Genomic DNA, 115,343 nt, shown 5'->3' on the forward strand with positions numbered 1-115,343 from the left:
TATTTTTCAATTTCAGGAAGTGTTTTTTTGATTTTGAAAGCCATATAGTAGCTGTAAATATTTTGGCTATTTTTAGTTATTTTTAAAGATAGTTCTTTTAGTTTTTGTGTTTTTACATTGTATTTATCCGAACTTTCTTTTACCAGATTGATTATGTTCTTTCTTAAAGCAGAATCATTAATGCTTTTTGCTCCATATTCAGCGTCTGAGTAATATTCATCATTTTTGCGGAGTATATCATTATATAGATCTTTTACTTTTCGGCTATCCTCCTGTAACAAGATAATTTTTTTATCTAAATTTTTTAAATTTTCATCGTTTTTAATTTGTTCATAATAAATTGCATCAAGCATATTTTGTCCTTTAATATATCTTGATGATGAGATTTTGGAGTCTGTATTATCTACTGCATTTTCTATGACCGGTTTGTTTTCTTTGCAGGAAATTACTGTTAAAGCCAATGCTGCTGCGAAAAGTATTTTTTTCATGTCATTATATTTTGTTGGTTTTATGGTATTAGTTGAAGATCTTGTAGAAATTGTTACACATGCTTACCGACAGAGTGTAAATCAATATTCTTATTCTTTAGATTTAAAATAACCGTCATACTTCCCATATCATCATTTACTTTTACTTCTAGTCTGTCATCCGATATTGATTGGGAATTCATGGTCAGCCTTTGAGTTCCTGGCAATATAATTTCCGGATTACTATTTAAATGCAAGATAGGCCTGTTGAAGGGGATGATAAAAATTTCATTCTCTAACAAAATGATGTCGGCTGTTGTGTAGGTAAGGGTAGGATCAATGGTGGTGGGGTTGGCAAAGCTGATTTCGACATTTTTTACCAACTGATGCTTTCTTCTTTTCATATAATGGAAGAAGTGATTCCGTTTCTGTTTCAGGTACAGGGCAATACCAATACTAATGAGAATAAAAAGTAAGACAGCTCCTGCAAAAAAAGAAGATAAATCTGAATCCATAAATACAAAAATAAAAAAACGGAGCCTGAAAACAGACTCCGCTTATAAAATTGTTGGCGCTAAAATTATTTACCTAAATAAGATTTAAGGATCTTACTTCTGGTATTGTGTTTTAGTCTCTTAATTGCTTTTTCTTTGATCTGACGAACTCTCTCTCTTGTAAGATCGAAAGTCTCACCAATTTCCTCTAAAGTCATTGGGTGTTTTCCGTTCAGTCCGAAGTATAATCTTACCAAGTCAGCCTCTCTTGGAGTTAAAGTATTCAATGCTCTTTCAATTTCAATTTGAAGAGATTCAAGCATTAAGTCTTTATCAGGGCTTGGAGATTCTCCTGAACGTAATACATCATAAAGATTAGAATCTTCACCTTCTACTAAAGGTGCATCCATAGACAGGTGTCTACCAGAGTTTTTCATAGATTCTTTAATATCTTCCTCACTCATATCAAGAACTTCAGCCAATTCTTCCGGAGAAGGTGGTCTTTCATTTCCTGCTCAAGGTGAGCGTATGCTTTATTAATTTTATTGATGGAACCAATTTTGTTCAACGGAAGTCTTACAATTCTTGATTGCTCAGCCAACGCCTGTAAAATTGATTGACGGATCCACCATACTGCATAAGAGATAAATTTGAAACCTCTAGTTTCATCGTACCTTTTTGCCGCCTTCATTAATCCTAAGTTACCCTCGTTAATCAAATCGGGTAAGGAAAGACCTTGGTTTTGGTATTGCTTAGATACAGAAACTACGAAACGAAGGTTGGCTTTAATTAATTTCTCCAATGCGGCTCTATCGCCAGCACGTATTCTTTGTGCCAATTCTACTTCCTCGTCCGCAGTAATCAGTTCCACTTTACCAATTTCCTGCAAATACTTGTCTAATGAAGCAGTTTCCCTGTTGGTAACCTGCTTAGTGATTTTTAATTGTCTCATTTATTTTATCCTCAAAAAAGAGTTACTATATATTATACGTATGGAAACATAAAAAGGTTACACAAGTTTTACTTTTTTATTAAATTTCTCACTCAAAAGGGGGTAGAGGCAGCTATATCATAGATTTAAAAGCTAAAAAAGAAAAATATAAATTAGATATCTATGCTATAGAAAGCAAAAATAATACCTTACTACAGTTTTATAGATATCAACTTATCTTTTTCCCTTCAGGAGGAGAATTGGTTAAATTTCAAAAAATTTTTGACAGGACGTTTACCTACCAACCATCATCCGTATCTCTTCACCAATTTCCTATCTACAAACAAAAAAAACGAAACCACAGTTCCGTTTTATCTATTATCTATAAGATTTTTTTAATTAAAATAGCTCGTTCAATACTTTAGCTAGTCTTAATCCTCCGTATAACAATTGTCTTTCAAGAGTATCATTGAACTTGTACTGATAGTCGTAAGATAATTTTGAACCATCAGGAGTCTGTGCATAGATCTTGTTGGCAATTTTGTGAGAATCGTACAACCAGTCTTCCAACGTTCCGGATTGAATCTGTGCTACTTCCTCTTTAGATTTAATATCCAAAAGCTTAGAATATTCTGTGTAGCTGTATTTTTGAGAATCTACTAATTTACCATCCCAAACAGAGTGTAAGTTAGTTTTGTCGCCAAAATACGTAACGTTGATTTTGTTTCCCCCTAAATCATCTGCTCTTCCTACGTGTAACGGCTGAGCAAGATCTCCCATAATATGGATAAGGAAGATTAAAGCAATCTTTCTGTCTTTTGCTGACGTTTTCTCATCCTTGATCTGGCTGGATAGGGTATTTACCTGAGTGTAAAGACTTGGCCCTGCCTGCATTTTTAAATTTTGATCAAAAGCTTTAAGATCTGTTTGAGGATCAATGTTTACATAATGCCATGATGAAGCCTGCTTCCAAACTCCGGTAGTATCAGATTTAATGAAATCCGGCCAGTTAGCCCAATATGCAAGACGTTCCTTGCCCATTATTTTTTTGATCTCTCTTTTCGCCTTTCTGGAAAGGTGATTTTCTGCAATATCTGCAATTACTCTGTGCCCCGTCAGTCCCCATGCATAAGAGTAAAGTGAAGAGGAAATGAATGCTAAAATCAGAATTTAGAATAAATACTTTTCATTTTAAATAACAATTTTCAGTCTGCAAAGATACAATCCCCTTTTCGAATGAACATGCATTATCTTAAATTTATTCCAAACGATGGTGTTAATAAAATTTAATCTGAATAAAATGATGAATTGTACTAGGTTTGGAGGTGAATTTTTGTGCATCAGATATTAGGATATGGTATGCGCGGCGCGGGGTTTTGAGTATATAATAGTATATATAATAAGGATATGGTGATAAACTTTCAAGCTTTCAATCGTTAGTCTAAAAGTATAATCGGCTGATAATGAGACTGTAGTTTTCAATTTCAACGTTTAAGCAAATTCTCTTATTACCGTATTTTTACGGAATTTACTGAAAAATATTCCTTTTAATGTCAATAAATTAGTATTTTTAAAATAAAATTATTGTTAAAATATTTTTTCAAACTTACGAGATATATTATCTTTACAAGTCATAATCACAGGAAACACTATGTATGAGAATAATATTGTAGACATGAATTACAATAAGCTACAGACAGATTTCAAAGCGGAGGCTGTAGCTGTAAATCTTTTGAAATATCACCGGGCAGTAAGCAATATATTTATTGAAAGAGTCGGGATAAACGATCGTGCTTATCTGAAAGATATAAAAAGCATTTCGAGCAGTTATTTAGGTTTTGATGAGGAAGTATTCACGATAGAAAGTTATAGGGAGGGAATTTATGATTACCTTCCGGAAGGGTTATTTCACCCGCCTTCTCTCGGAGCTTCCAGAAAAAATGTAGATACGGTTGTAAGAGAAATCAGAAAGCAGAAAAGAGTAGAGGACGATGCGCGAAAGTTTTTCCGTCCTTTTGAGCTGGAGGTTTTTTTCACAGAGATCAGTGCACTTCTAAAAGAGTCTGAATTTGATATTACAAGCAATACGGATGCTTTACTGGAAACAGTAAGGGAACTTTGGCCGCTTATCGATATGCTGGATAAGCAGAGTGCCTATATATTTATGCATATTCTGCCGTTTTTTCATCAGATTCGTGGCGATAAAAGATGGTTTGAAAGGTGTATGACCGCTTTCCTTCAGGTTCCGGTTAAAGTAACTTTCTCTCCCAACGTTATTGATGAAATTGAAAAAAATAATGATTCCATGCTGTTGGGGAATTCCAGATTGGGGGTCACCTATATTCCAAGTGGAAGGCATATGGACGGACAGCGCAATTGGGTAGTGAATATCGGCCCGATTCCTTATGAGGAAATGAAAAAGTATATCCCGGAAAGCCCATTCAGAAAAGTACTTCAAACATTGTATGATTATTTTCTGCCTATAACAGTAGATATAGAAGAAAATTTTGTTACGGAAAAACTGGAATACTCTTTCAGCCTTGAGGATGATGAAAGAAATGCCAGCCGCCTTGGATACTCTACATTCCTCTAAATTATTTTATTATATTTACAACTACCAACAAAGTATAAATTCGAAAAGAAAAAAATGGAAATTTCTTCAGTAAAAGGTATTTTTTTAAGGTATATTTTAATGCCTTTAATCGCAATCATCATGATGTTTATCCTGGGTATTATCAGGAGAAACAAGCCTGCGATCAAAATTAAAGTAATTATTGTATACGTTCTTCTGTGCAGTTTATGCCTGGCTCTACCAGGTTTTTTTGGATTTGCCGGAAATCTTTTTAATCCGTACTGGTATCTTATTGCACAGGTTATTTATCTTATTTTTGGGATTATTCATGTCAATTTATTACACAAATATTTCAAGAAACATATTGATTCTCTGGCAATGAGTATTCTGTTTGAATCTATACTTTCATTGACGTGTATTACATTAGGAGGATATTTGTTTACCCTGTTATTCAACTGGATGAGTAAAGATACAGGATATGCTGTGATGGCTGCTACAAGTATGTTGATTTTTGTAGTTCCTATGGTATTCTATTACTGCTATATTCAGTTTATCAGCATTCCTTTTGATATTTATAAAACATGGAGATATTCACCGGAACAAAAGCTTCCTGACTTTGAAGGAGCAGATTTTGATCGTCTGATGGTTCTGAATGTTGAATTAAGTAAAAAACTTGAAGACTCAAACCGATTCAGAATTAAGGCGAAAACTCTTCCTACAGGAATCACTTTTGGAGACTGGTTTTACAGAGTAGTGGATGATTACAACCATAAAAACCCAGGATCCATCATTCATCTTTCTGATGAAGTAAGAGAACCTTATTATTGGATCTTTTATACCAAAAAATCGTTTTTCAGCTTTAGAAAATATATAGATTTCGACCAGGACATTACGACAAACAATATTTCTGAAAATGAAGTAGTTATTTGTAAGAGAGTCATTCAACATGAAGAGGAGGGAGTCGCAAGAAAATCATAAACACAAAAAATTAAAAAGTATTAAACATGATACAACCTATTAAACATTTTGCAATCAATTGGGTGGATGGGATGAAAGTTTCCCAGAGACACCTTAATGATCAGGATAATTTCTTAATTGATACCATCAGAGATTCCAATTCACTTGGGATTACTACATATAACTATGGGCTTTTGCCTATTTCTATAGAATATACAGACCGTACTATTTTTGATGTTCACAATACTGCTACTAATGATGTGCAGCTTGTGATCAAAAGATGTAGTGCTGTTACTATGGCCGGATACCGTATTGAGCTAAGCGACAGAAGAATCAGTGTTAAATCACTAGCAAAGTCGATGAGTGAAGAACAGGCAGACGGTGAATATTATATTTTAATTTCTGTAAACCCTTTTGATAAGGTTCCGTTTGGAGATATTGATCCGGAAGAGATTCCGCCGCGCCATCCAAGTGCCCAACCTAATCACCACATTGAACTTCTTCCTGTAACTTCTTTGAACAGTAGTTATTCAGGCGGAAATTATCTGATTATCGGTAAAGTAGATTTAAAGCTAACATTGCACAGGTAGATTCTAATTTTATTCCACCTTGTACCTCTGTTCAGAGCCATCCGGCTTTGGTGGATTATTACAGCAGCTTTGCAAAGTCTATAGGGAATCTGCAGCAGTATGCTTTTAAAATCATTCAGAAAGCGTCCCACAAGAATCAGAATACAGCTTTAGCACAGAATGTGAAGTTTGTTTGTAATACAATGGTGACTACTTTTGGTGACATGTATTTCCAGTTCAGAAATATTACACCTTATCAGCCACCTATATTTTTGATTGAATCTTTTGCCAGATTAGCGCTTCATTTATATAACTCTACACAGCTTCTTGTTCCTGCAGAATTGGAGGAAATGCTAAACTATAGCTTAGAGTGGAGTGAGATTGCGCCGCATACCTTATTGAATCAATTGTCTATCGTAGCTGAAACCAATTACGATCACCATAATTGTGGAGAACCTTTGCTTTATATCCAGCAAATGCTAAGAAGTTTGGAAACGATCTTCTCTAAACTAAGCGAACTGGATTACATCGGTCAGAGAAAAGAAAATATCATTGTTAATGAACAGGAAGTTACTACAAATACCAATCCTAAGAGAGGTTGGAGTGTACTAGATTAATACTATACATCATTATCAAATATAAAATCCCGAATGAAAATTCGGGATTTTTTTATTAATTAAGGGAAAATGAAATTATTTCTTTTCTAAAAGCTCCAAAGTGTGTTCTACATGGCCACCTCCTTTCCATTCGTCATGTCCGGGAAGAATAAGGGTAGCTTTTGAATATTTAGTTTGTAGTTTCTTCATGGTCTTTGGCCATTCTTCTACATTGGCTTCTTTAGTATATCCTAAATCAGTAGCTGAATTGCTTTTTACAAGGCATCCACCATCTAGTACATTGTATTTTGGGAACCATACTACAACATTATCGGCAGTATGTCCTTCACCAAGAAAGTCTACCACAAACTCTTCTCCACCAATACGGTAAGGTTTTCCGATTTTAGTGATTTCACTAGAGGTGGCTTTCCCATCTTTTTTTAGGAATTCATTGGTTTTAGTAGTGGCATAGGTTTTAATTCCTTTTTTATTAAAAAAACTCAAATCTCCGGCACGGTCATCATGAGAATGGGTAGCAAATACAGCAATAACAGGTAAGTTATGACGTTTTTTGATGGTGTCCATCAGGCTTTGGTATTGTACTTTTTCCCAAGGAACATCAAATAAAACAACGCCTTTTTTGGTGATAAGATATACTGAATTGGCAGAATATTCTTTACCGCCGAATACTCCGAAAGTTTTGTAAATATATAAGTTCTGTTTAATCGGTGGCTGTTCGATTACAAAATCTTTTACCTGTGCACTTGCAAAAGGGCTCAACAACATCGAAACAATAAAAAACTGAATGCTTTTTTTCATAAATTTTTAAGGTAATAGTTAAAATTTTGGTACTTATGAGATAGACGAATCTCAACAGAATATTTTGCAAACGTAGTGAAATTAATCTTCGAAGTTTTTTAAGAAAAGAAGTTTAACCGTTTTTTAACAGTTGTGGAAGAGGGGTTATTATTTGGGGGGATTGTTGGAAAACGCAAGGACGCAAATTTTTTAATATCATATTTTCTAAGGCGCAAAGATTTTATCTCCGATAAAATTGTATACCATTGAAAAATGCCACGAATACACGTATAATTTCATTTACACTATCATCTATGTGGTTCAATCTCTTTCAATCACATAGCCCATAGAATATCATACTTGATATATGAGTTTCAATAAAAAATTGGTGTATTCGTGGCAAAAAAGACTGCTTCGTTGTTGAAGCAGCCTTTATGGTGATTATTTTTTTACCAATATTTTTTCAGTGGCTTTTTTACTGAGAATTTCTTTTTGACCCTCAATTTCCAGCGTCATTGATTTATCGAAGCTTTCGATCTTAATAACCTTCACCTTGGTATTAAGAAGAAGTTTTCGATCATTTAAGTACGTTAGAAAGGCATCGTCTGAAAGTGTAACGGAAGCAAATACAACGGATTCTCCTTCTTCACAGCTGCTTAGCTTCTGAAGATCCTGAGCAATAATGTTTCCATCTTTATCAGGAATTGGCTCTCCGTGTGGGTCAAATTTAGGGTAATCCAGAATTTCGTCCATTTTATCAAAGAAGATCTGGGAATGTACATGTTCCAGCTGTTCCGCAATTTCATGAACGTTTTCCCATCCGAAATTCATTTTTTTTACCAGAAACATTTCGGTAAGTCTGTGTTTGCGAACTACCAAAGCAGCTTCGCGTTTTCCACTTGCAGTAACGATCAATGGCTTATAAGTCTCATAAATGACCCATTTTTTTTCTGCAAATTTTTTCATCATATTGTTGACGCTCGGCATTTTTACATTTAAAAATTTGCTGAGTTCATTAATCGTCACCTTTCCTTCATTGTCAACTAAATGAAACAAAGCTTTCAGGTAATTTTCTTCTGTTAGGGTTGTTTTCAAAATGTTAGATGATTTTCAATACAAATCTAACAAAATATTCTTGAAAAATCACCCTTGTTAATTGAACTTTTTTTAATTTTACTCTATGAAATTTTCATTCAAAAACGATTATTCTGAGGGATGTCACCCGAACATTTTACAGGCACTTTTACAAAATAATCTTGATCAGCAAGCGGGGTATGGAGAAGATGAATATTCTTTAAAAGCAAAGGAATTAATTAAGACTAAAATTAATAAGAACGATTCTGATGTTTATTTGGTTTCGGGAGGAACACAGGCAAATTTAATTGTCATTTCTTCTGTTTTAAAACCTTACCAATGTGCTATTTCGGCCTCTACAGGACATATTTTAAATAATGAAACCGGAGCGATTGAAGCCACAGGCCACAAAATTTTAAGCATTGAAACGGAAGATGGAAAGCTGAGACCTTCAGATATTATTCCAATACTGGAAAATCACAGCAATGTTCCGCATCAGGTGATGCCTAAAATGGTTTACATTTCCAATTCAACAGAGCTGGGAACGATTTATCAAGCTAAAGAATTGGAAGAGCTTTCGACGTTCTGTAAACAAAACCGCCTTTACCTGTTCATGGATGGAGCGAGGCTTGGGCATGGATTAACTTCTGAAATCAGTGATCTTACCCTGGAAAAAGTAGCAGAGCTTACAGATATCTTTTATCTGGGCGGAACGAAAAACGGAGCATTGATAGGAGAGGCTATTGTGATTAATAATCCTGCTCTTCAGGAAGATTTTGCATTTAATATTAAGCAGAAAGGGGCATTACTGGCAAAAGGAAGGTTGTTGGGAATTCAGTTTCTGGAACTGATGAAAAATGACTTGTATTTTGATCTGGCCAAACATGCCAATCAACAGGCTATGAAGATAAAGCATGCGCTGCAGGAAAAAGGGGTGAAATTTCTTTCCGATACCTATACCAATCAGATTTTTCCAATTCTAAGCAATGAGCTTATCCAGGTTTTATCAGAAAGCTTTGAATTCTTTGTCTGGAAAAAAATAGATGAAGAGTTTTCTGCTATCCGTTTGATTACGTCATGGAGTACAAGTGATGAAGCTGTAGACCGATTCATCGAAATTCTTAAAAAAGAATTATAATACTATTGAAGCAGAGAAGTTATTGAGATCTGAAATACATTTAAGTCCATGTTTTTAAAGAAAATATGGACTTAAATTTTATAAATACAAAGTAAACAAATACCATGAATTCTATTTTTCCCGCAATCTATTCAACGCTTTGTCCTGTTGCATTATCAGGATTGATTGCTGTTCAATACGGAATAAAAAATGTTCAATGCAAACTTTTGGTTCGAGGAGTGGGAGATACTTATCTGATAGAATCGGAAAATGAATCCTTTATCCTTCGTATGTATCGTTCTTCTCATCGAAGTCTGAATCATATCAAAGAAGAAGTAAGATTGCTACAAGCCTTGAAAGATGCTCAGGTATCTGTTTCTTATCCAATAACTGATCTTTCCGGACAGACCATTTTAAAGTTGAATGCGATAGAAGGAGAAAGGCATGCTGTGCTATTTTCTTATGCTAAAGGTAGGGTTGTTAGAGCTATGAATGACAATCAGCTTCGTATGATGGGAAATGAAATGGCTCGCTTTCATAATGTGTCTTCTGATTTTAAAGTTGAATATGAACGATGGAATTTTGATCTTCAAACTACTGTTTTTAAACCTTTGGAAAGGTTAAAGCCCTTTTTTACAGAAAATCCTGAAGATTATGAATGGCTGCAGACGATTGCTGTTCAATTAGAACGTAAGTGGGCGGCTTTTGATACCTCAGAGTTCTCAAAAGGATATTGTCATTTTGATTTTTTGCCTAAGAATTTTCATTTTGATCATGATACAGTTACCTTTTTCGATTTTGATTTTATGGGATATGGTTGTCTCGTTAATGATATCATGACATTTTGGTTGCATTTTGTACTGGATGTTTCTGCAAGAAGAATGACTGATGAAGAATTGCAAAACTCCTATCATATTTTTCTGAATGGATATAAGGAGTATCGTGCAGTGAGCCCTGAGGAACTAGCTTCGGTACCATATCTTGCAGCTGGGTTTTGGCTTTTCTATATGAGTTTTCACACAACTCATGATCAATTTTCTATATTTAGCGAGCCAGCCCATTTAAAATTATATGTTGGGTTCATTAGGAATATTGTAGAAAATTATTGGGAGAAGGAAGTTTAGAGATTCTATTTTGTTGGAATTTTAATTTGTCATTCTGAACGGAATGAATAATCTCAATGATCTTATTAGATTAATAATGGTATAAGTTTCTTGCAGATTGCACAGATTTCGCAGATGTTTGTGGTTTACAATTTATAAAACAAAATGCTGTTCCCAGGTATTGAGAACAGCATTTTTATTTGGCTTTAATAGAGTTTGTTTATTTTACGGCTTTGCTCACTACTTTACAGTCAGCTGTGCTAAGCTTTTGTCCGTCTTTATAGCTGATTTTCTTTTCATCCGCATATTTTGATTGTCCGTCTTCTTCTTTATGGTCTCCGATACCTTCTGTTAAAGCATTGTCTTTCTGTAAGAAATAGATATCTCTTTTGCTTTTTTTACCTTCAGAAGAAAATTCGTAGGTTAGTTTCAGTGTATCTCCAGATTTAAATCCTGTTACGTCTCCTTTTGAACTGTCTTTTTCACTGTTTTTATAAGATAATTTCCCAGTGATGGTTCCCAGGTTGTCGTCAATAGAAGCAAAAACACTGTCTTTTCCAGTTACTCCTACATAGCAGAACGATTTTGGTCCTAGTGTATCTATCACAGGTTCTTCTACTGCAATCGTATCAGTATCAGCTTTTGGAGCAGGAACTTCAGTTTTTTTATTACAATTGATCATTACTGCTGAAACAGCAGCTATTAAAATTAATTTCTTCATATCCTTAGTTATTTAAAATCAAATTTTGAAGCGCTAAATTAGTGATACTATTTATATATTAATGGATATTTTATAAAAGTTTAAAAATATCATTCACTTGGGCACGGAAAATGATTCATATTATTTTATTTTTAAATTCATATTATGAAGCAAACTGTCAGAAAGCTGGGATTAGGATTATTATTTTTAGGCGTAAATTTTTTGATGGGGCAAATACCTCAAAACTATATTTATACTTCATCGGGAGATCTGCAGAATATAGAAAATATGATTGTACGAAAAGATATTGGCGGAGTACAGATTGTCTATAACTGGAGAGCTTTGGAGACTTCAAAAGATGTTTATAATTTTTCAGGTATTGAAAAAGATTTAGAGTATTTGACTTCTTTAGATAAAAAATTGTTTATACAGCTCCAAGACAGATTTTTTGAACCTCAGGCAAGGTATATTCCTGATTATATTTTGAAGGAAAAGGAGTATATCGGTGGTTTAGTGGCTCAGTATGATAATCCGGGAGAGAATAAACCTATTGGAAGTGGTTGGGTAACCCAGCAATGGAATCCTGCCGTTAGAGAAAGATATCAAAAGCTGATAGGAGAGCTGGGGAAAAGGTTTGATGGGAAAATTCAGGGAATCAATCTTCCTGAGACCTCAATAGATATTGAAATGAAAAAAGATAAAACCGGCTTTAGCTGTGATAAATATTTTCAGGCTGAGTTGGATAATTTAAAATTTGCAAGGCAAGCATTCAAAGAATCTTATGTATTACAATATGTCAATTTTTTTCCGTGCGAATGGGAAAATGATCATCAGTATATGTCCAGATTATTTGATTTTGCCGATAAAAATAAGATAGGGTTAGGCGGGCCGGACATTGTTCCTGATAAAAAGGCTCAGATGAAAAACTCTTATCCGTTTTTTAATCAATATAAAGGAAAATTGCCACTGGTCGCTATGGCAGTTCAGGAGCCCACTTTAACTTATATCAATCCAAAAACAAAAAAGCCCTTTACAAAAGAAGAATTTGTGAATTATGCACAGAATTTTCTTGGGGTTAATATTATATTCTGGAGCGTGGAATCTCCCTGGCTGCAAAATTAATGAACATTTTTTTGAACCATTGAGTACTATCTTAATGGTTTAAAATTATTGTTTAACCACAAAATTTACAAAAATTTTTGAACACTTTAGTTTTTTAAGTTATCAAACTTTGCGTATTAGAAATTCACATAAGTTTTGAAAATCGTTTATTTTCTTGTTACATACACTTTGTCATTGACTCCGTCGAATCTTTGATTTCTGTAGGAATCCAGGCAGCTATTTTCAACCACAAAAGTCACAAAAGTTTTTAGACACTTAAGTTATTTTAAGAGACAAGTTTTGTGTATAAAGAAGTGCACATAAGCTTTGAAAATCGTTGATTTTCTTGTTACATACACTTTGTCATTGACTCCGTCGAATCTTTGATTTCTGTAGGAATCCAATCTTTATTATTTAACCACAAAAGTCACAAAAGTTTTTAGACACTTAAGTTATTTTAAGAGACAAGCTTTGTGTATAAAGAAGTGCACATAAGTTTTGAAAATCGTTGATTTTCTTGTTACATACACTTTGTCATTGACTCCGTCGAATCTTTGATTTCTGTAGGAATCCAATCTTTATTATTTAACCACAAAAGTCACAAAAGTTTTTAGACACTTAAGTTATTTTAAGAGACAAGCTTTGTGTATAAAGAAGTGCACATAAGTTTTGAAAAATCAAAGATTTTTCATTTCCACCCTAACACTCTCAAACCCTCAAACTCCCCCTAAACCCTCTCGCCGCATAATAAGAATCTGCACCATTGTGATAATAGAAAACCGTATTGTAACGTCTGTCGCAGAAAACAGCGCCTCCAAGTTCTCTAATTGAAGTAGGTGTTTGGATCCAGCTGGATGTTTTCTGATCAAACTTTCCTAATTCCTGAAGGTGGCAGTATTGTTCTTCGGTTAAAATTTCAATACCCATTTCTGAAGCTTTATCAATGGCGTTGCTTTCCGGTTTGTTAGCTTTTCTTGATTCCCATGCAGGATAGTCGTAGCAAAGACTTCTGCGTTTTGGGCTTTCCGGGGAGCAGTCGAAGAAGATATATTCGTCTGTTTTTTGGTTATAATCCACCACATCAGGTTCACCTTCTGTTTCTTCCATTTCGTTTAAAGACCAAAGTTTTTCAGGACTGGCTTCCAGTTTGGACTGGATGTTTTCCCATTTCAGGCTTTTGTGGCGGGACATATTTTTTTCAAAACGGGTTTGAAGCACTTTTAAAAGGGCGTGGCTTTGTTCGGGAGTTAATGATTTCTTTTTCATGTTAAATTTTGTTTTACTGTTTGTTCTTTTGAATCAATTGATTGATGTTGTTGGAAATCGCAAAGGCGCAATAGGTTTTGAGGCTGAGAATATTTTTAAGGCGCAAGGATTTTATCTCCGATAAAATTGAATGCTACATGCTTTTATCTCATATTTGCTGAAAATCTTAGATTTTCTTGCGCCTTAAAAACAACATTAGGTTTTAATTCTTAGCGTCTTAGCGATATTCCAACAAAATTAATAATTATCTGCATAAAATTTTTAATTGTGTGTACTGCTCCGGAGATTACAAAGAAAAATCCAACATAAGCCCATTCTTTTTTACTGTTTGTTCTTTTGAATGAATTGTTTTTTGTTGTTGGAAATCGCAAAGGCGCAAGAGGTTTTGGAAGCTGAGAATTTTTAAGGCGCAAGGATTTTATCTCCGATAAAATTGAATGCTACATACTTTCATTTCATATTTGTTGAAAATCTTAGATTTTCTTGCGCCTTAAAAACAGCATTACGTTTTAATTCTTAGCGTCCTTTAGTTTGTACTATATTTTTTTAATGATTTCATTATTAGTTTTATAGTATTAATTAATCCACAAGAAACAGGGTGAATCAGTTTGCGCCAGAGGATGCTAGACCTATGCAAAGATTATGGACCCTGCTTCTTTGAAAGTAAGGTCATAATAGAAATTTAGGCTTTAGACCTATTATCAAGGACTTAGACAAGACTTTCAATGTGGATGATAACCCAAAAAGTTATGAAACAAAAGTACATTATCGGAATTGATATTTCCAAATCAAAATTAGATTGTGCAGTAATGGATTCTGAGTATAAGATCCAATGCGAGTTGATTATTCCCAACACAGAGAAAGGAATTGCTTCTTTTTTGAAAGATATTTTAAGAATGCTAAAAATAACAAAAGAAGATCTTTTGATTTGCTGCGAAAATACTGGGATTTATAATCGGCCATTGGAAAAATTCTGTTCAAAATTAGGGTATTTTCTTTGGGTAGAACACCCAATGAAAATCAAAAAAGCAGCAAGTGATTTAAGAGGAAAAGACGACAGAAAAGATGCCAGAAGAATTGCAGAATATGCTCTGCGTTATTATGATAAAGCAATGTTTTATCAGGAACCAGATGAAGTTATACAACAAATGAATGTACTGGCAAAATCCCGTGATACTTTACTGTTGCAAAAAAACAGCTTTGGAAAATCAATTAAGGGAAGCTAAAAAGCCACGATTTGTATGTGTTTTAAGCTATTGACCCAAGCCTTTTTCAAAAAAACGCTGAAAAACTCTGACAACGTCAATAAAAAGCAATAGAAAAATGAGCTTTCAGAACTCATGGAGATCCGAGATGAGATTAAGGAAAAACAAAGAACTTTTTGACCTCAATTCCTGGAATCGGAACTCAATGTGCTCTTAATTTAATCATCATTACCAATAACTTCAAATCGTTTGATAACGCTAAACATCTGGCTTGTTATGCGGGAGTTGTTCCGTTCAAAAAAATCAATCAGGAACCATTGTGAAAAAAAGAACGTGTATCGAAAAATGGCGAATCAAAAAAACTGAAAAAAAAGCTGCTCCATTTATCTGCCATGGCAAGTATAAGAACAGACAAGGAATTAAAGACCTATTTTTCTGAGAAAAGTAGAAGAGGGTAAAAATAAAATGAGCATTCTTAATGCTATAAGAAATAAATTAGTACATAGGATAATGGCCGTAATCAAACGAAACAGCCATTTTTTCCTAAAGAAGAATTTTTATCAATAAAAAACACTCATAATACTTGCTTATTAACATAGAAATCTTAGCGATATTCCAACAAAATCAATGCAATTATCTTCATAAAATTTTTAATTGTGTGTTAGGTGTTGTTGAGAGAGATTTTTCTGTTGGCAGGTCTGAAATACCATGAAATAATAACCAGCACAAACAGCAATACAGCAGGGAAAGTTCTTCCGGCAGTATCGCCAACAATAAGATGAGATATAACAGCTCCGGACATCACGAAGAAAAATCCTGCATAAGCCCATTCTTTCAATAGTAATTGTTTCGGGATGAGAATGGCAATGACTCCCAAAATTTTCCATACTCCGATGATGGTCATAAGGTAAGCCGGATAACCAAGGGTAGTAAAATTGGCAAGCTCATCCTTATTTTTCATAAGCTGAACAATGGCTGTTGAGATCATACCTAAAGCCATCCAGAGGGTGAAAATCCAATAAATGATTCTTTTTCTTTTTTCTGATTTGTTTGATGTTTCCATAGTAATTTTTTTTTGTGATTAGTCGTTAAGGCCTTTTCCTTCGAGGATCTGAGGAATGCATTTTTCGATTCTTGCTTCCCTGGTTTTGGATAGTTTGGCAGAGGAAAAGTGGAGTAGGTAAGCTCTTTGACGGCCTGGTGTTAAGGCTTCAAAAGCTTCTTTTAATACAGCATCCTGATCCAGTCTGTTTTGAAACTCTTCAACCATTTCAAAATCTTTGGTTTTCTTCATTTCAACCTTCACTCCGGATTCTTCAATTTCAACCGCTTCAAACATATACGCCCGAAGTTCCTTTTCCAGATCATGGATCTGCTGTACTTCTGTAAAACGGATCTGTCTTGCCGCCTGCACATTTTCAGACTGCTGAATAAGAATCTGGTCGGGATCTTTCATCAAAGCGCCTTTAAAAAAGAGTAGGGCGCAATATTCTTTAAATCCGTGAATTAAAAATATATTTTTCCTTTCATAGGTATAACACGGGCAGCCCCATTTTAAATCTTCCACCAATTCGGTACTTAGAGCAATGGTTCTTAATGCTTCAAATTCTTCTTTCCACTGTGTGGCGTTTTCGAAGAAAAAATTAACTTTTGGATTCATGGAGTTGGGTTTTAGGGTTATAGGGTTTGAGAGTATTAGAGTATTAGAGTATTAGAGTGGGAGCGTGATAATGTTCAAAGTTTGATGTTTAAAGTTCAAGGTTGTTATTCTTTCACTGATAATTGACGATTCACTTGCGAAGCAAAATTCACTATTGACATACACAAGTTAACTATGACATCATCGTCTCTCATCTCTTCGTCTATTATCTATCGGTCTCTAAACAGCTCCTGCAAACGATCATGCGCCCTATTAATTCCCTGTGCAAAAGGCATTTTCAGGTGCTGATCTCTGAAGTCTACGGATTTGTATATCGTCTGGATTGTGATTTTACTGGTGGTATCCGTTAGTTTTTCAAATGCTAAAAACTCGATCTGAACCGGAAAAGGAGTGTTTTCCATCTGGAATGTTCTTATAATTTTTTCATTTTCAACAATGTCATGAATCGTTCCGTTAGCACTAAACATTACTTCTCCCTGCGGATTTGAAGTTTCGAAACGGTAACTTCCATGGGGTTGGTTTTCAAATTTCGTTACTTTGGTTCCCATCCATTGTTCAAAAAGTTCAGCTTCTGTATACGCCTTGAAAAGCAGTTCTACAGGAAGATCAAATTCTCTGATGATGAAGATTTCCTGTTTGCCATCTTCTGCCTGGATTTTTGTTTTTAGTTCCATATTTTGAGTTTGGTGTTTTGGGGTTTGAGAGTATTAGAGTATTAGAGTATTAGAGTGGGAGGCATTTAAGGTTGTTGTCCTTTCCCTGATGATTGACAATTCACTTACGAAGCAAAATTGACTATTAACAATCGATAAGTTAAACTTTGGTCTCATTGTCTCTCATCTCTTTGTCTATTATCTATCTGTCTTATGTAAGTCTTGGTACGCTTTCATCACACTTTCCAGCTTATTGAATTTCTCATCCCACATTTTGCGGAATGGCTCTATAAAGTCGGCTATTTCTTTCATTTTATTGGGATTAAGGTGGTAAATAATTTCACGGCCGTTTTGTTCAGATCTCAACAGTTCACATTCTGTAAGGATCTGAAGATGCTTGGAAACGGTAGGTCTTGCTGTATCGAAATTGGAAGCAATGGCTCCTGCAGTCATGGATTGAGCAGCCACCAGCATTAATATAGATCTTCTGGTAGGGTCTGCAATCGCCTGGAATACATCTCTTCTTAAATTCATTGTGTAGTTATTTGACTACAAATATATGTGTAGTTATTTAGCTACACAAGTTTTTTTGATTTTTTTTGAATTTAAGAAATTAATAGATTATTCACAGCTTGCTTAATTCTTTCATAAAGGTTTAAAATATAATTTTCCATCCCTACTTCTTGAAGAATTAAATAGAATTCTTCATCCTGAACTAGCTCATCTAGTTTAATATCAAAATAGATAGTACTTTCTTTGGTAAGAAAGTCAAGGCCATTTCTTTTAGGTAGTTTATTTATAATATATTTATAAAATTTAGGATGTGTTTTTATGTTAATCCCATACTTTTTAATATTTTCTTCAGAGTAAAAATCTTTTAAAAAATATACATCCAAGCTAATTGTTGTAAAATCAATCCTTAAATATTGAATGATTAATACGATAAACCATTCATCGTCTATTAGTGAACTTTCACTAAATCTTCTTTCTTGTTTATTCCATTCTATTTCAAATTCCATTTTGAAAAAACTTAAGAATGATGAGAAAATTGTTCTTGGTGATGTAGTGTCAATATTAGATATGAATCTTTGGAGTTCAGGAATTATGACAATTTTATTTAAGCGATTAGTATTTTTATAACTTAAATAACGTAATAAATGTGAATCATGTATTTCAAAGCTGTAATCAATTACTTTTTCTTTAAATTCTTCTTCATATTCAATGTGATTTAAATGCTCGCTGATAAAATAAACTTTAAAATCAGAACCTGAAAATTCATACCATCTTTTATTAGCAATGATAATTGGTGATAATATTTCTACATCATGATGTGGAATATTATATTGAATAAAAAGTTTTTCAATCCGAATTTTTGGAATTGAAAAGTCATGGTTAAAACTATTTTTTGTCAGTTCATAGAAAACGTTTTTAAAAAAGATAGAATCAATATTTTTACTTTTGCAATAAAAAATAAAAAAGGAATCTAGAAGGGTATAGTTATTAAAAGAAGATAAAGAAATAGCTTCTTGCTCTAACCAATGAATAAAAAAAGAAAATATATCTTTGTTATGTTTAAAAGGAGCTGATATAGATTCATCGTCATTTAAGTTTAGTATGTTAATTAATTTTTGTTATTCTTGATAGTTTTAAGATATTTAATTGGCTCAAAATCTTCATCCGAATTATCAAGTATATATTCATTTACAACATTATCAAATTTTTTAGGTTTAAACTTATATCTAGGTTGAGATTTGATTTTTTTCAGAACCTTTATCTCCTTATTATTTATAGGTTTTGAAAGTAAAAATATCTCACGTTCTGCTGTATCCTCAATCTCTTTAATAAATTTGGAAGTAAGTCTGATTTTATATTTTGCACAAATTTCTTCTATGTAATAATCTAAAAGTGTATCAAGCTCAGATTCCATATCATTATCTCTATAATATTCTATTTCATCTATTATTTGATATTTTATATCTTCCTTTATTTCAGTAATATTTTTTTTTAAAAAAGCATCAAACTCTATTGGAAATATCTTTTTTAATTTAAATAGATGATAGTATTCATAAATAAAAGTACAATTATCCCAATAACAATGAATTATATAGCTGGCATCTATCTCTATATAAGGAATTAATAATTTTATTATATTTGAAAATTCACCTATTGAACGCTCCGTCATTATTTTCCAACTAATTGATGAATATGAATTTATATCTTCTTTAACTTCTTCAATTATAAAATTTCGTACATCCAGATTCTCTTCTTTTGAAATATTAAACAGATTATTAAGTAAAAACAATTTCCGATATTTAGCTTCATCGACACTATGCTTTGAGGGAAGGCTGCGTTCAGATAAGTTATCATCATAAAAACTAAAATTTAATTCTTTAAACTCTTTAAGTATTTTAGTTTTTAATACTTTTTTTAACTCTTCAGAAAGATTAATTTTTTTTCCATATAGAGGATTTCCAGATGTAATATTTTGTTTATCATCTTCTTGGGTTTGGATCTCAAAGATAGAATCGAGTTGATGAAAAAATATTGCTTTTTTTATTAATGGCTCTATCCATAATTTACCGTCTTTTCTAAGATATTCAATTAGAAAGTCTTTTATTCCTGGATTCTGAAAGCGAATAAATATTTGGTCAGAATCATATTGCTTTTCTGAAATAATATAAAAATCTTCTAATATTTGTAACTCTTTATTGAATATTAAAGGCTTTATGTCCTCATTTAAGCTTTCACGCACAAAGCTTTGCACAGCATTAAAAGACTTTTCTAAATTTCGTAAATCAATTGAATCATTTGATATAAGTAATAATAGAAGAATAAGTCTAGATGTCCCACTTAAATCATTAAAGTTTTTATTCCAATATTCAATAGGACTGTTCAGATATTCCTGAAATGAATAATAAAAATTAAATCGACCTTGATCTTCAAAATTTAAGAAGCGTCCAATAAATTCCTCAATATGCCTAGGTGAATAATTAGGATGGTTGATAATCTCTTCAAGAGTATCACTATATTTTAAATGATTAAAAAATGATTTTTCAAAGTCATAATATAAAAGATGATTGAGAAAAATACGGACTTTGTCTTCATCATGATAATCATCTAGGTTTACAATAAATCTGTCGGTATTTAAGATGTGTTGAGTTTTATATTCTGAATGACTTAAGACATCTTTAATAATATATTCTCTCGAAGTAAGAATAAGATAACGATTTTCACTTTCTTTAAAATAATTTATTATTCTATTGAAATCTAGAAGTAGAGAACCATCACATTGCTTCGGGCTAAAATTTTGCCCCCAAAAATCATCAACAACAATAATTTGATTTTCTTGATAAAGACCTTCGATTTCATCAAAATCAGTACCAGTTAGAAAAAGTACATTCTCTACTTTTTGATTGATAAAATAATTAACAATCATTTTGGCTGTGGTAGTTTTTCCAACACCAGGATTTCCGGTAAGAATAATAATTCTGTTTTTCTCAAGAATATCTATACAATTTCTCAAGATTTGAGTATTATGAAATAATTTATGTTCTTTTTGTATCTGTTTGAGAAATGATTTTGTTTTATTAATATACTTTTTATCAACAATTTTTTCTAGTTCACGCTCAATAAACTGTAAGTTTGGAACAAGCAATTTTGAATAAACTTTTAATAGATGTTGATATTTTTTATTTTCATATTGCTCACCACGAAGAAACCTATTAAGTTTTGCTCCATCTATAATATCTTCTTCATTTTTGATATATCCTTGAAAAAGCTCAAGAATTTCAGTTGCCCAATCTGGCTTTAATGTAATATTGGTACAAAGAATATAACGATCTGGATTTTGTCGGATACATTTTTTTACTTCATTTTTCAAACTTGTGAAAAATGAAGAGTAGTTGGCAGGATTATATAATTTACATTGCCCAATAATCTTTATTTGGGTGTTAGTAGATTTAAAATCAATACCACCGTCTTTTCCTCGTCTGTATGTTGTAAATTTGATTGGACTATCTCGGATATTAATAATATCTACACATAGCTTTTCAAATTCTATATCGAAAAGTAGATTATGAAAATCGAAATCTGTCATTAAGTATTCTTGCTTAATAATAAACTAGCCGTAGATAAAATATCTCGGCAAGCTTTGTTGAATATATCTGATTATTAGTGATGGTTTAATAGCTGATATTGAAAAATTTATTACTTATTTTTCTATAAGTTTTTCTAATTTCTCAATCATCTCTTTCTGTTGTTCAAGCATACGCTCGTAGAGCTCCACCATTTTATCAAGAGGGTTGAAATTGAAAGTAGGATAGTAGTTATAACCGTTTGATTGGTCGTTAAAAGTATTAGAAATAATATTCACCGCCTGTTCTTCATCAAAATTCTCAATCGCTTCCGCTGGCACTTTCAAAATCTTTGCTACCTGCGCCAGAATATCAGATTCTACGGTTTCTTTTTGTTCTAAAAGAGAAACTTTCTTCTGGTTCCAATCGTCACCCAACTCAAAAGCTAGGGCTTCCTGCTTGATGCCCAGCATTTCACGGAAACGTTTTATATTTCTACCCTGATGTATTTTCTTATTTTGCATATCTGTGTAAGTCATAATAACAAATATAAAGCTTTAAAAGGTAAAAATAAAGCCCCTGTTCAAAATAAATTATCTTCTAAAATATCCATTCTACGGCATAAAATATTCATTTTTAACTGGTATAGCTGTCATGATATTTCTTGCTTTGTTGAAAAACAACGATATGAGAAAAGTAATTATTCGGGGCAAATATAAGATTGTCTCCATTCGTAACCTTACGGTTTCCCATAAATCATTTGAAAGAGCCTATAGAAGACTGGTTTTCTTCCCGGAAATCCGGCTGGCAGGGAAGTGGCTGCTGGAGTGTGGCTTTGAACCGGGAGATCATGTGGTGGTGACGGTTCGGAGGAATCAGATTACTTTAGAAAAGGAGATGAACTATGAAGAGGTGTAAACAAAACATTTTATCTACTAAAAATATTATTTGCCACTAATGCACGAATAGGATATTTAGTTATGGTAAATAAAGACCCCTTTTTTATAAACTTTATAAGATATCATTGTATAGGCTTTAAAATGAACGAAATCTTTTTTATTAGTGCATTCGTGGCAAAAAAAATCTGCGTAATCTGTGTGATCTGCGTGGGTTTTAACGCAAAGTTTTATGATAGTGGCTGGATACTTTTAGGGAGCTAAGGATGGGCAAGTGAACTTGCCTGATGAAGGTGGACGGATATAGTTTCGGCGGCCGGAGGCCGCCGAAACCCTTTATTTAAAGCTAAATAGTTGATGAGCTTGCTTTGCAAATATCCTCAGATATTTTCCTTAATTATCTTAACAACTTACTCTATTCTTAATGGTTCAGAAAGTAGGAGTATTATTTTTCTGTTTTAGAAATAAACCTATTTTATTTTCTTCATCGGGAATGCCTGTCTGGCCATTTTCCCATTCATAAGACCTGAGATCTCAGCAAATAAAGAATCTTTACGGATTTTTTTATAGGTAATTGTTTGGGGGAAGTCATTCTGTCGGTTTTCAAATATTAATGAAGTAGGATTTGAACTTGAGGTTGAAATAAAATCGACAGGCTGCTCATCATGCTGACCTTTTACAGAGACAATATAATGCAGTTTTTTGTCTTTTTCTACCAATTGTACAAACTCAAACATAATGGTATCTTTATTTTTCAGATAATAGCTTTTTCCCTGAAGTTCGGTACTGCTTTTCTGAGTCCAGGTTTCATAAAGGCTTCCTTTGGGCGTTTTGGTTTCCCAGGTACCGAGCAGCCAGTCCAGTTTTTGGATCTCGCCTTGTTTTTGAGTCCAGCTGCCTATAAGCAGGCTGCCGATTAGGATGATGATTAATTTTGTTTTCATTGCCTTATTATTTTATTCCAGCAAAGTTCTGGATAAGCAAAGTCTCAAAATTGTAAAAATGCGACATCAGGAATCTTTTCCGTAAAAAAGAGAGGTCATTTGCAGATTATCACCATAAAATTCCTTTGGAGTAAGTCCTGTAAATTCTTTAAAATCTTTGATAAAATGGGCCTGGTCATAATATTCTGCATCGTAAGCTAGAGTGGTAAGATTCACATATTCTTTATGGAGAAGATGCTTCAGTATTGATTGCAGCCTTATGGTTTTGGAAAGCTGCTTGGGACTCATACCAATCGCTGAAGAGAACCTGCGTTCCAATTGTCTGCGGTTGATATTAGTTTGCTGGGAAAGTTCATGTACCGAGATTTGCCCGTTGACCTGTAAGAGAATATCTACGGTTGATTGTACAATCTTGTCAATGGTTTCTGTGTTCAGTCTTTCACTCAGGAAGGTTTCTACAAGATCTATTTTTTCCTGGATGGTGTTGGATTGGTAGACTTTTTCTCCCAATTCATTTCCGGCAGCTCCAAACAGGTCTTCTAAGGGAATTGCTTTATCATCCATTTCTTTGATGGGAATGGTGGCAAAAGGAAGAAAACCATCATGATGAAAACGGACAGAAAATATTCCGGTAATGCCTGTAGGTTCAATTCTTAAAGGTTCAGTAAGCTGCCCGAAAACACAGTATCTTGGCTGTACAACGGATTTTCCATCAATATACTGTTTGTACAGATCTCCATAATGGAAGATCATTTCCATGCAGCCATCAGGAACAATGGTTTGAGGTTGGGGAATCTCTTCTTTGGGACTGTCCAGCGTCCAGTAGCATTTGATGAGTGAAGCCAGCTCCGGATGGGGTTGGAATATCTGATAATCCATTGTATATAATGATTCTGATTTGCTAAAATTATTAAAAATAAAATCATTTTTAATAAACCATTGAAATGCAGTGAGAAAAGCACTAGTCATGAAATAACCTTATCTTTGAAAACTCAATGTTTTCTTTGCATTAATCAATATTATCATCGATGAAATTTTTACTAGACCTTTTATTCCGTGTTTTACAGCTTTTCGCAGAACCTTATTTTTTAGTATTTCTTGCAGTAGTCATTATTGCTCTGCTGAGAAGGAAGAATAAATATAAGAGCCTGAGAATAGGAATTTTTGTATCGGTGGTTGCTCTAATCATCTTTATAGGAAATGGATTTCTGGGTAAATTAATTTCCGGATATCTGCAGAAAAGTTATCTCCATACTCCTGAAATGAAGGCTGCAGCTGCTCAGAATCCTGTTATTGTAGTATTGGGTGGAGGGATTGTAGATATTGACGATATAGAGAAACTACACACCATGTCATATTCCAGGATGGTGACCGCCTATCAGTTGTATCATAAATACAAAATGAATAATCAATCCTGTACAATATTAATTTCCGGAAAGGGAAGAGGAAATACCAGTGAAGCAGAATTATTCAGTGAGGATTTTAAAAAGATGGGGATACCGGATTCTGACATTATTAAGGAAGATCAAAGCATGAATACCTATCAGAATGCAAAATTTTCCAACGAGATATTGAAAAAGATGGGAACCTCCAATCTATATCTGGTGACTTCTGGTTTTCACATGAAAAGATCTCTTGCTTTGTTTCAGACTTTTGGATTAAAACCTGTTCCGCAGGCATCAGATTTTATAGATACTGAAATCACTATATTTCCTAACAGTTATAATGCTGCATTTACCTTTGTCATGTTGAAAGAGGTAGTGGGAATATGGCAGGTACAGTTGTATAACAGTTTGGGGATGAATAAATAGTATTCTATAGTCTGTTTTAAAGGGTTAGGAGTTACTTTGGGTATAAGAAAAATGTAATTTGTTGTTTTTAACGCAAAGAAAATTTATTGAACCGTTTTATTTTAAGTGAGCAAAGAGAGCGACTTCGTCGTTGAAGAAGCTGCATGGTTATGCGTTCGCTTAGTAGGAATCAATTTGATTGATTTCATCTTTGCCTCCTTAGAAATATACAAGAGCATCATAAAACTTTGCGTTAAAAAATACTAAATCATAAAGACAGTATTTTCTTTAAAAATTCCCACAAAATCTGGCAAAAAGCCCTAAAATACAGCAAAGCAATAGGAAGCCCAAATAAGCCCTGTTTTTAATCCAGTACCTATGCTATCTGACTGAAATTGCAGGTGATCTATGGGGGGAATTTCATTTTAGGTTAAAATTTTGGATTTTTTACATTTTGAAGACATTAAATTTATGGCCATCAGGGTCTGCAAAGACAAAACCATAATAATTGTTCCCAAAACTCTCAGGTTCTGAAACAATGGTACCACCGGCTTTTTTAACTTCATCAGCCCATTGGTCTACCTGCTCATTGGTTTCTGCTGAAACGGTAAATATAATTTCATTGGAGGTTTGGGAATCACCAAAGGAGACCCCTTTTACATTGGTTTCGAGTATGTTTTTCAGAAAGAAATGAATGATAAAATTATTTTCTCCGAAAAAGAAGCTTACTAATTCATTAGAAGTATGAGGATTGTTTGGGGTGCATCCTATGGCTTCATAAAACTTTTGGGTACGTTCCAGGTTGGCAACTGCCAGATTGGCCCAGATCATTTTAGGTTTCATATAATTCTATTTTTTGGTTAGAATAAAATTAACTCCTTTTAAAAAGATAAAGGTTGTCATGTGGCAAGATTTTGTATTTTTAGTGGGAAAAAGTAAAAGGAGAAAGGTTTATTGGTGTTTGATTTAACATAATATATTTGAAGATAAAAGAAATAATGAAGTTAAGAAGTGAAATAGAACCGGATTTTGAAACTGCTGAAAAACGGTATCCGGAAGTTTTAAAATTGGTTTTAGATTATGCAGACTGGTGTGAGGAACATGGCGATGAAAACAATAGTGAATATAAAAAGCTGGAAAACAAGCTTCAGGCAATGACTGGCAAAGAAATGTCTCAGTTTAATCTTTGGGAATGGTGGGAAGGAGATGGGGCAGAGCATCTTTCTTTTGATATAGGTCTGCCTGATCCTCAAATTGTAGAGGATATAACAAAGGATGAATTGACCGAAATTGTAAGAAGAATGAATACTTTTGAAATTTCCGATCCGGATGATCAGTCTTTTAAAGGAATGTTTTACAATTATATATGCTTTGGAAGTGATTATTATCCTGATTTTTTAAAACTTAATTTCAAAGATTATCATATTAAATTTTTTCAGGCTCATAAAGATAAAGATGGAAATTACTTTGAATACAGTCAGGAAGAAATAGTAGATATATTATGGAAAGGTGGATTAACGTCCCATACCATAAAAAAATAACAGATGAACGATAAAATTATAAATAAAATCAAAGCTTTAGACGGGAATACAGATGCTGTACATGCCAATCAAAGCTTTGCAGAGAATTGGAAACAGATAAAGTTTACTCACTATCTGTATGATAAGGATTGGGACGTTTATGGGATTGACCAGTTTTATGAAGCGAATAAGGAATTGTATCAGAATCAACAGGAAACATTCTATGAGAATCTCCTGGCACATTATTTTTCAGCTCATGATCTGGCGTATGGACAGTATTTTGTGAAAGATTGGATGTTTACACCTTTTAAGGAAGGTTCAGATGATCAGGAAGAATTTGATGATTTGATTGATGAAGACTATGTACAAGGTGTTGTAGGGATTTCTAAACCTGAATTTCTCTGCATATTGTATTCCTACGGATATCCGGATCATTATTTTATCTGTACGGAAGATCCTGACCAATCTAATCCAACGGTTTACAGTACGGATCATGAAGTTTATTTTGATGAGCTTGACAATAAAGGCAATCTTGAGGAGTTTCTGGATCAGTTTATGACGAAAGCCGAGTTTCAGGAAGTTGTTGCAGAATATTTGACGGAGAAGTTAGGGGAATAGGGTTTTGGACAGGCTTGATGTTGGAAGAGGGAAGTCCTTAAAGTGTCTGAGGAATAATGTTCTCTTTTTTAACCTTTTACAGTAATTTTTAAGGTTGCCAGCTTCCATCTTCCAGCCTGATAATTTAACATAATATATTAAAAGTTTACTGCTTATGTTTCGTAGAATCCTTTACTCATTCATTATTTTCCCCTGTATTGCTTGGTCCCAGACTTCTGAGATGAGTCTAAAGCAGGTGAATGAGGATGTGGATTTTATGATCAAAAGTATTGATGAAGTAAGTGTATATCCTTACAGCAGAATTTCCAGGAGAAATTTCATTTTCGAGCTGGAAAAGGCTGAAAAGAGTATTTCAAAACAGAAAAAAAGAAACACTATTGATTTCTATAAAGCATTTCAGCCTGTGATGGTTAAGCTCGAAGATGGCCATACTGAACTGAATATTTCAGACTATATAGGTAAAACAGATTACTTTATTTTTCCATTTTCGGTGAGAGTTTCGGAAGATGGTGTTTTTGTAAAGTCGATTAAATCAAGTTATAATGAAATTTTTACAGACGATTTAAAAGGGCTGAAAATCACTGATATAAATAGCATAAATTCAACGAAAATTTTAGAGGTATTGCAGCATTATACCAGCGGTGAAAGCAAAAAAAGCAGATTAGAACTAAGTGAAAATTATTTCAATGACTATTATAATTTGTTCTTTATCAGGGGAAATATACTGGAAATAACCTTTGATCAGGGGCAGAAATTAAAGATTCCCTTAATAAGAAAATCAGAGAAAAAACCTATAAATTTCCGTAATGTAGTTACTAAAAGTTACTATTATGAGATTCCCAAAGAGAAAAACTACGCAGCTTTTACTTTCAGACAATTTGCTGATATAGAGAAATTCAGAACTTTTTTAGAGCAAATGTTTTCAGAATTAAAAACTGAAGGCATTCAGAATCTTATCATTGACATTAGAGACAACGGCGGTGGAAATTCTGAGCTTGGTGATGAACTTTTAAAATATTTGGTATCTAAGCCATTTTCACAGTATGAAAAAACGCTTGTCAAATACAGCGATATCCGTAAAGAATATTTGAGGAAATCCTCAGGAATCGATTCTACGGAATTAAAAAATTATTTAAGAGGAATATCCGGAACTGTAGGCGTTATAGATCACTCAAAAAATAGTATTGAGGCTAAGAATAAGAATGAACGCTTTACAGGAAATGTTTATCTACTGACAAGCGGTCAGACTTTTTCATCTGCGGCAGATTTTGCCAACGCATTCAAATTTTATAAAGCCGGGAAAATTATAGGTTCAGAAACCGGAGGATTTATAATTTCTCCCGGAGAAGTTGTAGAAAGAAAATTACCCAATTCAAAATTATTTCTGAACATATCATCTACAATAGATTTTAATATTGGAGCAGCAGAGAATGACAGACATGGTGTAATACCTGATATACAAGTTGAATCTGGAAAAGCTTTGGATTATACGTTAGAAAGGCTTATAAAACAATAAGTAAGGTTGTTATCTACTCTTTTCTATAAGATTATATTTATCCTATAATTTATATTATGTTAAATTGAATATATTTCAGGATTCAAAATCTTCTCATCTTGAACTCCATTTCTTTGATTTAGGTATTCGTTACTTTAAAATAATCTTATTGTCCAATATAGTCGTATGTCGCCAATTCTTCTTCTGTTGGTGGCTCAAAACGGTTAAAGCAATTATCTAGAAATGATTCTATCTCTTTTTCGGAGATAAAAAATTCATACTCATTAATATTTTCATTTCTCTTTAAAATTCTCTCTCTAAGCACTTCTCTTTTTACATTTAGATAATATAATTTTACTTTAACTCCAATTGCCCAAGCTTCATCTCTTAAAATTTCCCGCTCATTTTTCCCCCAAGTTCCCCATTCAATGATAACATTAACTGAGTTTTGAAGAATTCTTTTTGCCATCTTCCATTGTAATTGTTCAATTTCACCTCTATATGCATTGCCTTCGGATTCTGCCTTGTCAACCCAAATATCTTTTATCCACTCATCAGGAGAAAATATTATTCCTCCCGTATTATTGACAATTTTTTTTGCCAGTGTTGTTTTTCCTGCTCCTGGCAGACCACATATTAAATGAAGTAATGTTTCATTTGCTTTTGAATGATTTTCGTTTTTCATAGTTTTCTGTCATTACGTTTTAAATTGTTTGTTATTTTTGTATGAATATAAGGATTAGATAGTTATTTTTCCTTAAGAATCTGTTGTAGTATTAAAGCTGTTGCTTTAGCATCGTCTAATGCTCTATGAAATTTAAAATCTTCTTTTATATTCATTTTTTCTAAAACTCTTTCCAATGAAATTCCAGAGGTAGAAATGTTTTTTTTAGCCAGCCAATAAACCCCTAATGCTCTGATATCAAAACCTCCACCAACAAAATATTTGTTATAATCTAATCCAAATTCTGTAAATTCTTTCCTCAAAAGCGGTAAATCATAGTACAACCCCCAACCTGCTAGCGTTGATTTGTTCTTTTCTCCATACCAATCTAAAAATTGGAGAATAGCTTCATCAAAATACTTTTCATTCTCTACCATTTCATTGGTAATGTTTGTAATGTCCGTGATTTCAGGTAGAATTGGAAAATGTTTTGGTCGTATTAAAATTGAGAATTCGCTTTTTATTTCAAGAGTCTTCTTGTCTAATTTTACAGCCCCTATTTCTATTATATTCGTTTCATTTATTTCATTTTTGCCAAAAGTTTTACAGCTTCCTTCTAAATCATAAATGACTAAATCACTTGAGAATTTCATATCAATGTTGTGTCGTATTTATTAACAGTTTCTCAAAGGTATATTCTTACTACGCAATCTATTGGCGTATATTATCTTTTTAAAATATTGTATTAGGAAAATGCAAAAGTTCTAAGCCTTGGGAATGGAAAAACAGGAAAAGTCTAAAGCTGTATTCTATAATTTAACATAAAAAAATCTCTTATTGGTGATTATATTTCTATATTTAACGTGTTATTTTAAAATAATTATCAACAATAAACAAATATGGCAATTGATTTATATAAGAAAGCTGCTAAATCTTTAGTGGGAAATAAAGCATTTAATTTAATGATAGTCGCTAAGGCGGGAATTGCTGTTCCACCAGGATTTGTCGTTAACGGTGCTGAAAATCTTTCCGATAAAAAGCTTACAAAATTGTATGATAAATTTATATCTCATGGAAAAGTTTCAGTTAGGTCAAGCTCTGATAAAGAAGATGGAAAAAAGAAATCAGCAGCAGGTATTTATAAAACATTGCTAGATGTTTCTTCTGATAAAATAGGGATATCTCTTCAAGCCGTAAGAGAATATTCTAAAAAGAGCAAAAATATCCCTGTGATTGTACAAAAGCAGATTGATGCAAAGATGTCTGGAGTGGCTTTTTCAATAAATCCAGTTAATGGAGACAATGATATTTACATTGAATATAACAAAGGGCGATGCGAGAATATAGTGTCTGGAAGCATCATCCCCAAAACGGTTTCCTTAAAAAAGAAATCTTATGAAGATAATGAAGACATCCCATTAACATTGTATGAATACATAATTCGTCTTGAGATGATTTTTAAAAAGGCCGTGGATATTGAGTGGTGTATAGACCATGACGAAAAAGTATGGATATTACAGTGTAGAGCTATAACTGTGATCCCATCCGATTCTTTTCGATATGCATGGTCAACACACGAACCACTTTGGGCAATGGAGCAGGCTTTTAAAACAAGGTGTGAAGATGAAGAAAATGGGAGTAGTGAACTTTATCTTCATAGGGAAATTATTTATAGCAGAGATTTAAGCGGAGTGTTTGATTGCTACATTGGGCTTCATGACCACATTTCAGCACTAAAATATTCAATGAAAGTACTTTCTAAACAATATGATTACATTGATCACATTGAATTTATTGAACGTCCAAAATCATTTTCAAAAGATACTGCTGCTGATTATTTCAGAATGCTATCATCACATTACTGTAAATATATCCGATATTATATGCGTTCAGAACCTATCGTAACTGACATCATTGAAAGGAAGTTGTTATTAAGGTGGTCTCATAATGAAATTGCAGGGCTGTTATCGGCTGATAACGATGACTTAATGTTTCGTGAGCAAGAAGACTTTCATCTTTAAATGACAGTAGTGATTGCAGTATACTTAACCACATAAATAAATACCCTTATCTTGCTATTAACTACAAGACTAAAAAAGAAATGATAGAAGGAGTGAGAAGACAGTATAAAATAAAGGATAAGGATAAGAATAAGGATAAAGAGGAAAATTTTCAATTGACTCTGGATAGTGATTTAATCTTTTTGAAAAAATTATCAATTGAAAGAATGAATGTAAAAAAAGGTTGGGTTGGGGTTTATTTTTACATGTTGGAACTAATGGAGTGGATTTATGAAAACTATAATGTATCTCAGAGTGATTTATATCAGTATTATCTTGCTGATGACATTGTGGCCTTGATCAAAAATAATATTAAGCTATCACAGGCAGAGAAAGATAAAAGGAGCCTCGGCGTGCTAATGAAAAGAAAGAAAAATAAACAAATGACACCGAGCGTTTACTTTGGTGAATCATTTGAGAATAACTATTCACCCACACCATTATTAGACAGCATCCTTTCTGGAATACCATCTCTAAATAGAAATGTTCATGGTATTGTGAAGATAATTAATTATAAGTCAATGGTGGAACCTCATGATTACATTGATAAAATAATTGTCACGGAAATGACGCAACCTAATATGGTAGCCTTATTCAGAAAATGCAAAGGGATCATTACAGATGAAGGTGGGATATTGTCACACGCTTGTATACTATCAAGAGAATATGATATTCCTTGTATTGTTGGAACATCAAATTCGACGAATATCCTCCAAGATGGGGATGAAATTATCATGTGGGCAGATGGCCATATTTCTTATGAATAATAAAGCTTATATTTAGTTAACAATAAAGATTACTTTATGTCAAAAGGAACCAAGTAAAGTACAATATTTAAAATCTTGGGCACTCTCCTATTTTTATTCTGTAAAAGTTATTGTCTATTTTCTTTTCAGGCTATTATGCTCTGTATACTAATACTAATTAAGCTCAAGCTCGTCAAAATCCTTTATTTCAGATAATTTTATAAGTTTGTTTGATTTGATAGTTTCCCAGGTATCTTTGTACTTGACTTCATAATTGTCTCCATCATCTTCTTTATTTAAATTGTCTTTAGTAAGTTTCCTTTTGGTCAGAAAATTAATGCTCACTTCATATTGAGGCACCGGCCCTCTGCTTGAATATGAATCATAGCCAATGAGTTCCATATCTCCATTTTGATACCTAAAAGTGTATCCCCAACTCCCATATCTGCCATGCCCATAATCGATATGCAAGTTTCCTTTTTCGATGCTTACACTCAGTTCAGGCGCAAAATAGACACCACCATCCTCATTTTCAGATGAAAAACAAGTATAATTTTTAGAAGCTAATTGGTAATAATCCCCTTTATTTAATAGTACGATAATCCCTCTTCGGTTTCGGTCTAATTCACCACGATTTTCATCCTGTATAATTTTACTTTTATCCGTTCCTTTAATGATAAGTACGATATCTTCCAGTCCGTCTTTGTTCAGATCCCCTTTTATTTTGTCCCAACCCTCAGCTGAAACTCCGCCTTCATATTTGTTGATCACGTAGCCTGTTGGTATAAAGTCAATTGGATTTTTCTTTCCTTCAATGTTTTGAGGGGAATCATTTACAGTAATGTCATTATCCTGTACTTTTTGAATTTCTGTACTTTGAGTTTCTTTGGGCTTCTGCTTCTCATTTTTACAAGATGGTAATGCAAAAGCAAATGCTAGAAATAGGACTATTTTTTTCATGGTTTTTATGTTGTTCCGGTTAGGATCAATTATTTATTGACCAATATAAATAATTTTGGCAACTATATATACTTTACGTTAAAGTTATCTCGAGCTGTCATTCTGAAAGTAACGAAGTGAAATGAAGAATCTAACTATAATGAGATTCTTCATTCGTCAGAATGATAATCTTATAAATTTCATGTAACCAATCTGGGTAATCTTCAGGAAAAAACTTCTGTTATAATATAGATCGCACTCTCCTATTATGAGTCTGCGATTATATTGATATCCATAATAAAAAGCCCCAAAGTTATCTTTGGGGCTGGATTTTGGAAATCTATTATTTCTTAACTATTTTAGTGAAAACTGTACTGCCTTTTAATAGGTAATTTCCTGATGGATATTCTGTTAGATTAATACGGTTGTTTCCTTTATTTAAAATGATATTTTTAAGAACTCTACCCGAGATATCATATAAATAAACATTTTCGTTAGCCGCAGACTCTATAGTGATCACTCCTGTTGTTGGATTTGGATAAGCTGGAGTTTTAAGCTGTTTTACTGTTTCAGCAGTTGCTAAATTTGAATTACAGCTAGCATTATAAGTATCTCCGGTAATATTAAAACCTTTGTTTACCAATTGAGCTCTTGCCATAATGGCTTGTGTTGTAGAATAAGTTAATCCTGCTGCTTCTATGACTCCAATTGCGGATCCTAAGTTTGATAATGTAGGATTATTGGTGAGAGCAATTAGAAATTTATTATAATTAATACATGATAAACCAGAATTATTAAATCCGAAATATACATAGGCTGAAGGTACATTTGAAAGCTGATATTCCAGGTAGAAATATCCTGATCAAAAAGCGTAGCCCCATTAAACATCCTAAAACTATCAGCACCCCCAATTTTACTAACATCCCAGTTTCCAATAGGCTGATTAAATGATGATGCATCGGTAAACATTTGACCAAAACTTACTACTTTACTGGTGTTCCAATTATTAAGAGGCTGATTAAAGGATTTAGCATTAGAGAACATATAACGGAAATTCGTTGCATTGCTCGTATCCCATGAATTTAATGGCTGGTTGAATGCTACTGCATCCTGGAACATTGAAATGAAATTGGTTCCGGAAGAGGTATTCCAGGCAGAAATATTTTGATTAAAAGCTGAAGCTGAAGAAAACATATCCCGAAAATCGGTTACTTTCGCTGTATTCCAGGCTCCAATATTCTGGTTAAACAATTTGGCTTTGTTAAACATACCATTCATATTCGTAATGGTACTTGTATTCCAGTTAGAAAATGAGTCATTTCCAATCAGAGAAGGACAATTAGAGAACATTTGTGATACATTGTTTATTTGGCTTAAATTAGGGGTGTCTGTAGCCGTTACGTTAAGATTTTGACAATATGCAAAGCCCTGAGTAAATTGCTGAAGCCAAAGTATATCTCCCCATTGACTTACTTCAAAGAGTTCCGGATTTCCGATGGCATTCATATAAGCACTGCCTTTAAATCCATAAAATAATCCATTACCGTTGGATACTTTCACTTTGTAGGTGGCCTGGATTGGATTGGTATGTAAAGAAGTACCAAAAGAAATAGTCGTAAAACTACTGCTATTAGAGGTTACAGAAAGAATTCCATTATGCTGTGGATATCCTACTTCTTCCCAGCTAACCGTGTAGTCGGTTCCGGTACCGCCAAAAGATATGGCATTATCTATGGTACCAGTGATATTAGGCTTCCACACCGTTATAAATTCCGTCTGCGCATAAGAAATGAAAAATAGAAAAAGAAAAATGGTTACTAGTTGTTTTTTGTACATAATTTAAAATAATAATTTAAGGTTAAAATTGGATTTTATAAGACATAACTTCCCGGGGTTCTGTATCTTATCTCTAATACAAAGATATAGACGCATAGCGACAGAACTTGTCGTATTAAATCTTATTACCAATTATTTTTATTTTTTTCTCAATAAAAACATGATCAGTATTTTGCTGAAAATGAATACTATAGAAGTGTAGGAGTTTCGTTGCTTGTCTATATCTGCTCAAGCATTTTTGACTAGGTTTTTCTTAATAAAAAACTATTGCAGATTGGAAATATCTGTCAAACAACAATGAACAGTATGAAAATTATTATTCTAAATAACAAAAAAGCACCCGATGGTGCTTTTAATTTTTAAGGATGAAAAAAATAGAGAAATCTGTGGAGAAAAAACATTTGTTGCTTTTTCAAATCCTAAAATTTCTGCCGTTATTATACAATAAATAAAGACGCTATAGCTTGGGCATCACTACCGCTTAGCACTTCATCATAAGCAGCAGAACCTGCTGCTGCACCAAATAAGGTTGCAGTATTGTATCCTGCTTGATTGGTATTATCTTCTCCAGCATAAACAGGATCTGTTGCTGAAGGCATATTTCCGCCATTAGAAAGTTCTATCCAGCCTTTGTTGGCTCTCATTCTTCTTACTTGTGAGGCGTGTCTGGCTTCTACCGAATGAATTTGTAAAGCAGCCTGTAGCACAACTTTATTTGACATTACATTCCCAGCTTGTCCCTTATAAGCTCTTACACCTGTGTCTTCAAAGCTTGTGAAAGAATAAGAAATTGATTATAATCTGTAAAAGGTGAAAAATTTCCATTCGCAGTAAAATCAAAAGTTGGTTTAGCTCCCGGAGTTACTCCTAAGGAAGTAAGTGTACCTTTGAGAAAACTGACATGTGCTGATTCATGTTTTGAGATTTGCATGAAAACCGTTCTGTCTGCGTTAGGGATCAGTCCTGCCGTAGATAATCCTTTACTGTAATACTCGTCTTCAAGATATTCCAGTGTCAGAGCCAGTTGTAAGGCATCTGTTAAAGCACTTTTTAAAGCCGTACCTGTAACTTGTTTGTTTGTAGTTTCTGCTTTTACCGGAGTGGTCATTAAGGCGCCCAATCCGAGAGGTGCAGCTGCTATAGCTGCTTTTTTACCGAATAATGAAATATTCGTAATCGTATCTAATCTTGAGGCTTCCGTTGTGAAAAATTTATCATTTGAAAGCTTATCTAATAATTTAAGAATATTCATAATATAAGTTTTTGAAGATAAATAATTAATTAATGCCTCTTTCTTTCCATGTGAAGCGTGTTTTGATAAATCCACCTGCTGCCATTACAATATCTTTAGGCTCTTTGGCAAGGTCGAGACCGTTAGCATCCACTACGTCATCTCCTGAAAAATCTGCAGATCCGGGATTGATTAAGTTTCTAATGGCCGAAGCATGTCTGGCTTCTACCGAAACTATTTTTCCGGCAATCACAAGATAAGCGGAATTGGTGATGTATTTTCCGGCACCGTTGTATGCTGCCACTCCTGTATCTTCCAATGCTTTTGCTGTAGCCAATACAGAATTTCTGTCATTAAAATTTACATTAGGGTACTGAAAATCCAGTTTGGGAAGAACATTCTGAGTAACACTGCTAATGGCAGCCTTGAAAAAGTCTCTATGGACGACTTCGTGGTGGTATAGATCTGTAAAAACCTCTTTTTCAATACTGGAAATACCGGTATAAAAATTATTGACTACTTTAGTATAAAAGTCAGCTTCCAGTTGTTCCAGAGCATAAGCATAATTTAATACCCCTACATCTCCTGATCCAAGATCAAAAATCGGTGTATTATCCATCAGTTGAAAATCATCGTCATTATCACATCCTATCATTGTAAATCCTGCAATGGCCAATCCTACTCCACTCAATTTTAAAAAGTTTCTTCTGCTGGTGTCAAGGGTTACTCCTTGATTAGAAACATGAACCGTGTTTTTCATAATGTTAATTTTTAAGTGTTTGATTACATGATAAAAAAACAGCATATTGAATATGCTGTTTCATTTTTCTTTAGTTGTTAAGGCATTAGAACTGTGTCAATAACATGAATAACTCCATTGGATTGATTGACATCAGCAATAGTCACTTTTGCATTATTTCCTTTTGCATCTTTTATATAAAGATCTTTACCTTTTGTCCAGAAAGTAAGTTCTTCGCCCTGTACTGTTTTCATCATACTTTTACCGTTTCCTGCTTTCACGGCAGCCCAAATTTCTTTAGCACTGTATTTTCCTGGTAACACATGATATGTCAATATACTTGTAAGCATTGCTTTATTTTCAGGCTTTACAAGAGTTTCTACTGTTCCTTTCGGAAGTTTCGCAAATGCAGCATCAGTAGGAGCCAATACAGTGAAGGGCCCTTTTCCTTCTAATGTTTCTACTAATCCTGCAGCTTTTACCGCAGCAACTAGCGTTTTGTGATCTTTAGAATTTACGGCATTTTCAATAATATTCTTAGAAGGATACATAGGAGCTCCTCCTACCATTACTGTTTTTTCTTTCATCATCTGTGCAGTTACCTTCCCACTGAAAGCAAATGATAAAGCTACCATTGCTAAAACTGTGATTTTTGTTCGTGTGTTCATTGTAATATTTTTTTAATTAATTATAGTTAATCTGTGCTTTTAATGTCATTTACGAGCTTGGTTTTATTTTGGATTGAAAAAAAATGAAATTTTATTTAATTTGCTGAAAATCAGTTATTTATTTTTTTTATTGGAACAAAGTCTAGACAGATGGAATTCATACAGAATCGATTTCCAGTCGGTTTTGGGCCATCTTCGAAAATATGTCCCAGATGAGAACCACATCTGCCACATAGAACTTCTGTTCGGATCATATTGTAAGAAGTATCTTTTCTGTAGCTAACGCTGTTTTTACGGATGGGTTGGTAAAAAGAAGGCCAGCCACAAGTTGTTGCAAATTTGGAAGTAGAAAGAAATAGAGCGTTTCCACAAACGGCACAATAATAAGTTCCTTTTTCATCAAGCTCATAATACTTGCCTGTAAATGCAGTTTCTGTGGCGCCTTCCCTTGCTACCTGATAGAGTTCCGGTTTTAAGATCTTTTTCCATTCCGAATTACTTACTCTCAGCGGGGTTTCAGCAGTATTCGAGTAATAGGGATTTTTAGTTTTAAAATGATCTGTTTGTGCTTTATATTCTCCAGCTCCAGCTGTCATACAGCATATTAATACTAGTTTTGATATTATATTTTTCATAATTGCTTTTTTTTAATTTTTATCTTAATATCATATACGTAATAAAAGAATATTCGGATTTTGTTGGGGATATGATTTATTTTATTACATTTGGATAGAAAAATAAAAGCTATTAAAACAACCTGTTCAGAAGAGGAACTTATCGTTTTACTAAAAGAAAAAAACGAAAATGGTTTTCATTATCTATATGACCACTACTCTGGTGCGTTGTATGGGGTTGTTCTTCGTATTGTTCAGTCTAAAGAATATACAGAAGAGATCCTCCAGGATGTTTTTGTTAAAATTTGGAATTCCATTCATCAATATGATGCTTCTAAAGGAAGGTTTTATACCTGGATGATCAATATTGCTCGTAATACAGCAATTGATTATTTGAAATCTAAAGGATTTCAGAACGAACTTAAAAACCAATCACTTCCCGATTTCGTATATAACACTGCAGAGCTTTCAACACAGAATAACTCATCCGATTATATTGGATTTAATAATGTGCTTGAGGGGCTTGAAGTTGACAAGCAGGAACTTATTAATCTTGCTTACTATCAGGGATATACCCAGCATGAAATATCCGAGAAACTGAAGATACCGCTGGGAACTGTAAAAACGAAAATGCGGAATGCATTGATGAAATTAAAGGATTTGTTAAAAGATTATCAATAAATTGAACACTAAAGAATACATATCATCCGGAATTATAGAATCTTATATTCTAGGCCATGCTTCTCCTGAGGAAGCGGGTATTTTGGAGTGTGTGATGAAAAATAATGCCGAAGTGAAAGCTGCTTTTGAAGAAGCACAAGAAACTTTGGAAACTTTGGCTACTGCTCAAGCTGTAGCTCCTCCAAGTGATCTGAAATCTAAAATTTGGAACACCATTCAGGAGAAACAAACTGTAGCAGAGGAAAGCATTTCTATTCCTGTAAGTACTTCCGTTTCAAAAGATGAGGAAGAAATTAAAATTAAAAGAGAAGCGCCAGGGAATATTAATTGGAAAGCGTACACGATGGCCGCTTCCGTTTTATTCCTTGTAAGTATAGCTGGAAATTTATTTTGGATGAATAGCCAGTCTGCAACGAAACAGGAAATGACAAAACTGACAGCAGAAAAACAATCTCAGGATGCTGCTATGAAAAAGATGGATCAGAAGCTGAATATGTTCTCTAACCCAGATATGCAAATGGTCATGTTAAAAGGGGTAGAAAAACATCAAGAGGCCAAGGCCATGGTTTTTTGGGATAAAAAGACAAAAGAAGTTTATCTGAATGCTGAGAATCTTCCCAAAGCACCTACAGGTATGCAGTATCAGCTTTGGGCTATTGAAGACGGAAAACCTGTAAATGCAGGAATGTATTCTGAAGATAAAGATAGCCAGATTGCATTAGCTACCATTTCAAAAGCGCAGGCTTTTGCTATCACTCTTGAAAAAGAAGGCGGAAGTATCGTTCCTACTATGGAAAATATATATGTAATGGGAGGAATATAAGCGTCTTATTTTAATATCCATATAAAAGCTTTTTATTATTTTTAAAGAATGCTTTTAGAAAAACTACTCAAAGAGTTCAATGTCGATGTCAATACGTTCAATTCAGTTGATTCTGAACGATTTGATCAGTATTTTGAACGTATTTTGATTAAAAAGAATACATTCCTTATCAAAGAAGGAGAATTAGAAAAATACAGCTATTTTATTTTCAATGGAATAGCACGTTGCTGGACTTTAAACCATAATGGTGAAGAACAAACATTCTGGTTTTGTAAGGAAGGTACATTTTCTTTATCTAATATTTCTTTTACCTTGCGGGAAAAATCAACGTTCAATGTTCAAGCTCTTACAAACTGTGAGATTTATAAAATAGATCAGGATCATGCAGCTAAGTTATACCATGCAATTCCTGGATTAAAAGCTGTCTTTGAAGGTTTGACAGCCAGATTGTTGGATAAACTTTTAACCCGAAATATCAATCTGATTAAATATTCTCCTGAACAGTATTATTTACAAATGATGGCAGAATTTGGTAATGCCTTCAATGATATTCCCTTAAAAGATATTGCTTCGTATTTAGGAATTACTCCACAGGCATTAAGCAGGATAAGGAAACGGATTTTTTAACCCAGGTTCAGTGTTGGGTGCTTATAAAGTACGACTTTTGTTACTCAAAATTTATGATAATGATTAGAGAAATAAACAAGGCAGATTATCCCCAGCTTATGAGAATATGGGAAAGTTCCGTACTCAGCACCCACGACTTTTTGAAAGAAGAAGATTTTAACTACTATAAAAAAGAGATTCCTGGATATTTTGAACACGTTACCTTGTTGGGTTTTGAAGAAAATGGTGCTTTAATCGGGTTTATGGGAGTAGCTGAAGGAAATCTTGAAATGCTGTTCATTCATAACGATCATCGCGGGAAAGGAATTGGTAAAAAGCTGATTCAGTATGGAATTGATCATTTAAAAGTGACCAAAGTGGACGTCAATGAACAGAATGAACAGGCCGTTGGCTTTTATCAGTACATCGGATTCCGTATTCTGGAAAGATCAGCATTAGATGGGCAAGGTAAAGAATACCCTATTTGCATATGGGTTTATAAGATTAAAGCTTCTTAAGGCGGATCAGAACTAAAAGTTACGAACAGAATGCTTTTTTAGAAGCAAAGAACGGAATCAACGAGGTTGATTCGATGAAATTCGCTTAATCAGAATCGATTTACAATCGATTCCTTCTCTTAGCTTACTTAAAAATAATGTACACTTTATATAAAACTTTGCGTTAAAAAATTTATACGGTAACTCAGAGAAATAATAGCAAAAAGCATCCGAATTGGATGCTTTTCGATTTCTAAGAGACTGGAAATAGTTAAGATGCATATTCTACAGAAGCTTCTTTAGCAGCAGCAACCATAGCAATTAATGCTTTTTCCGTTTCTTCCCAATGTCTGGTTTTTAAGCCACAGTCCGGATTGACCCAAAGCTGACTGGAAGGAATTACATCCTGAGCTTTTTTCAGGAGTTCAACCATTTCTTCCTTAGATGGAACTCGCGGTGAATGAATATCATAGACACCTGGACCAATCTCATTAGGATATTTGAAGTCTGCAAAAGCATGTAAAAGTTCCATCTGAGACCTTGAACATTCAATAGTAATCACATCAGCATCCATATCCGCAATATTCTTAATGATGTCATTAAATTCAGAATAACACATATGTGTATGGATTTGAGTCGTATCTTCTACTCCACTTGCTGAGATCTTAAACGCTTGCACAGCCCATTTCAGATAATTCTGCCAATCTGTTTTTCGCAATGGAAGACCTTCACGAATAGCTGGTTCGTCAATCTGGATAATTCTGATTCCCGCCTTCTCCAGATCCTGAACTTCATCGCGAATGGCCAAGGCAATTTGCTTACAGGTTTCGGAACGAGGCTGATCATCACGTACAAATGACCATTGCAAGATGGTAACAGGCCCTGTTAACATCCCTTTACCCATTGATTGGTTTGAGACTGAGCATATTGAGACCAGTATACTGTCATCGGTTCAGGTCTGGAGACATCTCCAAAAATGATTGGTGGTTTTACACAACGACTTCCGTAGCTTTGAACCCAGCCGTTTTTAGTGAAGGTAAATCCTTTCAATTGCTCTCCGAAATACTCCACCATATCGTTACGCTCATATTCTCCATGAACAAGAACATCAATTCCAATGTCTTCCTGCCAACGAATGGTTCTCTGGGTCTCTTCTTTTAATAAAGTATCATATTGCTCTGCAGTAAGCTCTCCTTTTTTAAATTTAGCTCTCCAGCTTCTCACTTCAGCAGTCTGTGGAAATGATCCAATGGTTGTTGTAGGAAATAATGGAAGTTGTAGTGCCTTTTGTTGCGCTTCCTTACGGATATTGAATAGATTTTTTCTTTGTGAATCTGCCTCTGTTACAGAATTTGCTCTTTGTTTTACACTTTCATTATGAATGAGTGAAGATGTTTTTCTGTCTGAAACCGATTGTTTATTCTCCTCAAAATCCTGAAGAATATTTTGATCTGAAGCTCCTGAAACTAATTCTTTAAGCGTTACTACTTCTTTTACCTTTTGTTTGGCAAAAGCCAGCCAGTTTTTGATTTCAGCAGTAAGGTCGGTTTCAAAGTCTAAATCGCATGGTGAGTGCAGTAAAGAACACGACGGAGCAATGAAAACTCTTTCAGAACCTAATTTTTCAATTGCTTTTTGGATGATGGATAAAGATCTTTCATAATCATTTTTCCAGATATTTCTTCCATCTACCACTCCAAGAGATAAGCTTAAGCTTTCTGGAGTAGAATGAAGGACATCTTCAAGCTGTTCAGGGTTTCTTACCAGATCAATATGCAGAACATTTACAGGAAGTGATGCAGCAAGGGGTATATTGTTTTTTAACCCTTCAAAATAAGTGGTTACAATGAATTTCAGCTTTGGAAATAGTCTTCTAAGTTCGGCATAAGCAAAAGTATACACTTCTTTTGCTTTTTCAGTGATATCTAAAGCTAAGAAAGGTTCATCAAACTGAATCCATTCAGCACCCTGACTTTGTAATTTTGATACAATCTCAATATAGACCGGAAGAAGATTGTGAGCAAGATCCAGTTTATCAAATCCTTCTTCTTTTTCCTTTCCTAAAAGTAAATAAGAAACCAAACCGATAATCACAGGTTTTGCATTAATTCCTGCTTGCTTTGCTCCTGCAAATTCATTGAAAATTTTATCTGAAGTAAGCTTGAATTGTTGATTTTTATAAAACTCAGGAACAATATAATGATAATTGGTATCAAACCATTTGGTCATTTCCATGGCGGTGATATCCAATCCGTCTTTCTGATAACCTCTTGCCATAGCAAAGTAAAGATCCAGTTCAGAATTGTTCTTTTTAAGAGCTACTTCATGATAACGAGTAGGAATCGCACCTACTACAAGGCTCATTTACTTACAGTTGCGCGACAGCTCGTGATTCTCACACGATTCCCTATTAATCTACCTTAAGTAAAACCTTTCCTGTTTGATGAAGATTGTAAAGAACTGATCTTTTAACAAAATTAACTTTGATAAAAGATTTTAATTTTGTGTAAAATTACTAATCCAGAATATATTAACAATAGAAAGGTTTTTATTCGGTTGAATAATCTTTTTAATTTTGTTTTTTTAGAATATAATTCTGTAAATTCGAATGATTTTTAAACTTAAAAGAATAATATTCTGTGGAACATCTCGATGATAAGGATATAAAACTGCTGAAATTGCTTCAGAACAATGCAAAACTGACAGTTAAAGAGCTTGCTAAAGAAATTAACCTCTCTCCTTCCCCCGTTTTTGAAAGAGTAAAAAGACTGGAGCAGGAAGGTTTCGTGAAAAGGTATGCTGCTATTTTAGATGCAGAAAAGCTTAACCGTGGATTTACGGTATTTTGCCAAATCAAATTAAAGATCCATGATCGTTCTGTAGGCTATGATTTTGTAAAAGAAATTCTGGAAATTGAAGAAGTGGCAGAATGCTACAATATTTCCGGTGATTTTGATTTTCTGTTAAAAGTTCAGGTTCGGGATATGAAACATTATCAGGATTTTGTATTTAATAAGCTCGGTTCTGTAGATTCTATAGGAAGTACACACAGTACATTTGTAATGGCTGAAGTAAAGAATAATCAGGGTTTGACTTTGTAAAATAAAAAAAGCCGCTCTATTGTTAGAGCGGCAATACTTTTTTAACTTTTAATGGGGTTGCTGATTAGCAAGTAGAACCACACTCTAATAATTTGATGTGGATTACACCATTAACTACACACTGTGTTTGGCATAAAGCGTTTCCTACAACGGTACCTACACCGCCGATAACTCCACCTACTGTAGATCCTACACCGGTAACAACACCTCCAACGATAGTACCTACTCCTCCAAGAACGCCACCAACAACGCCTCCTAGACCTCCTAGTAAACCTCCGATTGGATCAAGTAATCCTTCTCCTGAAATTGATTTAGTTCGTTTCTGTCTAGTTTTTTGAAATTTTTCATGATTAAAATTTTATATGATTAATACATAGCAAATATATGATAATTAATAATAAACTTATATTATTTTGAATAAAATAATTAAACAATTTTATCATTTAATATTTCGTTAATATAAATGGGTAATATTAAAAATATCGTTTTTATTTGTATCTGATTGATTTACTAAATTTTAAAAAACATATTTCAAATTTTAAATTTTAGAGTTAATATTTTCAATGGAAATGAACTTTTTTATGGTTAATATTTAATATTTGTTAAAATGAGGTTTTTGATCTCAAAAATGAAGGCTTAAGCCGGAAAAAAGAACGTCTTTTTAAGCTAGTTTCGTTAGCTTTAGTTAAGGAATGATAAAATTCTCCAAATTTTAGGGTAAAAACTGCTCTGATTATTGATAGCGGGGAGCAAAATTTGTATTTTTGTGGACATACTTCTATCAATGTCAATTTTTTCAAATAATATACGCTCTCTAAGAGCCAAGAGAAAGCTTTCTCAACAAAATGTAGCTGATGACCTTGCGATCTCCAGAGTGAGATATTCTAAATACGAAAATGGAATCTCGGAACCTCCTATGGAGCTTCTTATAAAAATCGCCAAGTATTTTCATGTGAGTATAGATTTGCTGCTATCAGTGGATCTTCAGAAATATTCAACAGAAGATATGCTAAAGCTTCCGGATAACAGAATTGTTCTTCCTGTAGCTGTAGATGATCTTGGAAATGACACCATAGAAATTATTCCACAAAAAGCTTCCATGGGATATTTGGAAGGATATAGTGATGTGGGATATATTGAAAGTCTTCAGCGTATTGCCCTTCCCTTTTTAAATAATGGAAAATACAGAGCATTTCCGGCAGATGGAGATTCGATGCCACCATTCAGAAATGGCTCCTATATTGTAGGAAAATATGTAGAGGGAATTGATGAGTTGAAACCTGGAAAAACTTATGTTTTCATTACTCAAAATGATGGGATTACCTATAAACGTTTTAAGGAAAATAAAGGAAATGCAATTTCTGTAAGTGCAGATAATTCTTTCTATGAACCCTATGATATTCCCTTTGAAGATATTGTGGAAATCTGGCAGTATGCTTCAGGAATTTTCCCTGAAGATTTTGAACCTGGAGATTATGAAAGCTATAATTTCAAGGAAATGTTCCGGGAACTAAGACAAGACATTAAAGAACTGGATAACAAAGTTTCTATACGCCGTAGAAAGTCTTCAAAATAAACGAATTGGTTACGTCATATTACAAAGCAAACAGGCTCTTCAAAATGAATTGGAGAGCCTGTTTTAAAACCAGCTAAAATGTAAAATATGATGTTAAAATACGTTCTGTTTATACAGGAGATGCTCTCAGCATGAGATCATGTAAATCTGTATTTTTAAGGTAGGGCTGTAGATACTGACTCCCTGGTCCATAGGCTGCCACTTCTACATAATCTCCTGAATGATCCATACTGATCCAGCCTACCGAATTCCGGCTTTTCTGAATTTCTGAATACAGTTTAAATGGCAGTTTTTTATAATTGTAAAGTCCTTCTTCTTTTTCCAATCCACTGTAGAAACTTTGCAAATGTTTGGCTTCATCATCATTCAAAACCAACATATTGGCTTCATATATCCAGTCTTTAATATCTTTAATGGAGTGATCTTTATGAATTTTATTCAGGATATACTCATTGGTGTATTGATAAGATGAGATGCTATTGAAGTTTTTTGTGGCGTCTTTTCCATAAATTGTTCCGGGATTGGCATTTCCATGATCTGTTGTGATAATTACCAGGGTATTTCCATCTTTTTCAGCAAAATCCATTACTGCTTTTACCGCTTCATCAAATGCCAGTTGATCATGAATCAATGCTGCAATATCATTGGCATGGGCTGCCCAGTCTACTTTTCCGCCCTCTACCTGAAGAACAAAGCCCTCCGTATGATCCTTCATTTGATTAATAGCCGCAGTGGCCATTTCTGCTAAAGTCGGTGTATTTCTAAATTCAGAAAGGTGAGTTCTGTCAATACTATAAGGTAAAGCTCCTGTATTGAAAATTCCTAATATCTTATCTCCTTTTTTAATGTTTTTTAAATCTGCACGATCTTTCAAAACTTGATAATTCTTTTTTCTATAAGTGGAATAGAGATCTTTTTGGTCTTCTCTTTTTAATGGATTAAAAAACTCATCTCCGCCTCCCATTAAAACATCTATTTCTAATTCGGCATACATTTCAGCAATTTGAGGCTCTGCATTTCTTTTTGAGGAATTAACACAAAATCCTGCAGGAGTAGCATGTGTTACGGTAACAGTAGTCACACATCCTGTCTTTTTTCCGGCTTTTTTATATTGCTGCCATATTGGAAAATGGTTTTCACCATTCGCTCCCTTATTTAATACTCCGTTTTGCACTCTTATCCCGCCTCCAAAAGCTGAACTGGCCGCTGCAGAATCTGTAACAATTGAACTTGCAGAAGCAGTATCCATTAATGCCCGTGAAACTTTTTTGTGGTGATATAAACTGAGCCAATGACTGTCTTTTCCCAATATATTCCTGGAATAAAGATCGGCCATTGAAAGGGTTCCCAAGCTCATTCCATCACTGATCATGAATATGATATTTTTGGCTTTTCCGATTCCGGAAGATTCGGTAGTTCTTTTAGAGCTCCAAAGTTCAGATGGTGACAAGGACAATAACCCTGAAAGCAAAACTGAACCTTTTAGAAATTTTCTTCTATCCATATATTGTATCAATAAAGCGCTAAATTATAGGATGTTTTTGTTTAAAGAAACAAAGTTGCATTAACAAATGATTAATTTTAAATATGCTCAGGAAATGGGTCTTCAAAATCTGCTTTTCGGTCAAATAATTCTTTTTCATGATCGTTAATTAAGCAATGCGTAAGGCCTTGCAATATCTCTTCCTTATTAAGATATTGTCCAATGAAAACCAGTTCATTGATTCTGTCACCCCAATTTTTATCCCATCTGTTTTCGATAAATTCCTGATTTTCTATAAAAGAAGGATATTGTACCCTATGGCTCATAGGCATACTACTCCACCAGACTCCTGCTTTCTCTAAACGAAATGAACCTCCTGCCTGAGAAAAGTTGAGAGCATCGCCAGGTCTGGAAGCTAACCAGAAAAGTCCTTTGGCTCTTAATATACCTTCAGGATAATGATTAAGATATTCCCAAAGTCTTTCCGGATGAAATGGTCTTTTATCCCTGAATACCAAAGAACCTATTCCGTATTCTTCTGTTTCTGGAGTATGATGGCCGGATTGCAGTTCTTTTTGCCATCCTGCTGAGATTTGTGCTTGTTCAAAATCAAAAAGTTTTGTGTTTAAGATTTGTTGTGGATTAATTTTGCCAAATTCTGATTCCAAGATGCTGGCACCAGGATTTAGTTTTTTAAGTGCAGATTTTAAAAATCCAAGCGTTTCCTGATCAATCAAATCTGTTTTATTTAAAATAATAACATTGGCAAATTCTATTTGGTCAGTAAGAAGATTCACAATGGTACGGTAATCTCCATCGATATCAGTCAGGTGACGATCCATCAATCGTTCATGGGAAGCAAAATCTTTCATGAAATTAAAACTATCTACTACTGTTACCATAGTGTCTACATAGCTAAAGCGAGAAAGGTCTATTCCACTTTCTTCATCAATATAAGTGAAGGTCTGTGCTACAGGAATAGGCTCACTGATGCCTGTACTTTCGATCAAAAGATAATCGAAGCGGTTTTCATGAGCTAAGCGTTCTACTTCTACCATGAGGTCTTCTCTTAAAGTACAGCAAATGCATCCGTTACTCATTTCTACCAGCTTTTCTTCCGTTCTTGAAAGGGTATTTTGATTTTCTACCAGTCGTGCATCAATATTAACTTCACTCATATCATTGACAATGACTGCTACTTTTAAACCTTGTTTATTATGAAGGATATGGTTTAATAAAGTCGTTTTCCCAGCTCCTAGAAAACCACTAAGTACTGTTACAGGGAGTTTCTTTTTCATGCCTTCTTTAGTGTTTATGGTTCTTAAAGTTGATAATATGTGCCGTAATTAATCCTGCTGCGCCTATATAGATTAAAGGCAGATGAATTTCAAATAGTAAATCAATCAATATTGAAACAGCAATGAATCCAAGCGAAATCCAGAATAGAATTTGTAACCAATTATTGCTCACTTGCCTGGTTTGTCTGTATACAACAAGGGTTCCGATAATAAGAAACGTCAGATCGATATAGGGATTATGCGAAATTCCTAAGGGAATGATAAGCAACAAAGGGAAGACAATACAATGAATCAGGCATAACACTGCGGCTGAGATTCCTACTGCATCAAGAATTTTAGACTTCATAAAAAGATTAGGATTTAAATTTGTTATTGTAACTTTGTTGCAAATGTATAGATAAAAATTTAAATAACGCAACTTTGTTGCATTAAAATATGAGACAAGTTAGAAATACCCACGCCAAAACTGAAATTTTAAGCCTTATTAATGGTTCTGATGTGGCTTTAAGCCATTCTGATATTCAGAAACAACTAGGTGATCTGTGTAATAGAGTGACCATTTATAGAGTTTTAGAAAGGCTTGAAAATGAGGGCGCTATTCACAGGATCGTTAATGTGGATGGTGTTGTCAATTTTGCAAAGTGCAGCGGGAAATGTAGCCATGAGCAACATTTTCATAATCATGTTCATTTTAATTGTAAAAAATGTCATTCTGTAACGTGTATTGAGAATGCAATCCCGGAAATTAGTTTACCTGAGCATTTTATTGCTGAAGAATATAACTTTATCATCAGTGGGGTGTGTCCAAAATGTACAATGAAGGCATAAATAAGGTTCACATCCCTACTTTAATTTCCTCTGTATGCAGAAGGTGTCATGCTGGTGTATCTTTTGAAAAACCTACAAAATAGAGATGACTCGGCAAAATTTAGTACATCAGTAATTTCCATTACTGACAGATTGGTTGTTTTCAATAAAGATTTGGCCTGTGCAATAACTGCTTCATTGATCCAAACAAGGATAGACTTTCCTGTCTGTTTACGTATTATTGTAGTCAGGTATTTACTGGTTAGATGCATTTTCTGCGCATAGAAGGAAACAGTTCTTTCTTCTTTATGATGATGTTGTAACAAATCAAAAAATACAGCTGTTAATTCTGTTGCTCTTGTATGCTTTTGATCCTGTTCACCCATCGTATTATATTCATCTTTTATTTCTGCCAAAAGGGCTAACAACAGGAATTGAAGTATCTCTGCCTTACTCCTGCTTTCTTGTCTATAATAATGTGTAGAAATACTTGTATGATGTTGTTTGAAGATCTCAAAACTTTTATCATTTAATTTGATACAGGGTGTTTGCTTTATTTCGTGAAAAAATAGGTAATTATTCGAAAGAAGATCTCTGGAAATAAAATCAGGATCGAAAAAAATCGTGTCTATATGCAGATCTTCAGATACCTCTATTGGTTCCATCATGGAACCGGGAAGTACAACCATGAGAGTATAAGGTTCTAATAGTCTTTTCTGAAAATTTATTTTTAGTTCTGCCTTTCCTTTTATACAGATGGCGCAGATAAAGCCATTGACAGTATGCGGATAATTTGTTAATCCCTTTCGTACTGAATCTTCTGTTTTGTTTACCACAATTCCTTCTACATTCTGCAATCCTATTTTTTCAGATACATAAGGTATACTGTAATTTTCAACATCTCTCATTCTTTCAACAACGTAAATTAAATGTATGTAAAGAAGATATTTATTTTCCAATAAAACAAACGTATTGCACATTTATTCGTCTTCCGAGATAATACCTTTCGATCACCGATCCGCTTACTTTGCATCAGCTTTACTAATTAATAAAGATTGAGTTATGAAAACAAAAATGGAAATACCATTGCCTTTATCATTGAAAGAACGTGATCGCCGTTGGGATATTGCACGCATCATCATGAGAAAAAATGAACTGGACACTCTTATTATTTACGGAGACAGAGAATCTGCGGCACCTGCCCCGTTTTGTATGGATCATTATTTTACCAATGACAGACTTGGGTCTGTTGTGATATTTCACAAAGATAAAAAGCCAATTGTAGTGACTTTTGCTTCTATGATGGTAGCAGATCATATGCAGGCTTCCCTTCGTGGAGATCAGCAATGGATTAAGCCTGAACAAATCTATGTTGGTAAAACCGGGTTCAATATTGGAAATATCCTTAAAGAAAAGGGACTTTCAAATACCCCTAAGATTGGAATAATCGGCTTGGAGCCTTATCCGCCTTTTTATTTTGATGGAGCGCTTCCCCATCGTACATGGAAAGGTATCATGGAAGCCTTTCCCAATGCTGAAATAAAGTCCGTTTATATGGATTTTTTCAAACTGACTGCTCCAAAAAGCGATGAAGAGCTGGCTTTAATCAGACATGCTGCCCATATTGGGGAAGCAATGAGTGAAGCAATGCGGATCACAGTTAAACCCGGAGTAAGTGAAGCTGAAGTAGCTGCTGCTATTACTTCAGCCTGTATTTCAAGGGGAGGATTTACGGCTGAAATATTAATGGGGTCAGGACCTGAATATATTGGATGGGGACCGCCTGCCTGGCAATATCGGTCACAGTTGCCCCGAATCATTAAAGAAGGAGATATTGTTTTGTCTGAGATCTTTGCGCTATATGGTATGTACGAAACTCAGCATCAAGCAGCGGTGGCAGTTGGAAATATACACCCAAATCTTGAACGTGCAGCGCTTGTCGCCCGTGCGTGTTATGAAGCGGGAGTTGATATTTTAAAATCGGGAAAAACTTTTGGAGAAGTTGTTGATGTCATGGAAAAACCACTTTTAGAAGCTGGCGGATGGCATGTGCATCCTTTGATACATAGTCTAAACCCTTATGGTCCGATTGGATTTGGAACAGCTCCGGGGATAGAAATATTACCACAAGCTGCCCAATACGGAAATGTGGGTCGGTTGCCTAATCCCGGCAGAGATTTAGTACTGCAGGAAGGAATGTGTTTTGCCTTTGAGCCCAATTGTGCTTTTGGAAATCATCTTGTCAATGTTGGGGGAACTGTACTTGTTGGTAAAGATGGAGGGATTGAACTCAATACCAACTCGACCCGTCTGATGAGAGCAGAATATTGATAAAGATCCCAAAAGGGGAAAATTTTTCTATATATTTAGAATGGGCACGAGTGCACAAATAAAATAATTAGTGTATTCGTGACAATAAAATAAAAGTGTCATAAAGACATAAAAAACATACTTATTGAGCATAAAAAAGCCTCCTTAAAACTATTTAAAGAGGCTTTGTTTTTTTAATATTTACTATAAAGGAGAGATATAAACTTCTATTTTAGTTCCATCATAATTGAATGTTCCGTCGGAATTTATTTTTCCAAGAACCCATTTCATATCTACCGGTACAGACCATGCAGAACCTAATGAAAATCCATTAACGGATCTGATCTCATTTCCGTTTCCTGTTGTAATGGCTGAATGAAACCATGTTTTATCAATAGGTCTGTAAAAGCCAATGGCTTTTCCTTTGGGAATCGGAGAATACCCATCCCATTTTTTTCCTGAAGAATAATTGAAGGTTTCTAACCATTTTTGACCTGAAGATCCCGCCAATTGATCCGGACTAATGCTGGCTCCTCTCATATACAAAGCATATGCAACCACATCGTGGCAAACTCCATTGCTGTACTTTGAAATATTTTCTGCTCCTGAAAGAACGGCATGAGCTACAGGAGCTCTTTCAGATAAAGATAACTGAGCCTTCCTGGCTCCTTCTGGTGTTACTGACATATTAATGTGATTTGTTTGGTTACTGTAAATATAAGCTTTTTAAAATTAATTGAAAATTCAGATTGATTAACAGATTATTAGGTATCCATCACCATTTATGTATTGGTTGGCGGATTTCTTTCTCTATCTTCAGGTTCGATTTAAATTTCTTTCCAATTATTCAAATGATCTTTCTAACTTAGTCTTTATAATCAATTATATAGACTTTAATTATGAGGCATTCATTTATATCATTTATTGCTTTATTATTTTCAATTATAATGTTCGGACAGGGTCAAAAACCCGGGGATGAATATCGTGAAGCAAGAGAGATCATCAAAGATCTGGATTCTATAGTAAATCCAAATGGAATTCAGGAGAGATATAAAGTTGTTATCGGTGGTACTAAACAATGGGTATATGCTCGTGGGCAAAATAAGGAAAATCCGGTGATTTTATTTGTACATGGTGGCCCGGCCTCTCCTATCGCTCCGGTGATGTGGATGTTTCAGAGACCTATTGAAGAATATTTTACGGTAGTAAATTACGATCAGAGAGCGTCTGGAAAAACATATAATGCTAATGATACACTAAGTCTCAAGAATACGATTAATATTAATCAATATGTAGATGATGCCATAACACTTGCCGAATTGATTAAAGAAAAATATAAAAAGAAAAAGGTTCTCCTCATAGGACATAGCTGGGGAACAATTATCTCAATGAAGGCGGCACTGAAAAGACCGGATCTGTTCTATGCTTACGTTGGAATTGGACAAATTATTAATACCAGGGATAATGAACGTTTGAGTGTCGATTTTGCAGTAAAAGAAGCTACCCGACTGAAAAATGATAATGCTTTAAAGGAACTTGCCTCAATAGCGCCCTATCCGGGAAATACTCCGATTACCAGACAAAGAATCATTATTGCAAGGAAATGGCCTCAATATTATGGTGGTCTTACGGCTTACAGAAATAATTCCAGGTACTTTTTTCAAGCTCCACTATTATCTCCGGAATATTCCTATGATGATGCGGAAGCCATCGGAAAAGGAAGCTTATTTACTCTTTCAAAGTGCTTCCTGAGTTTCTTGGTGCAGATTTCAAGAATGTTAAAACATTTCCAATTCCGGTCTTCATGTTTATGGGAAGGCATGATTATACTACTCCATCAGAACCTACGGCACAATGGCTTCAGAATGTAAAAGCTCCTTTTAAAAAGGGAATATGGTTTGAGAATTCAGCCCATATGATTCCTTTTGAAGAACCTGGGAAAATGCTGGTCACTTTATTGAATGATGTTCAGCCTGTCTGTAAATAACAGCAATTTTTTATACATCCAGTTGGAAAAGTCCCATGGTCGCATTGTGATAATGATCTGGGCGACCTTCAGTATCCGTCATCTTCTTATCTCCTAAATAGGTAAATCCACACTTTATGTAGTAATCTGTTAAGCGTTGATTTCCTGCAGTGGTATCCATTCTTACATATCGTTTGCTGTGCTGGGAAGCAAATTGTTTTGCCCATTCCACGATTTGTTCTACAAACTTTTGGCCACGGAAGTTAGGATTGGTAGCAATTCGGTGTATATAAATAGCCGGATCTTCATTTTTTTCCGCCCAAACCTGGTGATCATCGAAGGTAATACTCCAGACACAAGCCACCTGTTCATCTACTGTAATTTTAAAATGACGAGTTTCATTGATTTCATTTTCAATCATATCTCGATCAAATTCCGGCCATTGTACGCCAGATACGGTTTTCTTAAAATCAGAAGCCATTTTGTATAAACCAAGGACTGCCTCCATATCCTGCAAAGAAGTATTCACTATCATTATTCCTGCTTATGGGACAAAGTTACGAAAAATGCATGGTAGTATTTCCTTATTGTTATTCAGAATGGGTATAAATACCGTTTGATTCTATCTTCTGCATTGGGTGACATTAATAAAAATACTATTTTTATCGGCCGAAAAAGAAAAGACTAAATATGCCGACTGATGCTTCCCATAAGCTGATTCCGATGACAACCTTTGTGCTTGAATATTATGCCCACGAAGGATATGCCGATCTTCAAACCTTGAGTTTGATGAATAATTATGCCAATTTTTTAAAACAATCCCTTACATTGGGAATGTTTGTCCCTGTAGACCCTGCAGGGAATGTATTGAAGGAGCCTAAAAATTACACTTCATGGAAATCATTGGAGCATAACGACAGCGATGATGAACGCACAGATATGGCTGGTTTTGAGGAATACGGCGAATATCAGAAAGCAGAGCGCAACTGTATGTTTGAAGGTTTCAGGGTAGATTATAACGGATACTCAAAGGTAAGGATTGTGGCTTCTTACGATACTTCTATAGAATTATCATTCAATAAAAATGATCTGATTCCGGTAGGTTTCAACGATTTGGAATCGCTTACTGTTTTTGATGATATCTTTTTGACTTTTAATGCCTTGAGGGTTATTGGAATTAAGGATAGAAAATAGACAGTCTTAAAACGTCAATACACAAATCCGATTATCTAATTTTTACCATTTATTTATGTAAAAGCTATGTTCCCTTTAGTTTGTAAAAAGAAATTAAGTTTACAAAATAAAAGCATTCACAAGAAACAGGGTGAACCATTATGTGTCCAAGGATTCGAGGCCTATACATAGATTATGAACCCTGTTTCTTTGAGAATAAGGTCATTATAGAAATTTAGGTTCGAGACCTATTATCAAGGGCTTAGACACGATTCTCAATGTGAATGATAACCTCAAAAAAGTTATGAGACAAAAGTACGTTATCGGCATTGATATTTCCAAATCAAAATTAGATTGTGCTATAATGGATTCTGAGTATAAGATCCAATGTGAGCAGATCATTCCCAACACAGAGAAAGGAATATCTTCATTTTTGAAAGGTATTTTAAAGCTTCTGAAAATAACCAAAGAAGACCTTTTGATTTGCTGCGAAAATACTGGAATTTATAACCGACCATTAGAGAAGTTTTGTTCAAAATCAGAGTATCTGCTTTGGGTGGAACATCCTGTTAAAATCAAAAAAGCAGCCAGTGATTTAAGAGGAAAAGATGATCGAAAAGATGCCAGAAGAATTGCAGAATACGCTGTTCGCTATCACGATAAAATAATGCCTTATGAGGAATCAGAGGAAGTTATACAACGAATGAACGTGCTGGCTAAATCCCGTGATACTTTACTATTGCAAAAAACGGCTTTGGAAAATCAATTAAGGGAAGCCAAAAGTCACGATGTGTATGTGTTTAAGCTATTGACCCAAGCCTTTTCAAAAACGCTGAAAACTCTTACCACATCTATAAAAAAACAATAGAAAAATCAGCTTTCAGAACTTATGGAAATCCAAGATGAGATTAAGAAAAAAACAAAGAACTTTTTGATTTCCATTCCTGGAATCGGAACTCAATGTGCTCTTAATTTGATCATCATTACCAATAACTTCAAATCGTTTGATAATGCTAAACACCTTGCTTGTTATGCAGGAGTTGTTCCGTTCAAAAAAATCAATCAGGAACCATCGTAAAAAAAAAGAACGTGTATCGAAAAATGGCGAATCAAAAAAACTGAAAAAAAGCTGCTTCATTTATCTGCCATGGCAAGTATACGAGCAGACAAGGAATTAAAGACCTATTTTTCTGAGAAAAGTAGAAGAGGGTAAAAATAAAATGAGTGTTCTTAATGCTATAAGAAACAAATTAGTACATCGAATAATGGCCGTAATCAAACGAAAACAGCCATTTTTTCCAAAAGAAGAATTTTTATCAATAAAAAACACTTATAATACTTGCTTATTAACATAGAAATCTATGTGGTGAAAAAATTAAACCACATAGGCACATAGATGCTTACAAAATCATTTTTAATAACAAAAAAACCTTTATCTACGCTGGACAAAGGTTTTTTATTTAAATAATTTTTATCTTACACATTCACCGGAACGGCATTGATACCCTGATGGACACAATCCATTGATACAAGGTCCAGCAATATCCGGATAACATTTTTCATCCGCTCTGCAATGGGAATTGGGTGGACATAAACCAATAAGATTTCCGATGCAGATTCCCACAGGAAGAGGCAAATTAATCTCGATACCAATCTCTCCGGCAATGTTCTTTAACGTTTTTCTGTTTAATTTTTTCATGAGTTTAGTTTTAATGTAAGCCAAAGGTAATTATACTTTTATGGAGCTTATACAGTACTTTTACTGAATTTATAGGAGGAGGTTGAATGGTTTGAAGATGTGGGCTGGAAGTTATTATTCAACTCACGACTTCTGAAAGTGGGTTAAATAAATATTTAAAAAAAATAAACAAAATAAAAGTCTGTCATTGTTTTTCAGGCTTTAAGAACTTCCAGCTTCAGGCTTCCTTACTTTAAAAAAGATTTGACAATCGTTACCAAACTCATCAGAATAACGACTATTCCTACTACCACAAACATTTTCTTTGTAGGGAGTCTGGAGGTAAGCATTGCGGAAAACGGAGCGGTAAAAACTCCACCCAACAGAAGTCCCAACACAATATTCCAATGATGAATTCCAATAGTGAAAATAAAAGTGACAGCACTTGTAACCGTTAATAAAAATTTGGCAACGGTTGAACTTCCTACCACATACCGCGGAATTCTTCCTTCTTTAATCAGAGTTCCTGTTACTAATGGCCCCCAGCCGCCCCCGGCAAATGAATCAATAAAGCCTCCAACAAATCCCAATAGTCTGAGATTTGTCCTTTTTTTAGCCTTCACACGACCTTTATTTTTATCTTTAAAAGCATTTCTGAGGATGTTGGATCCTAAATATAAGGTATAGCAGGCAATAATCGGTTTTACGATATGGGCATAATGTTCTCCGTAATGAGATAAGGTTAATGCTCCGATGATAGATCCCACGATAGCCAATGGAAATAATACCCAAACCATTTTCTTATTGACATTTCCCAATTTATAATGGCTGAATCCTCCTGCAGCAGTTGTGAAAGATTCTGCAGAGTGAATACTGGCGCTTACAACAGGAGGCGGAACGTTCAATAAAAGCAATATGGTTGTACAGATAACGCCATATCCCATTCCCATAGATCCTGCTACAATTTCAGCCATAAAACCGGCAAACAGCATCCAGTAAAAGATATGGCCATCTTTGCTGAGGAAGATCTGAATGTCATCAGAAAGATCAAACTGATAGACCACAAGACCAAAGATTCCGAAAAGAAGCATAACGCCTATGATCGCCAGATAAATATTGGCTTTTCTCTGAGCTATTTTAGTAATACTAATGAGCTTTTCAATTTCCAGATCAGGTTTTGAAGGAGATAATTTTCCATCAGACAGATATTGAGTCGTAATCTTATTGAGTTCTGTGACTTTGTGGTTAAATATCCTTTCAACTGATTGCGGATGTTCTGCATATTATCTAAGACAAGATCCATTTCATCAGGAATGGTTTCTGTGAATGTCTCTCTGAGCCTTTTAGCAATAGTCGGAGATTTTCCATTGGTTGAAATCGCAATTTTAAGGTTTCCTTTTTTAACAATGGAACCTAAATAAAAATCACACAGATCAGGTTTGTCTGCAATATTGACCAATACATTTTTTTGATGGGCTGCTTCACGAATCTGTGCTGCTAATTCAATATTATTTACTGCAATAATGGCTACATCGGTATCATTAAAATCATCATTATTATAAGGTCTTTCGTACAATTTTATATTGGGATATTTATGCTGTAAAGTTCTTACTTCAGAGCTAATTTCCTTGGCCACCAATCTTATAAGAGTTTCTGGAGAATTGCCTAGTACGGATTCCAGTTTTTCAAGCGCAATTTTTCCGCCACCGATGATCAGTAAGGATAAGGTTTCAAGTTTTAAAAATACAGGATATAAGGAATTGCTCATTTCATTACAGTTTTAAGTCATACGTAAAAGCGAGATAATATAAACCTCCGATTTCAGGGCCTGCTGCATGTTGGAAGTAACGTCTGTTCAGTAAGTTGGTGGCTCCAATTTTTACATTTGCGTGAATTTCAGGAATCTTCCAACTAGCCTGGGCATCAATGGTATAGTAAGCTGGAATTTTTCCTGATGCTAAAGGACTTTCCCAATCAAAACCATTCTGCCATCTTGCTACCAGTGTAAATCCAATATTCTTGATAATCTCTCTGTTTCCTATACTTACATTAACCATCCATTTTGGAGTGTTAAAGGCTGTAATAAACAGGTCTGAAGTATTGTTGGAAGCCAGATCGTTGTAAGATACATTGGCATTGACATTGTAATTTTTAATCACATTGTATCGAATCCCCAATGAGCTGCCATAACTTTTGTAAGTGCTGTTGCTGTTGGTATATACTCTGTATCGGTCTTGTTTACTTCTGTCAAGCATCGCCAAAACGGCTGCATTGCTTCCTACCTGACTGTTTTTAGGAACGGCGACTTCCACTTGTCCAAGGAATCCTTCATAGATATTGTAGTAAAAATCCCAGTCCAGAGCCAGTTTATTATTAAAGAATACAGATTTGTACCCTATTTCAAATGAATTGATCTTTTCAGGCTGTAATTTCTGCAGATTGGCCACGGCCAGCAGTTGTTTATTATCCTGAGCAGCCTGACTTTGGTTTTTTCCACCATCTACATCAGCATTCACGGCAGAAGTAAATCTGTCGATGGAAGCAAGAGTATAAGAGTTTTCCAGATATCCTAAACCATCATTCACTTTTGAAAGTCCGCCTACCCTTCTTACATTTCCGTTATTCACAAAGGAAAGGGCTTCAAATAAGGATGGAAATCGGTATCCATTTTGAAAAGACGCTCTGAAATTGTGTTGTTTAACGGGAGAATATACAACGCTTATTCTCGGATTCAGTTTGGCTTCAAATTCAGGGTTTTTGTCGATGCGGAGAGCAGCATTGATTTTTAACTTTTCATCAAAGAAGAGCTTAGTAATCTGGGCAAAAGCTCCGTATTTCTGATAAATCACATCCTTGCCAAAAGTTCCATTGGATAAAGGAATATTTCTTTCATTAACAGGTCTGTTGAAGTCTACAAAGTTGTTCCCATCCGGAGTAATGCTGTACAAACGATAATCTATTCCGGCCAGAAGATTAAAAACTTTTACAAATCTGCTAAGATCATAAGTGAGTTCACCCTGATAAAACCTGGATTTTTGTTCCAGTTTTGCTCCTCCGGTTGCAGGGGCTCCCGCAATTCCTGCATTGGCAGAGTCCCAGTTGTTGATTCCGATGATGGTATTTTTTAACTGTTCAAAAGCTGCGGTTCCGGGGACTACTCTATTTTTGTCAGCTTCACTACGGGCCAGAATAAGAGCGTCATTGAGATTTGTTCCTGCATTCAGGTTATTTTGAAGGCTAGTCTGGAAGATGCTTTTCCAGTTATTGTTGGAAAGATTCGAAAGGTCAAGATTATCAGCCAAAGGTTTCAGATTGTAAGAATCTCCTGTATTTTCTATAGAAACATAAGCTCTGAACGTCAATTCTTTTCCGGTAAGTTCTACTTTATGGTTTTGTACAGTAGCATTTTGCAAACGGATTTTATTTCCTCTCTGAAAAGTTCCGTCCAGTAATCCGTAGCGATATACATAAGAAGCTTTCCATTGATCTCCAAAACGGTAATATAATCCGGCATCGAATTTTATATTCTTTACTTCCGGGCTTACCAGGTCTTTTTCCAGATATCCGGTTCTGGAAACATTGAATGTGGTGGGTTTTCCATTATAATCTACTTTTACCGCTACTCTATTGTTTCTTTCATCGCCATACTTGTTCCAAAGGTCTTCCGCTGGATTATTGGCTAAAGAAAAATTGGGGTTGGCGGTAATTAAGGAATTGGAGTTTTGATCAGTCTGATTATCTGAAATCCAGTCTACACCTGTAAAATAAGAAGCATTCACTTTAACGGCAAAGTTTTTGTGAAATACTTTGGCAAATCTGATGGCACTTTCCCCCAGAGAACTGATCTTATGATTGAAATTATCCACATGATTTACTCCGCCCCGAAAATACACACTTACTCCTTCAGAGGTAAAGGGATCTTTGGTCTGTAAACTTGCAAGGCCATTGATAGCATTCATTCCATACAATGCGGAAGCGGCTCCCGGAGTGACTTCCATAGATTGGATATCCAGTTCTGTAGGCCCAATAGCATTTCCTAATGGAACTCCTAATGTAGCAGACTGCACATCTACACCATCTACCAACTGCATAAATCTGAAGTTATTAGGAGAATTGAATCCTCTGGAATTGGGGATTTTCAAGGTAAGGCTGGATGTTAAAAGCTGTAACCCTTTTACGTTTTCCAGGGTTTCATAAAAAGAGGCAGCCGGACTTTCGCGGATGGTTTTGATATCAATCTTTTCAATCGCGATCGGAGATTTTAATATTTTTTCAGGAATACGAGAGGCAGAAATAACTACATCATCAATAATGGTATTCTGAGGGTTAAGCCCAATGGTAAGTTTATTGGAAAGCGAAAGGATCTCTACAGTCTGGCTGGAAAAGCCATCTTTATTGATAATCAGTCGGAAAGGAATGGTAACTCTTGTTCTGATCTTAAAATTACCGAGTTGATCTGTTGATGTGGTATCCTTTGTATTTTCAATCTGTACTTTTACAGCATCAAGTCCTTTTTGGGTTCCTGTATTTCTGATGATTCCACTGAGCTCTATAAGCTGTTGTGCTTCTGCCAAGTTGCAGAATAAAAGTGTAAATACTATAACTCCTGTTTTAGGCAGGAAATATCCCTGTCTTTTGTTTTTCATTGTTCTTCTATTTTAGGTGAGGATGAATGGAGCTGTTTGAAACTTTTATTTTTAACCACAAAAGGCACAAAAGTTATTATTTTAAACACTTTATTTCACTTAAGAAGTTTAAAATGCTGCAGTATAAAAGTTCACATAAGATGAAAATCATAGATTTTCATAAAACTAAAGTGTACTTCCTTTACGCAAAGCTTGTCACTTCAAATCACTTAAGTGTTTAAAAACTTTTGTGATTGTTGTTTTTTCATTTTTAAACCACAAAAGGCACAAAAGTTATTATTTTAAACACTTTAGTTCACTTAAGAGAGTTTAAAATGCTGTGGTATAAAAGTTCACATAAGATGAAAATCGTAGATTTTCATAATACTAAAGTGTACTTTATCTGTGAATAGCTTGTCACTTAAAAAATACTTAAGTGTTTAAAAAGCTTTTGTGACTTTTGTGGTTTAAATAAAATTCAAACAGCCTGTATATATTGTTATTATTGAAAATCAACAACACATACACATTCGCTCACTTAGAAGAAATGGTTGATGTTTTTTTAGTTTTTTCTGATCATAAAAAAGGCTAGTCATATTTTCAGTTTAAGGTTTGTAAGTAACGGTATGAAAAGTCACCAAATGTTTCTTCTGTATGCTTTTCATTGACATAGATTCCGAAAAGTTCATCCAGCGTGGTCAGAATTTCTTCTTCGCCGATATTTTCTCTGTATTTTGTATTCAGACGCATTCCCAATCGATCACCTCCGATATGAAGATTGTATTTACCATAAGCCGTTCCTACAAATCCGATCTCAGCATTGGGAGAACGTCCGCATCCGTTAGGACATCCGGTCATTCTGATGGTAATATCATCTTCAAGAAGACCATATTTTTCAAGAATAGGTTCTATTTTGGTAACCAAAGTTGGCAAATAACGCTGTGCTTCTGCCAAAGCTAATGAACAGGTATTCAAGGCAACACAGGCAACAGAGTTTTTACGCAGGGCACTTGCTTTTTCAGTGGCTTCTGAAATTCCATACTCTTGTAAAAGATCTTCTACTTTTGCTTTATCTTCTTCCTGAATATCAGCAATAATCAGGTTTTGGTTACAGGTAAATCTGAAATTGACATTCGCTGTTTGAGCGATTTTCAATAATCCTGATTTTAAAGGATAACCTTCAATGTCAAGAACTCTTCCATGTTCTACGAAAACAGTATAAAACCATTTCCCTTCATGATTTTGAGTCCAGCCATAGCGGTCTTTTCTCTGTTCAAACTTAAATGCTCTGGCAGGTTCAAAACTGAAGCCTGTTCTTTTTTCTACTTCGGTTCTGTACTGATCGATTCCAAGTTTATCAATGGTGTATTTTAATCTTGAAAGCTTTCTGTCACTACGGTTTCCGAAATCCCGCTGTACGGTAATGATTTCATAAACGGCTTTTAAAGCTTTTTCCTCGGAGTCTACAAATCCAAGAACAGAGGCAAGACGAGCGTAAGTAGCTTCATTTCCGTGTGTTGCACCCAATCCGCCTCCTGCTGCGATATTATATCCTACGATTTCATTGTTTTCAATGATGGCAATCAGGGCAATATCATTAATAAAGACATCTACATCATTGTTAGGAGGAACGGCAATTCCGATTTTCAGCTTTCTCGGAAGGTATCTGTCCTGATATAAAGGATCTTCTTCAGTTTTTCGGTCTACAATTAATTCATCATCAATCCAGATATCATAGTAAGACTTGGTTTTTGGAAGACACATTTCACTGATTTTACCTGCTAACTCATAAGTCTGCTGGTGCAATGGAGATTCTGATGGATTGGCTATACACGTCACATTTCTGTTGACATCCCCACAGGCCGCAATAGAGTCAAGGTGATTGATATTAAAATTCTGAATGGTTGGTCTTAAATGGGACTTTAAAATACCGTGCAGCTGAAGCGTCTGACGGGTTGTTATTTTGATAGTTCCTGTAGAATGGTCATTCGCAATATCATTCACTCCGATCCATTGATCTGAAGTTAAAAATCCGCCGGGAAGCCTTAGTCTTATCATGTAGGAATACAGCCATTCCAGTTTTTTGGAAACACGTTCTTCCCTTCTGTCTCTGTCATCCTGCTGGTACATTCCGTGAAACTTGATTAAAGTCTGATCGTCTTCTCTTATCGCTCCGGTAAAATCATCGGCAAGGCTTTCCTTCAAGGTTCCTCTGAGTCCGTTGCTTTGGGTTTTAATTCTTTCTACAGGGGAAAGATTATCATTATGGCTCATAATTGTTTTCTTTTAAGGGTGTGGGTACTTTTTAATAAACATCTTTAGCATATCGGCCGTTGAGCTCCATTTCTTCCAGATAATGAACAGCTTCTTCCTGACTGCGTTTTCCCTGATGCTGGATAATATTGAGCAGAGTATTTTCTACATCACGGCTCATAGGTTCTTTGGTTCCACAGACATAGACGGAGGCTCCGTTTTCTAACCAGTAAAAGACTTCCTGTGCTTTTTGCTCCAGTTTGTGCTGTACATATACTTTCTCAGCTGTATCTCTTGAAAAGGCAAGATCCAAGTGGGTTAAGCTTCCTGTTTTAAGGAAATCCTGAAGTTCGGACTGATAAATGAAATCTGATACAAAGTTTCTATCACCAAAAAATAGCCAGTTCTTCCCTTCTGCTCCTGTGGCATCACGTTCCCAAAGGAATGATCTGAAAGGAGCAATTCCGGTTCCTGGGCCAATCATGATGACATCTTTATCCGGTTCCGGTAATCTGAAATGTCCTGCATCCTGAATATAAAATTCAACTTCTCCGCCTTCATGGAACTCGCTGAGATAACCGCTGCACAGACCATTATGCTTCTGGTGGTCAATAAAGAATTCCGATCTGGCAACGGTAATATGAATCTCATTTTCGCCATGTGCTTCCGGAGAAGACGATATGGAGTACAGACGTGGTGCCTGAGCGGTCAGAATCTGGATTACTTCTTCAAATTCTTCTGCATTTTTCACAGGATAAATTCTTAACAGATCCAGAAGGCTTAAACGGACTTCCGGAATAGAATGTCCGGTGATTTTAGCATATTGAGCCACTACAGTTTTGAGTAAATAGCTAATATTAAGATGTTTGTGTAAAAGCTCTTCTACACTGTCTGTCGTCTTCGAAGTTTCGATCTTTTTTTTAGGATCAATACCTGTTACAGCAATAATTTCATCGACTACAGATTTTGAATTGAAAGGAATAATTCCCAAAGCAGCACCAGGCTGATAGCTTAAAGCTTCCTCTGTTTCTATTTCAATATGATAGGTTTCTTTTTCGGAAGTAATATCATTCAGATTGATAATCGCGGATACTGTACCCTGGTATTTTTTTCTTCCTGTTGAAGCTTTCTGAGCAGATGGATTTTTAACACTGCTGACAGACGTTTTATTGACAGCTTCAAAAACATGATCAACCCAGTTTTGGGCTTCCTGTTCGTAATCAATATCACATTTTTTTAATGGAATAATTCGTTGTGCACCAAGAATTTCAAATCGGGAATCTATGTCTTCTCCTGTTTGCAGAATAAAGGATAGCTGCTGTCTCCCAGTGCCAGAACTCCAAATTTTAGGTGACTTAGATTACTTTCATTTTCATAGATATAATCATAGAATTTCTTAGCCAATACCGGTGGATCTCCTTCTCCCTGAGTACTGATAACTACAAAGAAAAACTCTTCTTTAGCTAAGTCTTTAGGCTTATATTGAGAAAGATCGGCTAATTTAACCTGAATTCCTTTTTTCTTGATGATTCCGGCAAGAGCTGTTGCCAGTTTTTTACTGTTTCCGGTTTCTGTGCCATAAGCCAGGGTGATTTTCTTACCCGTATTGTGTTCCGGCAGTGTTACCTGTAAAGGAGGCTGTACCCCTGTAATAGGAGCTCCGGCTAATCCTGCAAGGTATCCGCTTGCCCAGATCGATTCATCTCTGGAAAAATCACTGGAGATCTGTTTAAGAATATTTAATTTAGTTTCAGACAGCATATTCGAAGAAATTTTGAGTTTTTGGGACTAAGCTTCCGTTTTCAACTGATTTAAAATAAAGACCTTCCTGCTCTGTATTTTCCAGCCAGGAGAATTCCTCATGAAGGTTCACCACTTTTCCTATCACCACCAATGAGGGTGAGGCAAAGGCTTTATCACCAAGTGTTTTACTAAAATCCTCAAAAGATGAGGTGTACACTTTTTGGTAAGGAGTTGTGGCCTGTTCAATCACAGCGATTTTTTTCTCGTTGGAAATATTCAGTTCAATGAACTTTTCTACAAGACTGGTCAGGTTTCCTTTAGACATATAGAATACAAGCGTATCCTGAGTATGAGCAAGATCTTTCCAGTATTCATCTGTCAGAATTTCAGATTTATAATACGTGAGAAAACGAACGGAGGTGGAATATCCTCTGGCTGTTAAAGGCATTCCGGCATACGCCGCAGCTCCCAAAGCAGCTGTAATTCCGGGGATAATCTCAAATGGAATATGATTTTCTTTCAAAGACTGAAGTTCATCCAGAATATTGGAAAAAATAGACACATCTCCCCCTTTAAGTCTTACGACTGTTTTGTTCTGTAACGCATAGTCTACCATTAAAGTATTGATAAGTGATTGAGGAGTAGACGCATTTTTACTGCATTCTTTGCCTACATAGATAAGTTCTGTGTCTTTATTAACATAAGTTTCTAAAATTTCAGGACTTACCAGACGGTCAGCAAGAACAACGTCTGCTTTGGCAATAGCTTTTACGGCTTTTACTGTGATCAAATCAGGGCTGCCGGGCCCTGCACCGATAAGGTAAACCTTAGGTGATTTATTGTTGTGTTCATTGAAATCGGTGTTAGTTAAAGGATTTTAGAAGAGTCCTTCAATAGAAAGATACCTTTCTCCGGTATCGTAATTGATGGTAAGAATTTTAGCTCCGGGTTGTATTTCCGGTAATTGTTTTGCGATAGCAGCTAAAGCGGCTCCTGTAGAAATTCCTACAAAAAGACCTTCTTTTTTAGCGGCATTAATGGCATATTCATAAGCTTCATCCTTCCCTACTGTGATTACTCCATCCAAAAGGGTAATATCTAAAATGGAAGGTACAAATCCGGCTCCAAGACCCTGTAATGGATGTGGTGCAGGACTTCCGCCGCTCAATACCGGAGATAATTCAGGTTCTACTGCAATGACTTTAAGGTTGGGAAGTTGTTGCTTTAATGCTTTGGCAATCCCTGTGATATGTCCGCCGGTTCCTACTCCTGTAATCACATAATCTAATCCTTCAGGGAAATCTTTAAAATTTCCTGAGCTGTCGTTTCAACATGTACTTTTACGTTCGCAGGGTTGTCAAACTGTCTCGGGATCCATGAATTAGGAGTTTCTTCTGCCAGTTCATTAGCTTTCTCGATGGCTCCTTTCATTCCTTTTTCTCTTGGGGTAAGGACAAATTCAGCACCATAGGCTTCCATGATCTTACGGCGTTCTATACTCATACTGTCCGGCATTACCAGAATCAGCTTATATCCTTTTACTGCGGCTACCAATGCTAACCCGATTCCTGTGTTTCCACTGGTAGGTTCTATGATAACGCTGTCTTTATTCAGTAATCCTTTGGCTTCTGCATCTTCAATCATTGCCAATGCAATTCTGTCTTTAATACTTCCGCCTGGGTTGCTTTTTTCCAATTTGATCCAGATTTCATGATCTGAATTGAACAAGTTGTTAATCTTTACGACTGGTGTATTTCCAATGGTTTCTAGGGCATTCTGAAATTTCATATCAATACAATTTTTTGTTTTTTCTGTTTTATATTACAAAGGTTAATGATTCCGGTAAGGGATTGTTATCCTTTATTCTTATTTCACTTTTGTTATAGACCAGGGAATTGGGCGGGACATCCTGTGTGATCCACACATTTCCACCTATAACGCTTTCCCTGCCTATGGTTGTATTTCCACCCAAAATCGTAGCTCCTGAATAGATGATGACATGGTCTTCAATATTCGGATGTCTTTTCTGGTTGGCTTTTTCTTTAGAGACATTCAATGCACCGAGGGTTACTCCCTGATATATTTTGACATGATCGCCAATAACGGTAGTTTCTCCGATAACAATTCCGGTTCCGTGATCGATGAAAAAATATTCTCCGATCACTGCTCCCGGATGAATGTCTATTCCTGTTTTGCTGTGGGCATATTCTGAAATAACACGGGGTAAAACAGGGACTTCCTGATTCCAGAGCTGATGCGAGATCCTGTATACATAGGTTGCAAAATATCCGGGATACGCAAGGTATATTTCTTCCAGAGAGTCTGCTGCCGGGTCAAATTCAAGGATAGACTGCGCGTCCTGAACGAGATGGCCGTAGATTTGGGGTAAGGCTTCAAAAAAAGCATTCACCTGTACTTCGGTAAGGTCTTTATCTCTCGTGATTGTATTAATCAGGACTGAAAGATGATCGTGCAGTTGAGCAAAATCCTGTTTCAGCTGGTCAGGAGTATTCGTTTCTTGTGGAAGAAACAATACTTTATACAATTCTGTTACAAAAACCTTTACTCTGGCTCTGTCAAAGAATCCATGGGTTTTATTCTGTTTGCTCTGATGAATTCTTTCTATAAAATGATGGGTAACTGGCATATTCTTTACTGAATTATGCAGGCAGCAACCGTTGAATTAGAAGTTTCATCTACCAAAATTGCAGAGCCTGTTCTTTTGTTATTGATAAAACTATCATAGACCAAAGGTTGTGCCGTTCGTAGGGTTACTTTTACCACTTCATTCAGTTTGATGTCTCCTTCTGCTTTTTCCTGGGTAAGGGTATTCACATCAATCTTATAATCAATCTCTTTCACAACGGCTCTTATCAGTCTGCTGTTCTGCTGTAAGAGGTATTTATTACCAGGCTGCAATGATTTTTGATCGAGCCAGCATAACAGAACTTCAAGGTCTTTTTCAACTACAGGGAGCTGTTCTTCGGTAGCAAAAATATCTCCTCTGCTGATATCTACATCATCGTTTACATGAATCACAACAGGCTGTCCTTCAAAAGCTTCTTCTTTTTCAATTCCGTTGATCTCGATTTTAGCAATTTCAGTTGTAATTCCTGCTGGAAGGATTTGGATTGGGTCTCCTTTCTGAAACTTTCCGCTTAAAATCTGTCCTGCATATCCTCTGTAATCATGCAACTCTTCAGTCTGAGGACGAATGACATATTGAACCTGAAAACGGCTGCCGGTATTTAACTCTTCATTCAGGGTTACATTTTCCAGATATTCTAAAAGCGAAGTCCCCTGGTACCAATCTGTCTGAGCTGATCCTGAAACAATATTGTCTCCTTTTAATGCTGAAATCGGGAAATAGCTTACCTCATTTAATCCAAGACTTTCTGCAATTTTAGCATAGTCTGCTTTAATGGTTTCAAATACTTCCTGTGAATAATCCACCATGTCCATTTTATTAATGGCTACAGCTACTTTTTTCAATTTTAATAACGATGCAATGATAGAATGTCTTCTTGTTTGCTCAATTACTCCCTGACGGGCATCAATCAGGATTACCATCAAATCGGAGTTGGAAGCTCCGGTAATCATGTTTCTTGTATATTGTACGTGACCGGGTGCATCGGCAATGATAAATTTTCTTTTTGTGGTAGAAAAATACCTGTATGCAACATCGATGGTGATCCCCTGCTCCCTTTCAGCACGTAAGCCGTCCGTAAGAAGAGCAAGGTCTACCCCGTCATCATTTTTATTTTTAGAATGTTTTTCCAGTACTTCTAACTGATCCTGTAAAATACTTTTACTATCATATAGCAGTCTTCCGATCAAGGTACTTTTACCGTCATCTACGCTTCCTGCTGTTATAAATCTTAATATATCCATCTGTTTTTGTTTATGAGTAATGAATAATAGGTAATGAGTAATGGTGAATTCCATAAGTAAAAAAGTTGTCATCTAATCACTTATTACTCATTGCTAATTACTTATCTAAAAATAGCCTCCTTTTTTACGATCTTCCATTGCCGCTTCTGTCACACGGTCATCAATTCTGGTTTCACCACGTTCAGAGATTCTTGTGGCCACAATTTCTTCAATCACAGCATCAATTGTAGTTGCTTTAGATTCTACTGCTGCAGTGCAGGTCATATCTCCTACGGTGCGGTATCTTATCTTTTTTGTAGTGATGATATCGCTGGTTTCAAGAGAGGCATGGTGAGAATTGGCGATCCATTGTCCGTTGAGGTCTACTACTTCTCTGTCATGCGAGAAGTAAATGGAAGGAAGGTCAATTTTTTCTCTTCGGATATAGTTCCAGATGTCGAGTTCCGTCCAGTTGCTGATCGGGAATACCCTTACATTTTCTCCTTTATGGATTTTTCCGTTGAAGATGCTCCATAATTCCGGACGTTGAAGTTTTGGATCCCATTGTCCGAATTCATCACGAACAGAGAAGATCCTTTCTTTGGCGCGGGCTTTTTCTTCATCTCTGCGGGCGCCTCCGATACAGGCATCAAATTCAAATTCTTCGATAGTATCCAGTAAAGTAAAGGTCTGCAGCCAGTTTCTGCTTGGGAATTTTCCCTTAGGCTCTGTTAATCCTTTCTTTTGGATGGTATCTTCTACTTTACGAACTACCAAGTCAACTTCCAGCTGATTAACAAGTTCATCTCTAAAGTTCAAGACCTCAGGAAAGTTGTGCCCTGTATCTACATGAACAAACTTGAAAGGTATTTTTCCGTAACGGAATGCTTTGGATGCTAAATGAGCCAGTACTATACTGTCTTTTCCACCGCTGAATAAAAGTGCCGGGCGTTCAAACTGTCCTGCGACTTCCCTTAAAATGTAAATAGATTCAGCTTCCAACTGATCCAGGTAATCTAAATGATATGTTGACATGTTTTTCTTTTTTTATTGATGAATATGGAGACCGCATTCCTTTTTGTTGGCATCTTCCCACCACCAGCGGCCTGCTCTGAAATCTTCTCCTTCCCGAATAGCTCTTGTACAAGGCTCACATCCGATGCTTACAAATCCTTTTTTATGAAGATAATTGTACGGAAGCTGATTGGTTTTTACGTAATCTGTCACCTGTTCAGTGCTCCAGTGCAGAAGCGGATGAAATTTAATGATCTGATTATCTTCGTCCCATTCCAATGACGGCATGTTCTGTCTGTTTGGGGAATGTTCAGCTCTTAAACCGGTAATCCAGACTTTATATCCTTTCAAAGCAGATTTCAGTGGATGTACTTTACGAATGGTACAGCATGCTTTTCTCTGCTCTACGGACTGATAAAAAGAATTGGGGCCGTTTTCTGAGACAAATTTTTTCAGTTCTTCAGTATCCGGGTAGTACGCTTTGATCTCTTTTTTGAAGAAGGCTTTTGTAGAAGCCCAGGTGTCATAAGTCTGTTCAAAAAGTCTCCCGGTGTCCAATGTGAAAATATCAACATTTAGATTTTTTATTAAATGAGTGATCACCTGATCTTCGTAACTGAAGCTGGTTGAAAATACTACTCTACCAGGAAATTTTTGTGTAACCAATTGTAAAATATCCTGTTGAGAAGATTGCCCGGAGGTTTCTTCCCTAAGTTTTTCAAACTCGCTTTTCAAACTATTTTCCATTTCCATTCCAATTTGTTGATGCAAATATATATAAAATTCTATAACTCCTATCAAAATAGTAGAATTTAAATGAAAAAAAATTATTTTTTATTGATAAACTTGGTCAAAGTGGCCTCCATCATACTTTTTCTTGTTTTCTCACGAACGATAATTAATTCATTTCTAAGGTAACATTCTGCTTCGTCTACACAATCGTCGCACGCTTCGTCGAAGTTTAAAGATACACAAGGTGTTAATGCAATTGGCCCATCAAAAATACGGTAGATATCCGCCAATGATACTTCATCGGGTGATTTTAACAGGTAGTATCCACCTACTTTCCCCTGTTTACTGTTAACAAGTTTGGTTCTTTTAAGCTCAAGAAGGATTTGCTCCAGAAATTTTTTGGGAATGTTTTCATCCTGTGCAATAATCGAAGTGGACAGATAGCCTTGATTGTAATTTCTTGCTAATCTGACCATTGCTTTCAGCGCATATTTGCAACGTTTGGACATCATAATCTACGCAAGGTATAACAAATTATCTGATAAATGAAATGTTTTTATGGAAGGAAAATATCGTTTCATCAATAAAGGATGGTTTATCTATGATGCTTTGAAACATTTACGAAGTTTTATTCTCTTTTTTAAAGGCAGATGGAGATTTGCTCCTGTAGGTTTTGAATATTTTATTGAAATGACTAACATCATTAAAACCAAGTTTATCTGCAATTTCGCTGATGTTATAATGGCTTTGAAGCAACAATTTTTCTGCAGCTTTTACTTTATATTGGATAATATGCTGCTGAATAGAAAAACCTGTTTCTTTTTTGATATAGATGCTGATGTAATTTGGGGAAAGCATAAATTCTTTGGCCATGTTTTCTATTTTCATTCTGTCTGTATCCAGAAAATTCACATTAATATAATAGAGAATTCTGTCAATTCTGCTTACATTTTTAAAAGCCCATTTCTGATTTGTAGTGTTACTCATGGTATTTCTGACGAGAATAGTGAAAATCCCTGAAAAGAGGTCTGCTGTAACTTCTTTGTTGTATAGTCCTTTATAACTGAATTCATGCAGGAGAATCCGGGAAAGCTGAAGCAGGTGTTCTCTGTCTGTTTTACTTTTAATCACTGATTCATAAACAAAAGATCGATCTTCTATCAGAAGCTGAATCATTTTTTTAAGCTCATTTTTCTTGTTCAACAAAAAGTTTTTCCAAATATATTCTTCTGTAAATTTTATATAGATGAATCTTGTTTTGTTCTGAATGGTAAATTCATGAGCATCACTGGGTCTGAGAAGAAACACATCTCCTTTTTGGTATGGGAACGTAATGCCGTTCAGATGGTGGGAGCCATTTCCGTTTTCTATGATAATGAGTTCGTAGAAGTTATGATTGTGATATTCAATATCCCAGATTTCTTTTTCAATTCTGAAAATATTGAATGAATTGAAGTTGACAATTCTTTTCATGTAGAATGGATTTTTACAAATTTATGATTAATTTTTACAATAATAACAGGTGTATTAATAGCCAATTTTGCAAGGTAAATACATCTAAAATGAAACATATAAAACAATCCGTAATGATGTTTGCGGCAACAGTATTTTTGATATCTGGTTTTAAAGCTAATGAAAGAACCAAGAAAGGGAACCCTGAAAAACAGAATCTTTCTGTGACAAAGAAACATTGGCCCAATGGGGCGCAATTGGTCATTTCAGTATCCATGCAGTTTGAAACGGGAGGCCAGCCTGAAGGAGCTGAAAGCCCGTTCAGTAATACTCCACTTCCTAAAGGCCAGCCGGATCTTCCTGCAGAAAGCTGGTATCGTTATGGTGGAAATGAAGGGATGTACAGAATGCTGGATCTATGGAAAAAATATGATATCAAAGTAACTTCTCATGTAGTAGGAACAGCTGCTGAGAAATATCCGGAAATTGCAAAAGCTATTGTAAAAGGCGGACATGAGATTGCTGCTCACGGGATTTCCTGGGATAATCAGTGGAATAAAAGCTATGATGAAGAATTACAATTTATAAAACAAGGCGTAGAAGCTGTTGAAAAGCTTACAGGGCAGAAAGCTGTAGGTTACAACTGCAACTGGCTGAGAAGAAGTCCGAATACCCTGAAAGTCTTACAGGAACTAGGATTCCTGTATCATATTGATGACCTTAGCCATGATGAGCCTTTCATCACTAAGGTAAAAGGGAAAAATTTTGTAGTCATTCCGTATACCCTTCGTAATAATGATATTGTAAATATAGAAGGAAAACACTGGAGTCCCGATCAGTTTCTTGCCCAATTGAAGTTTGAATTTGACAGACTTTACGATGAAGGAGCTACCAAAAGAAGAATGATGAGTATCAGTTTCCATGACCGGATTGGCGGAACTCCTGCAATGGTACATGCAATGGAAGAATTTATTAAATATACCAAAGAGAAACAGGGCGTTGTCTTTATGAGAAAAGATGATATTGCTAAAATGGTGATGAATGATCCAAATACTCCGGTTGATAACAGTGAGGCAAAGTTTAATAACTAATAATTTGTTTTTCAGATTAAAATAATAACTCAAAACATATTTATATGAATAAAAAAACATCCTATTTCTTCCTTCGCTTATCGATGGGAATTAATTTTTTCGGGCATGGATTGGTTCGGTTAACCAAACTTCAGGATTTTACTGAAGGAATGGTGAAAGGCTTTGAAAAAAGCTGGCTTCCTCTATTTTTTGTACAAATATTTGGTACAGCACTTCCCTTTTTGGAGTTTATCATTGGGCTTATGCTTATCATTGGTTTCAAAACGAGAATTGCAGTTGTGGCAGGCGCTTCACTGATTATTTTACTGTTGTTTGGCAGCAGTACGATTGAGAATTGGGAGGCTATGGGAATTCAGATGATCTATGCAGGACTGTTGTATATCCTGATCTATAGAATAGATGATAATTATCTTTCTTTAGATAAAAAATAGGGAGAGAGCTGAGAAAGAGAAGCCCGGTCTATTAAACTTAGCCATCTTATCTTTCTCAGTTCTTAGTCTACTGATCTTTTGAAAATAAGAAATAAGCTAATTCTTTACCTTCTCTTTTCAGATTTTCCAATTGTTTAAATCCACTTTTTAGAAGGACTTTCTGTGAACCAATATTATCAAGGTCTGTTAATGCAACAATATCTTTCTGATGGTTTAATGATGAACAATAATCAACAAGGGCTTTACAAACTTCAGTTCCAAGGCCTTTTCCCCAATAGCTTTCCCCTAATGTATACCCTATTTCTATTTGTTCAGGGTTATCAAGGAAGGTTCTGGCCAGACACATTCCAACAAAATCGTGATTCTGAGCATTGAAAATCCCCCACCTGCTGAAAGACCCGTCTTTATAATCTGAAAGGGCTTTTTCAAACATTTCTTTGTATTCATCAGGAGTTTTATAGGGCAGATAGCGAGTTACATTTTCGCTTTCAAAGAGATTCAGAAATAAAATAAATTCCTGAGGAGTAAATTCACGAATGATGATCGTATCGTTTTTATAGTTCATAGGAATAATTGAGTTTGAAAAACAATGAATAAAATTACATAAATAAATCTGTAATTATTGTTATTTATAATCCTTTTCTAAGATTATATAAAAAGTAAGTTTTTAAATGTTAACTTTATTTTTAAGTGCTAATTCTTGTAACTTATAAATTGTAGTTTCTTCATTAATGGATCCTTCTTTGATATCATGTAATAGTTCTTCCAATGTTACTTTATAGAGATTAGCTTCATTGTGCGTTAAAAAAGATATGATCTCATTCAAAGCATGATCATAATCTTTCAATTCATAGTAAGATAAATATTTTATTTGAGAAGCATATTCATTTTTATGATCTTTTTGTAATAATCTGTTAGCTGTAGCAATTGCTAAGTAATATTCTTCAATATTATAATAAGAATTTGACAAAAATAGCAATCTGAAAATTTCAGATTTTAAAGGTAATCCTTCCAAATTTTTTAAGATCTTAATGGCTAATTCATATTGTTTATTGTCCATCAAATCTTTAGCTTTATGTAATTCTGTAATCATGATATCATCTTTATAATAGATAAGGATAATCTGAATTTGAGATCAATAAATTACATAAAATAAAGGGATAGTTTCCGTTGAGACAGGGTAATATTCATCAATAAATAAAAAAATGGACTTAAAAAATTAAGCCCATCTTTTATTCAACAAGTGAATAACTAAAATATCAATACTAAATTATTTCATTAAATGTATGTTTTATCCTATTTTTTAATGAATTTTTGGGAAGATTTTCCTAAAGAAGTTTCAATATCAATTAAATAAGTTCCGCTTAGGAAATGTTTAACATCAACCTTATCACCAATAACTTTGGCATTCATTTTTCTTCCGGACATGTCGTAAACAGAAATTGATTGAACTTTCCCTTTTGTTTTAATATACAATACATCAGAAACCGGATTCGGATAGATAGATGTTTCTGAGTTTGTTGTATCAACTTCGGAAGTGAATAATGGTGATAATGATAATGCACAAGGCGTTGTAATACTGCCATTTGGTTGTGTATTATAGGCAAACTCAGTTACAGAATAACCAGAACCATTGGCTCCAACATTCAGTTTGAAATAGCCGTTAATATTGTAGCCTTCGAATTGGTTTCTAAAACCAACATAAGCTGTTTGTCCAGACCAGGTAGTGTATGTAGGGGTGTACACGTCAAGTTGTCCGGGAGTACCCGTTGGATAACCTATATTATTTGCATTACTTATAGTGGTGCAAGACGGAATTAAACTAATATTTCTTGTCCCTGCCCCACATACTAATCCTTTCCAATAGGTTTCCAATTTTAATTGATTGGCTCCATAGTACCAAGCGCCATACCCAGCATCATCACTAAGCTCCGGGTTAATGATAAAATATTTCCAAGTTGCTCCGGAGTTGGTTGTTACTGTTGTTGGTGTTGGATTGGCATAACTTTCCAGAGGAATTCCTGTAACTATTTTATAAGGATCTTTGTAAGAAAAAGTTAATGCCAAAGATGTAGTTGATCCTAATGAAGTTACACCTCCTGTTATAGCCGGATTTAGGAATGTAATTGATGAATTCAGAACCTGACTTTTAGGATGACTGGTTGCTGCACCATTTATGGTAAGTGTAGCAGTAGTAGGGCTTGTAACGGCTATAGTTGCTGTTTGTCCTGCTGGTAATGAAGAAGTGAAATGTGTTCCTGCAGTAAGAGTTGTTCCATTCGATACGGCAAATGTTGCTCCGTTTAGTGTAATCGTTGATTTAGGGGCAGATGCTATTGTTCCATCTAATGACACGGCTCCATTATTGTTTAAGTTCTCTGTAAAGGTACTGTTGCTAAGCGTTAATTTAGGCGGAGTATTGGCAACTCCGGTTGCTGCTAAGTTGGCAGGCTGCCATAAATTTATTCTTGACGGGTGATTTAATGCGGCTAACATTCTGTTAATTTGTCCATTGGTAAACATTTTATAACAACCAGCAGAACCGTTGTATCCCATATAGTTTTCAACGTTCACTCTTTGTCCAAGACAATTGTTTCCGGTTGTACATCCTAATCCGGAAGAATTATTTTCTACTGGGGTGTCAGCAACTCCGTCACCATCATTACTAGGGTTCGCAGTCGAACAAAGAACATTGAACGTGTGTTGAAGATTTAGCCAATGCCCAAATTCGTGAGTGAATGTATCAGAAAACTCGTTTGAAGCCAGAGTTCCTGCAGCATCATATATATAACGGCCATTATAAACAACTCTTGCTGTATTTACTGAAGACATGTATGAATCCGGATACCAGGCAACTCCTGATTGATATAAATCTTTATTAGCATATAGATCATTTTGTATATACACATTCATATACTTTGTATTATCCCATGCATCTGTGCCAATTTGTGCATCATATCCGCCTCCGTTGCCATATCCACTTTTGAAAGGGTGAAATACCACTCCGCTTGTTGCTTTTCCGGTTGGGTCAATTTTAGCTAAGCGGAATTCAATACTTAATGTACCCCTAATAGGTTGGAAGTAAGAATCTATAGTGTTTGAATCAGTATTAATTCCATTGAAATTTAAGTTGATTTGTTGCAGCAAGTCAACTACTTTTTGGTAATTTACTTTTACATTACTCTGAGATTCTCCATACACATGAAAAACCACAGGGATGATATAGGTGGGAGCATTGACCTTTTCATTCAATGGAGTTTTGTTTGATTCCATTTTTTTTACAAAATCTTTGGTGAATTTTTCAAATTTTTCATATTCAGCCTTAGATTCAGGGTGCCGTTCAAAATGATTTTTCATCATTTCATCTGCTTTACACTCATGAGGTCTATTTTCCTGAGCAAAACCTATTATTGGAAATAGGGAAACAAGTAGTAGTAATTTAAATTTTTTCATGATTTTTTGGATTTGTTTGTTAATAAATTATTTGAATAGTCAAATTGTTTTAGGCATAATTTTTTGTGTGTTATGTGGTGTTTTCTAATTAAATCTTTCAGGGTTGAATATCTTTATCTCAACTGTTGGCTTTTGGTCATTGGCCAGCTCAGAAACTGTTTTTCCGAAAATAGGTCCGAGACTTAGTCCCATCATGCCACCGCCGCCTGCGATGATCAAGTTTTTTAATTGGGAAGATTGTCCCAGATATGGAAGTCCATCCGGAGCACAAGGTCTGTAACCAAACCAGATTTCCGATTCTTTGGGTAATTTAACCTGAAAATCTGGCAAATATTTAGGAATAGATTGTACGATTCCCTCTACTCTTTTCATATTAATTTTATCCTGATGGGAAGCCAGTTCCATAGTTCCTCCAAAACGGATATGCCCGTTCATTGGTGTTACCGCTACTCTTGCTTCTAATAATAATGCAGCATGCTCCAATCTATGGATTGGGTTCTCAGGAGTATGCATGAAAGAATAACCTTTCCCTGGCATCAATTCAATTTTAATCCCTGCTTTTTGGGCGAGTTCCGGCAAAAATGAACCTCCAGTCATTACAAAACGGTCTGCTGAAAACTTTTTACCATTGGCTATGATCGCATTTATGGTTTTCCCTGCAATTTCATATCCTGTTACTTTATGCTGTGTGTGGAAAATAACACCACTACTTTTAAGGTAAGAAATCATTTGTTTCATCAGTTTCATGGGATTCATGTGACCGTCACATTTGTAATTGATTCCTCCGATGACATCCAGTTGAGCATTAGGCTCTAGCTCCTGAATTCCTTTTTTATCAAGAATTTCAACGGGCAATCCTAAACTGATGGCTTTATGAGCAAGTTCTGTTTCCTCTTCGGCTACTTTTTCCGTTTTATACAGCATCAGAATTCCGTTTTGATTCAGTTCAAAATCGAATTCAGGATTTTGGGCAATTTCATTATAAAGACTGCTGCTTGCCAAATTAAGATCCCTGATGGCTGTTGCTGAGCGGTCTACATGGTTCTGATTGGAATGTTTCAGAAATTTTAAACCCCAGGATAATAATTGAGTGCTGAGTGAAGGTTTCACATAAAACGGACTTTTACTGTCAAACATCCAGCGAATGCCCTGTGCCACAACTCCGGGAGCTGCCAATGGAGTGAAATGGCTGGGTACGATCATTCCTGCATTGCCATAAGAGCAATTATTAGTAAGATCATTCTGTTCCAGAATTTCTACCTCCCAGCCTTTTTGTAAAAGATAATACGCTGAACTGAGTCCTGCTATTCCTGCACCGATAATAAGTGCTTTACCTTTATTTTGTGTCATACTTTTTACAAACTTTACATTACCTGAAAGCCCTGCCAATAAGGATCTTCATCATCAATAATAATCTGATTATAACCGGTAATTCTTGCCCAACCTTCTACTGACGGAACAATAGCCGGTTTGCCATCAACGGTAGCAGTGCCTTCAATTCTTCCAATAAATTGGGAACCGATATAGCTTTCATGGATAAACTCTTCCCCTTCTTTTAGCTTTCCTTTAGCATACCATTGAGCCATTCTTGCTGATGTTCCCGTACCACAAGGGGAACGGTCTAAGGCATTTCACCTACTAATACGGCATTTCGTCCGCTAGCTTTAGGATCTGTAGGATTTCCTGTCCATTGAATATGGCTTAATCCGGAGATGTGCTCATTTTCAGGATGAATGAATTGATATTTTTCATTGAGTAATCTTCTGATGATCTTCCCATAATGAATGAGCTGGCTGGCTGTAAAATCTGAAATATCTCTAAAATTCTCCTGAGGATCAATGATAGCATAAAAGTTTCCTCCATAAGCGACATCAGCCTTTATTACTCCAAGATCGGGACATTCTACTTCAAGGTTTTCGGCGTAAAGAAAAGATTTCACATTGGTCAACTTTACTGATTTTACTTTTTTTCCTTCCTGTATATAATCTATGAGAATGAGTCCGGCGGGTGTTTCCAGTCGAAGCTTTCCCGGAATTTTAGGAATTACTAAACCTTCTTCTATAGCAATGGTGACAGTTCCGATGGTGCCATGTCCACACATGGGAAGGCAGCCACTGGTTTCAATGTATAAAACTCCAATATCATTTTCTTCATCAATAGGAGGATAAAGAATACTTCCACTCATCATATCATGGCCGCGAGGTTCAAACATTAATCCTTTTCGAATCCAGTCATATTCTTTCATGAAGTGAAGTCTGCGTTCCATCATGGTATTTCCTTTCAAAATTGGGCCACCGCCTGCAACAAGACGTACAGGGCAACCACAGGTATGGGAATCTATACAAAAAAATGTTCTGTTCATATTGTTTCTAATTTTAATGATCCTGAATGAATTTCTCCATCCACCATTCTGCTAATTTGTAAAGGATTTTCGTTCTTTAGTTCTTCCGGTAAAAATTCATTCGGCCAATTTTGAAATGAGATGGGACGAACAAATCGCTTAACAGCATCTGGCCCTACAGACGTAAAACGGGAATCTGTAGTAGATGGAAACGGCCCACCATGTTGCATCGCATAAACAACTTCTACTCCGGTAGGCATTCCGTTGAATAATAATCTTCCACATTTATCTTTCAAAAGATTGATCAATGCTGAGTTTTCAAATATATCATCACGAGTTGCCGCTACAGTAATGGTTAATTGACCTTTTAATTTTTGAGCAATTTGTATGAATTCTTCCTGATTTTCGCAAGTGACAATAATTCCAAAAGGACCAAACACTTCTTCACTCAATACAGGATTATTGATAAAGTTCTGGGCATTGGCTGCTATAACAGCAGCACTTCCTTTTCCTTCTTCTGTTTCTATGGCTGCGATTACATCAATATCAGGCTGTGCTACTGCGATTGCTTTATGTTTTTCAAAACTTTCATATATTCCTGTATGAAGCATATTGGAGGGGATAATTTCTTTAATTTCATTTTTTATTGCAGCAATAAAACGATCCAATGATTCTCCTTTAACTGCAATAAATACTCCCGGATTGGTACAAAATTGCCCTGCTCCTAACGTTAATGAGGAAACATATTCTTTGGCTAAGGTTTCTGCTTTATTTTCAAGAAGATATGGGAGTGCAAATACCGGATTGATACTTCCCATTTCTGCAAATACCGGAATAGGGTTTCCCGACGGTTGGCTATATCAAACAATGCTTTGCCACCACTGAATGAACCGGTAAATGCTACTGCCTGAATATCCTGATGCTGCGTTAAATAAGCGCCAATCTCATAGGTTGTTCCGGTAATATGGCTAAAAATACCTTCCGGCCATCCGAATTCTTTTACAGCATTCGTTATAACATCAGCCATGATTTGAGAGGTCATAGGATGAGCCGGATGAGCTTTTACAATCACAGGACATCCTGCTCCTATGGCACTTGCAGTATCACCACCTGCGGTGGAAAAAGCAAACGGAAAATTGCTGGCTCCAAAGACCACTACAGGCCCTAATCCTATAGTATACTTTCTGAGATCTCCTTTCTGTTTTTCAGGCTGGGCAAGATCAATTCTTGGTTCTGTATATATTCCGGAAGCTACCGCTTTCGCATAACTTCGCCATTGGCCTACTGTTCTTGCTTTTTCACCTGTAAGTCTTGCCAGAGGTAATGAGGTTTCAGTATGAGCGGTAGTTAAAAGTTCTTCACCTAAAGCTTCAATCTGATCGGCAACAGTATTCATAAATGCTGCCCGTTCTTTTATCGTTGTATTTTTAAGGAATTGATAAGCTTCAGAAGCCATCTGAATGCTCAGATCAATATTTTGTTTTGATGTTTCTTCGATCATAGCTTTATTCTGATGTTAATTCAATACCGGACGGTTGGTTCTGCCCTCTTCAATAATCTTGTTAACTCTTTCTGCTTCTTCACCCTGAAGCTCAAGACGTGGTGCTCTTACATATGGATTGCTTATTCCTTCAGCGGTGGCAGCCAGTTTAATATATTGGATCAGCTTTGGATGAATATCCAGTTCTAGCAATGGCATAAACCATCTGTAAATAGCTACGGCTTTCATATTGACCTGTTTTAGCATAATTATACATGGCCATTGTCTCGTTGGGAAAAGCATCTACCAATCCTGCAACCAATCCATCAGCACCAAGTAGTAAGGTTTCAAGACAAATAGTATCTACACCACCAAGAATTTTAATCCTTTTTCCAAAACGGTTGATCATTCGAGTTACATTCGCCAGATCTCTGGTAGATTCTTTCACTGCCTGAATGGTTGGATATTCAATAAGCTCATCAAACATTTCTAAGGTTACATAAATTCCGTAATCAACAGGATTGTTATAAATAAGAATAGGAAGATCTGTAGCACTAGCCACAGCTTTGAAATATTCTACCACTTCACGGCTGTCTGCTTTATAACGCATTGGCGGGAGAAGCATTAATCCATCCGCTCCCAGTTCTTTTGCTTTTTGGGCAAAGCCTACTGCATTTTTGGTAGTATTTTCAGAAAGGTTAAGAATAACGGGAATTCTGCCTTGTGTCATTTTTTTTGCATATTGGAGAAGTTCAAACTTTTCTTCGGTTTCCAAGACACTGGCTTCTCCTAATGTTCCGGCAAGGATAATTCCATGAACTCCGGCTTTAATCTGGGCTTCTGTATTGACTGCAAACATTTCAAAATCAATCTTTCCCTCTTTTGTAAAAGGAGTTAATACAGCAGGATAAATCCCTTCCCAGTTTAGTTTTGTACTCATATCAAATAATATTTATTCAAAACTAAGTGAATTTTAAAATAATAAATGTTAATATTTTAATGTATTCTAACCGTATTTTAACATGTTGTTATTCATGATCCATAGTTGCTTCTTTATAATGCTTCAGATATTCTTTTGGGGAGTATTTCATAATAGATTTAAAAACCCGGTTGAAATTGGTAAGGCTGTTGAATCCACTGTTAAAGGCAACAGAAGAAATACTGTACATACTGCTGGAGGTTAATAATCTGCAGGCTCTTTGCACCCGTAATTCATTAAGGTATTGAATATAGGTAATTCTGGTACGTTTTTTAAAAGATCTGCAAAATGCCTGTGGTGTCATACATGCTTTTTTTGCAATCGCGTCAAGAGTAAGTTTCTGCTGGGTGAAATTTTTCTTAATATAAGTTTGGGCATCAATAATTCTCTGGTCATTGTCAGAAATATGATTGGGAAGGTTCTTTTCTGAAGATAAAGGAATATGCAGATGCCTGTTTTGCATCAGGTGATTAAGAATCTTTATAAAGTCTAGAATCTGTTCTATGCCTTGGGTCTTGTGCAGGGCTGCCATGCTCTCACCCACGTTTGCTTTTAATTTTGATGCCACCTGAAATCCTATTTTTGAGTGTTCAATGAAGTTTTTAAGCTCTTCAAATTCAGGTAAATCAAAAAAAGCAGCTATTTTTTTATCAGGATCAAAAAATATAGAAATGGCATGAACTTTCTGCTTTTCATTTTCATCAAAATCTCCTTTGAAAACGTGGGATTGATTGGCACCCAGATAAAAAATATCTCCGGGTTCAAAGGTAAAGAGGTTTTGTTCTATCGCCAGAGTACCATGTCCTTTAAGGATCCACATGATCTGTGTCTCCGTATGCCGATGGAAATAAGGATAGAAATTAGGCATAATATCTTCCTGAATACGGATACTTTTGTTGGTATCGGCAGGAACTGAGAACTGAAGACTCTTCATACAATCAATATGTTATGAAATTAATGAATGGGAATGTTAAAATATTGCCGAATTTAAGCAAAATATGAACATTAAGTATGATATTAAAATACAACCTTTACATATTTATTATTTTAATGAATAAATGGCTATAAATAGTACAAAATCGTAACTTTAAACTTTTAAAATAAAAAGTATTCATAATATATGTTTTCAGCACAGACTTATCAAGACAGAAGAGCCGTATTACAGAGCAATGTGGCTAGTGGAATTCTATTGTTTTTAGGAAATATAGAAAATCCTGTAAATTTTGAGCATAATCCTTATTATTTCCGTCAGGATAGTACTTTCTTGTATTATTTTGGAATTCAGGAGCCAAAGATTGCTGCTATTATTGATATTGATGAAAATAAAACCATTGTTTTCGGAGATGAACTGAGTATTGATGACATCGTATGGATGGGAAGACAGGAAACATTAAAAGAAAAGAGCCAAAAGTCTGGTGTACAGGAAACTTTACCCTATTCGGAACTTTCTCAATACCTTCTGAAAGCACAGGCATCCGGAAGAAAGGTACATTATCTTCCTCCTTATCAGCCTTCTAACAAAATCTTATTAACAGACCTTTTAGGGATTAATATTGCAGCATTACAGCCTTCTGTGGAAATGATTAAAGCTGTTGTAAAGCAACGTTCCATAAAAGAAGCCCAGGAAATTGTGCAGATCGAAGAAGCGGTGAATGTCTCTAATGAAATGCATTTACTGGCCATGCGAATGGCTAAACCGGGTATTAAAGAATACGAAATAGCCAATGCTATTCAATATCTTGCTGCTAATAAGGAGTGCCAGATGTCTTATCCGCCGATTGTTACCATCAATGGAGGCATACTTCACAATCATTATCGTCTGAATACCTTGAAAGATGGAGATCTTTTCCTAAATGATTCCGGAGCAGAAACAGCTATGGGATATGCAGGAGATTTAACAAGAACATTTCCTGTAAGCAAAGCCTTTAGCACAAAACAAAAAGAGATCTATGAAATTGTTCTGAATTCATTCAATAATGCTCATCATCTTTTGAAACCTGGAGTTAAATTTATAGATATTTATCTGAAAGCATCTCAGTATTTGGTAGAGGGACTTGTTGATTTAGGGTTAATGAGAGGTAATCCTGAAGAGGCGGTGAAAAATAACGCTCATACTCTGTTTTTCCAATGTGGATTGGGACATATGATGGGATTGGATGTACATGATATGGAAGATCTTGGCGAGCAGTATATTGGGTATACTGAAGAAGAGCCCAAAGATACCCAAACATTTGGTCTTAAATCTTTACGTTTAGGAAAGGCTTTGGAACCAGGTTTTGTAGTAACTGTTGAACCAGGAATTTACATGATCCCGGAACTGATTGATATCTGGCAGGCTGAAAATAAAAATGCAGAATTTATTAATTATGATAAAGTAAATGAATACCGAAATTTCGGTGGCGTTCGTGTAGAAGACGACTTCCTGATTACTGATGATGGGTACCAACTCCTTGGAGGTGGATTAATTACAACCGTTGAGGAAATTGAAAATTACAGAGCAGAATATTTAGCTTAACAGATACAAACATGAAGAATATAAAGAAAATAACGGCTATTGCCTTATACTTTTTGTGCCTGTCGCCATTGGCCGCTCAAAAAACACAATGGACTCCTGACGGCAATGCTTACTACTCATTTACTAAGAATGGTGTCGGGATTATTGATGTCCTGAATCCTGGAAAAGATCAGGCTTTTTTAAGTAATAATGAATTGATTCCTGCCGGAAGCTCTACTGCTTTAGAAGTACAAAGCTTTCAGGTTTCACCGGATGAGAAAAGTTTATTGCTTTTTACCAATACCCAGAAAGTATGGCGTGACAATACACGAGGAGATTATTGGATCTTTGATAAGAACACTAAAAAGCTTACTCAGCTCGGGAAAGGCCTTCCCACTGCATCATTAATGTTTGCCAAATTCTCTCCTGATGGCAAAAAAGTGGCTTATGTATCGAAGCATAATATGTATATTGAAGATCTTTCCAGCCATGAACTGACAAAGATTACTTCCGATGGTACAGATGGGATGATTAATGGTACTTTCGACTGGGCATATGAAGAAGAATTCGGGACTCAGGATGGCTTCAGATGGTCTCCTGACGGAAGTAAATTGCTTACTGGAAGCTGGATGCGCGAGGTACAAAAAATTTCCTGATGATCAATAATACAGACAGTCTGTATTCATTTACGATTCCTGTAGAATATCCGAAAGTAGGTGAAAATCCTTCGGGATGCAGTATATGGTTCTATGATCTTGCATCAAAATCTTCTAAAAAAGCAGATATAGCGGGTGATGCAATACAACATTATATTCCCAGAATGGAATGGGTATTGGATTCTAAATCTATTATTTTGCAGCAATTGAACAGGAAACAGAATCAAAGTAAAATTATTGTTGCGGATGCTCAGTCTGGAAGCAGCAAAACCATTTATACAGAAACAGATAATGCATGGATTGATATCAAATCCCGTTGGAATGAGAATGACCCAAGTGGTTGGGACTGGATCAATAATGGGAAAGAGTTTTTGTGGCTGTCCGAAAAAGACGGCTGGAGGCATATTTATAAAATAGATATGAATGGTAATGAAACATTGATTACAAAAGATGCTTTTGATGTTATAAAGCCCGAGTTTTTTGATGTTCCCAATAAGCAAATCTACTTTTTAGCCTCGCCTAATAATGCAACTCAGAAGTATCTGTATAAAGTAAGTATGCAGGGCGGAAAGGCTCAAAGAATAACTCCTGATACCTATTCCGGATCCAATCAATACATGATCTCTCCCAACGGGAAAATTGCCATGTTTAATAACAGCAGTGTAAGTTCGCGTTCAGCAGGTGCTGTGGTATCATTGCCTGAACATAAAGAGCTTGTAGCTGCTAAGAGTAGTTCAAAAACTGATCCGGCAAGATCTAAAGCTGAGTTTTTCCAGATAGCAACACAGGATGGAGCAACCTTAGATGGATGGGTCGTAAAACCTAAAAATTTTGATCCTAACAAAAAATATCCGATTGTTTTCATGGTGTATGGTGAACCTGGTTCACAGACGGTAACAGATAATTTCTATACAGGCAGAAACGGTTTATATATTGGCGATATGGCTCAGGATGGTTATCTGTACGTTTCCCTTGAAAACCGTGGAACACCAGCTCCTAAAGGACGTGAATGGAGAAAATCTATCTACCGTAAAATAGGACAACTTAACATTCGTGATCAGGCTATGGGAGCGAAGGCTCTGTTTGCAAAATGGCCGTATGTGGATACCTCCAGAGTGGCTGTATGGGGCTGGAGCGGTGGTGGTTCTTCCACATTAAATCTTTAGGACAATACCCCGATATTTACCAGACCGGAATTGCCATTGCTCCGGTGGCTAACCAATTATTCTATGATAACATCTATCAGGAACGTTATATGGGGCTTCCACAGGAAAACAGAGAAGATTTTGTAAATGGCTCTCCGTTGGCTTATGCTAAAAACCTGAAAGGAAATCTTTTATTGGTTCACGGAACAGGTGATGATAATGTACATTACCAAAATACAGAAGTTTATATTAATGAACTGGTAAAATACAACAAACAGTTTCAGTTGATGTCTTATCCTAACAGAACTCACTCTATCAGTGAAGGAGAAGGAACATCATTGCATTTAGCCACCATGTTTACCAAATATTTGAAAGAACATTGTCCTCCGGGAGGAAGATAAGTTATGCAATAGGAGTCTCACAGGAATGTGGGGCTTTTTTTTGAGTAAGGAAGTTGGAGGCTGGAAGATGGAAGTACTTGAAGTGAGAAAGCAATATCATTTCTTTTTATTACTTTTAAGAAGAAGTTAAAAATGTGATTCAGAGGTTATATACGAAATAGTAACTTCCAGCTTCCCTCTCCCATCTTCCAGCCTCTCATTTAACAAATTATCACTAAATTTGATTACCTATAACACTATCAATTGAAACTACCACTCACCTATTATTCCAATCAGGATGTTCTTTTTCTGGCTCAGGATCTTCTGGGAAAAGTACTTTTTACCAAAATTGATGGCGAAATAACTGCTGGAATCATTGTAGAAACGGAAGCGTACAGGGGAATCTCAGACAAAGCATCTCATGCTTATGGGGGCAGACGTACAGATCGTACAGAAACTTTATACAGCCATGGTGGCGTTTCATATGTTTACTTATGTTATGGAATCCATCACCTTTTTAATGTAGTGACTTCTGTGGTGGATGAGCCTCATGCCGTCTTGGTGAGAGCGATTGAACCTTTAATCGGAAGTGAAATTATGGAACACAGGAGAAACATGCCGGCTTCCAAAGCTGCAATCTCTTCTGGGCCCGGATCTGCTGCGAAAGCTTTGGGAATTGATCGTTCCTTTAATAAAAAAGATCTGCAGGGACATGAAATCTGGATTGAAGATCATGGAATTCGTTATACTTCTGATGATATTATTGCCGGATCTCGCATAGGAGTTGCTTATGCACAAGAAGATGCATTGTTACCATGGCGTTTTTTTGTAAAAGGAAATAAATACGTGAGTAAACCGAATACACTATAGAGGTTACAATGGATGAATGGTCAAATAAAGTTCTTTATAATAAACAACAAGATCATCCAGAGAAATCCCCGGTTTAAACCACTGGGATTAGGCAACACCCAAACTTGTACCCCGCAAAAGTCTTCTGGCTGTAAACCCCATTGAATTTCTTTCTTTTTAGAAAAGGCTTTATAGGCAGCCTTACCAAGAAAAGCCACATATTTAGGCTGAAATTCTGTTATTTTGGCTTTAAAAGACTCAAGAGCATCATCAAACTCTTCTTTTGAAAGTTCATCAGCCCGGGACGTTGCTCGTGCAACCGCTGTTGTTAAGCCGCATTTGAAGTCTAAAATAACAGTATCATTTACAGCATCAATTTCATAAGGAGTAAATCCGGATTGATGGAGGACTTTCCAGAAACGATTGCTCCGCCCTGAAAAGTGATGGCCATCATTTGATGATTTTAGACCTGGATTAATTCCACAAAAAATAACATCGAGATTAGAAGTAATGATATCTGTTAACATAATTGAATATATCCATTTTATTTTTACAGCTTAAAGGTATCAAATATTCTTGCTATTCAGACTTAGATTGAAAATGAAATAAGTCTTCCCTAAAATATTGATTGTATTCCTCTGTAAATAAGGCCGGTGATTTCGAATTGAAGAACTAAGCATTCCCTTCTCCTGTAGGGGTATCAAAAATTATTTGAATTTTGAAGCGGTGGTCAAATACAATACTCCATCACAGGCATTATAAATCAATAAACGGCTTATAAGTTCGGCCAATAGGAAGCCTTTTCCCTTTAACCTGTACAATGGTTGCTGATTTCACCTCTATCTTAGGTTTGGAAATAATATAAGACTTATGGATACGGGTAAATATACTTGGATTGAGACTGGCTTCTATCTTACTGATTGGCATTTTAAAGGTAAAAGTATCCGTTTTGGTGTGAATGTGAATGTATTCCCTTAAACTTTCAATATAAAATATATCCTGAAGAATAATCTTTACCTGTTTTTTACCACTATGAATAAAGATGTAATCTCGTTCCGCAATTTCCAATAAAGCATCTTCAGCTTCCATTAGATACTTGAATTTCCCAACAGCATTCACAAAGCGGTCATAAGGAATAGGTTTAAGCAAATAATCTGTAATATCCAGTTCATAGCCTTCTAAAGCATATTGATGATAGGCAGTAGTTACTATAACCAATGGCGGATTCTTTAGCTTTTTTAAAAAATCAAAGCCCTTTATTACGGGAAGATGCAGATCTAAAAACATAAGATCTACTTGATGAAGCCCCAAAAGACTGATTGCATGAACAGCATCAGCACATTTGCCTATAAGGTTCAGTTCAGGATCCCGGGATATAAAAGTTTCGAGAATTTCTGCGGCGATCGGTTCGTCTTCTACAATAATGCAGTTGTACTTTTTAAGAGCTTGATGTATCATTGAAATCAATGTTGAGTTGTACAATATATCTGTCGCTTTTATCTTCTACAGTCAATGTATGGTTAGGATAAAGCAGTTCAAGCTGTCGGCGGATATTTTTCAGTCCTATTTTCGTGGAATGAATTTGAGTTTTTTCTTCCTTTGAATTTTCAATACGATACATGAGGATACTATTTCTTAATTCGATATCAATAGAGATGAAAGATTCGCCCAAACTTTCGGAAACACCATGTTTGAAAGCATTTTCAACAAATTGAATAAGAATAAGAGGTGAAATTTCCAGAGAAGGATCATCTATATTTTCCTGTAAACTGACATTCAGATGATGGTAACGTATTTTTTGAATTTGGATAAAATCCTTTATATTTTCAATATCTTTTTCTATGGAAATATTCTTTTCTGCAGCATCACAAATATTGTAGCGCATAATTTTTGAAAGCTTTAGAATTACATCAGGAGTTTCATCCGCTTTTTTAAGAGCCATTCCGTAGATATTGTTTAAGGTATTAAACAGAAAATGAGGATTAATTTGTGCTTTTAGCATGGTAAGCTCCTGATCCAGCTTTTCAGATTTTAATAGGGAAATTTGCTCTTTCAAAAGATTTTTCTGTCTTGTAATTTCAACCCCGAAAATAAGTCCTACCATAAAAATAAGATCCATAAAGGAATTGAAGGCTACTAAACCATTAATGTATCCCGATGGCTGCTTATTATCTAACATTTCTGTAACTCCATAGATATAAGGGTAAATGATATAATGAGTAAAAAATCGATGCCCTAAAACCGCAACAATAATAATGAAAATAGAAATCAAGTATCTGAAAATCTTCTTGATGGATATTTTTTCATAGATATACAATAAGGAATAGGCTAACGGAATTTTAACCAGAAGATAGCCTAGTTCCAGAATAAGAGTATTCTGAAGCCGTATTTGCCATTTGAAATTAGGAAACTGATACCGAGACCAATAAAAATCAAGATAAGCTTCCAGTATAAAGTACAATACCCAAAAAAGGGAATGAGTCTGTAATTTGGATTTTCTATTTGATCTCAAGCTTGTTATGATTTAAAAATACAAATTAATACTGTTTAGTCAAATATAAAAATATAAAGGCTATAAAAACTATTCTTTTATCTACAAACGGCTTTTAATTAAGATCTATTAGTAAAGATTATTGACTTCTTTTTCGTAAATGAACTTCAGGAATCATGAGATTCAGAAAACAAAAAATAAGCAAAATATTAAATTCAATACCATTGGTGCCTCCTCCTACAACAAACCAGCCATTATCCCAGTGAACGTAATAGATTCCAAAAACAAAGATCAGGATATTGCAAATGGCAACAGGCCTGATATAATGATCAAACCAAAGTGCCGGAACTGAAAAAAGATGAATAAGTTTAATTCCCCAGGCCAAATAAAGACCTATGGGACTAAACCCTATTACATTCAGATAATGAAGCCCAAAATCATTGACATCACCACTGAAGATAGAAACTACACTATGCATCAGTAAAATGACTGATAGCGCAACGCGAAGGAAGAAATTCTTTTTCATGAAACCAAAAGTAGACATCAGAACTATAGAGTGTGTTCTGATGTCTATTAATAGCTCTTAAGTATATATAAAAACATCTTTATCATTCATGACAAAGATGTTAACTAATGAAATATAACTTCTATATCCCTCTAAAATAAGGAACTCGCTTTTCAATAAAAGCGACAATACCTTCTTTATGATCTTCAGTTTTGATAAGTTCGTTAAATAAACATGCTTCCTGTTTCAAACCATCAGCAATGCATAGCTCCAATCCTTTGTCTAGTGATTGCTTCGCTTTTGTAATTGCAGAAGGGCCTCTGGATGCAATTGTATTGGCTAATTTTAAAGCCTCATTCATTAATTCCTCTTGGGGTACAATCTGATTCACAAATCCAAATTCTTTACAAGTTTGTGCAGGGTAAAGTTCTCCAGAGAAAATCATTTCTTTTGCTTTATATAGGCCAATGGCTTTAGGTAAGCGGAGAGTACCTCCTAAACAGGGTACAATACCAAACATAGCTTCTGGTAATCCAAACTTTGCTTTTTCGCTGGCCAAAATTATATCACAAGATAACGCCAATTCACACCCTCCTCCTATGGCAACTCCATTTACCGCTGCAATGACAGGAAAATGTAACATTCCTATTGCATTGATTGCTGCTTGTGCCGCTTCACCGAAATCTTTTTTTTCCTCCGATGTCATTTCTTGCATTGCCTTGAGGTCTGCGCCTGAAACAAATGCTTTTTCTCCTACTCCTGTAATAATCAATACGCGAATTTCTTTATTTCTTTTGATTTGCTCGGCAAAGGACTTTAATTCATTTAAAACTTGTTTATTGATACTATTTAAAACTTGAGGACGATTTATGGTTAGAATACCAATATGCCCTTCTTGTCTGTATAATAAATTGGTAAAGTTCATGATCTGATTTTTTAGATTAAAAATATCCTGATCATCTTTGGTATTTACCTTGAATTGTGTAGCTGGATAATCCACCATAGAATGTTTGAGATCTAATAAAGACCACCACCATGATATGGAAGAAATTTCTTTCGGCGGGTTTATATACTGTTTACAATTCCTTGTGATTGTAAAGTCACGCCCTTTTTGGTCATTAGCTACTTTATATCGTTTATTGGTACTGCAAAAAATAAGATTTCCTGAGATAACATCTTCCAAACCTTTAAAATATAAAGTTACGGGTTCGTAGATGTATGGAAATTTCTGTTTTAAAGATTGATACAAAAGCAAAATCTGATTACGAAGATCTATGGCTTTAGATATAGCCTGCTCCTCATTAAGATCCGGATAGGTAATAAGGTAAATTTGAATAATGTTATTGTAATATCCGGTATTAGAAGCTTTCTCTTTCTCATAAGAATAGATATCATTATCGAGAAGTGCAGCAAAAGCAATAGATTTGGTTAAAACCTGTATAACAGGATTGTTAGATTCTAGAGTACTTAGTTGTACATTGTTTACACATTGTGCTAAAGCAAACGGGATATCCATTCCGCCGCTGGCTATTCTTAAGGCACAAAAAGTAGTAAGATCCGGATATTTATTTTGAATTTTATATGCATTTTCCCATTGTATCCCGGATGTAAAGGATCCAACAGCTTTCATCAGGTTATTGATTTGAGGGATTTCTGCCCAGGAACTTAATCTGGCTTTAAGATCTAAAAGAGCCTCTACAATGGGGTTTTCAGGCAGGAGCCCAAGGTGAGAAAAATTCTGATAGGAGGGTTCTTCGCAAATGTATTTTAAACCAGTAAAAGAAATGATAAATTCGGGAAGGCTTTTATGAAGAAGAATTTCTTCTCCTACATCATCTAAAAGGCATACCCAAGAGCAAAAATCTGTGATATCTCTCACCTGAAAATTTTTGATATCAGGATAACTGAGTGCCGTAAAATAAGCGCCGGCATTGGCTGCCTGATATCCATTTTCTATGAGTTGGTATTTTTTTAACCAGCCTATTGATTCCTGTAAGGCGGTTTCTGGTTTTTTGATTTCCGACAATGGAAATTCATGAATGATTGTGTTCATAATATTTGAATGATTTAGGTGTTTTTTGTGGAGTATGCTGCCCAAAAATGAGAGCTAATGATTTTCCTGCTACAAATTCATAGAATTCATACCTACAGAAAGAGAGCCGGGAATGTGTTAATAAAATAGTATTAGGTCTATATATATCAGGTCAAGTCTGTGTTTTTGATGCAGGATTATATAATACTTCAATATCAGAACAGGCAGGATGATTGAGATTCAGACTCCGAAAAGGAATCTCTTTAATCATAGAGGGAGTTATTTTAAATTTCATTTTCATTTTGTTGTGGTGTTATCATGTAAATATAATTAATTAAAATTCACATATAGTTATTTATATTTAAATAATATTTATTTTTTTATTGAAATAAATGTATTATCTTTAAATTGTAGTTAACATACTCTACAATTAGATCTTAGTATTATATGAATACTTTTTTACGGGCATCCAACTATTAAGTATTTGTTACAGACATGACATAGAAATTAACATTTAGATTATTCCCTTAATTGTGATTTTTAAAATATAATTATTATTTTTGCAACATTAGATTAAAAGAAATCAGTAAAACCAGACTAAAGAAAACCATCCTTCCTGATCTGAAGTAACCATCTTCCCTCTAAGGCTTCTTCTGATTAGTATTGACGAGTGACAAGTTTATTCAGTATCGATTCTAATACACAAATTCCAACTAAAAAACAAAAGAGTGGCCGTCGTGACCACTCTTTTATAGATGTATTTTTTTACCTTTAATTCTGACTTAAGGTTTTCTTTACAAATTCTTCAAGTTCCTTTTCATGGAGATTTTTAGCGATAATTGTTCCCTCACTATTAATGATTACATTAAAAGGAAGCTCATCAATTTCATAGGCTTTTGCCACAGGACTTTTCCAGAATTTTAAATCACTGATCTGTATCCAGTTAATGTTAAAACGGTCTATGGCTTTCTGCCAGCTGTCTTTATTTTTATCTAAAGAAACACCAATGATTTCAAACTTGTTCGCTTTCACCTGATCCGAATAAGTATCGTATAAAGTTTTCAGTTGAGGTTGTTCTCCTACACATGGAGCACACCAGGTAGCCCAAAAATCAATAAGAACCAGTTTCCCTTTTAGGCTTGAAAGCGAAAATGAGGTTCCATCTGCTCTAGACATGGTAATCTCCGGAGCCTTCTTCCCTACTTCAATTTTGTTTTGAGCCAATGAATATCCTGAAAACAGGATTGAAAATATTATTATAAAACCGGTTTTCATATTAATCATTTGTAGGATAATCTTTATCTAGCCAGTCCGTTTTGATATTTTTAGGAAGATTTAAAAGCTTTGCATTTTTGAATCCCAGTTCCATTAATAAGTTAAATGCAGGTCGAATGTTTGGACACTTTACAAAAGGACAACATCCACAGTAGATCACAATTTCTTTATTTTTTGGAATGTCTTTAAGATAATTTCTTAATTTTTCCAGATTCTCAGGCTCATGAGTGGGACCTATATCTACAGACCCTTTTATAATCGCCTCTGGCCCTACGGAAATAATCAATATATCCTTAGTCTTGTGCTTTACTATTCTGGATGCCAATAATGCCGGATCCATCAGTTGGCTCTCTTTCCATGGATCTTGTGTTTGTTGTGCCTGGCTGAAAATGGAACAGACAAAACACATCATCATAAATAAATACTTCATGCTTCTATTTTTCACAAATATAAATGATTTGCTTAATTTTAAAGAGGTTTTTGAAGGTGTTCTTTTGCTTTTATTAAGTGATTTTATTCTTTTTAGGAGTAATATGAACTACATTGGCCGCTCCCGGTTCTATAATCAGTTGGGTTCCCAATCCCCTTTCTTGTTCACGTCCCTGGATGGCAGAACCTGTTGCTAGTGTCAATTTTCCTTTAAAAACCGGATGTGGTGGAATTAATGATATTTCAATTTCCTCCTCTTCAAGCTGTATAACAATGGAAGTTGCATCAATACGATGACGGGTTCCATCTTTAGCTATTGCAAATACCGGATAAGGTTTAGTTTCTTCCATGTAATATGATTTTTAGCAAAGATAAAATTTCAAATGAATCCACTTTTTGTATTTTAGTAGTGAAAAATGAATAACAGTCAATAATTGACGGTAATTTCAATAATTTTAAAGTATTCTTTCATTCTATGAAAATCAATCCTCCAGATCATTGGGTAAATTTTATAAAGGTTTTTACTAACAAGTTCAAAGATGACATTGTTTATGATGTAGTACGTGTTTTCAGAACCGAAGAAGAGATTCAGGAACGCTATGATACTTATGGGTTTGAAGAATTTCTTCCGGGATATATTCCTGTAGTGGATGATTCCGGTGGGCAGGTTGCTGTCATATCGAAAGATGGCAGTAATACAAAAGTATATCTAAGTTCATATGGAACACTGCAGGAACAGTATTTTGAAGTTTTAGATCGTGACCTATTCCACTGGATGCAGAGGAAATTTCCTTTTGATAGAGAGCAAAAGACAATATCAGCTGCAGAAATTAAGAAAAGAGAAGAACACAATACTTTATGGTTTCAAAAGATTTTATCATTTCCTTTCATTATAGAGTTTTTGAAAGTACCAATCAGCATTGAAGGACTTGCGTTACCTGAGAATTTTGCTTCTGCAGAGCATATCTATTATTTTCAGGATGGGTATCACTATAATTCTGTTGAGAATAAAGTTCTGACAGGTGATGCTCTGGGAGAGTTTAAGCCAACCTGGATTGTCTTGGCCTCCAATTATTTTGCAGATCCTTTTTTTGTAGACTTGAATGAAGCTAAAAATGATTTTCCCGTCTATTTTGCTTATCAAGGACAAGGAAATTGGGAACCTCTAAAAGTTGCTGAAAGTTTAAAAACATTTCAGAAAATATTAAATGTAATGCAAAGCTTAAGAACCGATAAAACGAGTTTAATTGATTATTTCGATGAAAATATAGATCTTGAAAACCCTTTCTGGAAGGAAGTATACGCAAGTATTGAAGACGAGAATGAATGTGATTCAGAACCAATAGAACCATATGAATCAATAGGTTCAGAAGCCCATTTGTACATTACCGATATCGGACCTAATAAAATGAAGGTTATTGCATTACTAAAAAAAGAATTCGGTCTCTCCGGAACAGAAGCTCTGGAGCTCAGTAAAAAACCTAAAATATTGTTCAGAACCGGGTATAGTAAATGGCTGGAGTATGACCGTAAGCAACTGGAAGAGCTCGGTGCGAAAGTTGAATTCGTAATCTTGGATTAATAATTATCCAAGATTTTCAGTCTCTGGTATCACAATAATTTCTTATTGTTTTTAAAGGCGTTTTATCTATTTAAAGACAAATATTTTATACATTTATATAAAGTATTGTGAATCAAAAAGACCTTTATCATGGAAGAAACATTCCAGCCTGATGCTATTATTATTGGAACCGGTTTAGCTGGACTTACTGCTGCGATGGAAATCACGGATGTCGGGAAAAAAGTATTGCTTCTGGATCAGGAAACCGAACAAAATATCGGTGGACAGGCTTTCTGGTCATTTGGTGGACTTTTCCTCATTAACTCTCCCCAACAACGAAGAGTGGGGATTAAAGATTCTTATGAACTGGCTTTACAAGATTGGAAAGGAACGGCAGGTTTCGACCGTGAAGAAGATTATTGGCCTCGTAAATGGGCAGAAGCGTATCTGAAATTTGCAGCCGGTGAAAAATATGAATACATTTCTAAACTTGGTATTAAACTAATGTTTATGGTAGGCTGGGCAGAACGTGGTGACGGATCGGCCACCGGCCACGGAAATTCTGTTCCCCGTTTTCATGTAAGTTGGGGAACAGGTACAGGCGTTATAAAACCTTTTGTGAAAAAAGCCTATCAAGCTAAAGAAAAAGGTCTCTTACAAATGAAATTCCGGCATAGAGTAACAGAATTGATCGTTAAAAACGGAAAGATAACAGGTCTGAAAGGTGATATTCTTGAAAATGATGCTCAGGAAAGAGGCGTTGCTACCAACAGAAATATAATCTCACAATTTGAATATTCTGCTAGTCATATTATCATTGCCTCAGGAGGTATAGGAGCCAATCACGAATTGGTAAGGAAAAACTGGCCCGAAAGACTGGGAACTCCTCCGGAAAATATGGTTTGTGGAGTTCCTGCCTATGTAGATGGGAAGATGATTGGTATTGCTGAAAATGCAGGAGCCAATATCATCAACCGTGATCGCATGTGGCATTATACAGAAGGTTTACAAAACTGGAATCCTATCTGGCCTAATCACGGAATTCGAATACTTCCCGGCCCTTCTTCCCTATGGTTGGATGCCAAAGGAAACGCCTCCCTGCTCCATTTCTTCCAGGATTTGATACTCTGGGTACTCTGAAGTATATTCAGGATTCAGGATATTCTTATTCTTGGTTTATTCTGACTCAAAAAATCATCAAAAAAGAATTTGCACTTTCTGGTTCTGAACAGAATCCGGATATTACCAATAAGGATTATATTCTTTTCCTGAAACGAATATTTGGTAAAAAAGCTCCCGGTCCCGTTGAAGCTTTTAAAGAGCATGGTAAAGATTTTATTGTTTCTGACAACCTTAAAGATCTGGTAGAAAAAATGAATCAACTGACAGGCAATCACCTTCTGAATTATGAAAAAATAAAATCTCAGATCGAAGCCAGAGATCGAGAACTGGACAATCAATTTTCAAAAGATACCCAGGTTAATTATATCAGAAGTACCCGAAGCTATTTGGGGGATAAATTGGGGAGAGTGGCAACTCCACATAAGATTCTTTCTCCTGAAAATGGCCCTTTAATTGCAGTTAGGCTGAATATTTTAACCCGAAAGACATTGGGTGGAATAAAAACCAACCTTAACGGACAGGTTTTAAGAGAAGATGATAGCATTATTGAAGGACTTTATGCTGCTGGTGAAGTGGCTGGCTTCGGTGGTGGCGGAATGCACGGATACCGCGCTTTAGAAGGAACATTTCTTGGTGGATGTATTTTCTCAGGAATGAAAGCCGGAAAGTATATTGCCGGATTAAAAAAGGATAATTCAAATCTATAAAGCCACGGAATGAGCAACTATTATAATAACAAAGTCGTTTGGATTACAGGAGCGTCATCAGGAATTGGTGAAGCTTTGGTAAAAGAACTGGCAGAGAATAGCAATGCAAAAGTGATTCTTTCCTCCAGAAACGAGGAACAGTTGTATGAAGTGGCCGAAAGTATTGGACTTACCGTTAATCAATATGCAGTAATTCCTTTGGATCTGAAGAACTATAAAGAAATGCCTACTATCGCAGCTCAAGCTGTAGCAGCCTTTGGGAAATTGATATTCTGATCAATAATGCAGGATTATCCCAACGTTCTCTGGCCATGGAAACAGATATAGAAGTGGATAAGCGTTTAATGGATGTCGATTTTATCGGGACAGTAGCTTTAACGAAAGCTGTAATTCCTTATATGATAAAAAATCAAGGCGGGCAGATTGCGGTAGTTTCAAGTCTTATGGGTGTATTCGGAGCACCAATGCGGAGTGGCTATGCTGCGGCTAAACATGCTCTTCATGGTTTCTTTGATGCTTTACGGGCTGAATTGTATGCTCAACGTATTTCGGTAACGATAATTTGTCCGGGATTTATACAAACCAACATTTCCATTCATGCGGTAACGGGTGATGGCTCAACACAAGGAACGATGGATGATGCCACGAATAACGGTATGCCGGTAGATGTTTCGCTAAAAAAATGCTGAATGCCATTGAAAAAAAGAAAAACCAAAAAGCCATCGGCGGCAAAGAAGTATTGGGGGTTTATCTGAAGAGATTCTTCCCTGCCCTGTTGGCAAAAATCATCCGAAAAGCAAAGGTAGTCTGAAATTTTTTTTATAAAGAATAAATAGTTCGTGAAATTATAGTTTTAATGGCTTGCCTAAAATAATTAGGACTTTATGAAATTGATGCTTCTTCTATCAGTAAAATGTATCCGTTTTAAAGTAATATGTCTACCTGTTTTGAAATAGAGTGCCTGTACATTTGTATCATAAAATAATCACAGTGTTCATCACTAAAAAACAAGTATTATGATTCAATCAGTAACATTTAAAAACCTTAATTGGGACGTAGCAGCAAACCTGTATTTCCCACCTAACTTTGACGAGAATAAAAAATATGCAACCATTATCAGTGCTCATCCGATAGGAAGCTGCAAAGAACAAACCTCCGGAAATGTGTATGGACAGGCATTAGCAGATGCAGGATTTGTAGTATTGGCATTCGATGCTTCATTTCAGGGAGCCAGTGGCGGAGATATCCGTTTCATTGAAGATCCTACATTAAGAGTAGAAGATTTCCGTTGTGCTTGCGATTATCTTGTCACTCTTCCCTATGTAGATGAAAAACGTATTGGAGTATTAGGAATCTGTGGCGGCGGCGGTTATGCAATGAATGCCGCAATGACAGAACGCCGTATCAAAGCTATTGGAAGCGTTACAGGGGTTAACTATGGGAGACTTTGGAGAGAAGCATTTGGAAACTGGAGTCCTATTGAAGCGCTGGAGAAAATTGCAGAGCAACGTACTGCAGAAGTAAGAGGAACAGAACGTCTTATTGGCCAGTTTTTACCGTCATCTGTGGAGGCAGGAAAAGCAGCAGGAATTAAAGATATTGACGTGTTGGAAGCTACAGAGTACTACAAAACTCCTAGAGGTGAAAAACCTCATGGAGCAACAAGTTATTTATATTCCAGAAGCAGTGCCGCAGTGGGTTGGGACGCTTTTCATTTGGCAGAAGTATTATTAAGTCAGCCATTAATGGTTGTAATTGGTGATAAACCCGGAGGTTTTGGAGCTTACAGAGATGGACTGGAAATTATGAGAAGAGCTAGATCTGAGAAAAAAGAGCTTGTTATTGCAGAAGGATGGTCGCATTATGAATTATATGATCAGCCGGAACCCGTAAAAATAGCATTAGACAAATTGATTCCTTTCTATCAGGAAAATCTGTAGCAGAATGCTGGACTTGGTGTTAAAGGTTGGAGGATTGTCGATCGATTCTGATGAAGCGAATGTTATCCAGTTGCTTTATAGAATCAGTGGAGTTGATTCCATCTTTGTCTCCTTAAACATGTAACATATGCCTCTTAAAACTTTGCGCTGGAAAAACATACTTTAACTTAGAGAACCGGAAGGGAATCATTTCTTTTTTTTAAGATTCATCAAAATTTTGGTGTTGAGACATTTTTTCAATCAATACGCAGTGTTTTTAATCTGAATATGAGGTTTCGGCGGCCGAAGGCCGCCGAAACCATTTATAAATAATTTTTTAAAATCTTAATACAACCTAATGGTTTAAAAGTTAAATGTGATAAAATCAGAAATTCTTAACCAATCCTATTCCTACTATTTTATTCTGATAGAAAGGCATAACCATTGTAGAACTTGACAGATTCTTAGCTTTATTCTTTCCGCGCAACATCCCATCAATCCTTGGGAAAAGCCAATAGGCCAATTCTGTAGAAAGAATTCCAAAACCTGCGCCTGCAACAACATCGCCCAGCCAATGTTTGTCATTCAACATCCGGTATACTCCTGTAAAAATAGCAAATGGATATCCGGAAAGACTGAGCCAGAAATTGGTGTCCTTATATTCCCTGAACATAAATTGTGCAGAAGAAAAAGCTGTAGCAGAATGTCCCGAAGGAAAAGAAAGCGTATTAGACTTATCGGGTCTTTCTTCTTTGACAAGATACTTTAAGGGTATCGTAAATGCTGCGGAAATCAATTGTGATGAAGCACAGATAATAGTGCGGTCTCTCAGATTATGTTTCCCTTTTATTCCTATCGCATTCAGCCCGTATACCATTACTGCAGGAGCATATTGGGTATAATTATCCAGGTTCATCTGTGCAGGTTGGTGCTCATTGATCTCTGTACGGGTAGAAAAATTCAGTTGTTTAAGTTTATCTGTTGTTAAAGCTGCTACTCCATAGGTAATGAATGCTGCAGGAATAATCAGACTTTTATAATTCAACTTACCTGGCCGAATAATAGACAAACTATCTTGTTTAGGCTCATTAACAACAATAGTATCATTGTTCTGAGCTTTAATTTTGCTGATAACTGAAGTGAAAACCAGTAAATAGATCAGTAATTTTTGACAAGATCTTTTCATTGTACATAGATTGGTTTTATATTAAAATTTATAATTGTAACCCAGTCTTACTACTTGGGTTTCATAATAATCATTGCTGGTATAAGCAAATCCCATCCCCTGAATGTTTTTCTTAATAACCATCGTATTCAAGAGGTCAGAGGCGTTTAAGAATAGTTCTCCCTTCCCTTTCTGAATGGCTTTTTTCAATCCAACATCCATGGTGAATCTTGCCTTTATTTTTCCTTGAGGAATAACATCCGGAGCCAGATAAACCGCGGTAAGCTGAACATTCAGGCCTTTTGAAAAACGAAGGATATTATTCAGCTTTATATTTCCGGAAACAGCAGTCTGCCTGTCTGCAGAAAATGTATTGGGTTGAGGATATAAATTCTGGACTGTAAAAGCGTCAATTTGATTGCGATAGATATTCCCATTGATATTGAATGAGTATACATCCGAAACCTTTTGATTCCAGATTGCTTCCAGTCCTGTATTATAACTTTTGCCTGCATTTTGAAAAATGGCATAGATCAGATTACTGCCCGGTACGATACTGGAGATACGGGTAATTGTTCCATTGGAAAAACGATGATAGAGAGCAGAATACAGATATCCGTTATCCCAATTGTATTTATATCCCAACTCAATAGAATTGGTAAACTGTGGCCTTAATGCCGGATTTCCTACTTTAATGATTTCAGCATCATCGTATTTTGGAAATATTCTGATATCTACTTCATTCGGACGGTCTACCCTTCTGTTATAAAATACCGAAAACTTGTTATGATCATCAAGTTTATAAGCTAATCTAAAGTTGGGAAACGGCTGGGTATAATTATATCCATCACTTTTATAAGTAGGATGATTAGGATTTACATCGTATTCAATTCTTACATATTCCAGTCTTAGTCCAAGCTCAGCTTCCCATTTTTCATTCTCAAAAATATAGTTTCCGTATACAGCAGGGATAAATTCTTTATAGTCAGCCTTACCACCGGCAGATACATCGAGTACAGAATTGGCTCCGGGAATGAAATTCATATTGGTAGGAATACTTCTGCTTCTCAGTTTAATACCTGTTTCAATTCTACCATATTTCAATGGTTGATATAATCTACGTTAAAATCATAAACCTGCTCATCTGATAAGAGTTTAAAGGCATCAGTTCCTGTAGAAGCCGGTAAATAATTATCATAGAAGTATTTTTCATCCTCCCTGTGAAACGTATAATTGAATCCAACATTTAATAAATGACCTGCTTCCTTAAATTTATGCTGATAAGAAGCACTCCCCATTATGGTGGTTTTGAGCTCATCTTCTAAAAATTGCCACAGACGAAGACGCTGAGACATGTCTCCATTAAAAAATGGCTGATCTCCACGATCAATAATTTTTTCACTTCCGTACATTCCTGAAACCGTTAACGTATTTTGCGCATCAATATTCCAGTCTAATCCTGCTTTTGTGGTAAAGAAGTTGGTATTTCTGTTTCTTTTCAGCTGAGAATTGATAACTGTTCCATTATCATAAGTACGGGTTACAAATTCATTTTTATTCAGTGTTTCCGTGTATAAATTATCAGCTTGTAGAAATAGATTGACCTTATTTTTTCTGTAATTGAGAGAAAGCGATGGATTAATTTTTGGTGTCAATGTATATTGAAGTCTTATGGTTGGTAAGTTCTCTTTTCTTACCCATAATGAACCCAGACCTGTCGTAAAGCCGAGCTTTCCGTTCCATCCATTTTGTTTATTTTTCTTCATGATAATATTGATGATTCCGGCATTCCCGTTGGCATCATACTTTGAAGAAGGATTGTTGATAATCTCAATTTTCTCAATAGCTGAAGACGGAATATTATCAAGTCCTGTCTGACTGCCAAATCCGGTAAGAGCGGTTTGTTTACCATCAATAAGAACGGTTACCTTATCATTTCCTCTTAATTGTACTTTCCCGTCCTGTACTGTGATTCCGGGAAGATTCTGCATACTCTGTAATACAGAACCTCCACTTTGGCTGATATTATCTGCTACAGAATACGTTTTTTTGTCAAGCTTGTTATCAATTTCATTTTTTTTAGAAGCAGAGACAACCACTTCTTCGATCTTTGTTTCCTGTTCCTGTTTTTGTGCCAGCTCTATAGATGGAATTTCCAGAAATTCAGAAAGGCTTCCAATAAAAACAGATTGTTTATGCATATGATATCCTGGAATAGAGACCTCCAACAGGTAATGATCCGGTTTAACTCCGCTAATTGAAAATCGGCCCTCTTCATTGGTAATTGTTCCGGAAACAAACGCTGTATCTTTTTCCTTTTTTAAAATAATGTTGGAATAAGGAAGAGCTTCCTTGTCCTTAGTAGTAACTTTTCCGGAAAAAGTGACTGAAGTGACTTGTGCTGTCACCATAGAAGAAATGGCAACGGCCGGAAAAAGGAAGAATTTCGATCTGTTCATATAGTTTAAGCTTTAATTACTGATTATTTATCGTCTAGAATTCAATTTTGAAGAGCTTGTTTGTTATTGTGTTTTCGTTGTGAAATAAGAATCATAACAATCATTAAAGCAAAAGATACTAGCGAAGCATTGATGGTTCCGAGATCAAGACCTCCTTTGGTAAGCGGCTTCGTCAAAAGATCTCCAAAAGTAGCTCCAAAGGGTCGGGTAAATACAAAGGCGATCCAAAACAGAAGAACATGATTGATCTTTGTAAAATAATGGAGTAATACAACGATCAGAATAATAAGTCCGGTGATAAAAGCTCCCGTCATATAACCCAATCCCATATTGTCACTCAGGAAATCTCCAAATGCAGTTCCAAGGCTGTTGGAAAATAAAATAGCAGTCCAGTAATAGAACTCTTTATTTCTTTCAAAAATGGGATAGACTTCAAGGTTTCCATATTTTTTATACCACAAGAAAAGTGAAATTAAGAGGCCGGAAAGAAGAACTAAACTCCCTACTAGATATCCTGCTTTCAATGTTCTGTCAATAAAATCCGAAATTTCTGTTCCTAAAGTGGTCGTTCCGATAATGACCAGCCAATAGACAGCTGGAATATACTTTTTGACACCAAGCTGTATGGAGAGAATAAGGATGAAAAAGAATAAGGTAATGAGAATCCCTTTGGTATATCCCAAATTCAGGGTCATGGAAATAAAATCTCCAAGAGTTTCTCCTAATGTGGTTGCTACAATTTTCATAAGCCAGAAAAGGATCGTAACTGCTGCTACTTTGTTTGCTGTTCTCATTGTATCTTTTTTTATTGGTTTAAACTTCAAAAGATTAATGTTTGTACACTCTTCTTTTTTTCTTACTAATACCTATTTTTTGCCACGAATGCACGAATAATTTTATTCTATGTTTCTATGTGGTTTAAAAAATTACAACATAGATTACATAGTTTTTAGAGCTATGCTAAGCTTTAAATTTTGTCAGTACATTATCCTTGTAGCAATAAAATTCATGAGAGGTCTTTTTTCCTAAAACATATACTTTTTCAATACGAACTTCGTCGTAATGTTCCATGAGTATATGATACTTTTCTTTCAGATTTTCTGATAAGTCATCAGGGCGTACACTTTTTTCTATTTCTATTCCTTCATGCGCTTTATATTCCACGACCAGACGGGTTTCTCGCCAGGACATGGTATAGACATTTTTATGCACAGTGGATGAAGAATTAATTACGATCTGATCCTGCTGAATGATCTTTCCTGAAGTACTGGTCATTAAAGTAATTCCCGAAATAACCATAGCACTATACCCTATTTTTTTAAACAGATTCTCACTTAAATGGGGAAGAATATATTTTACCGTATAAGAAGAGACAATAGCAGCCACTGCAATCGCTATTCCCAGCCAAAGAGCTGTCTTGGAGTATAATCCTAATGAAATATAAATAACAAGCTTAATAAGGTGAAGAAACACTTCATTGGCAGCTCGGGTAGCAACAATCTCCTCTTTTTTAAGCCCGAATTTTAAATAAAAACGGTTAAAAAGAAGGCCTACAGCACCTGTAATTCCTGAAATAAAACCAGCTAAGAATCCAATAAGAGCCAAAGCTGATTTTGGATATTCCTTTTCTGTTTCTTCAATTTTATTTTTGGAAGTGAAAAGCTGTGGAAGATTGGCAATCAGAAAGAAAGCAACGATCAACTGCAGGTAATTCGGATTCACATATTTAATCAGATAAGCTCCCAACAAAACAGCCGGAATAGAAAATGGTACAAACCATAAAAATATTTTCCAATTGATATGTTTCTTAAATACAGCAATTCGGGAAGCTGAGCTTGTAAAGGTTCCGATCGTTAAAGAAAAAGGAACCAATGAAGTAGGAAGCAAAAGATTCAGGATTGGGATCAAAATAAGACTTGCACCGCCTCCACAAATAGCGCTGATCCAAAATGCAAGAATAGTTCCTGCGAATAAAAGGGCAATTTTTAAAATCATTTCTAAATAAAATTTACACTTCAGTACGTATATTTTCAGTACAAAGGTGCAATCCGATTTAGAATAAATTTTGAATTTTTTAGATCTTAAATGTTAAGAAAATGATAAACCTATAGAGAAAATATGACGGCCATTTTCAAATCTATAATTAACGGTCCAATGATGAAATTTACAGATTTCCTGTATGATAGATAATCCTAAGCCACTTCCATTGGTATCTGCAGATAGTTTGGAAAATCTTTTAAAGAGTAAGTCTTTATTCAGTTGGTGTGTTCCAGAATTGGAAACTTCGAAAACAGAATGAGTTAACTGAAGAGAAATGACACCTCCGGAAGCCGTATGACGGATCGCATTAATAATGAGGTTATTAATCATAATTTCTGTCAAACTGCTATTGCCATTTACTTTAATGTCTGGCTGTATATTTTTCTCTACAGTAATATTTTTCTGTTCAAAATGTTCCTCCAGAATATCTATGCTTTGAAGTAACATCTGATCAAAGGAAATTGTTTCAGAATTATCAAACTGATGATTATCTATTTTGGCAAGGAGTAATAAGTTCTTATTGATTCTTGAACTTCTCGTAAGCGCTTTGTTCATGTCTTCAGCAATACGGTATTGTTTTTCAGTAAGATCCCGGTCTTGAAGTAAAAGATCCAGTTTGTTTTTAATAATGGCAAGCGGAGTCTGTAACTCGTGAGAGGCATTTTCTGTAAATTCTTTCTGGGTTTTATAGACGGAAACATTTCGTTCAATCAGTTTATCAAGAGACTGATTAAGTTCGTCAAACTCTAAAGTATCAGAGGGCGGAAAAACGATTTTCGTCTGGCTATTAAGATTGAAAGTCTTTAATTGGTTCAATGTATCTCTAAATGGCTTCCAAATAGATGCAGAAAGCCTTCTGTTTAAATACAAAAGTCCTATTACAATCACTGTAAAGAAGAAAACAGTGATCATGGCAATTACAGCAATGGTTTCATGAGATTCCTCAATATTGGTTTCTACGGTAAACAAGTAAGGTTTCCCTTGAATATAAACCACTTTTTTGAGACATCGGTAACGTTCTTTCTTCTGATCTGAAATAAACGGAAGATGTTTTTCAGCAATATAAACGGTATCACTGGTTATCTGATCCGGAGAGATCCTTTCAATATCTGTTTCCGGCTGAATATGATTCCAAAGATCGATACTCTGCTCAAGCTTTCATCAGAAAGCTTTAAATGATTGAATTTATAAGCTGTTTTTTCTACAATGATCTGGTTATGTTCATCCAACTCATCTTGCCAGATTTTATCCACAACAAAGTAATACACAGGAATACTTATCATCAGAACGATAAGAACATAGATGATAAAAGGTTTGGTGGTTTTGTTTAAAAGTGGATTCAAATTAATAGGTTGAGTTTAAAGTTGATGTATTTAGAAAATGGTAGTTTATTGTAATTTGTTGCAATTTAGTATTTATTTGATTGCAATTTTATGCTTAAATAATGAGGCAATTTCTCTATTGTTTTGTCATTCGACCGAAGTAAGAAAGTTGTTTTGTAAAACATTCAAACTTTACCATCTAACAATCCAGATTCCGTCTCTATCACCTCATAATCAATCTAAGCTTCCCACTTATACCCCGTTCCATAGACTGTTTTAAGATAGTGTTCACAACCTGCATCATATAACTTCTTTTTAAGGTTTTTGACATGAGCGTAAACAAAATCATGATTATCAAGCATATCTGCAAAATCTCCGGAAAGGTGTTCTGCCAAGGTACTTTTAGAAATAACTTTATTCTTGTTTCCTATGAAATAGATCAGGAGGTCAAATTCTTTTTTGGTGAGCGCAATTGTTTCATCATTAACGGCCACTGTTTTAGCCAGAAGGTCGATCTGAAGTTCATTTTGTTTAACCACATTGGAACTGCTGAACTGTTTTCTTCGGATAATGGAATATATCCTTGCCATAAGTTCAGAAAGATGAAAAGGTTTGGTAAGGTAATCATCAGCCCCCAGCTTCAGGCCTTCAATCTTATCATCCAAAGCATTTTTGGCCGAAATAATGATCACACCATCCTGCTTATTTTGCTTTTTTAATTCCTCCAGAATTCTGAGACCATTTCCATCAGGAAGCATGATATCCAATAGGATACAATCATACTCGAACATTTCTATTTTACTCATGGCTTCACTAAAGGTGGCCGCATTTTCACAGAGATAATTTTCCTCAGATAAATATTCGGCGATACTTTTGGCGAGTTCGGCTTCGTCTTCAACAATTAGAATTTTCATGGGATAAATCTATCATTAAATTTTGAAGAAATTTTGAACTTCAAAATAAATAATCCTGAGAATAAATGTACCAAAAAAGAATTTGATTTTTGCACTATTTATCCCTCGAAAAACTTTAAAAGGATATTTTGAGGGAGTTTTTATCATATATTTCATAAATTTACACAGCAGTTTCAAATTGAGACCTGTATTAAAATTCTTCCCAGGTGAAAATTCACAACAAAAAAAAGTACCTAAGTTTTCTAAAATTTAAAAGAGATTTCCAAAAATATGGATTGGAAAAAGCCCGCAGTTATGAGCTCATCCTGCATTGGCTGAATAATAGACTGAGCCGGAATCAGTTCCTTGTGCTTTCCGGAATTTTGGTAGGATGTACAGCCGGATTAGCAGGAGTGATTCTGAAAACGTTGGTGCACAACATTCACTATTTCATTACCAATAAGGTTCATTTTGAATATCAGATCTTATTCTATATCGTTTTTCCTTTTCTAGGAATTGTCCTGACTACTTTGATTGTCCTGACATTATTTAAAGGACAAGATCGAAAAGGTATTGGTGCCATTCTTTATGAAATTGCCCAAAATTCAAGTATTGTAGCTTCCGTGAAAATGTATTCTCAGGTGATCCAAAGTGCAGTTACTGTTGGATTAGGAGGATCTGCCGGATTGGAGAGCCCATTGCGGTTACCGGAGCTGCCATTGGATCTAATTTTGCACAGACTTACAGGCTTAATTATAAGGAACGTACCTTACTACTTGCTGCCGGAGCTACTGCCGGAATTGCATCTGCATTTAATGCTCCCATTGCTGGGATAATGTTTGCTTTTGAGATATTGTTAACTGGTGTGGTTTTTACTGATTTTATTCCATTGGTAGTGGCAGCAGTTTGTGGAAGTCTTTTGTCCAGGATATTGCTTCAGGAGGATGTGCTTTTCAGATTTTATACCAGAGATGCCTTTAACTATAAAAACTTACCTTATTATTTAATTTTAGGTCTTGTCACTGGATTATATGCCCGATATTTTGTGATTATTTCTCAAAAGGTAGAACATTTTATAAAAAAGCTTCAACTTTCAAAAATGCGTAAGGCCATGTTTGGAGGGGCGGTGCTTTCTTTGCTTTGTGTTCTTTTTCCGCCATTATTCGGAGAGGGATATGATACTGTGAAAGCTTTCACCAACGGAAATACGCATTCTATTATTGAAAACAGTTTTTTCAGATATTTTGAAATTGGTGATTGGACAATTATTGTCTTTTTAATATTGGTATTATTATTAAAGGCTTTTGCCACCTCATTTACCATATTCAGTGGTGGAAACGGAGGAAACTTTGCACCCTCTCTTTTTGCTGGTGGAACATTAGGTTATTTGTTTGCCTTAATTTGTCAGCATATAGGATTTACGGATGTTCCGGTAACTAATCTTGTGCTGGTAGGAATGGCCGGAGCCATGAGTGGCGTTATGTATGCACCGCTTACTGCCATATTTCTGATTGCAGAATCTAGTTTTGGATATGATTTGTTTATCCCATTGATGATTGTATCCATTATATCTTATCTTATTGCAAAATGGTTCTCTCCTATTTCTCCGGAACTGAAATCTCTTGCTGATGAAGGAAAGATATTTACCAATAAGCATGATAAAAACCTTCTTTTTGCCCTAAGAACTGACGATTTTATTGATAAATATTCTCAAACTATTCAGGAAAGTGCTTCTATTGCTGAGCTTTTTGAACTGGTGAAAAACGGAAATAAAAATATTTTTGCGATAGTAGATGATTCGAGAAAGCTAAAAGGAGTCTTAACGCTGGATGATGTAAGACCTTATCTTTTTAACAAAGAATTTGATACTTCACAAGCGGTTGTTCAGATTATGAAAACCCCGCCAGCCATAGTTCATCCGGAAAATAAACCTTTGGAAATTCTTCAAACTTTTGATGATACCGGAGTATGGAATCTTCCTGTTGTGAGTACAGGTAATGATTTATAGGGTTTATTTCCAAATCTTCTATTTTAATGAGTTATAGACAGTTGTTGAAAGATTATTCGGATTAATAGCTGTTGAACCAACCCGTCAAATCTATGATTTGACACCCTCTGAAGGATGGAATATCACGTCTTCAATTGTGATATTTGATGGAAATTGGAGATCATGGATTTTCAAAAACTTAAGTGTACTTCTCAAAAACAGTTAGTTGTCACTTAAAAATAAACTGAGATCCTACGGAATGACAAAGATAAATAGTCTAATTATTTATTCTTAAAATAGAGAAAAATAAAATCCGTTCAGCACTACACTGAACGGATTTTTTTAATCTAATAATGATGATTGAAAATTAATTGCTCACTTTAGTAAGCAAATTAATATCTTCCTGATCTAAAATAAGTTTAGGGGCATTAAATAATGTTTCAAGCTGTGAAGAACTTGTTGCACTTACAATTGGAGCAGTAATCAATGGGTTGGATAATAACCACGCCAATGCTACAGTTCCCTGATTGCTGTGATGTTTTTCACTTACCTGATCCAAAGCTTTTAATACTTCAAGGCCTTTAGGATTTAAATATTTTCTTACACCTTCTCCTCTGGCGCTTTTAGCAAGATCTGATTCATCACGATATTTTCCGGTTAAGAATCCTGCTGCTAATGACCAATAAGGAAATACGCTCAGGTCAAACTGTTCTACCAAAGGAGCATAGTTTTTCTCAAAGCCTTCTCTTTCCAATAAGTTATAATGAGGTTGTAATGCTACATATTTAGGAAGATTGTTCTTTTCAGAGGCTTCAAAAGATGCTTTTAAACGTTCAGGAGAAAGATTAGAAGCTGCAATATAACGTACTTTTCCGGCTTTAATGATTTCATTATACGCTGAAAGTGTTTCTTCTACCGGTGTTGTATGATCATCAAAATGCGTATAATAAAGATCAATATGATCCGTCTGAAGTCTTTGCAGAGATTCGTCAACTGATTTTAGAATATGCTTTTTACTGATGTCAAATCCATGTTCCTTGGTTTCAGAGCCTACTTTAGTAGCCAAAACAATATCTTTACGGTTGTTGCGGTTTTTCATCCATTTTCCGATGATCTCTTCAGATTGTCCTCCTTTTCCATTTACCCACCATGAATAGGTATCTGCAGTATCTACAAAATTAAACCCGGCTTCAGTAAACTGATCCAGTATATCAAAGGATTGCTTTTCATCCAATGTCCATCCGAAAACATTTCCTCCAAAGTTAATAGGAGCTACTTCTAAATCAGTGTTTTTGATCTGTCTTTTTTCCATAAAAATAATTTTACTAACTGAAATCTAAGGTAAGGAATATTATACGGTATAACTATTCAAAATAGCCATATGACCTATAGTTATTATAAATGGAAAAGCCGATGTCTACTCGTTTATTTTGCTGAATGCAATAATAAAAAACAGCCTTAATAAAAGGCTGCTCTATCTGAATGGCTGGATTAACGTAAAGTCGCAAGTTTTATCTCTATTGTGTATATTTTTAAGGCGCTAGAAAATCAAAGATTTTCAGAAAGGGTAACGTTGATATTTTTTTTTCACTAATGGACTAATATTTTTAACAGAACTCAATTTTATCATAGATAACATCTTTGCGCCTTAAAGCATTATGTAGGTAAAAAAACTTGCGTCTTTGCGTTTACCAACATATTTAATTATTTTTCGACCTGAGGAATTTCAAGTACCACAAGCATTTGTTTATATTCTTGAAGCTGGTGATTAATTGTCTGTAATCCCTGCTTGAAGAATGTTGATGTATTGAATAGATTTTGATAATATTCTACGCCTTCCAGCATATTCTTTTTAAATGCATTCCATTTCTTTGTTTGAGATTGACTAATTTGTATTGATGTATTTTCGACTTCCTTTTTCAGATACTCAACATACATTTTCAACTCATTAATGAATATATTGGGGCGATTGTTATCGGGTAGAATATTTGTATTTCCATAAATATGTTTTACCATTTCCGAAAGGGAAACTTCTTTATCAAAGAAAGCAATATTAGGTCCCGGACAGATAACCACTCCCTGTTTCTCGCCTTTAATCTCCATTCCCTGTTCCATATAGGCGGCATTCACAAGCCCAACACAAAGACAGGCTTTATCTGTAATTTCAGTCTTTTTCCTATTGAACTCTTCTGCAGAAAGGGTTTCCTTTTGAGTATAAAGTTCATTGAGCTTAATATCCTGATATTTTCTGGAAGCTGTACAGGTTCCTTCCGGAGAATATTCTTTGCTTAAGGCCAACAGCTTTTTAGGGCAAGAACTTCCATACTTTCCTTGGGCTTCTTTTTGATATTTTAATATTTCATTGGAAGTTCCCTTTATTGTATTGAAAGGTACTCCAAGAGGTGAAATCTGACTCAGATAAAAGTCTTTTTCCTTAGCCTTTAAAAGAAGATTTCTTGTTTCGGTATCTACGGAAGTCGCTTCGGGAACAAGTAAAAATGGCGATCCCCAGCCTACACTGTCTACGTGATAATTGCTTAATAGAAATTGATGCTCTTCAGAAGTACCCACACCTCCTTGTACGGTAATTTTCATTTCTAAAGGCTTAGAAACAGTCGGTTTCCCTTTTTGTTCTAAAGCCTTGCTCATTAAATCATGAGCCGATTGTATGAGATCACTCTTTTTCTGTCTGAATTCCTCCATGATAGGGCCTAAAAGCATTCCTTCTGTAGCAAATGCATGACCACCACAGTTCAATCCGGATTCTATTCTGTACTCAGAAACCCATAATCCTTTTTTGGCTAAAAAGTTTCCCTGTACCATGGCAGAACGGAAATCACTCACTTTAAGAATGATTTTCTTTTTCAGATATCCGTTTTCATCAGGGTAAAAATCATCGAACTCTTCCATATAACTGTACAGACGAGGATTCATTCCTGCGGACAAAACCATAGAAGAAGATAATTTACTCTTTGCAAACCCGCGGAGTGAAGCGTGTGCATCATTGTACATAACAGGAAGCTGCTCACTTTTTTTATAGTTGTCTTTATCTACTTTCGTCATGATATTGACATCAATGCTGCCTGGTAAAAGATTTTTTTCAATAAAGTTTTTGATGCTTTCGCTCCAATTATCTTTTTGGTTTATAATATTTTGGAGACTGTTCTTCAGATCTGAAGTATTGGGCAGTATAGCCATAAAGTCTTTCAGAGCCTCTTTATTTTTACTGATTTCCTGTTTGAAAGATTCGAATTTTTCATTCACGATATCATCTACCATGTCCAGATAAGCAGTAATTCTTTTGGCTCTGTAATCTTCTGTTTTTGTTGAGATTCCTAAATAATCAAGATTAAACTTCTGATTATAGAAGTTCTTCATTTTTTCCAGAATCTCATCATCAATGATCGAAATCACAGAAGAAATTCCATATTGTGCGACACGGATTGGGCTGTCTATGGTATAAGCCAATCCCATCACAGGAATATGGAAATTGTGTAACGGTTTAGTTGTCATTATGTTTCAATAAAAGTTTTTTACTTAATGCAACTAAAAATTCTTTCAACTAATTCACTGCTTAAAAGTATTGCTTTTTTAATTAATTATGCATTAAATAATATCTGTAATATTGAAAATATGCTAAAAATCATCTTATGCCACGGTTTGGAATTACAAGATTAGAATGGGGTTTTTTGCTTTATTGGGGTGGCACTAAGACACAAAGATCTTTAGTGTTATGACGTTTTTAAGGCGCAAGAAAATCAAAGATTTTCAGTGAGTGTATACTTTATTTTTGCCACGGATGCACGAATGTTTTTGGAATGATGTTAAGAACTATATTTTGTCATTGACTATGTTGAATCTTCGATTGTTATTGGAATGACAAATATGACGTGTAACCTATTCCTATAAAGATCTTCGTCCCCCGCTAGCGCGAGCATCTTGCTCGTGCTAATCAAATATCTTTATAAATTTACATCTATTTCCAAGATCTCCTGATAATCATCGCAATAATTTCTAGCACTACTATACTTCCACTCCCATGGTTCCATAACAAAACCACTTTCAACGGGATTTTGATGGATATATTTCATGAAATTTATATTTTCTGCTCATATTATAAAATTAAAGAATTGGGTTAAATAACAAAGCTAACTCATAAAAGTTAGCTTTGTTATTGTTATTTCCATTTAGGACACGAGCAAGATGCTCGCGCCAGCGAAGGGGGCTGTTATTTTACTTTTTTATAACAATTTTCTCCATAGTGACCAAAGCATAGGAAAACATTTCCATCCTTTTTTTTGAAAGAATTGGTATAGGTCATATCAATATCATTCACATCTTCTGGAAAGGCAATTAAATCTTTATCTAAATTTAAATAAAAATCAGAAAACTTTATTGAAGAACCATCTAATTTATATTTCGAATCGTAATTCAACAATTTCTTCCCTTTTATATTGTAAATTACCCTGTTATAAACCCCATCCTTGTTAATTGTTAGAGTGTCATATGTATTCTTGTATGATATTGGCGAATATTTCCCGTATATATCTTCATTACTAATATTTTGGCATGAAAATAAAAGAAGTAATAAAATTAAACTTATACTTTTTTTCATATTCTAAAATTAAAAGAATTGGATTAAATAACCAAACCCTCGCAAATATACTTAGAGTGAAGCTCACCGCTAAATACTCATATCCTCTTAAACCATTCTTAATGGTTCAAAAAATAGTTCAATTGTAATAATAATACTGAGCTTATTAAGGAAAGTTAAGGTAAAACTCTTAAGTTCAAAAATAAAAAAGGTCTCATTTACCTTAGTAAACAAAACCTTTTATGTAAAATATATGGGGAGTAAGAGATTACTCCGCTTTATTTTTCAGCATCATCAGAAGGCTATATGCTCCTTTTTGTACAATCTTTTTATCCTTTAAAAGGTCTCCTTTTATAATTTCTGTAAACTGATCATCAGCAATTCCGGTTACTACAGGGATCATTTTATATTTTGATTGCCCCAGATCTTCAAAAACATAATTTTTACTTTCAAAAGAAACAACAGCATCGTTGGGAAGTCCCTGAGTATATCGATTGCTGATATTAACTTCAGCATTGATGTACATGCCTTTTACAAATTCGGAATTGGCAGATGACAATTTAGCAACAGCTGTTGCAGAACCTCCGGTTTCAATACTGGGAACCAGACTTACAATTTTAGCATTGGATTTCACGTCAGGATTTTGATTGTTATACACCAAAATTTCCTGGCCGACTTTTATATCGTTAATATCATTTTCAAAAACTTTTAATTCTAAAAGCAATCCTGTTGGATTGATCAATTCAAATAAAGTATCTGCCGGGTTGATGTACTGCCCGTTATTGACCAGTATTTTACTTACAAAACCTGTGAATGGGGCGTAAATATTGATCTTACTTCTGATATTTCCGGTATTGAGACCTTGGGCGTTGATTCCGATGATTCTTAGCTTTTCTTCAAGTCCTCTCAACGTCGCATTTAAGGTTGAATAATCTGCCTGAGCGGTTTGCAGGGTTTTATCACTGCTTGCTTTGCTGGTGTTAAGATCTTTCTGGCGGTTAAGGTTCAGCCTTGCAGCTTCAAGTTGTGCTCTTGTTACCAAATAGTCTTGCTGCAATTGGATGAATTGCGGATCTTCCACAACAGCGAGCACCTGACCTTTGCTGAAGTGGCTTCCATTAATTACATTGATAGATTTGATGTGTCCGCCCATAATGCTTGAAACAGAACTGATATGAGAAGGAGCAATTTCTACTTTTCCATTCAAACGTGCCAATTTCTCCATGTTTCTGTCTTGAAGAGAAGTCGTGGTAATTCCTACAGACTGAATTTGCTGATTGGTAAGATGAACGGTATTCTCAGTACCTTTTGTAAATTTCGTGTTTTCGTAGACCGTTTTTTCTTCTTCTTTCTTGCCTGAGCATGATGATAAGGCCAATACTAAAGCCAGACTGTATATTGATATTATTTTGAATTGCATGATGCTGTTATTTTGAAATTAAGAAATTAAGTTCTGCTCCAATTTGATTTAATCTTTCCAGGCTGTCAATATAGTCTGCCTTGGTTTTTACGGCTTGGTTGACTAGAATTACCCAGTTCAGGTAATCTATTTCTCCTACATCCATTTGTTTTTGGGCTGTTTTTAAGATCGTTTCAGATTTTGGAAGCTGTTTCTGTTCATAATTTTCAATGATTCTCTGTTGATTCACGTAATTGTTCAGCTGCTGCCCTAATCTGTTTTTAAGTTCAATTTCTTTCCTTTGATATTGATTTTCAGAGATCGCAATTTTTGCCTGTGCTGCTTTGGCTAATGCTCTTT

The 115,343-nt window shown here is 35.3% G+C and carries 111 protein-coding genes, 12 pseudogenes and 1 riboswitch (2 of these 124 only partly in view); of the genes and pseudogenes, 43 read left to right on the forward strand and 80 right to left on the reverse strand.

Annotated elements, in window-relative coordinates; translation table 11 throughout:
• The 4 genes and pseudogenes from QWZ06_RS12530 to QWZ06_RS12545 all read right to left on the reverse strand — a co-directional run.
• Positions 1 to 488 carry the 5' portion of a hypothetical protein gene (locus tag QWZ06_RS12530; RefSeq protein ID WP_290298455.1) on the reverse strand. 91 nt of this gene lie to the left of the window's left edge, so the window shows 488 of its 579 coding nt (coding positions 1-488); the start codon lies at positions 486 to 488; the stop codon falls past the left edge of the window.
• 53 nt (positions 489 to 541) lie between these two features.
• A complete protein-coding gene (locus QWZ06_RS12535) occupies positions 542 to 982 on the reverse strand; it encodes a hypothetical protein (RefSeq protein ID WP_290298456.1) in 441 nt (146 codons plus the stop codon).
• Between the two features lie 65 nt (positions 983 to 1,047).
• Positions 1,048 to 1,913: pseudogene (locus QWZ06_RS12540) on the reverse strand (sigma-70 family RNA polymerase sigma factor).
• 378 nt (positions 1,914 to 2,291) lie between these two features.
• A pseudogene (locus QWZ06_RS12545) lies at positions 2,292 to 3,082 on the reverse strand (S1/P1 nuclease).
• A 485-nt stretch (positions 3,083 to 3,567) separates the two neighbouring features.
• Here QWZ06_RS12545 and QWZ06_RS12550 point away from each other — a divergent pair.
• The 4 genes from QWZ06_RS12550 to QWZ06_RS12565 are packed head-to-tail and all read left to right on the forward strand — an operon-like array spanning position 3,568 to position 6,607.
• Positions 3,568 to 4,485 (forward strand): type VI secretion system baseplate subunit TssG, encoded by a 918-nt coding sequence (locus QWZ06_RS12550; RefSeq protein ID WP_290298457.1) that lies wholly within the window; start codon positions 3,568 to 3,570, stop codon positions 4,483 to 4,485.
• A gap of 54 nt (positions 4,486 to 4,539) precedes the next feature.
• Positions 4,540 to 5,442 (forward strand): TssN family type VI secretion system protein, encoded by a 903-nt coding sequence (locus QWZ06_RS12555; protein WP_290298458.1) that lies wholly within the window; start codon positions 4,540 to 4,542, stop codon positions 5,440 to 5,442.
• Positions 5,443 to 5,468: 26 nt separating this feature from the next.
• Positions 5,469 to 6,011 carry a hypothetical protein gene (locus QWZ06_RS12560; RefSeq protein ID WP_290298459.1) on the forward strand — a complete coding sequence of 181 codons (543 nt, stop codon included), beginning with the start codon at positions 5,469 to 5,471 and terminating at the stop codon, positions 6,009 to 6,011.
• 47 nt (positions 6,012 to 6,058) lie between these two features.
• Positions 6,059 to 6,607, forward strand: a complete 549-nt coding sequence (locus tag QWZ06_RS12565; RefSeq protein WP_290298460.1) for a hypothetical protein — start codon at positions 6,059 to 6,061, stop codon at positions 6,605 to 6,607.
• A gap of 75 nt (positions 6,608 to 6,682) precedes the next feature.
• On the opposite strand, the gene blaIND is transcribed toward QWZ06_RS12565, so the two are convergent.
• Both blaIND and QWZ06_RS12575 read right to left on the reverse strand, forming a co-directional pair.
• Entirely contained in the window at positions 6,683 to 7,405 is a 723-nt protein-coding gene (blaIND, locus tag QWZ06_RS12570) for an IND family subclass B1 metallo-beta-lactamase (protein WP_290298461.1), read from the reverse strand.
• 420 nt (positions 7,406 to 7,825) lie between these two features.
• Complete coding sequence (locus QWZ06_RS12575; RefSeq protein WP_290298462.1) at positions 7,826 to 8,479, reverse strand: metal-dependent transcriptional regulator; 654 nt, start codon at positions 8,477 to 8,479, stop codon at positions 7,826 to 7,828.
• Between the two features lie 85 nt (positions 8,480 to 8,564).
• On the opposite strand from QWZ06_RS12575, the gene QWZ06_RS12580 reads away from it, so the two are divergent.
• Positions 8,565 to 9,596, forward strand: coding sequence for a threonine aldolase family protein (locus QWZ06_RS12580; RefSeq protein ID WP_290298463.1), 1,032 nt, complete (start codon positions 8,565 to 8,567; stop codon positions 9,594 to 9,596).
• Positions 9,597 to 9,700: 104 nt separating this feature from the next.
• Positions 9,701 to 10,699 (forward strand): phosphotransferase enzyme family protein, encoded by a 999-nt coding sequence (locus tag QWZ06_RS12585; protein ID WP_290298464.1) that lies wholly within the window; start codon positions 9,701 to 9,703, stop codon positions 10,697 to 10,699.
• Between the two features lie 199 nt (positions 10,700 to 10,898).
• Here the strand turns inward: QWZ06_RS12585 and QWZ06_RS12590 are convergent, their stop codons facing one another.
• Entirely contained in the window at positions 10,899 to 11,399 is a 501-nt protein-coding gene (locus QWZ06_RS12590) for a hypothetical protein (RefSeq protein WP_290298465.1), read from the reverse strand.
• 144 nt (positions 11,400 to 11,543) lie between these two features.
• Between QWZ06_RS12590 and QWZ06_RS12595 the strand changes: the two genes are divergently transcribed.
• Positions 11,544 to 12,500 (forward strand): hypothetical protein, encoded by a 957-nt coding sequence (locus QWZ06_RS12595; RefSeq protein ID WP_290298466.1) that lies wholly within the window; start codon positions 11,544 to 11,546, stop codon positions 12,498 to 12,500.
• 687 nt (positions 12,501 to 13,187) lie between these two features.
• Here the strand turns inward: QWZ06_RS12595 and QWZ06_RS12600 are convergent.
• Positions 13,188 to 13,745, reverse strand: a complete 558-nt coding sequence (locus tag QWZ06_RS12600; protein WP_290298468.1) for a DUF4256 domain-containing protein — start codon at positions 13,743 to 13,745, stop codon at positions 13,188 to 13,190.
• Positions 13,746 to 14,494: 749 nt separating this feature from the next.
• Here QWZ06_RS12600 and QWZ06_RS12605 point away from each other — a divergent pair.
• Together QWZ06_RS12605 and QWZ06_RS12610 are read left to right on the forward strand one after the other, a co-directional pair.
• On the forward strand, positions 14,495 to 14,971 hold the full coding sequence (locus QWZ06_RS12605) for an IS110 family transposase (protein ID WP_290298469.1): 477 nt from the start codon (positions 14,495 to 14,497) through the stop codon (positions 14,969 to 14,971).
• A 155-nt stretch (positions 14,972 to 15,126) separates the two neighbouring features.
• Positions 15,127 to 15,273 (forward strand): transposase, encoded by a 147-nt coding sequence (locus QWZ06_RS12610; RefSeq protein ID WP_290298470.1) that lies wholly within the window; start codon positions 15,127 to 15,129, stop codon positions 15,271 to 15,273.
• Between the two features lie 338 nt (positions 15,274 to 15,611).
• Here the strand turns inward: QWZ06_RS12610 and QWZ06_RS12615 are convergent, their stop codons facing one another.
• From QWZ06_RS12615 to QWZ06_RS12645, 7 genes are all read right to left on the reverse strand, one after another.
• Positions 15,612 to 16,013 carry a DoxX family protein gene (locus QWZ06_RS12615; protein WP_290298471.1) on the reverse strand — a complete coding sequence of 134 codons (402 nt, stop codon included), beginning with the start codon at positions 16,011 to 16,013 and terminating at the stop codon, positions 15,612 to 15,614.
• 18 nt (positions 16,014 to 16,031) lie between these two features.
• Complete coding sequence (locus QWZ06_RS12620) at positions 16,032 to 16,610, reverse strand: YdeI/OmpD-associated family protein (RefSeq protein WP_290298472.1); 579 nt, start codon at positions 16,608 to 16,610, stop codon at positions 16,032 to 16,034.
• Between the two features lie 209 nt (positions 16,611 to 16,819).
• The gene (locus QWZ06_RS12625) at positions 16,820 to 17,284 is read right to left on the reverse strand and encodes an SRPBCC domain-containing protein (RefSeq protein ID WP_290298474.1); all 465 of its coding nucleotides are present in this window, start codon (positions 17,282 to 17,284) and stop codon (positions 16,820 to 16,822) included.
• Between the two features lie 177 nt (positions 17,285 to 17,461).
• Positions 17,462 to 17,797 carry an ArsR/SmtB family transcription factor gene (locus QWZ06_RS12630; protein ID WP_290298475.1) on the reverse strand — a complete coding sequence of 112 codons (336 nt, stop codon included), beginning with the start codon at positions 17,795 to 17,797 and terminating at the stop codon, positions 17,462 to 17,464.
• 71 nt (positions 17,798 to 17,868) lie between these two features.
• Positions 17,869 to 18,282: a hypothetical protein gene (locus QWZ06_RS12635; protein WP_290298477.1), complete on the reverse strand. Its 414-nt coding sequence runs from the start codon at positions 18,280 to 18,282 to the stop codon at positions 17,869 to 17,871.
• A gap of 602 nt (positions 18,283 to 18,884) precedes the next feature.
• Positions 18,885 to 21,359, reverse strand: coding sequence for an nSTAND3 domain-containing NTPase (locus QWZ06_RS12640; protein WP_290298479.1), 2,475 nt, complete (start codon positions 21,357 to 21,359; stop codon positions 18,885 to 18,887).
• Positions 21,360 to 21,473: 114 nt separating this feature from the next.
• Positions 21,474 to 21,875, reverse strand: coding sequence for a helix-turn-helix transcriptional regulator (locus QWZ06_RS12645; RefSeq protein ID WP_290298480.1), 402 nt, complete (start codon positions 21,873 to 21,875; stop codon positions 21,474 to 21,476).
• Positions 21,876 to 22,023: 148 nt separating this feature from the next.
• On the opposite strand from QWZ06_RS12645, the gene QWZ06_RS12650 reads away from it, so the two are divergent.
• On the forward strand, positions 22,024 to 22,254 hold the full coding sequence (locus QWZ06_RS12650; RefSeq protein WP_164466519.1) for a SymE family type I addiction module toxin: 231 nt from the start codon (positions 22,024 to 22,026) through the stop codon (positions 22,252 to 22,254).
• Between the two features lie 448 nt (positions 22,255 to 22,702).
• On the opposite strand, the gene QWZ06_RS12655 is transcribed toward QWZ06_RS12650, so the two are convergent.
• Both QWZ06_RS12655 and QWZ06_RS12660 read right to left on the reverse strand, forming a co-directional pair.
• Positions 22,703 to 23,176 (reverse strand): DUF6265 family protein, encoded by a 474-nt coding sequence (locus QWZ06_RS12655; protein WP_290298483.1) that lies wholly within the window; start codon positions 23,174 to 23,176, stop codon positions 22,703 to 22,705.
• 66 nt (positions 23,177 to 23,242) lie between these two features.
• Positions 23,243 to 24,055 carry a helix-turn-helix domain-containing protein gene (locus tag QWZ06_RS12660; RefSeq protein WP_290298485.1) on the reverse strand — a complete coding sequence of 271 codons (813 nt, stop codon included), beginning with the start codon at positions 24,053 to 24,055 and terminating at the stop codon, positions 23,243 to 23,245.
• Between the two features lie 149 nt (positions 24,056 to 24,204).
• Here QWZ06_RS12660 and QWZ06_RS12665 point away from each other — a divergent pair, with 149 nt between their 5' ends.
• Complete coding sequence (locus QWZ06_RS12665) at positions 24,205 to 24,987, forward strand: YdcF family protein (protein WP_290298486.1); 783 nt, start codon at positions 24,205 to 24,207, stop codon at positions 24,985 to 24,987.
• Between the two features lie 426 nt (positions 24,988 to 25,413).
• Here the strand turns inward: QWZ06_RS12665 and QWZ06_RS12670 are convergent, their stop codons facing one another.
• Positions 25,414 to 25,809 (reverse strand): VOC family protein, encoded by a 396-nt coding sequence (locus tag QWZ06_RS12670; RefSeq protein ID WP_290298487.1) that lies wholly within the window; start codon positions 25,807 to 25,809, stop codon positions 25,414 to 25,416.
• Between the two features lie 155 nt (positions 25,810 to 25,964).
• Here QWZ06_RS12670 and QWZ06_RS12675 point away from each other — a divergent pair, with 155 nt between their 5' ends.
• The 3 genes from QWZ06_RS12675 (at position 25,965) to QWZ06_RS12685 (ending at position 28,620) form a co-directional block, all read left to right on the forward strand.
• Complete coding sequence (locus tag QWZ06_RS12675; RefSeq protein ID WP_290298488.1) at positions 25,965 to 26,507, forward strand: hypothetical protein; 543 nt, start codon at positions 25,965 to 25,967, stop codon at positions 26,505 to 26,507.
• A gap of 3 nt (positions 26,508 to 26,510) precedes the next feature.
• Positions 26,511 to 27,104, forward strand: a complete 594-nt coding sequence (locus QWZ06_RS12680) for a hypothetical protein (RefSeq protein ID WP_290298489.1) — start codon at positions 26,511 to 26,513, stop codon at positions 27,102 to 27,104.
• 154 nt (positions 27,105 to 27,258) lie between these two features.
• Positions 27,259 to 28,620, forward strand: coding sequence for a S41 family peptidase (locus tag QWZ06_RS12685; protein ID WP_290298491.1), 1,362 nt, complete (start codon positions 27,259 to 27,261; stop codon positions 28,618 to 28,620).
• 145 nt (positions 28,621 to 28,765) lie between these two features.
• Here the strand turns inward: QWZ06_RS12685 and QWZ06_RS12690 are convergent, their stop codons facing one another.
• Both QWZ06_RS12690 and QWZ06_RS12695 read right to left on the reverse strand, forming a co-directional pair.
• Entirely contained in the window at positions 28,766 to 29,284 is a 519-nt protein-coding gene (locus QWZ06_RS12690; protein WP_290298493.1) for a P-loop nucleotide/nucleoside kinase family protein, read from the reverse strand.
• 62 nt (positions 29,285 to 29,346) lie between these two features.
• Complete coding sequence (locus QWZ06_RS12695; RefSeq protein WP_290298494.1) at positions 29,347 to 29,916, reverse strand: 3'-5' exonuclease; 570 nt, start codon at positions 29,914 to 29,916, stop codon at positions 29,347 to 29,349.
• Between the two features lie 246 nt (positions 29,917 to 30,162).
• Between QWZ06_RS12695 and QWZ06_RS12700 the strand changes: the two genes are divergently transcribed.
• Both QWZ06_RS12700 and QWZ06_RS12705 read left to right on the forward strand, forming a co-directional pair.
• Positions 30,163 to 31,284, forward strand: a complete 1,122-nt coding sequence (locus tag QWZ06_RS12700; RefSeq protein ID WP_290298495.1) for a PEP/pyruvate-binding domain-containing protein — start codon at positions 30,163 to 30,165, stop codon at positions 31,282 to 31,284.
• Positions 31,285 to 31,364: 80 nt separating this feature from the next.
• The gene (locus QWZ06_RS12705; RefSeq protein ID WP_290298496.1) at positions 31,365 to 32,090 is read left to right on the forward strand and encodes a PEP-utilizing enzyme; all 726 of its coding nucleotides are present in this window, start codon (positions 31,365 to 31,367) and stop codon (positions 32,088 to 32,090) included.
• A 153-nt stretch (positions 32,091 to 32,243) separates the two neighbouring features.
• On the opposite strand, the gene QWZ06_RS12710 is transcribed toward QWZ06_RS12705, so the two are convergent.
• The 7 genes and pseudogenes from QWZ06_RS12710 to msrB all read right to left on the reverse strand — a co-directional run bounded on the left by QWZ06_RS12710 (position 32,244) and on the right by msrB (position 38,078).
• On the reverse strand, positions 32,244 to 33,029 hold the full coding sequence (locus QWZ06_RS12710) for a hypothetical protein (RefSeq protein ID WP_290298497.1): 786 nt from the start codon (positions 33,027 to 33,029) through the stop codon (positions 32,244 to 32,246).
• 322 nt (positions 33,030 to 33,351) lie between these two features.
• Positions 33,352 to 33,666, reverse strand: a complete 315-nt coding sequence (locus tag QWZ06_RS12715; protein ID WP_290298499.1) for a T9SS type A sorting domain-containing protein — start codon at positions 33,664 to 33,666, stop codon at positions 33,352 to 33,354.
• Between the two features lie 95 nt (positions 33,667 to 33,761).
• Positions 33,762 to 34,844 (reverse strand): BspA family leucine-rich repeat surface protein, encoded by a 1,083-nt coding sequence (locus QWZ06_RS12720; RefSeq protein ID WP_290298500.1) that lies wholly within the window; start codon positions 34,842 to 34,844, stop codon positions 33,762 to 33,764.
• A 437-nt stretch (positions 34,845 to 35,281) separates the two neighbouring features.
• Positions 35,282 to 36,096: pseudogene (locus QWZ06_RS12725) on the reverse strand (ferritin-like domain-containing protein).
• Between the two features lie 25 nt (positions 36,097 to 36,121).
• Complete coding sequence (locus QWZ06_RS12730) at positions 36,122 to 36,835, reverse strand: ferritin-like domain-containing protein (RefSeq protein ID WP_290298502.1); 714 nt, start codon at positions 36,833 to 36,835, stop codon at positions 36,122 to 36,124.
• A gap of 77 nt (positions 36,836 to 36,912) precedes the next feature.
• On the reverse strand, positions 36,913 to 37,482 hold the full coding sequence (locus tag QWZ06_RS12735; protein ID WP_290298504.1) for a fasciclin domain-containing protein: 570 nt from the start codon (positions 37,480 to 37,482) through the stop codon (positions 36,913 to 36,915).
• Positions 37,483 to 37,592: 110 nt separating this feature from the next.
• On the reverse strand, positions 37,593 to 38,078 hold the full coding sequence (gene msrB / locus QWZ06_RS12740) for a peptide-methionine (R)-S-oxide reductase MsrB (RefSeq protein WP_290301352.1): 486 nt from the start codon (positions 38,076 to 38,078) through the stop codon (positions 37,593 to 37,595).
• A gap of 129 nt (positions 38,079 to 38,207) precedes the next feature.
• Between msrB and QWZ06_RS12745 the strand changes: the two genes are divergently transcribed.
• Genes QWZ06_RS12745 through QWZ06_RS12760 form a run of 4 tightly spaced genes read left to right on the forward strand, consistent with a single transcriptional unit; the run spans position 38,208 to position 40,724 of the window.
• Complete coding sequence (locus QWZ06_RS12745; RefSeq protein ID WP_290298506.1) at positions 38,208 to 38,777, forward strand: RNA polymerase sigma factor; 570 nt, start codon at positions 38,208 to 38,210, stop codon at positions 38,775 to 38,777.
• A 1-nt stretch (position 38,778) separates the two neighbouring features.
• A complete protein-coding gene (locus QWZ06_RS12750; RefSeq protein WP_290298508.1) occupies positions 38,779 to 39,600 on the forward strand; it encodes an anti-sigma factor in 822 nt (273 codons plus the stop codon).
• 48 nt (positions 39,601 to 39,648) lie between these two features.
• Positions 39,649 to 40,227, forward strand: coding sequence for a Crp/Fnr family transcriptional regulator (locus QWZ06_RS12755; protein WP_290298510.1), 579 nt, complete (start codon positions 39,649 to 39,651; stop codon positions 40,225 to 40,227).
• A 59-nt stretch (positions 40,228 to 40,286) separates the two neighbouring features.
• Positions 40,287 to 40,724, forward strand: a complete 438-nt coding sequence (locus QWZ06_RS12760) for a GNAT family N-acetyltransferase (protein ID WP_290298512.1) — start codon at positions 40,287 to 40,289, stop codon at positions 40,722 to 40,724.
• A gap of 250 nt (positions 40,725 to 40,974) precedes the next feature.
• Here the strand turns inward: QWZ06_RS12760 and metE are convergent.
• Positions 40,975 to 43,046: pseudogene (gene metE / locus QWZ06_RS12765) on the reverse strand (5-methyltetrahydropteroyltriglutamate--homocysteine S-methyltransferase).
• Positions 43,021 to 43,153, reverse strand: a riboswitch (cobalamin riboswitch). (Overlaps the previous pseudogene by 26 nt.)
• Before the next feature lie 189 nt (positions 43,154 to 43,342).
• Between metE and QWZ06_RS12770 the strand changes: the two are divergent.
• The 3 genes from QWZ06_RS12770 to QWZ06_RS12780 all read left to right on the forward strand — a co-directional run bounded on the left by QWZ06_RS12770 (position 43,343) and on the right by QWZ06_RS12780 (position 45,380).
• On the forward strand, positions 43,343 to 43,804 hold the full coding sequence (locus tag QWZ06_RS12770) for an Lrp/AsnC family transcriptional regulator (protein ID WP_290298513.1): 462 nt from the start codon (positions 43,343 to 43,345) through the stop codon (positions 43,802 to 43,804).
• 95 nt (positions 43,805 to 43,899) lie between these two features.
• Positions 43,900 to 44,142 (forward strand): hypothetical protein, encoded by a 243-nt coding sequence (locus QWZ06_RS12775; protein WP_290298515.1) that lies wholly within the window; start codon positions 43,900 to 43,902, stop codon positions 44,140 to 44,142.
• Positions 44,143 to 44,588: 446 nt separating this feature from the next.
• Positions 44,589 to 45,380 (forward strand): XRE family transcriptional regulator, encoded by a 792-nt coding sequence (locus QWZ06_RS12780; RefSeq protein WP_290298517.1) that lies wholly within the window; start codon positions 44,589 to 44,591, stop codon positions 45,378 to 45,380.
• A gap of 109 nt (positions 45,381 to 45,489) precedes the next feature.
• Here QWZ06_RS12780 and QWZ06_RS12785 read toward each other — a convergent pair whose 3' ends face one another.
• The 3 genes from QWZ06_RS12785 to QWZ06_RS12795 form a co-directional block, all read right to left on the reverse strand.
• A complete protein-coding gene (locus tag QWZ06_RS12785; protein ID WP_290298518.1) occupies positions 45,490 to 46,884 on the reverse strand; it encodes an alkaline phosphatase in 1,395 nt (464 codons plus the stop codon).
• A 77-nt stretch (positions 46,885 to 46,961) separates the two neighbouring features.
• On the reverse strand, positions 46,962 to 48,161 hold the full coding sequence (locus QWZ06_RS12790) for a GTP-binding protein (protein WP_290298519.1): 1,200 nt from the start codon (positions 48,159 to 48,161) through the stop codon (positions 46,962 to 46,964).
• A 7-nt stretch (positions 48,162 to 48,168) separates the two neighbouring features.
• The gene (locus tag QWZ06_RS12795; protein ID WP_290298521.1) at positions 48,169 to 48,507 is read right to left on the reverse strand and encodes a MerC domain-containing protein; all 339 of its coding nucleotides are present in this window, start codon (positions 48,505 to 48,507) and stop codon (positions 48,169 to 48,171) included.
• 89 nt (positions 48,508 to 48,596) lie between these two features.
• Here QWZ06_RS12795 and QWZ06_RS12800 point away from each other — a divergent pair, with 89 nt between their 5' ends.
• A complete protein-coding gene (locus tag QWZ06_RS12800) occupies positions 48,597 to 48,989 on the forward strand; it encodes a Fur family transcriptional regulator (RefSeq protein WP_290298522.1) in 393 nt (130 codons plus the stop codon).
• 20 nt (positions 48,990 to 49,009) lie between these two features.
• On the opposite strand, the gene QWZ06_RS12805 is transcribed toward QWZ06_RS12800, so the two are convergent.
• Positions 49,010 to 49,876, reverse strand: a complete 867-nt coding sequence (locus QWZ06_RS12805; protein WP_290298523.1) for a helix-turn-helix domain-containing protein — start codon at positions 49,874 to 49,876, stop codon at positions 49,010 to 49,012.
• 154 nt (positions 49,877 to 50,030) lie between these two features.
• On the opposite strand from QWZ06_RS12805, the gene QWZ06_RS12810 reads away from it, so the two are divergent.
• The gene (locus QWZ06_RS12810; RefSeq protein WP_290298524.1) at positions 50,031 to 51,299 is read left to right on the forward strand and encodes a M24 family metallopeptidase; all 1,269 of its coding nucleotides are present in this window, start codon (positions 50,031 to 50,033) and stop codon (positions 51,297 to 51,299) included.
• Between the two features lie 183 nt (positions 51,300 to 51,482).
• Here the strand turns inward: QWZ06_RS12810 and QWZ06_RS12815 are convergent, their stop codons facing one another.
• Positions 51,483 to 51,965, reverse strand: a complete 483-nt coding sequence (locus QWZ06_RS12815) for a hypothetical protein (RefSeq protein ID WP_290298526.1) — start codon at positions 51,963 to 51,965, stop codon at positions 51,483 to 51,485.
• A gap of 212 nt (positions 51,966 to 52,177) precedes the next feature.
• On the opposite strand from QWZ06_RS12815, the gene QWZ06_RS12820 reads away from it, so the two are divergent.
• Positions 52,178 to 53,149 carry an alpha/beta fold hydrolase gene (locus QWZ06_RS12820; protein WP_290298528.1) on the forward strand — a complete coding sequence of 324 codons (972 nt, stop codon included), beginning with the start codon at positions 52,178 to 52,180 and terminating at the stop codon, positions 53,147 to 53,149.
• Between the two features lie 126 nt (positions 53,150 to 53,275).
• On the opposite strand, the gene QWZ06_RS12825 is transcribed toward QWZ06_RS12820, so the two are convergent.
• Positions 53,276 to 53,779: a GNAT family N-acetyltransferase gene (locus QWZ06_RS12825; protein ID WP_290298530.1), complete on the reverse strand. Its 504-nt coding sequence runs from the start codon at positions 53,777 to 53,779 to the stop codon at positions 53,276 to 53,278.
• Positions 53,780 to 53,934: 155 nt separating this feature from the next.
• On the opposite strand from QWZ06_RS12825, the gene QWZ06_RS12830 reads away from it, so the two are divergent.
• The 3 genes from QWZ06_RS12830 (at position 53,935) to QWZ06_RS12840 (ending at position 55,495) form a co-directional block, all read left to right on the forward strand.
• Positions 53,935 to 54,438 (forward strand): hypothetical protein, encoded by a 504-nt coding sequence (locus QWZ06_RS12830; protein WP_290298532.1) that lies wholly within the window; start codon positions 53,935 to 53,937, stop codon positions 54,436 to 54,438.
• Positions 54,439 to 54,721: 283 nt separating this feature from the next.
• Entirely contained in the window at positions 54,722 to 55,285 is a 564-nt protein-coding gene (locus QWZ06_RS12835) for an IS110 family transposase (protein WP_290298534.1), read from the forward strand.
• Between the two features lie 21 nt (positions 55,286 to 55,306).
• Complete coding sequence (locus tag QWZ06_RS12840; protein ID WP_290298536.1) at positions 55,307 to 55,495, forward strand: transposase; 189 nt, start codon at positions 55,307 to 55,309, stop codon at positions 55,493 to 55,495.
• Positions 55,496 to 55,888: 393 nt separating this feature from the next.
• Here QWZ06_RS12840 and QWZ06_RS12845 read toward each other — a convergent pair whose 3' ends face one another.
• The 15 genes and pseudogenes from QWZ06_RS12845 to QWZ06_RS12915 all read right to left on the reverse strand — a co-directional run bounded on the left by QWZ06_RS12845 (position 55,889) and on the right by QWZ06_RS12915 (position 71,805).
• Entirely contained in the window at positions 55,889 to 56,116 is a 228-nt protein-coding gene (locus QWZ06_RS12845; protein ID WP_290298538.1) for a hypothetical protein, read from the reverse strand.
• A 227-nt stretch (positions 56,117 to 56,343) separates the two neighbouring features.
• Positions 56,344 to 57,186: a sulfite exporter TauE/SafE family protein gene (locus QWZ06_RS12850; protein WP_290298539.1), complete on the reverse strand. Its 843-nt coding sequence runs from the start codon at positions 57,184 to 57,186 to the stop codon at positions 56,344 to 56,346.
• Between the two features lie 41 nt (positions 57,187 to 57,227).
• The gene (locus QWZ06_RS12855) at positions 57,228 to 57,863 is read right to left on the reverse strand and encodes a precorrin-2 dehydrogenase/sirohydrochlorin ferrochelatase family protein (RefSeq protein WP_290298540.1); all 636 of its coding nucleotides are present in this window, start codon (positions 57,861 to 57,863) and stop codon (positions 57,228 to 57,230) included.
• A 4-nt stretch (positions 57,864 to 57,867) separates the two neighbouring features.
• Complete coding sequence (locus tag QWZ06_RS12860; RefSeq protein WP_290298541.1) at positions 57,868 to 60,741, reverse strand: TonB-dependent receptor; 2,874 nt, start codon at positions 60,739 to 60,741, stop codon at positions 57,868 to 57,870.
• A 579-nt stretch (positions 60,742 to 61,320) separates the two neighbouring features.
• On the reverse strand, positions 61,321 to 62,994 hold the full coding sequence (locus QWZ06_RS12865; protein WP_290298543.1) for an NADPH-dependent assimilatory sulfite reductase hemoprotein subunit: 1,674 nt from the start codon (positions 62,992 to 62,994) through the stop codon (positions 61,321 to 61,323).
• Between the two features lie 31 nt (positions 62,995 to 63,025).
• Positions 63,026 to 64,318 carry a diflavin oxidoreductase gene (locus tag QWZ06_RS12870; RefSeq protein ID WP_353960014.1) on the reverse strand — a complete coding sequence of 431 codons (1,293 nt, stop codon included), beginning with the start codon at positions 64,316 to 64,318 and terminating at the stop codon, positions 63,026 to 63,028.
• On the reverse strand, positions 64,255 to 64,734 hold the full coding sequence (locus QWZ06_RS12875; protein ID WP_290298544.1) for a flavodoxin domain-containing protein: 480 nt from the start codon (positions 64,732 to 64,734) through the stop codon (positions 64,255 to 64,257). Before QWZ06_RS12875 ends, QWZ06_RS12870 begins: the two co-directional genes overlap by 64 nt.
• Positions 64,724 to 65,557, reverse strand: a pseudogene (cobA, locus tag QWZ06_RS12880) (uroporphyrinogen-III C-methyltransferase); the annotation flags it as partial. The gene QWZ06_RS12875 and the pseudogene cobA, both read right to left, overlap by 11 nt.
• 36 nt (positions 65,558 to 65,593) lie before the next feature.
• Positions 65,594 to 66,504, reverse strand: a pseudogene (cysK, locus tag QWZ06_RS12885) (cysteine synthase A).
• A 28-nt stretch (positions 66,505 to 66,532) separates the two neighbouring features.
• Positions 66,533 to 67,363: a serine O-acetyltransferase EpsC gene (gene epsC, locus QWZ06_RS12890; RefSeq protein ID WP_290298545.1), complete on the reverse strand. Its 831-nt coding sequence runs from the start codon at positions 67,361 to 67,363 to the stop codon at positions 66,533 to 66,535.
• Positions 67,364 to 67,368: 5 nt separating this feature from the next.
• Positions 67,369 to 68,607, reverse strand: coding sequence for a sulfate adenylyltransferase subunit 1 (locus tag QWZ06_RS12895; protein ID WP_290301354.1), 1,239 nt, complete (start codon positions 68,605 to 68,607; stop codon positions 67,369 to 67,371).
• Between the two features lie 105 nt (positions 68,608 to 68,712).
• Positions 68,713 to 69,621, reverse strand: a complete 909-nt coding sequence (gene cysD, locus QWZ06_RS12900; RefSeq protein ID WP_290298547.1) for a sulfate adenylyltransferase subunit CysD — start codon at positions 69,619 to 69,621, stop codon at positions 68,713 to 68,715.
• Between the two features lie 12 nt (positions 69,622 to 69,633).
• Entirely contained in the window at positions 69,634 to 70,347 is a 714-nt protein-coding gene (locus QWZ06_RS12905; RefSeq protein WP_290301355.1) for a phosphoadenylyl-sulfate reductase, read from the reverse strand.
• Between the two features lie 80 nt (positions 70,348 to 70,427).
• Positions 70,428 to 70,844: an RrF2 family transcriptional regulator gene (locus QWZ06_RS12910; protein WP_290298548.1), complete on the reverse strand. Its 417-nt coding sequence runs from the start codon at positions 70,842 to 70,844 to the stop codon at positions 70,428 to 70,430.
• Positions 70,845 to 70,950: 106 nt separating this feature from the next.
• The gene (locus QWZ06_RS12915) at positions 70,951 to 71,805 is read right to left on the reverse strand and encodes an AraC family transcriptional regulator (protein ID WP_290298550.1); all 855 of its coding nucleotides are present in this window, start codon (positions 71,803 to 71,805) and stop codon (positions 70,951 to 70,953) included.
• Positions 71,806 to 71,894: 89 nt separating this feature from the next.
• Here QWZ06_RS12915 and QWZ06_RS12920 point away from each other — a divergent pair, with 89 nt between their 5' ends.
• Both QWZ06_RS12920 and QWZ06_RS12925 read left to right on the forward strand, forming a co-directional pair.
• Positions 71,895 to 72,875 (forward strand): polysaccharide deacetylase family protein, encoded by a 981-nt coding sequence (locus tag QWZ06_RS12920; protein ID WP_290298551.1) that lies wholly within the window; start codon positions 71,895 to 71,897, stop codon positions 72,873 to 72,875.
• 44 nt (positions 72,876 to 72,919) lie between these two features.
• Positions 72,920 to 73,306 (forward strand): DoxX family protein, encoded by a 387-nt coding sequence (locus QWZ06_RS12925; RefSeq protein WP_290298553.1) that lies wholly within the window; start codon positions 72,920 to 72,922, stop codon positions 73,304 to 73,306.
• Between the two features lie 67 nt (positions 73,307 to 73,373).
• Here the strand turns inward: QWZ06_RS12925 and QWZ06_RS12930 are convergent, their stop codons facing one another.
• From QWZ06_RS12930 to QWZ06_RS12970, 9 genes and pseudogenes are all read right to left on the reverse strand, one after another.
• Positions 73,374 to 73,871 carry a GNAT family N-acetyltransferase gene (locus QWZ06_RS12930; protein ID WP_290298555.1) on the reverse strand — a complete coding sequence of 166 codons (498 nt, stop codon included), beginning with the start codon at positions 73,869 to 73,871 and terminating at the stop codon, positions 73,374 to 73,376.
• 102 nt (positions 73,872 to 73,973) lie between these two features.
• Entirely contained in the window at positions 73,974 to 74,399 is a 426-nt protein-coding gene (locus QWZ06_RS12935; protein WP_290298558.1) for an outer membrane protein assembly factor BamD, read from the reverse strand.
• A 203-nt stretch (positions 74,400 to 74,602) separates the two neighbouring features.
• Positions 74,603 to 76,759: a M43 family zinc metalloprotease gene (locus tag QWZ06_RS12940; protein ID WP_290298559.1), complete on the reverse strand. Its 2,157-nt coding sequence runs from the start codon at positions 76,757 to 76,759 to the stop codon at positions 74,603 to 74,605.
• Between the two features lie 84 nt (positions 76,760 to 76,843).
• Complete coding sequence (locus QWZ06_RS12945; protein WP_290298560.1) at positions 76,844 to 78,109, reverse strand: NAD(P)/FAD-dependent oxidoreductase; 1,266 nt, start codon at positions 78,107 to 78,109, stop codon at positions 76,844 to 76,846.
• A 14-nt stretch (positions 78,110 to 78,123) separates the two neighbouring features.
• Positions 78,124 to 79,121 (reverse strand): annotated as a pseudogene (locus QWZ06_RS12950) (4-hydroxyproline epimerase).
• A complete protein-coding gene (locus QWZ06_RS12955) occupies positions 79,118 to 79,918 on the reverse strand; it encodes an aldehyde dehydrogenase family protein (protein WP_290298562.1) in 801 nt (266 codons plus the stop codon). Before QWZ06_RS12955 ends, QWZ06_RS12950 begins: the two are co-directional and overlap by 4 nt.
• On the reverse strand, positions 79,855 to 80,601 hold the full coding sequence (locus tag QWZ06_RS12960) for an aldehyde dehydrogenase family protein (protein ID WP_290298564.1): 747 nt from the start codon (positions 80,599 to 80,601) through the stop codon (positions 79,855 to 79,857). The genes QWZ06_RS12955 and QWZ06_RS12960 overlap by 64 nt, the downstream gene beginning before the upstream one ends.
• Positions 80,602 to 80,616: 15 nt before the next feature.
• Positions 80,617 to 81,520, reverse strand: a pseudogene (locus QWZ06_RS12965) (dihydrodipicolinate synthase family protein).
• A gap of 88 nt (positions 81,521 to 81,608) precedes the next feature.
• Complete coding sequence (locus tag QWZ06_RS12970; RefSeq protein ID WP_290298566.1) at positions 81,609 to 82,493, reverse strand: AraC family transcriptional regulator; 885 nt, start codon at positions 82,491 to 82,493, stop codon at positions 81,609 to 81,611.
• Positions 82,494 to 82,679: 186 nt separating this feature from the next.
• On the opposite strand from QWZ06_RS12970, the gene QWZ06_RS12975 reads away from it, so the two are divergent.
• From QWZ06_RS12975 to QWZ06_RS12995, 5 genes and pseudogenes are all read left to right on the forward strand, one after another.
• On the forward strand, positions 82,680 to 84,074 hold the full coding sequence (locus tag QWZ06_RS12975) for an aminopeptidase P family protein (RefSeq protein ID WP_290298567.1): 1,395 nt from the start codon (positions 82,680 to 82,682) through the stop codon (positions 84,072 to 84,074).
• An 11-nt stretch (positions 84,075 to 84,085) separates the two neighbouring features.
• Positions 84,086 to 85,311, forward strand: a pseudogene (locus QWZ06_RS12980) (DPP IV N-terminal domain-containing protein); the annotation flags it as partial.
• Between the two features lie 339 nt (positions 85,312 to 85,650).
• Positions 85,651 to 85,875: a prolyl oligopeptidase family serine peptidase gene (locus QWZ06_RS12985; protein ID WP_290301356.1), complete on the forward strand. Its 225-nt coding sequence runs from the start codon at positions 85,651 to 85,653 to the stop codon at positions 85,873 to 85,875.
• Positions 85,833 to 86,255 (forward strand): alpha/beta hydrolase family protein, encoded by a 423-nt coding sequence (locus QWZ06_RS12990; protein WP_290298568.1) that lies wholly within the window; start codon positions 85,833 to 85,835, stop codon positions 86,253 to 86,255. Before QWZ06_RS12985 ends, QWZ06_RS12990 begins: the two co-directional genes overlap by 43 nt.
• A gap of 243 nt (positions 86,256 to 86,498) precedes the next feature.
• Positions 86,499 to 87,104, forward strand: a complete 606-nt coding sequence (locus QWZ06_RS12995) for a DNA-3-methyladenine glycosylase (protein WP_290298569.1) — start codon at positions 86,499 to 86,501, stop codon at positions 87,102 to 87,104.
• A gap of 20 nt (positions 87,105 to 87,124) precedes the next feature.
• Here QWZ06_RS12995 and mug read toward each other — a convergent pair whose 3' ends face one another.
• From mug to QWZ06_RS13035, 8 genes are all read right to left on the reverse strand, one after another.
• Positions 87,125 to 87,610 carry a G/U mismatch-specific DNA glycosylase gene (mug, locus tag QWZ06_RS13000; protein WP_290298570.1) on the reverse strand — a complete coding sequence of 162 codons (486 nt, stop codon included), beginning with the start codon at positions 87,608 to 87,610 and terminating at the stop codon, positions 87,125 to 87,127.
• 229 nt (positions 87,611 to 87,839) lie between these two features.
• Positions 87,840 to 88,541, reverse strand: a complete 702-nt coding sequence (locus tag QWZ06_RS13005) for a LytR/AlgR family response regulator transcription factor (RefSeq protein WP_290298571.1) — start codon at positions 88,539 to 88,541, stop codon at positions 87,840 to 87,842.
• Entirely contained in the window at positions 88,522 to 89,595 is a 1,074-nt protein-coding gene (locus QWZ06_RS13010) for a sensor histidine kinase (RefSeq protein WP_290298573.1), read from the reverse strand. Before QWZ06_RS13010 ends, QWZ06_RS13005 begins: the two co-directional genes overlap by 20 nt.
• 118 nt (positions 89,596 to 89,713) lie before the next feature.
• Positions 89,714 to 90,100 carry a DoxX family protein gene (locus QWZ06_RS13015; protein ID WP_290298575.1) on the reverse strand — a complete coding sequence of 129 codons (387 nt, stop codon included), beginning with the start codon at positions 90,098 to 90,100 and terminating at the stop codon, positions 89,714 to 89,716.
• A gap of 121 nt (positions 90,101 to 90,221) precedes the next feature.
• Positions 90,222 to 92,132: an enoyl-CoA hydratase-related protein gene (locus QWZ06_RS13020; RefSeq protein WP_290298577.1), complete on the reverse strand. Its 1,911-nt coding sequence runs from the start codon at positions 92,130 to 92,132 to the stop codon at positions 90,222 to 90,224.
• 750 nt (positions 92,133 to 92,882) lie between these two features.
• Positions 92,883 to 93,386, reverse strand: a complete 504-nt coding sequence (locus QWZ06_RS13025) for a TlpA family protein disulfide reductase (protein ID WP_290298579.1) — start codon at positions 93,384 to 93,386, stop codon at positions 92,883 to 92,885.
• Between the two features lies 1 nt (position 93,387).
• Positions 93,388 to 93,816, reverse strand: coding sequence for a rhodanese-like domain-containing protein (locus QWZ06_RS13030; protein WP_290298580.1), 429 nt, complete (start codon positions 93,814 to 93,816; stop codon positions 93,388 to 93,390).
• 73 nt (positions 93,817 to 93,889) lie between these two features.
• Positions 93,890 to 94,165, reverse strand: coding sequence for a hypothetical protein (locus tag QWZ06_RS13035; RefSeq protein WP_290298582.1), 276 nt, complete (start codon positions 94,163 to 94,165; stop codon positions 93,890 to 93,892).
• Between the two features lie 125 nt (positions 94,166 to 94,290).
• On the opposite strand from QWZ06_RS13035, the gene QWZ06_RS13040 reads away from it, so the two are divergent.
• From QWZ06_RS13040 to QWZ06_RS13060, 5 genes and pseudogenes are all read left to right on the forward strand, one after another.
• Positions 94,291 to 95,397, forward strand: a complete 1,107-nt coding sequence (locus QWZ06_RS13040; protein WP_290298585.1) for a hypothetical protein — start codon at positions 94,291 to 94,293, stop codon at positions 95,395 to 95,397.
• Positions 95,398 to 95,526: 129 nt separating this feature from the next.
• Positions 95,527 to 96,516 carry an FAD-binding dehydrogenase gene (locus QWZ06_RS13045; RefSeq protein ID WP_290298587.1) on the forward strand — a complete coding sequence of 330 codons (990 nt, stop codon included), beginning with the start codon at positions 95,527 to 95,529 and terminating at the stop codon, positions 96,514 to 96,516.
• Positions 96,447 to 97,205, forward strand: coding sequence for an FAD-binding protein (locus QWZ06_RS13050; protein ID WP_290298589.1), 759 nt, complete (start codon positions 96,447 to 96,449; stop codon positions 97,203 to 97,205). Before QWZ06_RS13045 ends, QWZ06_RS13050 begins: the two co-directional genes overlap by 70 nt.
• 9 nt (positions 97,206 to 97,214) lie before the next feature.
• Positions 97,215 to 98,016 (forward strand): annotated as a pseudogene (locus QWZ06_RS13055) (SDR family oxidoreductase).
• A 205-nt stretch (positions 98,017 to 98,221) separates the two neighbouring features.
• Positions 98,222 to 99,145, forward strand: coding sequence for an alpha/beta hydrolase (locus QWZ06_RS13060; RefSeq protein WP_353959965.1), 924 nt, complete (start codon positions 98,222 to 98,224; stop codon positions 99,143 to 99,145).
• 364 nt (positions 99,146 to 99,509) lie between these two features.
• On the opposite strand, the gene QWZ06_RS13065 is transcribed toward QWZ06_RS13060, so the two are convergent.
• From QWZ06_RS13065 to QWZ06_RS13100, 8 genes are all read right to left on the reverse strand, one after another.
• Positions 99,510 to 100,310, reverse strand: a complete 801-nt coding sequence (locus tag QWZ06_RS13065) for a phosphatase PAP2 family protein (RefSeq protein WP_290298591.1) — start codon at positions 100,308 to 100,310, stop codon at positions 99,510 to 99,512.
• 21 nt (positions 100,311 to 100,331) lie between these two features.
• Positions 100,332 to 101,393: an outer membrane beta-barrel family protein gene (locus tag QWZ06_RS13070; RefSeq protein ID WP_290298592.1), complete on the reverse strand. Its 1,062-nt coding sequence runs from the start codon at positions 101,391 to 101,393 to the stop codon at positions 100,332 to 100,334.
• Positions 101,390 to 102,748: a TonB-dependent receptor gene (locus QWZ06_RS13075; RefSeq protein ID WP_290298595.1), complete on the reverse strand. Its 1,359-nt coding sequence runs from the start codon at positions 102,746 to 102,748 to the stop codon at positions 101,390 to 101,392. Before QWZ06_RS13075 ends, QWZ06_RS13070 begins: the two co-directional genes overlap by 4 nt.
• A gap of 41 nt (positions 102,749 to 102,789) precedes the next feature.
• Positions 102,790 to 103,542: a COG4705 family protein gene (locus QWZ06_RS13080; RefSeq protein WP_290298597.1), complete on the reverse strand. Its 753-nt coding sequence runs from the start codon at positions 103,540 to 103,542 to the stop codon at positions 102,790 to 102,792.
• Positions 103,543 to 103,708: 166 nt separating this feature from the next.
• Complete coding sequence (locus tag QWZ06_RS13085) at positions 103,709 to 104,743, reverse strand: sulfite exporter TauE/SafE family protein (RefSeq protein ID WP_290298599.1); 1,035 nt, start codon at positions 104,741 to 104,743, stop codon at positions 103,709 to 103,711.
• Positions 104,744 to 104,836: 93 nt separating this feature from the next.
• Complete coding sequence (locus QWZ06_RS13090; protein WP_494337514.1) at positions 104,837 to 105,931, reverse strand: sensor histidine kinase; 1,095 nt, start codon at positions 105,929 to 105,931, stop codon at positions 104,837 to 104,839.
• A complete protein-coding gene (locus tag QWZ06_RS13095; RefSeq protein WP_290298602.1) occupies positions 105,868 to 106,131 on the reverse strand; it encodes a hypothetical protein in 264 nt (87 codons plus the stop codon). Before QWZ06_RS13095 ends, QWZ06_RS13090 begins: the two co-directional genes overlap by 64 nt.
• A gap of 218 nt (positions 106,132 to 106,349) precedes the next feature.
• Positions 106,350 to 107,024 carry a response regulator transcription factor gene (locus QWZ06_RS13100; RefSeq protein ID WP_290298603.1) on the reverse strand — a complete coding sequence of 225 codons (675 nt, stop codon included), beginning with the start codon at positions 107,022 to 107,024 and terminating at the stop codon, positions 106,350 to 106,352.
• Between the two features lie 206 nt (positions 107,025 to 107,230).
• Here QWZ06_RS13100 and QWZ06_RS13105 point away from each other — a divergent pair, with 206 nt between their 5' ends.
• Both QWZ06_RS13105 and QWZ06_RS13110 read left to right on the forward strand, forming a co-directional pair.
• Positions 107,231 to 107,839, forward strand: a complete 609-nt coding sequence (locus tag QWZ06_RS13105; protein WP_290298605.1) for a voltage-gated chloride channel family protein — start codon at positions 107,231 to 107,233, stop codon at positions 107,837 to 107,839.
• Entirely contained in the window at positions 107,722 to 109,011 is a 1,290-nt protein-coding gene (locus QWZ06_RS13110) for a chloride channel protein (RefSeq protein WP_290301358.1), read from the forward strand. The genes QWZ06_RS13105 and QWZ06_RS13110 overlap by 118 nt, the downstream gene beginning before the upstream one ends.
• A 346-nt stretch (positions 109,012 to 109,357) precedes the next feature.
• Here QWZ06_RS13110 and QWZ06_RS13115 read toward each other — a convergent pair whose 3' ends face one another.
• From QWZ06_RS13115 to QWZ06_RS13140, 6 genes and pseudogenes are all read right to left on the reverse strand, one after another.
• Entirely contained in the window at positions 109,358 to 110,302 is a 945-nt protein-coding gene (locus QWZ06_RS13115) for an aldo/keto reductase (RefSeq protein ID WP_290298607.1), read from the reverse strand.
• A 392-nt stretch (positions 110,303 to 110,694) separates the two neighbouring features.
• Positions 110,695 to 112,503 (reverse strand): hypothetical protein, encoded by a 1,809-nt coding sequence (locus QWZ06_RS13120; RefSeq protein WP_290298609.1) that lies wholly within the window; start codon positions 112,501 to 112,503, stop codon positions 110,695 to 110,697.
• A gap of 449 nt (positions 112,504 to 112,952) precedes the next feature.
• A pseudogene (locus QWZ06_RS13125) lies at positions 112,953 to 113,081 on the reverse strand (transposase); the annotation flags it as partial.
• Between the two features lie 137 nt (positions 113,082 to 113,218).
• Positions 113,219 to 113,605, reverse strand: coding sequence for a hypothetical protein (locus QWZ06_RS13130; protein WP_290298610.1), 387 nt, complete (start codon positions 113,603 to 113,605; stop codon positions 113,219 to 113,221).
• Between the two features lie 247 nt (positions 113,606 to 113,852).
• Entirely contained in the window at positions 113,853 to 115,004 is a 1,152-nt protein-coding gene (locus QWZ06_RS13135; RefSeq protein ID WP_290298612.1) for an efflux RND transporter periplasmic adaptor subunit, read from the reverse strand.
• A 7-nt stretch (positions 115,005 to 115,011) separates the two neighbouring features.
• Positions 115,012 to 115,343: pseudogene (locus QWZ06_RS13140) on the reverse strand (CusA/CzcA family heavy metal efflux RND transporter) (it continues 4,005 nt past the right edge of the window).

The sequence above is a fragment of the Chryseobacterium tructae genome (assembly GCF_030409875.1).
In the GTDB taxonomy this organism is placed as follows: domain Bacteria; phylum Bacteroidota; class Bacteroidia; order Flavobacteriales; family Weeksellaceae; genus Chryseobacterium; species Chryseobacterium tructae.

Coding starts and splice junctions, on each gene's coding strand:
- QWZ06_RS12535 (WP_290298456.1), bottom strand. CDS start 982: ATGGATTCAGATTTATCTTCTTTTTTTGCAGGAGCTGTCTTACTTTTT.
- QWZ06_RS12550 (WP_290298457.1), top strand. CDS start 3,568: ATGAATTACAATAAGCTACAGACAGATTTCAAAGCGGAGGCTGTAGCT.
- QWZ06_RS12555 (WP_290298458.1), top strand. CDS start 4,540: ATGGAAATTTCTTCAGTAAAAGGTATTTTTTTAAGGTATATTTTAATG.
- QWZ06_RS12560 (WP_290298459.1), top strand. CDS start 5,469: ATGATACAACCTATTAAACATTTTGCAATCAATTGGGTGGATGGGATG.
- blaIND (WP_290298461.1), bottom strand. CDS start 7,405: ATGAAAAAAAGCATTCAGTTTTTTATTGTTTCGATGTTGTTGAGCCCT.
- QWZ06_RS12580 (WP_290298463.1), top strand. CDS start 8,565: ATGAAATTTTCATTCAAAAACGATTATTCTGAGGGATGTCACCCGAAC.
- QWZ06_RS12585 (WP_290298464.1), top strand. CDS start 9,701: ATGAATTCTATTTTTCCCGCAATCTATTCAACGCTTTGTCCTGTTGCA.
- QWZ06_RS12590 (WP_290298465.1), bottom strand. CDS start 11,399: ATGAAGAAATTAATTTTAATAGCTGCTGTTTCAGCAGTAATGATCAAT.
- QWZ06_RS12595 (WP_290298466.1), top strand. CDS start 11,544: ATGAAGCAAACTGTCAGAAAGCTGGGATTAGGATTATTATTTTTAGGC.
- QWZ06_RS12600 (WP_290298468.1), bottom strand. CDS start 13,745: ATGAAAAAGAAATCATTAACTCCCGAACAAAGCCACGCCCTTTTAAAA.
- QWZ06_RS12605 (WP_290298469.1), top strand. CDS start 14,495: ATGAAACAAAAGTACATTATCGGAATTGATATTTCCAAATCAAAATTA.
- QWZ06_RS12615 (WP_290298471.1), bottom strand. CDS start 16,013: ATGGAAACATCAAACAAATCAGAAAAAAGAAAAAGAATCATTTATTGG.
- QWZ06_RS12620 (WP_290298472.1), bottom strand. CDS start 16,610: ATGAATCCAAAAGTTAATTTTTTCTTCGAAAACGCCACACAGTGGAAA.
- QWZ06_RS12625 (WP_290298474.1), bottom strand. CDS start 17,284: ATGGAACTAAAAACAAAAATCCAGGCAGAAGATGGCAAACAGGAAATC.
- QWZ06_RS12630 (WP_290298475.1), bottom strand. CDS start 17,797: ATGAATTTAAGAAGAGATGTATTCCAGGCGATTGCAGACCCTACCAGA.
- QWZ06_RS12635 (WP_290298477.1), bottom strand. CDS start 18,282: ATGGAATTTGAAATAGAATGGAATAAACAAGAAAGAAGATTTAGTGAA.
- QWZ06_RS12640 (WP_290298479.1), bottom strand. CDS start 21,359: ATGACAGATTTCGATTTTCATAATCTACTTTTCGATATAGAATTTGAA.
- QWZ06_RS12645 (WP_290298480.1), bottom strand. CDS start 21,875: ATGACTTACACAGATATGCAAAATAAGAAAATACATCAGGGTAGAAAT.
- QWZ06_RS12650 (WP_164466519.1), top strand. CDS start 22,024: ATGAGAAAAGTAATTATTCGGGGCAAATATAAGATTGTCTCCATTCGT.
- QWZ06_RS12655 (WP_290298483.1), bottom strand. CDS start 23,176: ATGAAAACAAAATTAATCATCATCCTAATCGGCAGCCTGCTTATAGGC.
- QWZ06_RS12660 (WP_290298485.1), bottom strand. CDS start 24,055: ATGGATTATCAGATATTCCAACCCCATCCGGAGCTGGCTTCACTCATC.
- QWZ06_RS12665 (WP_290298486.1), top strand. CDS start 24,205: ATGAAATTTTTACTAGACCTTTTATTCCGTGTTTTACAGCTTTTCGCA.
- QWZ06_RS12670 (WP_290298487.1), bottom strand. CDS start 25,809: ATGAAACCTAAAATGATCTGGGCCAATCTGGCAGTTGCCAACCTGGAA.
- QWZ06_RS12675 (WP_290298488.1), top strand. CDS start 25,965: ATGAAGTTAAGAAGTGAAATAGAACCGGATTTTGAAACTGCTGAAAAA.
- QWZ06_RS12680 (WP_290298489.1), top strand. CDS start 26,511: ATGAACGATAAAATTATAAATAAAATCAAAGCTTTAGACGGGAATACA.
- QWZ06_RS12685 (WP_290298491.1), top strand. CDS start 27,259: ATGTTTCGTAGAATCCTTTACTCATTCATTATTTTCCCCTGTATTGCT.
- QWZ06_RS12690 (WP_290298493.1), bottom strand. CDS start 29,284: ATGAAAAACGAAAATCATTCAAAAGCAAATGAAACATTACTTCATTTA.
- QWZ06_RS12695 (WP_290298494.1), bottom strand. CDS start 29,916: ATGAAATTCTCAAGTGATTTAGTCATTTATGATTTAGAAGGAAGCTGT.
- QWZ06_RS12700 (WP_290298495.1), top strand. CDS start 30,163: ATGGCAATTGATTTATATAAGAAAGCTGCTAAATCTTTAGTGGGAAAT.
- QWZ06_RS12705 (WP_290298496.1), top strand. CDS start 31,365: ATGATAGAAGGAGTGAGAAGACAGTATAAAATAAAGGATAAGGATAAG.
- QWZ06_RS12710 (WP_290298497.1), bottom strand. CDS start 33,029: ATGAAAAAAATAGTCCTATTTCTAGCATTTGCTTTTGCATTACCATCT.
- QWZ06_RS12715 (WP_290298499.1), bottom strand. CDS start 33,666: ATGGCAAGAGCTCAATTGGTAAACAAAGGTTTTAATATTACCGGAGAT.
- QWZ06_RS12720 (WP_290298500.1), bottom strand. CDS start 34,844: ATGTACAAAAAACAACTAGTAACCATTTTTCTTTTTCTATTTTTCATT.
- QWZ06_RS12730 (WP_290298502.1), bottom strand. CDS start 36,835: ATGAAAAACACGGTTCATGTTTCTAATCAAGGAGTAACCCTTGACACC.
- QWZ06_RS12735 (WP_290298504.1), bottom strand. CDS start 37,482: ATGAACACACGAACAAAAATCACAGTTTTAGCAATGGTAGCTTTATCA.
- msrB (WP_290301352.1), bottom strand. CDS start 38,078: ATGACAGCTGGAGCTGGAGAATATAAAGCACAAACAGATCATTTTAAA.
- QWZ06_RS12755 (WP_290298510.1), top strand. CDS start 39,649: ATGCTTTTAGAAAAACTACTCAAAGAGTTCAATGTCGATGTCAATACG.
- QWZ06_RS12760 (WP_290298512.1), top strand. CDS start 40,287: ATGATTAGAGAAATAAACAAGGCAGATTATCCCCAGCTTATGAGAATA.
- QWZ06_RS12775 (WP_290298515.1), top strand. CDS start 43,900: ATGTGGATTACACCATTAACTACACACTGTGTTTGGCATAAAGCGTTT.
- QWZ06_RS12780 (WP_290298517.1), top strand. CDS start 44,589: ATGTCAATTTTTTCAAATAATATACGCTCTCTAAGAGCCAAGAGAAAG.
- QWZ06_RS12785 (WP_290298518.1), bottom strand. CDS start 46,884: ATGGATAGAAGAAAATTTCTAAAAGGTTCAGTTTTGCTTTCAGGGTTA.
- QWZ06_RS12790 (WP_290298519.1), bottom strand. CDS start 48,161: ATGAAAAAGAAACTCCCTGTAACAGTACTTAGTGGTTTTCTAGGAGCT.
- QWZ06_RS12795 (WP_290298521.1), bottom strand. CDS start 48,507: ATGAAGTCTAAAATTCTTGATGCAGTAGGAATCTCAGCCGCAGTGTTA.
- QWZ06_RS12800 (WP_290298522.1), top strand. CDS start 48,597: ATGAGACAAGTTAGAAATACCCACGCCAAAACTGAAATTTTAAGCCTT.
- QWZ06_RS12805 (WP_290298523.1), bottom strand. CDS start 49,876: ATGAGAGATGTTGAAAATTACAGTATACCTTATGTATCTGAAAAAATA.
- QWZ06_RS12810 (WP_290298524.1), top strand. CDS start 50,031: ATGAAAACAAAAATGGAAATACCATTGCCTTTATCATTGAAAGAACGT.
- QWZ06_RS12815 (WP_290298526.1), bottom strand. CDS start 51,965: ATGTCAGTAACACCAGAAGGAGCCAGGAAGGCTCAGTTATCTTTATCT.
- QWZ06_RS12820 (WP_290298528.1), top strand. CDS start 52,178: ATGAGGCATTCATTTATATCATTTATTGCTTTATTATTTTCAATTATA.
- QWZ06_RS12825 (WP_290298530.1), bottom strand. CDS start 53,779: ATGATAGTGAATACTTCTTTGCAGGATATGGAGGCAGTCCTTGGTTTA.
- QWZ06_RS12830 (WP_290298532.1), top strand. CDS start 53,935: ATGCCGACTGATGCTTCCCATAAGCTGATTCCGATGACAACCTTTGTG.
- QWZ06_RS12835 (WP_290298534.1), top strand. CDS start 54,722: ATGAGACAAAAGTACGTTATCGGCATTGATATTTCCAAATCAAAATTA.
- QWZ06_RS12840 (WP_290298536.1), top strand. CDS start 55,307: ATGGAAATCCAAGATGAGATTAAGAAAAAAACAAAGAACTTTTTGATT.
- QWZ06_RS12845 (WP_290298538.1), bottom strand. CDS start 56,116: ATGAAAAAATTAAACAGAAAAACGTTAAAGAACATTGCCGGAGAGATT.
- QWZ06_RS12850 (WP_290298539.1), bottom strand. CDS start 57,186: ATGCTTCTTTTCGGAATCTTTGGTCTTGTGGTCTATCAGTTTGATCTT.
- QWZ06_RS12855 (WP_290298540.1), bottom strand. CDS start 57,863: ATGAGCAATTCCTTATATCCTGTATTTTTAAAACTTGAAACCTTATCC.
- QWZ06_RS12860 (WP_290298541.1), bottom strand. CDS start 60,741: ATGAAAAACAAAAGACAGGGATATTTCCTGCCTAAAACAGGAGTTATA.
- QWZ06_RS12865 (WP_290298543.1), bottom strand. CDS start 62,994: ATGAGCCATAATGATAATCTTTCCCCTGTAGAAAGAATTAAAACCCAA.
- QWZ06_RS12875 (WP_290298544.1), bottom strand. CDS start 64,734: ATGCTGTCTGAAACTAAATTAAATATTCTTAAACAGATCTCCAGTGAT.
- epsC (WP_290298545.1), bottom strand. CDS start 67,363: ATGCCAGTTACCCATCATTTTATAGAAAGAATTCATCAGAGCAAACAG.
- QWZ06_RS12895 (WP_290301354.1), bottom strand. CDS start 68,607: ATGGATATATTAAGATTTATAACAGCAGGAAGCGTAGATGACGGTAAA.
- cysD (WP_290298547.1), bottom strand. CDS start 69,621: ATGTCAACATATCATTTAGATTACCTGGATCAGTTGGAAGCTGAATCT.
- QWZ06_RS12905 (WP_290301355.1), bottom strand. CDS start 70,347: ATGGAAAATAGTTTGAAAAGCGAGTTTGAAAAACTTAGGGAAGAAACC.
- QWZ06_RS12910 (WP_290298548.1), bottom strand. CDS start 70,844: ATGATGTCCAAACGTTGCAAATATGCGCTGAAAGCAATGGTCAGATTA.
- QWZ06_RS12915 (WP_290298550.1), bottom strand. CDS start 71,805: ATGAAAAGAATTGTCAACTTCAATTCATTCAATATTTTCAGAATTGAA.
- QWZ06_RS12920 (WP_290298551.1), top strand. CDS start 71,895: ATGAAACATATAAAACAATCCGTAATGATGTTTGCGGCAACAGTATTT.
- QWZ06_RS12925 (WP_290298553.1), top strand. CDS start 72,920: ATGAATAAAAAAACATCCTATTTCTTCCTTCGCTTATCGATGGGAATT.
- QWZ06_RS12930 (WP_290298555.1), bottom strand. CDS start 73,871: ATGAACTATAAAAACGATACGATCATCATTCGTGAATTTACTCCTCAG.
- QWZ06_RS12935 (WP_290298558.1), bottom strand. CDS start 74,399: ATGATTACAGAATTACATAAAGCTAAAGATTTGATGGACAATAAACAA.
- QWZ06_RS12940 (WP_290298559.1), bottom strand. CDS start 76,759: ATGAAAAAATTTAAATTACTACTACTTGTTTCCCTATTTCCAATAATA.
- QWZ06_RS12945 (WP_290298560.1), bottom strand. CDS start 78,109: ATGACACAAAATAAAGGTAAAGCACTTATTATCGGTGCAGGAATAGCA.
- QWZ06_RS12955 (WP_290298562.1), bottom strand. CDS start 79,918: ATGGGAAGTATCAATCCGGTATTTGCACTCCCATATCTTCTTGAAAAT.
- QWZ06_RS12960 (WP_290298564.1), bottom strand. CDS start 80,601: ATGATCGAAGAAACATCAAAACAAAATATTGATCTGAGCATTCAGATG.
- QWZ06_RS12970 (WP_290298566.1), bottom strand. CDS start 82,493: ATGAAGAGTCTTCAGTTCTCAGTTCCTGCCGATACCAACAAAAGTATC.
- QWZ06_RS12975 (WP_290298567.1), top strand. CDS start 82,680: ATGTTTTCAGCACAGACTTATCAAGACAGAAGAGCCGTATTACAGAGC.
- QWZ06_RS12985 (WP_290301356.1), top strand. CDS start 85,651: ATGGCTCAGGATGGTTATCTGTACGTTTCCCTTGAAAACCGTGGAACA.
- QWZ06_RS12990 (WP_290298568.1), top strand. CDS start 85,833: ATGGGGCTGGAGCGGTGGTGGTTCTTCCACATTAAATCTTTAGGACAA.
- mug (WP_290298570.1), bottom strand. CDS start 87,610: ATGTTAACAGATATCATTACTTCTAATCTCGATGTTATTTTTTGTGGA.
- QWZ06_RS13005 (WP_290298571.1), bottom strand. CDS start 88,541: ATGATACATCAAGCTCTTAAAAAGTACAACTGCATTATTGTAGAAGAC.
- QWZ06_RS13015 (WP_290298575.1), bottom strand. CDS start 90,100: ATGAAAAAGAATTTCTTCCTTCGCGTTGCGCTATCAGTCATTTTACTG.
- QWZ06_RS13020 (WP_290298577.1), bottom strand. CDS start 92,132: ATGAACACAATCATTCATGAATTTCCATTGTCGGAAATCAAAAAACCA.
- QWZ06_RS13025 (WP_290298579.1), bottom strand. CDS start 93,386: ATGAAAACCGGTTTTATAATAATATTTTCAATCCTGTTTTCAGGATAT.
- QWZ06_RS13030 (WP_290298580.1), bottom strand. CDS start 93,816: ATGAAGTATTTATTTATGATGATGTGTTTTGTCTGTTCCATTTTCAGC.
- QWZ06_RS13035 (WP_290298582.1), bottom strand. CDS start 94,165: ATGGAAGAAACTAAACCTTATCCGGTATTTGCAATAGCTAAAGATGGA.
- QWZ06_RS13040 (WP_290298585.1), top strand. CDS start 94,291: ATGAAAATCAATCCTCCAGATCATTGGGTAAATTTTATAAAGGTTTTT.
- QWZ06_RS13045 (WP_290298587.1), top strand. CDS start 95,527: ATGGAAGAAACATTCCAGCCTGATGCTATTATTATTGGAACCGGTTTA.
- QWZ06_RS13050 (WP_290298589.1), top strand. CDS start 96,447: ATGGTTGGATGCCAAAGGAAACGCCTCCCTGCTCCATTTCTTCCAGGA.
- QWZ06_RS13060 (WP_353959965.1), top strand. CDS start 98,222: ATGATTCAATCAGTAACATTTAAAAACCTTAATTGGGACGTAGCAGCA.
- QWZ06_RS13065 (WP_290298591.1), bottom strand. CDS start 100,310: ATGAAAAGATCTTGTCAAAAATTACTGATCTATTTACTGGTTTTCACT.
- QWZ06_RS13075 (WP_290298595.1), bottom strand. CDS start 102,748: ATGAACAGATCGAAATTCTTCCTTTTTCCGGCCGTTGCCATTTCTTCT.
- QWZ06_RS13080 (WP_290298597.1), bottom strand. CDS start 103,542: ATGAGAACAGCAAACAAAGTAGCAGCAGTTACGATCCTTTTCTGGCTT.
- QWZ06_RS13085 (WP_290298599.1), bottom strand. CDS start 104,743: ATGATTTTAAAAATTGCCCTTTTATTCGCAGGAACTATTCTTGCATTT.
- QWZ06_RS13100 (WP_290298603.1), bottom strand. CDS start 107,024: ATGAAAATTCTAATTGTTGAAGACGAAGCCGAACTCGCCAAAAGTATC.
- QWZ06_RS13115 (WP_290298607.1), bottom strand. CDS start 110,302: ATGGAAAAAAGACAGATCAAAAACACTGATTTAGAAGTAGCTCCTATT.
- QWZ06_RS13120 (WP_290298609.1), bottom strand. CDS start 112,503: ATGACAACTAAACCGTTACACAATTTCCATATTCCTGTGATGGGATTG.
- QWZ06_RS13130 (WP_290298610.1), bottom strand. CDS start 113,605: ATGAAAAAAAGTATAAGTTTAATTTTATTACTTCTTTTATTTTCATGC.
- QWZ06_RS13135 (WP_290298612.1), bottom strand. CDS start 115,004: ATGCAATTCAAAATAATATCAATATACAGTCTGGCTTTAGTATTGGCC.